Here is a 115,343-nt window from a genome sequence, read left to right as displayed (position 1 = left end):
GTCGAGCAGCAGCAGCGAGGGGTCGTGGACCAGGGCGGACGCCATCTTCACGCGCTGGCGCATGCCCTTGGAGTACGTGGAGATCTTGCGGTCCTGCGCGTACTCCATCTCGACCGTGGCGAGCGCCTTCTGGGCGGCCTTGGCGCCCAGGCCGTGCAACTCGGCGTTGGCGACGACGAATTCGCGGCCGGTGAGGAAGTCGTACATCGCCTCGCGCTCGGGGACGATGCCGATGTGCTGGTAGATCTCCTCGTTGCGCCACACCTGCTGTCCGTCGAGGGTGACGGCGCCGGTGGAGGGGGCGAGGAAGCCGCCCATCATGTTGATGAGGGTGGACTTCCCGGCGCCGTTGGGGCCGAGCAGGCCGGTGACGCCGGGGCCGATCGTCATGGTGATGTCGTTGACGGCGACCACGTTGCCGAACCAGCGGGAAACATGGTCGATCTGGAGCGTGGTCACAGTCCCACCTTCTTGTAGCGGCGCAGCAGGAGGCCGTAGCAGGCTGCGATCAGGCCGAGGACGGCGAGGACGTAGACGACCCCTTCGCCGTTGCTCGGTCCCACCGCTCCGGGGAACGCCGAGCTCGCGCCGAGGAACGCCGACTGGAGTCCGTCGATGAGCGTGACCGGCGAGAACAGGCCGATCCACGGGATGGCGCTGCTGCTGCCCTGGGCGTCCGCGATCGCCTGGAGGGTGGAGACGGCACCGTAGGAGATGGTCATGACGGCGATCACGGCCGCGATGCCGAAGCCGCGGCGCGGGGTGACCGAGGCGATGACCAGGCCGATGCCGGCGAAGAGCAGCGAGAGCAGAGCCACGGAGACGAGCCCCTGAGCGAATCCCTTGGTCTGGTCCGCGAAGTCCAGCTTGGCCAGCAGCGCGCCGACATAGAGCACGATCAGCGGGGCGGCGGTGAGGACGAACATCGCCGAGGCCAGCGCAGCGTACTTCGCCCTCACGTAGTCCGCGGTCTCGATGGGCCGCGAGAAGTACAGCGGGACGGTCTTGAAGCGCAGGTCGCGCGAGACGGACTGGGGTGCCTGGGAAGCGACGTACAGGCTGATGACGGCCTGCATGATGATCGCGTAGCGCGTGTAGTCGACCGGCAGGTCGTTGGCCTTGGTGGCGACCGCGACGGCCACCATGATGGCCGCGGGCACGCACATGACGACGAACAGCAGCATCGGCAGCACCTTGGACTTCACCGAGCGGCCGAGGCCGTAGGCGCCGCGCAGGGACTGCGAGTAGAGCGAGCGGGTCGCGTACGAGCGGCCCAGGCGGGGGCCGTCGTAGGTGCGGTAGCCGATGTTGTGGATGCGGGTCTGGTCACCCGACGGTGGTGCCGCGGAGTGCTCAATTGCCATGGCCCACCGCCTCCTTCCGCTGCGCTTCGCCGTGCGTGACCTCGTCCGTGTCCTCGCTGGTGAAGACTTCCGAGATGTGGTGCCTGCGCTGCTCCATGCGCACCAGGCCGAGGCCGAGATCGGCGACGACGTCCCGGACGACGTCGTAGGTCTCCTCGCCCTGTGCGGTCAGCAGCAGGATGTGGCCGGCGCCCGGCAGGACGCTCGACGAGTCGAGGACCTCCACCCCGCGCGCGTGGAGCGCCTCGCGGACCGCGCGGGTGCCGTCCGGGTGCTCGTCGGTGTCGGTGACCTCGACCGCGAGGGTCGTCGTGGTCTGGGTGAAGTCGGTGGTGGAGCTGGACCGCAGGAGCTTGCCGCCGTCGATGACGACGACGTGGTCGCAGGTCCGCTCCAGCTCGCCCAGCAGATGCGAGGTGACCAGGACCGAGATGCCGAAGTCGGTGTAGATCCGGCGGATCAGGCCCAGCATGTCGTCGCGGCCGACCGGGTCGAGGCCGTTGGTCGGCTCGTCGAGGAAGACCAGCTGCGGGTCGTGCACCAGGGCCTGCGCGAGCTTCACGCGCTGCTTCATGCCGGTGGAGTAGCCGCCGATGGGGCGGTAGCGCTCCTCGTACAGGCCGACATGGCGCAGGGTGTCCGCGGTGCGCTCGCGCGCGGCGGTGGGCGGCAGTCCGGACATGCGGGCCATGTGCACGACGAACTCGGTCGCCGAGACGTCCGGCGGCAGGCAGTCGTGCTCCGGCATGTAGCCGACCCGCTCGCGGATGGCGGCGCCCTTGGTCGCGACGTCGAGCCCGAGCACTTCGGCACGGCCCTCGGAAGCGGGGGACAGACCCAGCAGGATCTTGATCATGGTGGACTTGCCGGCTCCGTTGGCTCCGACGAGTCCGGTCACACCGGGTCCGACGTCCAAGGAGAGCCGGTCAAGCGCGGTCACCCGGGGGAACCGCTTGCTCAGGCTTTCGGTCGCGATCACAGTCACGCCATAGACGGTAGTGACGCGGACCACTCAGGTCGTCACCCCGCAGAGCTGCATCGGTATCAGACTCCAGGTGTACGGGCACCTAGGGGTCACCCTGAGGTCTCACAACGTGGCCTCCGTTTTCCACATCGGGAGGGTTTTCCACAGCCCGAACCGGCCCTGTTGACGCAGCCTCCAATGACTGTCACATTCGCCGGTGTCACGTTACGGACGCGTACCGCAGCCGAGGGGGCGGAGCAGCATGACGACAGCACTGACCAGCGAACTCTCCGCGCGTCTGCGGGGATTCAGACAGGGCCGGCGGCTCGCGTACGAGTGCGCGGAGGCGGTCGCGGCGCGTCTGGAACCAGGCGGGACCGAACGCTCCGGGTCCCTCGGGATCAACCCCGTCCAGGACCGGCTGATGGTCGGCCTCACCCCTTCGGCGTGATCGCCCACAAGATCAACCATGGCGAGCAGGGCCGCTGGTCACCGCACGCGAGGGCTGGTCGCCCCTGTGGTCGCCGTACCGCTTCTCCGACCACCCGCCGCGGCCGGGGCTGTGGGCGGTCGAACCCCATCTCGGATTCCGGGGTGCGGGCGCGAAGTTCGGGGAGATCCTGGTCGTCCCCGACTCCGCGGACCCCGAACAGAGCGCCTTCTGGCTCGACGACGATCTGCCGCACGTGCGGCGCTGGGCGGAGGAGAAGTGACCTTGCTCGAAGGTGCACGCGAGCGCCGGGTACGCACCGGCGGCGTCGAACTGTGCGTGGCCGAACTGGGGGACTCCGGGCAGCCGACCGTGATCCTGGTGCACGGCTACCCGGACAGCAAGGAGGTCTGGTCGCAGGTGGCCGCCCGCCTCGCCGACCGCTTCCACGTCGTCCTCTACGACGTCCGCGGCCACGGCAGCTCCACGGCACCGAAACCGCTGCGCGGCGGATTCACCCTGGAGAAGCTGACGGACGACTTCCTGGCCGTCGCCGACGCCGTCAGCCCGGACCGACCCGTGCACCTGGTCGGACATGACTGGGGCTCGGTGCAGTCCTGGGAGTTCGTCACCGTCCGGCGCACCGAAGGCCGCATCGCCTCCTTCACCTCCATGTCCGGACCGTCCCTCGACCACTTCGGCCACTGGATCGCGGGGCACCTGAAGCGACCCACCCCCCGCCGGGTCGGCCAGCTCCTCGGCCAGGGCGCCAAGTCCTGGTACGTGTACGCGCTGCACACCCCCGCCCTGCCCGAACTGGCCTGGCGCGGGCCGCTCGGCAAGGTCTGGCCCCGCATCCTGGAGCGCGCCGAGAAGGTTCCCGCCGACGGCTACCCGACCTCCTCGCTCCCCACCGACGCGGCCCACGGTGCCTGGTTGTACCGGGACAACATCCGGGCCCGGCTGCGCCGCCCGCGCACCGACGCGTACGCACACGCGCCCGTACAGCTCATCACGCCCCTGGGTGACGCCTTCCTCTCCCAGAAGCTCTACGACGACCTCGACCACTGGGTCCCGCAACTGACCCGGCGCACCCTCCCCGCCAGACACTGGATCCCGCGCTCCCGCCCGGACCAGCTGTCCTCCTGGATCACCGAGTTCGTGACCTCCGTGGAGGGAGGCCGGCCGACAGTGAAGGCGACCGGCAAGTACGCCGAGCGCTTCGGCGGACAGCTCGTCCTGGTCACCGGTGCGGGGAGCGGCATCGGACGGGCCACGGCCCTCGCGTTCGCCGAGGCCGGCGCACGCGTGGTGGCCGTCGACCGGGACGCGGAGACCGCCGCCCGCACCGCCGACCTGTCCCGGCGGCTCGGCGCCCCCGCGGCCTGGGCGGAGACCGTGGACGTCTCCGACGAACAGGCCATGGAGAAACTCGCCGACAAAGTCGCCGCCGACTACGGCGTGGTGGACGTCCTGGTCAACAACGCCGGAATCGGCCTCGGCGGCTCCTTCTTCGACACCACCACCGAGGAGTGGAAGAAGGTCCTCGACGTCAACCTGTGGGGCGTCATCCACGGCTGCCGCCTCTTCGGCAGACAGATGTCCGAACGCGGGCAGGGCGGCCACATCGTCAACACCGCCTCGGCCGCCGCCTACCAGCCCTCCAAGGCACTGTCCGCCTACGGCACCTCCAAGGCGGCCGTCCTCATGCTCAGTCAGAGCCTGCGCGCGGAACTGGCGGGCCAGGGCATCGGTGTCTCGGCGATCTGCCCCGGCTTCGTCAACACCAACATCACCTCCACCGCGCGTTTCGCGGGCACCGACCCCGCCGAGGAGAAACGCCGCCAGAAGCGCACGGCCCGCCTCTACGGCCTGCGCAACTACCCGCCGGAGAAGGTCGCCGACGCGATCCTGCGTGCGGTCGTCCGCAACCAGGCCGTAGTCCCGGTCACCCCGGAGGCACGCGGGACCCACCTCATATCCCGCCTCACACCCCGCGCACTACGAGCCCTCGCCCGCCTGGACCCGCCGCTGTGAGCTACGGTGACGTCGGCAAGTTCGCCGCTGGGTCCCCTCCCGGCGACGCCCGACAGGGCGGCGGGGTCGCGCTGCGGTGAGACCCCTACGGCCGGCCGGCACCGAGGGCTTCGGCGGCCGAGGGTTTCGCCACCACCGTGGACCTGGCCGGCGCCACCGGCGAGGTCCTCGCCACCGCCGTGGGCCTGGGTATCACCACGGTCAAGGGCCCCGCCACCGCCGTGGGCCTCGCACCGCCGACAACCTCGACCGCGCCGACGGCGAGGGGTCGAACACCGCGCGGTGGCCAACGATCAGGACTGCCCATGCCGTCCTCGTGGCGCCCACGACGAGGCCGCGGTCGCGGAAGCGGTGGAACTCGGCGTACTGGAACGCGTTCCGGGCGACGACTCCTTCCTCGTGCAAAGCCCTCAAGAGCTCGCCGTAGCAGGCGAGTTGTACTCCGCCGGGGTCCCGCTCTCGGCGAACTCGGCCCACCTAAGGGAGTTGAGAGGCCAGGTCGAGCACATCGCCGCCCGTTTCCTGGAGTTCACCACCGAGCACGTCTTCGCCCGCTACCTGGACGGATCGCACCGGCCGACCGACGCGGACGCAGCCGAAGCGGCCTCACTCGTACGCCCGCTGCGGCCACTCGCGCAACAGACGGTGGACGCGGAACTCGCCCGCGTGATGCGGCTGTTGGCGGTACGACACCTCCGGCAGCACCTCGGTCCGGACGAGCCGCCGCACAGCCCTGCCACGTCACGTTCCGTGGCCGCTCCCGAAGAGACGATGCGGGCCGTGGAGGGGCTGGTTGGGGCGGAGCGGGCGGCGGAGTTCGTCGTGCTGTCGGCTGAACGGGAGGTGCGGGCAAGGGCGTTGGATGTGCTCGCGACAAGTGGGCGGCCCCCAGTCGATCTTGACGAAGGTGGCTGACGTGACGGGGAGTTGTCCACAGAAACGCCAAGTAGCCTGTGGATAACTACAGTTGGTTGTGGACCAAACATCCGCCCCAAAATCATTCGCGTGATTCACGTCTCTCCCGGCACCCTGACGGGATGAACGAGAACAAGTCGCACGAGAAGGACGAGAGACGCACCGTGAAGGTGTCGAAGTACCTCTCGAAGCATCTGCGACACCAGCCCGAACGGATCGGGCTCACGCTCGACGAAGCCGGCTGGGTCGAGATCGACGAACTGCTCGCCGCGACCGCCGCACACCACTTCCGCATCACCCGTGAAGAGCTGGACCACGTCGTCGCCGCCAATGACAAGCAGCGCTTCGCGATCGAGGGCACCCGTATCCGCGCCAGCCAGGGCCACAGCATCGAGGTGGACCTGGGACTCACTCCGGCCACCCCACCGCCGTACCTCTACCACGGCACCGTGGCCCGCAACCTGGACGCGATCCGCGCCGAGGGCCTCAGACCCATGAACCGGCACGACGTCCACCTGTCGCCCGACCGCGAGACCGCGACCCGAGTCGGCGCCCGCCGCGGCCGACCCGTCGTGCTCTCCGTGGACGCACAGGCCATGCACCGCGACGGCCACGTTTTCCACGTCAGCGCAAACGGAGTGTGGCTGACCCAGGCCGTACCGACGCCCTACCTGAGGTTCCCCGAATCCCACTGAGCCTCGGCAGGACCCGATAGGGCTCAGCTCCTGGCTCAACGGCCGCAGACAATGACCCTGAGTCACTGTTTCACGTGAAACATGGCCCGGCGCATACGCTCGGACACATGAGTCTGCGTCTGAGCACCGAGATCCTCCCCTACCGCCGCTGGAACGAGGGAGGCCGCGAGGCATGGCAACGCGCGGAGCAGCTCGGCTTCCACACCGGTTACACCTACGACCACCTGTCCTGGCGCACCTTCCGCGACGGCCCCTGGTTCGGTGCCGTGCCGACGCTGACCGGCGCCGCGGGCGTGACCGACCGGCTGCGCCTGGGCACGCTGGTGACCTCAGTCAAGGCTTTTTCGCCTATCGCAGCGTGACCTGCGAAAACACGGCTGCCCTGAAGGGCGAATCTCCCAACGATCCCGCGGGTGGGCGTCAATGACTACTCAGCCGAGCTGCGCCGGGGCCTCCATAGCGATCTGCTCGAAGACCTTCTCGTCGACGGCGAAGTCCGAGTCGGGGATGGGCCAGTGGACGACGATCTCGGTGAAGCCCAGTTCCCGGTGCCGACCCGCGAAGTCCACGAAGGCACCGAGCGACTCCAGCGGCCGGCCGCGGTCCGGGGTGAACCCGGTGAGCAGGATCTTGTCCATCCCGGCCACGTCCCGGCCGATCTCGGCGCAGGCGTCGGCCAGCTTCTCGGCCTGGCCACGAATGGCTCGAATCGACTGTTCGGAAGTGCCGTTCTCGTACAGCTTCGGGTCGCCGGTGGTCACCCACGCCTGCCCGTAGCGCGCCGCGAGGCGCAGCCCACGCGGGCCGGTCGCGGCCACCGCGAAGGGTAGTCGAGGCCGCTGCACACAGCCGGGGATGTTGCGCGCCTCGTGCGCCGAGTAGAAGTCGCCGTCGTACGAGACCGAGTCTTGGGTCAGCAGCCGGTCGAGCAGCTGAACGAACTCGGCGAACCGGCCGGCCCGCTCGCGCGCAATCCACGGCTCCTGGCCGAGCGCGGTGGCGTCGAAGCCGGTGCCGCCCGCACCGATGCCCAGCGTGATCCGGCCACCGGAGATGTCGTCCAGGGAGATCAGCTCCTTGGCGAGCGTCACTGGGTGCCTGAAATTAGGTGACGTGACGAGGGTGCCCAAGCGCATCCGCTCCGTGACACCCGCGGCGGCGGTCAGTGTCGGCACGGCGCCGAACCACGGTCCGTCCCGGAACGACCGCCAGGAGAGGTGGTCGTAGGTGTACGCGGCATGAAACCCGAGTTCCTCTGCACGCTGCCACGGGGCACGACCGCCCTCATTCCAGCGTCGGTACGGCAGGATCACGGTGCTCAGGCGCATGCTCATGATGCAGAGCCTACGGCGACGCTCAGTGAGCCCGGGCGACACCCGACGTCGGGCTTTCCACCTCATGACGTTCGAAACGGTTTCCGGCACGCCATGAGATATCGACACCGATGCCGGAGGGAGTCTGCTGGCCTACGGTTTCTGCGAGCCGTCGGGACAATGCCCAGGGCGGCCTGAACACCCAGTTCTTCCGCGCTGAGCGCGTCCTCGACGGAGACCCCTTCAGAGTCACTGTTTCCTGACGCACCATGCGGGTGCCGAGGGCGACCGAGCCACCCACACTCACGCAATACGGCACTGCCCGCCCCCATGCAAACTACCCAGAGCGATGACGTACCAGCCGGGAGAGACATGGCCACCGCCCACAACGTGTACGTCCCGGAAGGTACTTTCGGTGTCCTCGACGCTGGAGAAATCCCTGTCCAGACGGCGGACTGGAGCAACGGACTTGCCGCCTCCATGTCACAGGGGGCTCTCATCGTCACGGGAATCCACACCGGCGCGATCCAGGCCACGGCAACCGCTCTGACCGGTCCGCCGGCTGCGTCGACGGACGCCTTCTGGGAAGAGATCGTGGAAGTGAGCGTGAACGTCCCGACGGGTCTCCTCCGGGTCGAGTCCCTCGAACGGGGCCCGGTCGGCGGACTCGTCTCCCTGAGTCCGGCGGGCCCTGGCTGGTACCGGCTGCGCGTTCACGCGCGAGGCCGCAACATCCTTCCGGACAAGGTCAGCGCCGAGCCGGTGGAGGACTACCTCTTGGTGACATGGCCGGCTCCGCAGTCCGACGCAGACATCATCCGCAGCAGCAACCGCATCGACCACGCCCCGAACATGCCCCAACCGCAGCAGCCCGCTCCTACGCGGAGCCCAGAGCAGGAAGCCCTCCGCCGACGGTTGCTACGGGGGTAGACCGTTTCGCTCAGCAGAGCGGGTCGGCAAGGCGGGCTTCGAAGTCGGCGATGCGCCGGTCCTGGAAGCGGAGGTTGGAGCGGAACCGGACCGCCTCCGTGTGCACTGTCCCCTCGAGCCATACGATCGTCCACGACCGCCGCCCGTCCTTCCGCTCGATCTGCTGGACCCTCAAGTCCCCGATCGTCACGAGCCGTGCCACTCGTCCTCCATACCGACTCCAGAACAGGACAGACGTCCCGGACAAGATGCGGTTCCCGGCCCTTAGGGACGGCATCACAGTGGGTGGGCTGCCCGCCCGGCTTCATTGGCGGGGATCACCGCGTGTGCTGTCCTGGCCCTCGCTCACCGGAGCAGTTAGCTCCACGTGGTCGTGGCCGACGAACAGCTCCAGCAGGGCGGTGATGGGCAGGTGGGCCTCCGCCGGATGACGCAGCCTTCCATCCAGGCGGAGGGTGTATCGCGTGCGCCGCCCGTCTCGCTCGCGGCTGAGGTAGCCGGCCTGTTCGAGGTCGGTGACGATGCTCTGGGCGGTGCGTTCGGTGACGTGGCAGGCGACGGCTAGGTCACGGATGCGCGTGGCGGAGTCGCGGGCGATAGCCAACAGCACGCGCGCATGGTTGGTGAGAAAGCCCCACCCTGCGGCCTGCTCGGTCACGATCTGCCTGCCCCTTCGACGCTGCCGTAACGGGAACACCGGAAAACCGGTTCATTGACTGTCGGCGGAGAAGCAGGGCTCCGTGGTGAAGGCATCGTGGCGGTCTGGCGAGATCGGACGGGCCGTGCCGGATAGGCTCGACAGCGTTCCTTTCCGATCCTGGTCGAGACGGTTGGGTGGGTGTTGTGGGTGATCTCCCCTCGGTCGTGACGACCATCTCAGGCCCCTGCCTCGTGGTGAAGGTGCGCGGGGCCATGGACTATGTCTGGCAGCCGGAGCTGCGTGAGCGGCTGAAGAAGGTGATTGCTCCGGGGGAACGGGCCGTCGTGCTGGACCTGGCGGATGTGACGTTCTGCGATTCGGCGGGGCTGAACGTCCTGCTGGGAGCACATCGAGAGGCGAGGACGGCGGGGGTGGCGCTGGTCTTGGTCTGCGTCCCGGGCACGCTGCACCGGGTGTTGGAGATGACCAGAGCCGACCAGATCCTGCGGGTCTTCGACACGGTCGCCGAGGCCGAGGCGGTCTGCGGGGCGCGACAGTGAGCGAGCGGCGCCACGCCCAGTACTGCGCGGGTCCGGCCTTGCGGCAGACCTCGCGTTTGACCCGTCCGGGGTAAGAGCCTCGTACTGGGGCTCGTTGAGCCGCCAGGTGCATGCCGGCGGGGTGACCGGTTTCGGCTGGAGGCCGGGCCTGGGGCGGTGACCGTTGAGCACGACGCCGGCACCGGCGCGCTTGATGCCGCTGAATGTCTCCAGGCCGGGTGGGTTCGGCTGGCGTCTGGTGCGGGAGCTGTCAGTGGAAGTGCTGGTCGACGTCCATGCGGCGGGCAAGACGGTGACCGCGGTGGTGTGGTGCCACCGGCGTCACCCGGCAGGGCTGAGGTCACAGGTCGCGTCAGGCTCGCCGGTGTCACGGCCTCAGCCAGCCGCAACGCGAGACCTTTTCTTGCTGCCGCCCACGTTTTACGATTCCGGGCCAAGTACCACAAGAGAACCGCACCACGTTTCTCACGGCGGCTGCCGGGGCCACTGGTCGCCTGCGGCTGTGGTCCGCAGCTTTCCCTGGCCGACTTCGCCGCCGCCGACCTGGACCACCTCGCGAAGGTCACCAAGCGCAACCTCAGAAGTGAAGTTCACCGTCCACACTCCGACCGGCACGTTCGTCACGCTCGGAGCCACCGAAGTCGCCACCTGCGCGCGAGTGGCGGGCAGCGCGGCACGAGGCCATGCGGCCACCGTCAACGGCCGGCCCGGCGTCATTTCCTGGAGCAAGGACGGCACCCCGCTCTCTATGGAGCCCGGACCAGGGACATGAGCGATCGGCGGTCACTCGCCAGTTACTCAGACATGGCCAGACCAAACGCGACGCTGACCAGCGAAGCGGTGGCCAGGACACCACAAACGAACCTGACCACCGTCGGCGTCAGGAGCCGATTGGCCCCCACCGTGTTCGACATGAAGCCGTGGATCCGCCACGCGATATCGCGATAGTTGAACGTAACGACCAACATGGCGGTACCAAAGACCAGGCCCCATCCGAACTCTGCCCACGCAGTCATCGATCCCTCACAGAGACACCCAGTTTCGATCCTGGCGCTTGAACGATCCCATAGGGCCTGGACCCGCTAGCACTGTGCGGTTACCTGTCCAGAGTTTCGGGCGGTAGCTTGGTGGAGAAAGCCCCAATAGGAGGGCGATTCGATGGCGTGGTTCGCGTGGCTTCTCGCCGCCGCAGCGCTGGGCGTCGCGGAGTTCTTCACTCTGACCCTGGTCTTCGGGCTCCTGGCGGGTGCCGCGTTGGTCGCCGCCGTCGTCGCCGGTGTGGGCATCGGGGTGCTCGGTCAGTTCGTGGCGCTCGGAGTCGCGGCGGCCGCGGGGCTTCTCGTCGTCCGTCCTCTCGCGCTGCGGCAGATGACACAGCAACCCCTCACCCGTGACGGCAGCGACGCGCTGATCGGCAAGCGGGCCGAGGTCATGCAGGAGGTCACCGCGACCCGGGGCCTGATCAAACTGTCCGGCGAGGAGTGGTCCGCCCGGGCCTTCGACGAAACCCTCGTGATCCCGGTGGGAGCGCTGGTGGACGTCATGGAGATCGAAGGCGCCACGGCCATCGTCTACCCCCGCGAGCTCCTTCCGTGAACGGCTGAACGCACAGCAACGGAGGCACTGTGGATCCGGTTCTCATCCTCGTCCTTGTGGCGGCCATCGTTGTCGTCTTTGTCGTGGCCTCCAGCGTGCGGATCGTCCCGCAGGCGCGCCGCTACAACATCGAGCGTTTCGGCCGGTACCGGCGGACGCTGCAGCCCGGGCTGAACCTGGTCGTGCCGGTGGCGGACCGCATCAACACCAAACTCGACGTGCGCGAGCAGGTCTATTCGTCCGACCCCAGGCCGGTGATCACCGAGGACAACCTCGTGGTGAACATCGACACCGTGCTCTACTACCAGATCACGGACCCGCGGGCGGCGGCGTACGAGGTCGCCGACTACCTCCAGGCGATCGATCAGCTGACCGTGACCACGCTGCGCAACGTCATCGGCAGCATGGACCTGGAGGAGACGCTCACCTCGCGTGAGGAGATCAACTCCCGGCTGCGGGCCGTCCTCGACGACGCCACCGGCAAGTGGGGGATCCGGGTCAACCGTGTCGAGATCAAGGCCATCGATCCACCGCACACCATCAAGGAGGCGATGGAGAAGCAGATGCGGGCCGAGCGTGACAAGCGGGCGGCAATCCTGCACGCCGAAGGGGATCGGCAAGCCAAGATCCTCACCGCGGAAGGCACGAAGCAGAAGGACATCCTGGAGGCGCAGGGCACGCAACAGGCCATGATCCTGCGGGCGGATGGCGAGGCCAAGGCGGTGGAACTCGTCTTCCAGGCCGTCCACCGCAACAACGCCGACGCGAAGATCCTGGCCTACAAGTACCTGGAGACGCTCCCGCACTTGGCGAGCAGCGACAACAACACGTTCTGGGTGATCCCGGGGGAGCTGACCGAGGCGATTCGGACCGTCACGCGTGCCTTCGGTGAGCCGACGCAACCGCAGGAAGCAGCCGAAGCCAGTGCTGACCACCCGTCGGACGAAGGCGGGACCCCGGAGCTCGCCGCAGGCTGGACGGCCTCGCTCGATGCCGCCGCAGCGGCCGACGAGGCCGGGAAGCAGGCCGCCGCCGCGGTAAGCGACGCCAAGGCCGAGGCGGAGGCCGCTAAGTCTCCCCAGACACCGCGCCGTGGTCAGACGTCCGGCGACGGCTGAGCCCACCCTCGGGTGACGCTCGCGGCGCGGTCAGGTCATGTGTCGTTGGATCCCGTGCGCTGGTAGACGTCGGGGATGCCGTCGGCGTCCTCGTCGAGGTTCTCCTCCTCGTACAGGCGCCGGTATACGCCGTTCCTGCGGCGCAGGAGCACGGCGGCCAGCAGGGCGGCGGTGAGCGAGGCGATCAGGACGGCGGCCTTGACGTGTTCGCCGACGGCCGTGCCGGGGAAGGCCAGCTCGCCGATGAGCAGGGCGACCGTGAAGCCGATTCCGGCCAGGGTCGCCAGGGCGAAGACGTCGGCCCAGGCGAGGTCCGGGTTGACCCGAGCCCGGGTGAAGCGGGCGGCGAGGTAGGTGCCGGCGAAGATGCCGAGGATCTTGCCCGCGACCAGGCCAAGGATCACACCGAGGGGTTCGGGGGTGGTGAACGCCTTGCCCAGTGCGTCGCCGGAGACGCTGACCCCGGCGGCGAAGAGCGCGAACAGGGGCACGCACAGGCCGGCGGACAGCGGGTGCAGCAGATGTCCGGTGCGTTCTGCGGGTGATTCGTTCTCATCCTGGTCGCGGACGGTACGCAGGATCAGGCCCATGGCGACTCCGGCGACGGTGGCGTGGATGCCGCCGTTGTAGAGCAGCGCCCAGATCACCACTCCGAGCGGTACGTACCACCACCAGCCCCGCACCCGTCGCCGCTGCAGGAGGTAGAAGACGCCCAGCCCGGCGAACGCCCCCGCCAAGGCCCAGTAGTTCAAGTGCGAGGTGAAGAAGAGGGCGATGATCAGGATCGCGCCGCGGTCGTCGACGACCGCGAGGGTCAGCAGGAAGGCCCGAAGGGCGGTCGGCAGATGGGTGGAGATGACCGCCAGGACCGCCAGGGCGAAGGCGATGTCGGTGGCCATCGGCACTGCCCAGCCGTCCATGCTGCCGCCACCACCCGCGATCGTGGCGGCGTAGAAGGCGGCGGGCGCGGCCATGCCGCACACGGCGGCGATGACCGGCAACGCGGCCGTCGCAGGGGTGCGCAGCGAGCCGACGACCAGCTCACGCTTCAGTTCGATCCCGGCGACCAGGAAGAAGACGGTCAGCAGTCCGTCGGACGTCCAGTGGCCGACCGAGAGGTCCAGGCTCAGTGCGGGTATCCCGAAGTGGAAGTCGCGGATGGTGGTGTAAGCGCTGCTGAGCGGGGTGTTCGCCCACACCAGCGCGACCACCGCGGCGGCCAGCAGGACGAGGCCGCCCACCGTCTCGGTGCGCAGGGCCCGGGCCACTGCCTGTCGTTCGGGCCAGGAGAGAAGCCCGAGGAACGAGTTGCGGGGCGGGGTGGCGGTCAAGGCGGTGAGCCTCCGGACGTCGGCGAAAGGGCGCACGGCCCTACGGACGCCGACCAGACTTCCCGGCACACCCCGCGTCTCATTGACGCGTCCTTTACACCCTAACCGGAGCGGATCCGTCGGCGCCCATCCCCCACCTCTTCCGTCGCAACCGGGCAGGCAGCGAGCCCGGTGACGCACTCGGGCGAGGCATCGGGGGAACGGGGTACACACGGGAGAAGATCGCGTCGAGCAGGAGGTCGCAGTGACGCTTTCGGACGTGGTCTACGTCTGCCTGGGCCTGGGAGCTGGGCGCGGCCGTGCTGCTCTTCCTGCTCGGCGGATACCTGGTGGACGGCGCCCTGTCCGACCTGACGTGGGCGGGCGCGGTCGTAGGTGCCCTGGTGCTGCTGGTCGTACGGCCGCTCACAGGGTGGCCGGCACAGGCAGGCACCGCCGTCGGGAAGCAGGAACGTGCCGTGGTCGCCCTGTTCGGGATCCAGGGCATCGGTTCGCTGTTCTACCTGTCCTACGCGCTGGGGCAGGACTCCTTCGGCGGCCTGGAGCGGGAGTTGTGGGCCGTCGTGGCCCTCACCGTGGTGATCTCGGTGGTGCTGCACGGCGGCATGGCGACCCCGGCCATCGGCGACCTGGACCGGCGACGCGACAGGACGGAGCTCGGCGGCCGGTCGTAGGCGGCTGTTCGTCGGCGGTCAGATGCCGCCGAGCAGCACGAGGCCGACCAGCGCGGCGACGACCAGGCCGAAGAGGACGCCACCGGCGGAGTGGCCAGACTCGCGAGCGCCATGGCGACGTAAGACTTCCGTCATCCGCGTTGGGGTACCCACCTGCCACCTGCCCCGTTGAAATGGAGGCTAAGCACTCAGGGATCGAGGCGGGCATGGGGCGTGTACGGAAGACGCGGGGCAGGCCGTGGGTCATCGGAGTGCTGGTGGCAGCGCTCGCCGGTGTCGGCTTCGGTTTGTACTGGTTTCAGCCGTGGAAGCTGTGGCAGGACGAAACCGTGCAGGAGGCCCTGCCCGGTGCCGTAGCCCCTGCGGCCCCTCCGGCTGGAGCGCCGTCCGCGTCACCGGCACCGGCACCCCGGCCCCGGACGGTGGCAGGCGGCGAACTGATCAGCCACGAGCACGCCACCTCAGGCAGAGTGAAGCTCGTACGGCTCGCCGACGGATCCCATGTCGTACGGCTGGAGGACCTCGACACCAGCAATGGCCCGGATCTGCGCGTGTGGCTGACCGACGCGCCGGTGAAGGAGGGACGGGCCGGCTGGCACGTCTTCGACGACGGCGCGTACGTGAGCCTCGGCAAGCTCAAGGGCAACAAGGGCAGTCAGAACTACACCGTGCCTGCCGACGTCGACCCGTCCCGGTTCACCAGCGTGAGCATCTGGTGCGACCGCTTCGACGTGTCCTTCGGCGCCGCCGAACTGGCCCGCACCTGACCTCGTTCTCGCCCGGAGGGCGCGTCAGAGTTCCTGGGCGGGCCAGTCCAGCAGGCGTGCGCCGATCACCGCGGTCTGCAGCATGTAGCGGTGGGCCGGATCAGCCGGGTTGGCGCCGGTGAGCTTGTGGATGCGTTCCAGTCGGTAGGTCAGGGCCCGCACGCTGAGGGTGAGGCGGCGGGCTGCCTCGGCGGCCACACAGCCGGAGCCGAAGTAGGCGGTGAGGGTGTCCAGGAGGGGCTGGGCGCCGCCGCGGGCCGTGGTGAGCGGGCCGAGGGTGTTGATGACGAGTTCGGCCATGGCCTGCCGGTCACGGGTGAGGACGGGGTAGACGAGCAGGTCGGCCGCCCGCAGCACCGGGTCCTCCAGTTCGAGGCGCTCGGCGAGCTCCAGGGCGTTGAGTGCCTCCTCGTAGGAGTGGACGACCCCGCCCGGGCCGGGCTTGGGGCGGCCGATGGCGACCCGGCCGCCGTCGGTCGCGGCATGGGCCTGCTTCGCGAAGTGGGCGAGGACCTCGTCCTGGGGGCCGGGGGCGATGCACAGCAGCCGCCCGTCCTTGGTGGTGAGCAGGATGCTGCGGTCTCCGAAGCGGGAGATGAGGGCGCGTTCCACCTGGCGGGGTACGGGATCGCCCTCCTCGTAGGCCGTGGGGCCCTCGGCGACGGCGACGGCGTGGGCGTGTGAGAGGCGCAGGCCGAACCGTTCGGCTCGTTCGGCGAGGCGCCCGAGGTCGCTGCGGCCGTAGAGGAGGTCGTCGATGAACTCGCGGCGTGCGGCCTCTTCCTGTCGTACGGCCAGGCGCTGGGCCCGTTCGAAGCCCTCGGCGAAGGCGTCTGTCGCCTGCTGTACGGCGGCCAGGATGCTGTCGGCTGACGCGGGGCCGGCTGGCCAGGCTGCGCGTGTGGCGGTCAGATGGGCGCTGACCAGGGCCCGCAGCCCGTGACCGGCGTCAGCCGCCTGCTCTCCGAGTGTCCGCCGGAGGGCAAGCTCTTCCCGGGTGAGGCGCCGACCTGTGGCCGCTACCTCGCCCAGTATCTGGGCGTAGCCCTCCAGATACTGCTCCGGAATCCCCAACTCCACCGTGATTCCCCCGAGTTCTTAACGCGCCGCTGACGGCTTCTTGACGGCTGACCGGCAGGCAGACCCTAGACAATGCTGCCGGGAACCGGCAATGCGCGGGCGGGCGTCGGCGGTGCAGCATGGGTTGCGGGGAGCACTACGGGGAATGCGGTGCCGGACACCGGCAGGTGTCCGGCACCGGAACCCCGAGCGAGCGGTGCTGCACCGAGCGCGGCTGACGGGCAGTGTGGACGGAGGGGATACGGCATGCGGATGTTGCTGTCGGTCGTCACCGGCCCGCCCACGATCCTGTTGACCACCGCCCTCGTCGTGCTGCTGTGCTTCTGGCTCCTCGTCGCTACGGGTCTCACCTCGGCCAGCACCTTCGACGCGGACGCCGACCTCCGCGCCTGGGGCATGGGCGGCGTACCCGTAGCTGTAGCCGTCACCATGCTGACGGCCGTGGCCTGGTTCCTCAGCGTCGGAAGCGTCCTCCTGCTGGCCGTGTGCACGCCGCCGTGCGCCGCCACCGGGCTGCTGCGCATGGTCTTGCCCGTCGCCGCCCTGCCCGTCGCATGGCGGCTGACCTGCCTGTTCGTGCGTCCCCTGCACCGGCTCTGTCCCGACGAACCCGACCTGCCCGATCGTGGCCGGGCACGCGATCACGTGGACCACGCCGCCTGAGCAGTACCCCCGGCCGCCCTCGACGCCGGCCCCCTGACGCTTCATTTTCCTTCACGCCTCAAGGACGTATGCCATGAATGTCATCCTCCTGGGCACCGGCGTGCTCGTCGCCGTCGCCCTGCTCGCCGTACTGCTCGTCTCCCTGCTGTTCCGCAAGGTGGAGCAGGGCAAGGCGCTGATCGTCTCCAAGTTGCGGAAGGTCGACGTGACCTTCACCGGGCAGGTCGTGCTGCCCGTGCTGCACAAGGCCGAGGTGATGGACATCTCGGTGAAGGCGATCGAGATCACCCGGACCGGCAAGGACGGTCTGATCTGCCAGGACAACATCCGCGCCGACATCCGGATCACGTTCTTCGTGAAGGTCAACAAGACGGTCGACGACGTCATCAAGGTCGCCCAAGCCGTCGGCACCGCGCGGGCGAGCGATCGGGACACGCTGCAGGAGCTGTTCCACGCGAAGTTCTCCGAGGCGCTGAAGACCGTCGGCAAGCAGCTGGACTTCACCGACCTGTACACCAAGCGCGAGGAGCTGCGGTACAGGATCATCGAGGTCATCGGCGTGGACCTCAACGGCTACCACCTGGAGGACGCGGCGATCGACTACCTGGAGCAGACACCGGTCGCCCAGCTCGACCCGGCCAACGTCCTCGATGCCCAGGGCATCCGCAAGATCACCGAGTTGACGGCCGTGGAGCACGTGCGCACCAACGAGGCACAGCGCACCGAGGAGAAGGAAATCACGCGGCAGAACGTCGACGCCCGCGAGGCGATCCTGGAGCTGGAGCGCCGGCAGGCCGACGCCGAGACCAAGCAGAAGCGGGAGATCGCGACAGTGCGGGCCCGGGAAGAGGCCGAGACGGCGCGGGTGATGGAAGAGGAGCGGCTGCGGGCCCAGGGAGCCTTCCTGGCCACCGAGGAGAAGCTTGGGGTACAGCGTGAGAACCAGGCCCGCGAGGTCGCCGTCGCCGCGAAGAACCGCGAGCGGGTCATCGCCATCGAGAACGAGCGCATCGAGAAGGACCGGCTCCTCGAAGTCATCGGCCGGGAACGCGAGACGCAGCTGACCCGCATCGCTGCCGAGAAGGAGGTCGAGGCGGAGAAGCGGGACATCGCCGAGGTCATTCGTGAGCGTGTCGCCGTTGACCGGACGGTCGCCGAGCAGGAGGAGTCCATCAAGAAGCTGCGGGCCGTGGAGGAGGCGGAGCGGCAGCGACAGACCGTGATCATCGCCGCCGAAGCCGAGGCGCAGGAGAAGCTGGTCAAGGACATCAAGGCCGCCGAGGCCGCCGAGCAGGCCGCCACCCACCGCGCTGCCGAGGAACTGACGCTGGCGCAGGCCCGGCTGAAGACGGCCGACCTCGACGCCCAGGCAAAGCTCCGCCTCGCCGAGGGCGTCCAGGCAGAGGCCGCTGCCGAAGGGCTCGCCGCCGTTCAGGTCCGCGACAAGGAAGCCGACGTGATCGAGAAGGCCGGCCGTGCCGAAGCCGCAGCCACCGGGGCCCGGCTCCGGGCAGAGGCCGAAGGCGCGCAGGCCCAGGCACTCGCGGACGCCGCGGCCATCGGCGAGAAGCTCAAGGCCGAGGCCGAGGGGCTGACGCAGAAGGCCGCAGCCATGGCCGCCCTCGACGACGCCTCGCGCGGGCATGAGGAGTACCGGCTGCGCGTACAGGCGGACAAGGAGATCCGTCTCGCGGGCCTCGACGTACAGCGGCAGGTCGCCGAGGCGCAGGCCACCGTGCTCGCCACCGGTCTGGAGGGCGCCGACATCCACATCGTCGGCGGGGAGTCGGTCTTCTTCGACCGGCTGATGTCCTCGATCGCGCTCGGCAAGGGCGTCGACGGGTTCGTCCAGCACTCCGAGACCGCGCAGGCCCTGGCCCGGCCCTGGCTGGACGGCACCTCCAGCTTCACCGACGACCTGGGCCGCACCCTCGGCTCGGTCACCACGGCCGACGTACAGAACCTGACGGTCTCGGCGCTGCTGATGAAGCTGATGAAGACCGGCGGGTCAGACTCGGGGCAGCTCCAGCAGCTGCTCGACAAGGCCGGCGAGCTGGGCCTGGCGGACAAGCCGCTCACCGCCCTCAACGGCAGTGCCGTCCACGCCTGACCCCGCCACCTCGGTCCGGAGCCGCCGCGCAGGGGACGGCGGCTCCGGACCACGTTCCTCGACTTCCCGAGAGGCATTCCATGACGACCGTCCCGGACGCCGGCACGTACGAGCTTGTGGACAGGGGCACGTACGAGGTGCTGCGCGACCGCCTCACCGCCCAGGCCGCCGAGCTGGCCCGGCGCGCCGAGGCGCTCAACGCCCGCCGGATCGAGGAGTTCGGCTCGACGCGCTTCGAGCTCGCCGGCACGAAGCGACTGCGCACCGAGTACGCGGCGGTGCCTCGGGACGTCGTCGCGGTGGGCGATGTGCTGCTGTTCGGCTGCAACGCAGTCCCGAGCCGGGAGGCCGACACGAGCGTCGGCGACGTCCTTGCCCTGTACGACCGCAACCTGGAACGGCTGCCCGACGACGCCGTCCCCGGCTTGCTCGACGACCACGCCTTCGTCCGGGAGTTCGCCGCCCTGCACCGCTACTACCGCCACGCCCGCCTGCTCCGGCTCCGGCGCACCGAGGGCAAGCTGCTCGCCGTGTTCCAGACCGGTGAGAAGGCGGACGACACGCGGGTGCTGCGCTGGGACCTCCCCGACGGCGGACGCGCCACCTTCCTCGACGCGCGGGGCGATCGCGACCACGTCCTGCCCCCGTCCCACAACGTCGACTGGATCGACAGCACGCGCGAGGACCACGTCCTCGGACGGCACCCGCTCGTCTCCATCCAAGGAGAGGTGTTCGTCTCCACGGTCGGCGGCGTGCTGACCGTCAAGGCCGACGACGACACCGAGGCGGCAGAAGGCGTTTACACCGAGCCCGTCGACGAGCCCCTTCAGTCCCTCGCGGACGCGGACATCGCCCACGCCCGGGTGGGCGCCCTGATTCTCCTGCGCATCCGCCCCTACAAGGAGAACACCGACCGCCACCTGGTGTTCAACACCCTCACCAGAACCGTCGCCCGCTTCGACGGCATCGGCCGGGCGTGCCGCCGCCTGCCCGAGGACCAGGGGATCGTCTTCCCCGGCGGCTACTGTCTGGCCACCGGCAGCCACAAGACGTACGAACTCGACACGACGGACCTTGAGTTCGAGCGGGAGATCCGCTCTCCGAACGGCGAGGATGTGCTCTACGCGTTCCACGCACGCGTGGAGGGCCGCAGTCTCCTTCTCCCGTACAACACGATCCGCAAGGAGATGGCCAACCCCCTCCCGTGCCAAGGCTGGGCGCTCTTCGACGACGGTGCGCTCGCGGTCCTCCGGGCCGACGCCGGGGAACCGCAGCGTGTCCACCCCGTGCAGCTGTGGAGCTCCCCGTACGTCTCGGACACCCACGCCGCCGCCCAGCCGGTCGGCACCGGCCCCCTGGCACGCATCGGCAACTCCGACCTCGTGCGGGGCCTCTCCAACTGCCTCTCCATCACCGGAGCCGTCGCCGAGACGACACCCACGACCGAGGTGTACGAGGCACTCCTGGCCGCCTGCGCCCGGGCGGCGGACACCCACCACTGGCTGGGCGACCCCGAACTCGGCGACCTCCACACCCCAATGGCTCAACTCCGCGACACGGCCCAACAAATCCTGACCGAGTTCGAGACCTTCCAGGCCCTCACCCAGCAGGCCGAAGACGCGCTCGCCGAAGCTGCCGCGCGGGTCGCCGAGGTCGTACGACGGCTGCGGGGCGAGGCCCCACGGGGTGCGGCAGGCTGGGTGAGCGGATTGACCGAGCTGCGCCGCGCGCAGGGCCATCTGCTCACCCTCAAGGACATGCGGTACGCGGACACCGCCCGCATCGACGAACTCGCCGCCGCCACCGAGTCCGACCTCGTCGCCTTCGGCCGGCGTGCCGTGGCGCGCCTCGCCCGCGAGGACGCCTTCGCCGACCACCACGCGCAGGTCGAGCGGCTCGTCGCCGACGCCGAGGCGATCACCACCGTGGCCGAGACGGCGCCCGTCGCGGCCCGCACGGACGAACTCGCCGACGGGCTGCGCACGGTGACCGAGGTCATCGCCGGTCTCGACATCGCCGACGCCACCGTCCGCACCGCGATCCTGGAGCGCATCGCCGAGGTCCTCGGCGGCGTCAACCGTGCCCGCGCCGCTCTCGACGGCCGTCGCCGCGAGCTCCTCGACCGGGAGGGACGGGCTGAGTTCTCCGCCGAACTCGCCCTGCTGGGTCAGTCCGTCACCGGCGCGCTCACTGCCGCCGACAGCCCGGAGGCTTGCGACGAGCAGCTCGCCCGCCTGCTCGCACAGGTGGAGAACCTGGAGTCCCGGTTCGCCGAGTTCGACGACTTCCTCACCGCCCTCGCCGACAAGCGCGACGAGATCCACGAGGCGTTCTCCGCCCGCAAGCAGACCCTGGCCGATGCCCGCGCCCGGCGCGCCGAACGCCTGGCCGACTCGGCGGCCCGCGTCCTGCGGACCGTCACCCGCCGGGCCGCCGCCCAGGCGGACACGGACGCCGTCGCGACGTACTTCACCTCCGACCCGATGCCCGCCAAGGTCCGCCGCATCGCCGACGAACTGCGCGGCCTCAGCGACCAAGTGAGGGCCGAGGAACTCGACGGCCGCCTCAAGGCCGCCCGCGAGGAGGCGCTCCGAGCCCTGCGCGACCGCACCGACCTCTACACCGACGGCGGCCGCACGATCCGCCTCGGCACCCACCGCTTCGCCGTCAACACCCAACCCCTCGACCTCACCCTCGTCCCGCACGGCGACACCCTGGCCTTCGCCCTGACCGGCACCGACTACCGCTCCCCGGTCACCGACCCCGCCTTCACCGCCACCCGCCCGTACTGGGACCGCCCCCTGCCCTCGGAGTCACCCGAGGTCTACCGGGCCGAACACCTCGCCGCCCGCCTGCTGGACGAACTCGGTCCCGAGGCGCTGGCGGAGGCCGACCTGTCCGCCCTCGTGCGGCAGGCCGCCGAGGCGGCGTACGACGAGGGCTACGAGCGCGGGGTCCACGACCACGATGCGACAGCGATCCTCACCGCGCTCCTGTCCCTGCACGAGGGCGCCGGTGTCCTGCGCCACGAGCCGGCCGCGCGAGGGGCCGCCCAGATGTTCTGGGCGCATGGCACGACGGACGGGGAGCGGCAGAGCTGGACGCGGCGCGCGGTGTCCCTCGCCCGGGCCCGGGACACCTTCGGCCTGGCACCCGCGATCGCCGACCTGCGACGGGAGCTGGCGGACGTAGCGGGCGGAGAGGCGGCGGCCGCGTACCTCTTCGAAGAGCTGACCAGTGGCCCGCCCGGTTTCGTCATCAGTGCAGGCGCCCGCACCCTGCTGGAGAAGTTCCGCCGAACCGTGGGCACCTCGGCCTACGACGACGATCTCACCGCCGTCACCGACCCGGCCGCCCGCGCGCAGCTGGTCGAGGCATGGCTGACGGCGTACACCACCGCCACCGGCACCGACCTCACTCCCGGCGACCTGGCCGAGGCGGTGACCGCCGAACTCTGCCCCGGCCTGCCCCGTTACGAGTTCGACGCGCCGCTCACGCAGACCGTCACGGGCCTGCTCGGCACCCACCCCCGCATCACCGGCCGCGCCCTCACGGTCCGCGCCGACGAACTCCTCGCCCGCACACGGCGTTTCCGCACCCGAGACGTACCTGGTCACCACGCCTACCAGCAGCGCCGCACAGCCCTGGTGGACGCCGAACGTGCCCGTCTCCGCCTGGGCGAGTACCGGCCGCGCGTGATGTCGGCGTTCGTACGCAGCAGACTCATCGACGAGGTGTACCTGCCGCTCATCGGCGACAGCCTCGCCCAGCAGCTCGGCACCACGGGCGAGTCCAAGCGCACCGACTCCGGCGGTCTGCTCCTGCTCATCTCCCCGCCCGGCTACGGCAAGACCACCCTTGTGGAGTACGTCGCCGACCGGCTCGGCATGATCCTGGTGAAGGTCGACGGCCCGGCACTCGGCCACACCGTCACCTCGCTCGACCCTGCCGAGGCCCCGAACGCCACCGCCCGCCAGGAGATCGAGAAGATCAACTTCGCGCTGGCGGCGGGCACCAACACCCTCCTCTACCTCGACGACATCCAGCACACCTCGCCCGAACTGCTGCAGAAGTTCATCCCCCTCTGCGACGCCACCCGCCGCATCGAGGGCGTGCGGGACGGCGAACCGCGCACCTACGACCTGCGGGGCAAACGCTTCGCCGTCTGCATGGCCGGCAACCCCTACACCGAGTCCGGCAGCCGCTTCCAGGTGCCCGACATGCTCGCCAACCGCGCCGACGTGTGGAACCTCGGCGACGTCCTGACCGGCAAGCACGACGTCTTCGCGCTCAGCTTCATCGAGAACGCCCTCACCGCCAACCCCGTCCTCGCCCCGCTCGCCGGCCGCGACCGCGCCGACCTCGACCTGCTGATCCGCCTTGCGCAGCGCGACCCGGCGGCGCGAGCGGACCGCCTGACGCATCCGTACACCCCCGTGGAGCTGGAGCAGATCCTGGCCGTACTGCGTCACCTGCTCACCGCCCGGGAAACGGTCCTGGCCGTGAACGCGGCCTACATCGCCTCGGCGGCCCAGTCGGACACGACCCGCACGGAACCGCCCTTCCGGCTCCAGGGCTCCTACCGCACCATGAACAAGATCGCCCAGCGCGTCCAGCCCGTCATGAACGACGTCGAACTGGCCGCGCTGATCGAGAACCAGTACCGCGCCGAAGCCCAGACCCTCACCACCGGAGCCGAAGTCAATCTCCTCAAGCTGGCCGAACTGCGCGGCACTCTCACCGCCGAGCAGGCGTCCCGCTGGACCGAGTTGAAGGCGGCCCACGTCCGAGCCCAGTCGCTCGGCGGCCCCGAGGACGACCAAATTGCCCGGGCCGTCTCCGCCCTCGGCCTCCTGGCCGACCGGATCGCAGCCGTCGAGTCGGCGATCAACCGGGCGAGCGACCTGCGACACCTGGGCATGAACTCCACAGCCCGGCACGCACGGTCGGCGCCGAGCGGCGACGGGGACTGAGATGCGGCATGCACAGCCGCTCGGCGTAAGGCGGAGCGTTGGCTTCCCGCACAGCCCCTTTAAGTCGCAGAGCTGGTCCGGCCTTCGTACGCCCTGTGCGCGGTCAGTGCTGTGCCGGGACGCCGAGGTCGTCGAGGAGTCCGCGGATGCGGCGTTCGATGTCGTCGCGGATGGGGTGGACGTTGTCGACGGTCTGGCCCGCGGGGTCGCCCAGAGTCCAGTCGAGATATTGCTTGCCGGGGAAGACGGGAAGACCGGGCAGGCGTCGCCGCAGCCCATGCTGACGACGACGTCGGCGGCACGCACGATCTCGTCGGTCCAGGGCTTGGCGAACTCGCGGGAGATGTCGATGCCGCGATCGCTCATCGCGGCGATGGCCGACGGGCTGACCTCGAAACCGGGTTCGGAGCCGCCCGACCAGGCGACCGCGCCGTCACCGGCGAGGTGCTGGGTCGCCAGCGCCTGAGCGCCCGCGAAGGCTCTGGGGGTCGATGAAATCGAGGCGGTTGGTATTGCGAGGTCTATCGCAAGTACTGGGACGCGAAGGATCATGCTGATGTCATTTGAGGCAGGGGGCGTCCTTGAATCGTCTCGGGTGCTCTCGCCTCCACCATGCTCAGGCGTGGCAGCTGTAGTTCTTGATCAGGCCGCTGGTGTCATGTCGTTGCGGCACGGTCGTGACGTTGTTCCAGCGACGGTGTGCTTCGGTCGCGCCACGCCCGTCGTGAGCCCAGCTGTCTGCTCAGCCCCGACGCTCACCGATTGCCGCCGTCCAGTACGAGCGGGCCGCCGCTCGGCTGGCAGAGCTCGACCGAGACCCCCGACTGGCGTCCCTCCAGGTATCTCCACGTCAGTTCGACCGCTGGTACGGCGGGGAGTTGCTGACTCTGCCCCGTCCTGACGCCTGCCGGGTTCTGGAGCACATGCTGGGCAGACCCGTGTCCGAGCTGTTCTCCACGGCGTACGACGACGATTCCGCGCACGACCGCGACGAGGAGTCGAGCACGGGCCAGCAGGCGACGAGTGCGCCTCCGCCACGCGAGGACGACGAGAACTCGCTGGATATCGTCACCCGGACCCGGCAGCTCACGGCCAGCAATGCCGACGACGCGACGCTCGCCTTCCTCGACTCCTCGCTGGAGGGCATCGCCAGCCGGTACGAACAGGACGGCCCGTACGTCCTCCGTCCCCAGGCCCGCCAGGTGCGGCAGCTTGCCCACACCCTCCTCGACGGCCGCCAGCCCCCAGGCACGCGCCGGGAGCTCTTCCGCCTCGCCGCCCGCGCCTCCGGCCTGCTCGGCTACATGGCGGTGAACACGGGCGACTTCGCGCTCTCGGAGGCGTACTGCACCGGAGCCCGGGATCTCAGCCGTGAGATCGGCGACCTGGACACCGACCTCTGGGCGTGCGGCACCCTCTCCTTCAGCCTCTACTACGCCGGCGGGTACGACGAGGCGGACGCCTGCGCCGCCGCAGCTGTTGAGAGAGCCCCGCGCCATGCCCAGTCCATCCGCCTGCTCGCCAACGGCCGCGCCCGGGCCCTCGGCAAGACCGGCGACCGGCGTGGCGTCGAGCAGGCCATCGGACGGGCACTCCGCCTCTCCGACCTCCACGAGGTACCCGTCGGGCTGACCTCCTGCATCTCCTTCGAGCCGTACGGACGGGCCCGGACCCTGGCCAACGCCGTCACGTCACACGTGGCGCTGCGCAACACGGCCCAGGTACTGCGCGACGCCGAGCACATCGACGATCTGGTGGAGCACTCGGCCTCCTCCTGGAGCCGTTCGCTCGTACGCCTCGACGTCGCCACCGCGCGGCTGCAGCAGCGCACGCCCGACATCGACCACGCGATGGCGCTGGGCCGTGAGGCCCTGCAGTTGTGCGGAGACACCCCGATCAGCTCCGTCTACCAACGCTCCCGTGACCTGCATGAGCAGGCCGGGCCGTGGCGTGATCACTCGGCGGTCCGCGATTATGGCGACGAGTTCCGGACCTGGAGCTCGCAGCCAGCGGCCCTGGCCATGGCGTCATCCGCGTCTAGGCGCTGTCGATGTCGTCGTGCTCCGGGGCGGTGTGAAGCCGAAGGAGTACGTCGGGTGTCCCTGCTCAGCGCTGATCCCGTCGCGTTCCCCGCCGAGCCTCCCGCCGACACGCACGATCCGGAGGTCACCGCGGCCCACGACTGGGCGGCGTTCAGCGCACTCGACGAGATGACCGACCACTGGGCACGCCCCGGCTGGTCGGACGGCAGCCGTGCGTACTACTGGATGCTGACCTTCCCGGATGATCAGCGGCTAGCCGCTCTCGCCGGGCACTGCCAGGAGGAGCTGGCGCCCCTCGGTCTCGACCCGGTGCCGACGGACGGATTGCACATCACCCTCGCCCGAGTCGGAGCTCCCGGCGTCGTCACCCCCGGCCAGCTGGACAGCCTGGCGTGGGACGCCGAGGCGCTGCTGCCCTCCGCGTTCTCCGTACGCGCCATGCCGCTGGCCGGATCCCGAGGCGCCGTCCGGCTGTCCCTCGGCCCCTGGGAACCCCTGCTCCGGCTGCACCACGCGCTGGCCAAGGCGGGGAGCAGCGTCGGTCTGGCCCCGAAGAAGCCGACGTCCGCTTTCCGGCCGCACCTGAGCCTCGCGTACAACAACCGCCGACGCCCCGCCGCGCCCGTTGTGGAGACGGTCTCAGGGCTTCGCGCTCTACCGGCTGTCGAACTCTTCGTGCCCGCCGTCCAGGTGGTGGAGCTCCGCCGTGAGGGGCGGACGTACTACTGGGATGTACTGAAGAACGTCCCGCTCGGATAGCCCACCAGCGTCCAGGGTGAGAACCACGACCACTTCCTTGCCGATCGCGGTCGGCCGGACCCACCACTCGGAGGCCAACTCCCCGACGAGCAGCAGTCCGAGCCCATTACCCGTCAGCTGATCCACCGACTCTTCCGCAGAGCGTGCCCGGACCCTGGAGACATCCCGTCCCGCGTCGTGGACCCGCAGTACCGCCACGTTCCGGTAGACCTCCACGCACATGCAGTCCGGTCCGCCGGCTGTGTGCCTGAGCGCGTTGCCCACGAGCTCCGAGGTGACCAGAACGGCGTCGTCGACCCGCTCCGGCGCGGCACGTCCATCGAGGAACTCTTGTACGTGTGTGCGCGCGAGTCTCGAAGGCTCAGTGCAGTCGGTCAGTTTCACCCAATGACGCCGTACCGGCGTCCGCCTGCAGAGGCGCTCTTCGTCCACCGCGTCCATCGCCGCTTCTCGTTTCCGCTTGGCACTGGACCGATCAGCCTCGCCACGGCTGAGCCGCAGCGGTACGCCGCGCGTCCGCCTCTTCGCGCGCCGCCGGACGGCGGACGAACGGCGTGCTGACGGCGTACGCCGACTGCCCCCGGCGAGGCTCTTCGTCGAGGCGCCGGTCCTTGGCGTCTCGGCTCACCTGGCTGGAGGTAACGCGGAATGAGCGGCAGCGCGAGGCGGGGTCGGGTTCGGGCGCTCCCCCTGCGGGGGAGCGCCCGAACCTCCAACTTGCTGCGCTGTTCAGTTCGGTGGCCATCTCCCGCTGGCGGGTGGGGAGTTCGTGGTGCGGGTCGTGCATGGGTCGGTTCTCCGGGGGGTGTCGGTTCCGGGCACTTCGCCGCGCGCGGCCCCCTGTCCCGCGCTTGCTTCGCGGGCACGGGCGAGCCGGCAGGCTGCGGCGATCGATTCGCTTGCGAGGGTCAGGCGGTGCCGACGGGGGCTGTGTCGAGAGCCCTCTGCCCCTGGGCGGCGGTCCCCTCTACAAGGAGGGGACCGCGCGTGAGTGACCGGTGGTGTGAGCTGTGTGCGGGCCTACGTGAGCTTCTGACCTGCACTTTCTTCGGCAGCGTGAGCCGTGTGAGGGATGTGTGGGGCGTTCACTGGAGGGCGGCCCGTGAGTGATCGCGTGAGCCGCCGGTCCGGTGCCGTGGCTCCCGTCCGTGGAGTCCCGATTCATCAGGAGACGGCGACCATGTGCCGCGCCCTGGCCCGATACCGCACCTGACGGCTACCGCCGGGCTCCTGATCCTTGGTGGCCTGCTCGGCCTCGTACAGGCCCTTGAGCACCCGTCGCGCCTTCTCCTGGTCCTTGGCGCTGGGGTCCGGCTCCCCGGTCACCGTCTTGGCGTGGTGGAGTTCGACCACGGTGTTGCCCGCTCCCCCGCTGAGGATCATCACGCTGCCCGCGCCGGCAGTGAACCAGGTGGTGCCGTACACCCTGTCCAGGGTCGGGCGTCCGCCCGGCTTGGCGTCGGCCGTGGCCTTGCACTGGTGGTGCAGCTCCAGCTTCTCCGCTCCGGAGCGGAGAAGCTGCTGCCGGGCGCGGTTGTACGCGCCGACGGCCTCGTCGTCGGTGAGCTTGCCGACGATGTCCTTGATGCTGTCGATGACCACGGTGTCGGCGTCGTGGTGGGCGGCAAGTTCGGCGAGGAGGTTCGGCTCACGGTCGAGCGTGGTCGGCAGCGGCCCCGCCCAGACCACCAGACGATCCCGGAGGATCTCCTCGTCGACCGGCCGTACCAGGCGGCGCAGAGCGCGGGCGATCTGCGGCGGCCGGTCCATCGCGAGGTACAGCACGCGCCTTCCCTCGGTGACCGGCATGCCGAGCACCAGCCTCCGGAAGCCGAGCCTGGCCATGACGAGCTGGTGCGCGATGGTGCTCTTGCCGACTCCCGGCGGGCCGACCAGCATCATGCTCTCGCCGCTCGCCCACCCGGTCTGCTCGGGTGTGCCCCAGATCGGCGGTACTTGGGCGCCGTATTCGGTGACGAAGCCCCAACCGTCGACAGCGAACCGGCCGAGCCTGCCGCTACCGGACACCCCTCGGCCGGCATCGGTGTCGAGGGCGCTCTGCAACTGCGCGCGTATCCGGTCGGGGTCGGCGCCCTCGGCGCCGCTCTTCTGCAAGGGTCTGCACTGCTACCGCCTGCAGGCGGCGCAGCTCCGCCTTCTCGCGCACGATCTCGGCGTAGTAGTCGCAGTTGCCCGGCCCCGGCGTCGCACTGGCGAGTGTGTGGAGGTAGGCGGCGCCGCCGACGCGGGCAAGCGCACCGATCCGCCCGAGCTCCTCGCCGAGCGCGATGGGGTCGGTGGGCGAGTCCTCGTCGCGCAGAGAGAGCACGGAGCGCCAGATGTCGGCGTGCGCCGGGCGGTAGAAGTCGGCGGCCTGCAGAATCGGGCGGACGGCGTCAACAGCCGCCGCGCTGTACATGCAGGCGCCGAGGACGGCCTGCTCCGCCTCCACGTGGTGGGGTGGCATGGGCAGACCAGAGCCCTCGCCGGCGTCGAACCGGGAGCTCGTCTGCGGGGATGCGGTACGGGCAGGCTGGAACGTACCCTGGGGCACAGAACTTCCTCACTCGGTCCCTGCAGATACGTTCCTGCCGATCCACGCCGGTCTGGTCGTCGTCGTCCGCCGGGGGTATCCGGCAGTAGAGAGCCGCAGGCTCACCTGGGGTTATGGTCGGCTCGTGGGGCCTGGGTCGTCGCATGTGACCGAAGGTATGAGCACGGAGTGGGTTCGCCGAACTTCCGGCACCCGGTGACCCTCGCCAAGGAACTCATCACCCTCGACGACATCTCCGGCGGCCGGGTCACCCTCGGTATCGGTGCCGGGGGCACCGGCTTCGACGCCACCGCGCTCGGCCACGAGCCCTGGACACCCCGTGAGCGCGCCGACCGGCTCGCCGAGTTCGTTCCGCTGCTCGACCGCCTGCTGTCGGAGGACTCGGTGTCCTACGAGGGCGACTTCTACTCGGCGCACGAGGCCCGCAACATCCCCGGCTGCCTCCAGCGGCCCCGGCTCCCGTTCGCGGTGGCCGCCACCGGGCCGCGCGGCCTGAAGCTCGCCGCACGCCACGGCCAGGCATGGGTGACCACCGGCGACCCGAAGCTGTACGAGAACGGCACGCCCCAGCAGTCCCTCCAGGCCCTCGGCGGCCAGGTCGACAGGCTCACCGACGCCTGCGCGGCCCTTGGCCGGAACGTCAATGAGCTCGACAAGATCCTGCTCACCGGCTTCACCCCGGACCGCGGCCGTCCGCTGGAATCCCTAGACGCCTTCGTCGACTTCGCGGGCCGCCACCGGGAGCTCGGCTTCACGGAGATCGTGATCCACTGGCCGATCCCCGACTCGGACTTCGCCGCGGACGAGAAGGTCTTCGAGCAGATCGCCATGGAGGCACCGGCACAGCTGGGCTGAGACAGCGGTACAGGGACAGGTGGGGGCGGCCACGCGTCATCTATGTCTCACCCGTGCGGGCGCCCGCACGGTCGTGCACGCATATGCGGGAGAATGGGCGGGTGACCTCAGCGACTCGACAGCCCGAGACCCCGGCCGCCGACATACCGCCGCGCCTGATCGCCACCGACCTCGACGGCACTCTGCTGCGCGACGACAAGTCGGTGTCCCCGCGCACGGTCGCGGCCCTCGCCGCCGCCGAGGAGGCGGGCATCGAGGTCTTCTTCGTCACCGGCCGCCCGGCCCGCTGGATGGACGTCGTCAGCGACCACGTCCACGGCCACGGTCTCGCCATCTGCGGCAACGGCGCCGCGGTCGTCGACCTGCACGGCGGCCCGGGCGCCCACCGGTTCGTGAAGGTGCGCGAACTGGCCCGGGACAACGCCCTGGACGCCGTACGACTGCTGCGCGATGCGGCGCCCGGCACGGTCTACGCGGTGGAGCAGACGTACGGCTTCCACCAGGAGCCGGACTATCCCAAGCTGCACATGGAGATCCCGGACAACCTCGCCCCGGCCGAGCAGCTGCTCGCCGAGGACGGCCCCGGTGCCGACGAGCCGGTGCTGAAGATCCTCGCCTACCACCCCTCGATCGACCCGGACGCCTTCCTCACGCTCTCCCGGCTGACCATCGGCGACCGTGCCAACGTCACCCGGTCCAGCCCCAGCGCCCTGCTGGAGATCAGCGGCCCCGGTGTCTCCAAGGCGAGCACGCTCGCCCTGTGCTGTGCCGAACGCGGTATCTCGCACGAGGAGGTCGTCGCGTTCGGGGACATGCCCAACGACGTCGAGATGCTGACCTGGGCGGGACAGTCGTACGCGATGGGCAATGCCCACCCGGACGTGATCGCGGCGGCCTCGGGCCGAACCGTCGCCAACAACGACGACGGAGTGGCAGTCGTGATCGAGCGGATGCTGGCGGAGCGCTAGCCGAGGGGGACTCCTCGTGCCGCCAGCCATGGCACGGGATCCACCGCCGAACCCAGTTCCGGCGTGACCCGCACCTCGAAGTGCAGATGCGGTCCGGTCGAGTTGCCGCTCGTCCCCGACTGCCCGATCACCTGGCCGGGTACGACGCTCTCCCCCTGGTCGACGCCGACGGCTGCGAGATGGGCGTACTGCGTGTAGTAGTCGCCGGGGTGCTCGATCACGATCTCGATGCCGAAGGGGCCGCCGCAGGAGACCCGCACCACACGGCCCGCGCCCACCGCCTGGACCGGTGTGCCGATCGGCACCGCGAAGTCCTGCCCGGTGTGCCGGTTCGCCCACCGCGACCCGCCACTGCCGAACCCCGCGGACAGCTCGTACGCCTGTACCGGTGTGGCCCATGCACCCGCCGTCGCCTGCTGCGGCTGGTCCAGTCGTACGGCGCCCCGGCACGCACCGGCCGCGACGGAGGCGTCGGCCTGACCCTGCAACTGCCAACGGGCCGCTTCGAGCTTCTGCTCGATGTCCTGTTTCAGCGCGGCGAGTTCGGCGCTCCGCTTCTCCAGCTTCTGCCAGGCCGCAGCGGCCTTCGCCTCGTCCGCCGCGAGCCGTGCCTCGGCCCGACGGCTCTTGTCGACCGCGTTGTTCACGGCCGCCGTCCTCCGGGAGAAGACGTGCTCACCCCGCATCAACTCACTGGTGTCGGAGGCGAGCATGATCTGCGCGGTGAGCGGAAGACCGCCGCCGTCGCGGTACTGGGCCCGGGCGATACGGCCGAGTTCCTCGTGCAGGACGGCGATCTCCCGTCGCTCCCGGTCGAGCAGTGCCTCGAAGCGCAGCACCTGCGCCCGCTGCACCTCCGCCTCCTGGCGGCCCGCCTCGTACCGCTGCGTCGCCAGGGCCGCGTCCTGGTACAGCCGCGCCACCTGCGCGCTGATCCCCGGATCACCGTCCTTGCGGAGGCCCACATTGTCGTCCGCGGAATCCGCGGGCCGGGCCGCCAGCACCGCGCACGCGCACAGCAGCACCGGAACGAGCAGCGGATGACGGCGAAGTGATCGCATGTCAGCGATCCTGTCCCGGCCTGCCGGGCGCGGTCCTGTTCAAGTCGTACGGCCGGGGGACGCGTTGCTGCGGACGGGTCAGTGCGGTGCCTGCCCCACGGTCGTCGTGCTGCCGTCGTCCGCGACGGTCAGCCGTACACCGGAACGGCCGGGTGGCGGTCGCGTCGACGACGACATCGATCCGGGAGCCCGAGCGTGCCGGAAGGCGTTGGGGAGAGCAGCTGCCGCAGCCGTCCGGCCAGTTCGGCCGACGCGGAGCCGCCCGGTCTCAGCCCGCCGCCACCAACAGCTCCGACTCCGCCTCCCGCTCGGCCATCCCCCGCAACGGCCCCCGCACGGCCACCAACTCCGCGTAGGAACCCCGCTGCACGACCCGCCCCTCGTCGAGCACGACCACCTCGTCCACCGAGTCGAGTCCCGCCAGCCGGTGCGTGATGAGGAGTGTCGTACGGCCCTCGGTGGCGGCCAGGAGATCGGCGGTGAGCGCGTCCGCGGTGGGCAGGTCGAGGTGCTCGGCGGGCTCGTCCAGGACGAGGACCGGGAAGTCGGCGAGCAGCGCCCGGGCCAGCGCGAGGCGCTGCCGTTGCCCCCCGGACAGCCATGCCCCGTGCTCGCCGACGAGGGTGTCGAGTCCGTCGGGCAGGCTTTCCGCCCAGTCGAGCAGCCGGGCCCGGCTGAGCGTCTCCCGCAGCTCGTCCTCGCTCGCGTCCTTCTTCGCGAGGAGCAGGTTCTCGCGCACCGAGCTGTCGAAGAGGTGCGCGTCCTGCGCGCACAGCCCCACCAGCCGCCGTACGTCGTCGCTCGCCAGCCCGTGGGCGTCCACGCCACCCAGGCTGTAGGTGCCGCCGTCCGTGTCCAGGAAGCGCAGCAGCACCTGCGCGAGCGTCGTCTTGCCGGAGCCGGACGCGCCGACCACGGCGACCCGGCGGCCCTGGTGCAGGGTCAGGTCGAGCCCGGTGAGGGCGTCCCGCTCCTGACCCTCGTGCCGCGCGGCCAGTGCCTTGAGAACCACCGGGAAGGGCGAGGCCGGGGCCTGTCGCGGCTGCTCCGGCTCCCGTACGGGCTCGGGAGCGTCCAGCACCTCGTACACCCGCTCCGCGCTCCTGCGCACCCGCTGGCGGTACTGCACGGCGAGCGGCAGCCCGAGCACCGCCTCGAAGGCGGCCAGCGGGGTGAGGACCACGACGGCCATGGTGACCCCGCCCAGTCGCCCGGCGGCGACCGCCTGGGCGCCGACGAGGGCGGTGGCCGTCACGGTCAGACCGCAGATCAGGGCGGTGAGTCCGTCGCCGAGGGCGGTGGCCGTCGCCGTGCGCGAGGCGATCCGGGTGAGGACGCCGTCGGCCCGCCGCGCCTCCGCGGTACGGGCGGGCAGGGCCCCGGCGACCGTCAGTTCAGCGGTCCCGGTGAGCAGATCGGTCACTCGGGTCGCCAGCGCTCCCCGGGCGGGGGCGAGCCTGCGTTCGGCCCGGCGGGCCACTGCACCGCTGACGAGCGGGACACCGGCACCGGCGGCCAGCAGGCCCACGGCGAGAACGGCACCCGCCTCGGGCAGCAGCCAGGCCGTGAAGCCCACGGAGGCCGCCGAGACCACGACCGCGGCACCGGCGGGCAGCAGCCAGCGCAGCCAGTAGTCCTGCAGCGCGTCCACGTCGGAGACCAGCCGCGAGAGCAGATCACCCCGGCGAGCCGTCCGCAGACCGGCGGGTGCCAGCCGCTCCAGCCGGCGGTAGACGGCGACCCGCGTGTCGGCGAGCATCCGCAGCACGGCGTCGTGCGACACCAGCCGCTCCGCGTACCGGAAGACGGCCCGCCCGATCCCGAAAGCCCTGGTCGCGGTGACGGCCACCATCAGATACAGCACAGGCGGCTGCTGCGAGGCCCGCGAGATCAGCCACCCCGAGGTGGCCATCAGCCCCACGGCGCTGCCGAGCGCGAGGCTGCCGAGCAGCAGCGCGAGAGCGAGCCGGCCGCGCCGGGGGCCGGACATGGCCCGGACGCGGGCGAGAGGGCTGCGCCGGTCCGACGGCACCTCGACCGCCCCTGACTCGACCGGCGCGGCGGCACCGGTCACCACCTGGGGCTCGGACGTCCTGGCCGTACCCTTCACCGGTGCCTGAGCCACTGGTTCCGCCAGCCGCACCACCCGGTCCGCGACCACCAGCAGCGCCGGACGGTGCACCACGAGGAGCACAGTCCGCCCGGCCGCCAGGCGCCGTACCGCCGTCATGACCTCCGCCTCGGTCGCTCCGTCGAGCGCCGCCGTCGGCTCGTCGAGGAGCAGCACCGGCCGATCCGCGAGGAACGCCCGCGCCAGCGCCAGCCGTTGCCGCTGCCCGGCCGACAGTCCGGCCCCGTCCTCACCGAGCACGGTGTCGGCCCCCTGGGGCAGTGCGTCCACGAACTCCAGCGCCCCCGCGTCCCCCAACGCCTGGCGTACGGCCGCCTCGTCGGCGTCGGGCCGGGCGAGCCGTACGTTCTCCGTGATCGTCCCGGCGAACAGCTGCGGCCGCTGCGGCACCCATGCGATGTGCGATCGCCACTCGTCCAGGTCGAGCTCGGCGAGATCGGCTCCCCCGATCCGCACCCGCCCCTCAGCCGGCCGTACAAAGCCCAGCAGAACCTTCAGCAGCGTCGACTTGCCCGCGCCGCTGGGCCCGACCAACGCGACCGTCTCCCCGGGAGCGACGTCGAAGGACACATCTGTGACGGCGTCCCCGGCCCGCCCGGGGTACCTGACCGTGACCTGCTCGAAGGCCAGCGCGCCCGCGGGCACCGCGGCGGTACCGGGCGTCGGCACCGGCGTCTCCAGGACCGTGAAGATCTCCTCGGCAGCGGCCAGCCCCTCCGCCGCCGCGTGGTACTGGGCGCCGACCTGCCGGAGCGGCAGATAGGCCTCGGGGGCCAGGATGAGGATGACCAGGCCGTCGTAGAGATGCATCTCGCCGTGCACGAGCCGCATCCCGATGGTCACGGCGACCAGCGCCACCGAGAGCGTGGACAGCAGCTCCAGGGCGAAGGAGGAGATGAAGGCGATCCGCAGCGTCCGCATGGTCGCCTGGCGGTACTCGCCGGTGATGCGCTTGATCGACTCGGCCTGCGCCTTGGCCCGGCCGAACACCTTCAGGGTCGGCAGCCCCGCGACGACGTCCAGGAAGTGCCCCGACAGACGGGACAGCAGCAGCCACTGACGGTCCATCCGGGACTGGGTGGCCCAGCCGATCAGCACCATGAAGACGGGGATGAGAGGCAAGGTCCCGACGATGATGGCCGCCGAGACCCAGTCCTCGGTCACGATCCGAGCCAGCACCGCCACCGGCACGACCACCGCGAGGCCCAACTGCGGGAGATAGCGGGAGAAGTAGTCGTCCAGGGCGTCGACTCCCCTGGTGGCAAGGGCGACCAGCGACCCCGTGCGCTGCCCGCTCAGCCACCCGGGTCCGAGGGCCACGGCACGCTCCAGCAACCGCCCACGCAGCTCCGACTTCACCGCGGCGCTCGCGCGGTGCGCCGCAAGTTCGGTGAGCCAGGAGACGAGAGCGCGTCCGCAGGCGACCGCGGCCAACAGCAGCAGGGGAGTGCGGAGACTCCCCGCCGACAGACCGTGCTGGAAGGCGCCGACCACCACTTCGGCGATGAGCATCGCCTGAGCGATGACCAGCGCCGCTCCGACGACACCCAGGCCGACGACCGCCGCCATGAACAGGCGGGTGGCGCGGGCGTACCGGAGCAGACGCGGATCGATTGGTTTCACGTGAAACACACCTCAGTGCGCGGCTTCAGCGATGTGGTGGGTGCCGATGCGCTTGCGGAACACCCAGTAGGTCCAGCTCTGGTAGAGGAGGACGATCGGTGTGGCGATACCGGCACACCAGGTCATGATCTTCAAGGTGTACGGACTGGACGAGGCGTTGGTGACCGTCAGGCTCCAGTCCTCGTTCAGCGTGGACGGCATGACGTTCGGGAACAGCGACAGGAAGAGCATGGCGACCGCGGCCACGATGGTGACGCCGGACAGGGCGAACGACCATCCCTCGCGGCCGGCCTGGTTGGCCACCAGGGCGGCGAGCAGCGCGGCAACCGCCACGACCATCGCCACGAGGCTCTTGCCGTCGCCCTTGTCAACCTGGGTCCACAGCAGGAAGACCAGCGCCGCCGCAGCCGTCACCACACCGACCCGAAGCGCCAGCTTCCGTGCCCGCTCCCGGATCTCCCCGACCGTCTTGAGCGCGGTGAACACCGTGCCGTGGAAGGTGAACAGGGTCAGCGTCACCACTCCGCCGAGCAGGGCGTACGCGCTGAACAGATCCCAGAGGCCGCCGACGTAGTTGAAGTCCCGGTCGATCTTCACGCCGTGCACGATGTTGCCGAAGGCGACGCCCCACAGGAACGCGGGGATGAGCGAGGTCCAGAAGATCGCGGTCTCCCAGTTGCGCTGCCAGTTCTCCTCGGGCCGCTTGGCGCGGTACTCGAAGGCGACACCCCGGACGATCAGGCAGACCAGGATGACCAGGAGCGGCAGGTAGAACCCGGAGAAGAGGGTGGCGTACCACTCGGGGAACGCGGCGAAGGTCGCCCCGCCCGCGGTCAGCAGCCACACCTCGTTGCCGTCCCAGACGGGACCGATGGTGTTGATCAGGACACGCTTCTCGACCCGGTTGCGGGCGAGCAGTTTGGTGAGGACGCCGACCCCGAAGTCGAAGCCCTCCAGGAAGAAGTAGCCGGTCCACAGGACGGCGATGAGCACGAACCAGACGTCGTGAAGTTCCATGACTTGAGCTCCCTTGGCCTAGCAGCGAGGCCTAGTACGAGAAGGCCATCGGCTTGTCGGCGTCACGGGCGTCGCCGCCGATCTTCGTGGGCGGGTTGAGGTCGGCCTCCGTGAGCTCGGGCGGGCCTGCCTTGATGTACTTCACGAGCAGCTTGACCTCGACGACGGCGAGGATGGCGTACAGGGTCGTGAAGGTGATCATCGAGATGAGGATCTCGGCCTGGGAGACACCGGGGGAGACCGCGTGCCGGGTCTGCAGGACGCCGTAGACGACCCAGGGCTGACGGCCCATCTCGGTGAAGATCCAGCCCCAGGAGTTGGCGATCAGCGGGAAGCCCAGGGTCCAGATCGCCACCAGCCAGTAGAGCCTGCCGAGCTTGGGGCTGAGCGCCTTGTTCTTGAAGAGGACCAGGTTCGGCACCTCGTCCTCGCCGACCCGCAGGTGCTGCGGCAGCATGAACTTCTTGCGGGTCAGCCAGAGTCCGGCAAGTCCGATGGCGAAGGACGCCATGCCGAAGCCGATCATCCAGCGGAACGCCCAGAAGGTGACGGGGATGTTGGGCCGGTAGTCGCCGGGCCCGTACTTCTGCTGCTCGGCCTTGTTGACGTCGTTGATGCCGGGGACGTACGAGGTGAAGTCGTCGTTGGCGAGGAAGGACAGCAGGCCGGGGATCTCGATGGCCACGGTGTTGTGGCCCTTCTCCACGTCGCCGTAGGCGAAGATCGAGAAGGGTGCGGAGTCCTGTCCGTCCCACAGGGCCTCGGCGGCCGCCATCTTCATCGGCTGCTGCTTGAACATGACCTTGCCGAGGGTGTCACCGCTGATGGCGGTGAACATGCCGGCGATGACCACGGTGACCAGGCCGAGCCGCAGCGAGGTCTTCATCACGGGGATGTGCTCCTTGCGGAACAGGTGGAAGGCCGCGATGCCGACCATGAAGGCGCCACCGGTCAGGAAGGTGGCCGACATGGTGTGGAAAACCTGGGCGAGCGTGGTGTTCTGGGTCAGCACCGCCCAGAAGTCGGTGAGCTCGGCGCGGCCCTTCGCCTTGTTGATCCGGTAGCCGACCGGGTGCTGCATCCAGGAGTTGGCCGCGAGGATGAAGTACGCCGACAGGATCGTGCCGATCGAGACCATCCAGATGCAGGCCAGGTGGATCTTCTTGGGCAGCTTGTCCCAGCCGAAGATCCACAGGCCGATGAAGGTCGACTCGAAGAAGAAGGCGATCAGGGCCTCGAAGGCGAGCGGGGCACCGAAGACATCGCCGACGAAGCGCGAGTAGTCGGACCAGTTCATGCCGAACTGGAACTCCTGCACGATGCCGGTGACCACACCCATCGCGATGTTGATCAGGAAGAGCTTGCCCCAGAACTTGGTGGCCCTGAGGTACTTCTCGTTCTCCGTACGCACCCAGGCGGTCTGGAGGCCGGCCGTGAGGGCGGCCAGGGAGATCGTCAGGGGGACGAACAGGAAGTGGTAGACGGTGGTGATGCCGAACTGCCAGCGCGCCAGGGTCTCCGGCGCCAGAGCCAGGTCCACGTCGCCGCTCCTTACCTCACAGGCTTGTGGAACAAATGCTTGCGAAGCGTCCGCTTGTGAAAGCGTTCACATTCACAAGCTAGTATGCCGCACCTGCTTTCGATAAACGAAGGGGGGTCCCGATTACCGCCGGGACCCCTGTGCCGAAACGTTCTGACCTGCGCGAACGCGCGGCCGGTGTGAGCTAGAGCTCCTTGCGGAAGGCCTCCGCCACCTTCAGGAAGATGTCGTTCGCCTCGCTCTCGCCGACCGTGACCCGCACACCCTCACCCGGGAACGGACGTACGACCACGCTGTGCTGCTCGCACGCCGCCGCGAAGTCGACCGTGCGCTCCCCCAGCCGCAGCCACACGAAGTTGGCCTGGGTCTCGGGCACCGTCCAGCCCTGGGCCCGCAGCCCCTCCACCACCCGGTTGCGCTCGCAGACCAGCGAGCCGACCCGGCCAAACAGTTCGTCCTCGGCCCGCAGCGAGGCGATCGCCGCCTCCTGCGCGACCTGGCTCACCCCGAAGGGCACCGCCGTCTTGCGCAGCGCCGCGGCCACCGGTTCGTGGGCGATCGCGAAGCCGACCCGGAGGCCCGCGAGGCCGTACGCCTTGGAGAAGGTGCGCAGCACACAGACGTTCGGGCGGGTGCGGTACAGCTCCACGCCGTCCGGTACCTCGGGGTCGCGGATGAACTCACGGTAGGCCTCGTCGAGGACCACCAGGACGTCGCTCGGCACCCGGTCGAGGAACCGTTCCAACTCGGCCCGCTTCACGACCGTGCCGGTCGGGTTGTTGGGGTTGCAGACGAAGATCAGCCGGGTCCGCTCGGTGATGGCGTCGGCCATGGCGTCCAGGTCGTGCACATCGCCCTCGGTCAGCGGCACCTTCACCGAGGTGGCACCGCTGATCTGCGTGATGATCGGGTACGCCTCGAAGGACCGCCACGCGTAGATCACCTCGTCGCCCGGCCCCGAGGTCGCCTGGATCAGCTGCTGGGCGACGCCGACCGAGCCGGTGCCGGTGGCCAGGTGGGAGAGCGGGACGCCGAAGCGCTCGGACAGTTCGTTCATCAGGCCCGTGCAGGCCATGTCCGGGTAGCGGTTGAAGGAGGAGACCGCGGCCGACACCGTCTCCAGGACGCCCGGCAGCGGCGGATACGGGTTCTCGTTGGAGGACAGCTTGTAGGCCACCGGACCGCCCGCCGCGGCCGGCTTGCCCGGCTTGTAGGTGGGAATACCCTCCAGCTCGGCGCGCAGCTTGGGGCTCGTCTCGCTCACCGCAGTCCTCCTCATGACCACCGACTCTGGCAGCGGCTTTCAATACTGCTCACCTTATGAGGATTGGGCTCCGCTGCGTACAGGTGAGAACCAACCTCATCAGTCCCACTGGCATCACGGGCATCGCCGTACGAAGTCAGGCGAATCGGGGGGCGCGGTCACATATATCTATGCGCCTGTAGCTCGCGCCGTGGCGCGCGTCACCCGTGAAGGTGAGTTGAGACCTCTTCGAAACATCGGGGACTTGGCAGGCCCATGCGTGCCGACAAGTTACGTAGTGCCATTGGATCGTTTAACTGACTTTGTTTCACAGGTAGTTGACCTTAGATGACCTTGCAGAAACGTGCCTGTCAACGCGTGCATATGCGTCCGCCCTACCCCACCGCATGAGCCCTACTATCGGCTCGCCATGACAGCAGCAGGGAAGCACCAGGTGAGCCGCGCGGAAACCTCACGTCGAGGAAGTCGGCCGGGCCGGGCGGGCATCAGAGACGTGGCCGCCGCCGCCGGAGTCTCCATCACGACCGTCTCCGATGCCCTGAACGGCAAGGGCAGGCTCCCGGACGCCACCCGCCGCCACGTCAGAGAGGTCGCCGACCGACTGGGCTACCGGCCCTCGGCCGCGGCCAGAACCCTCCGTACCGGCAAGTCGGGACTCATCGGCCTGACCGTGACGACGTACGGGGATGAACCTTTCACCTTCACCGAGTTCGCGTACTTCGCCGAAATGGCGCGGGCCGCCACCTCGGCCGCGCTCGCCCGCGGCTACGCCCTCGTCATCCTGCCCGCGACCTCGCGCCACGACGTGTGGTCGAACGTCGCCCTGGACGGCACCGTGGTCATCGACCCGTCCGACCAGGACCCGGTCGTCAGCGAGCTGGTCCGGCAGGGTTTACCGGTGGTCTCCGACGGCCGCCCGGCCGGCGCGCTCCCGGTCACCGCCTGGGTCGACAACGACCACGAGGCCGCCGTACTCGGCATCCTCGACCATCTGGCCGACGCCGGCGCCCGCCGCATCGGCCTGCTGACCGGGACGACGACGGACACCTACACCCATCTGTCCACCACCGCGTATCTGCGCTGGTGCGAGCGGGTGGGCCAGGATCCGGTCTACGAGGCCTACCCGGCGCACGATCCGTGCGCGGGCGCCGTCGCCGCCGACCGGCTGCTCGCCCGCCCCGACCGACCGGACGCCGTCTACGGGCTGTTCGACCCCAACGGCACCGACCTGCTCGCCGCCGCCCGCCGCTACGGACTGCGCGTCCCCGACGACCTGCTGATCGTCTGCTGCAGCGAGTCCACCGTGTACGCCAGCACCGAGCCGCCGGTCACCACGCTCTCCCTGAAGCCGCGCCGCATCGGCACGGCCGTGATCCAGCTCCTCATCGATGCCATCGAGGGGGTCGAATCGGACCAACCGGTCGAGCAGGTGATACCGACGGAGCTGATCGTGCGCACCTCGTCCCAGCGGCGGGCCCCGCGCACGACGGTCAGCCCGCCGCGGTCGCCCGAGGAGGAGTAGCGGAAGGCGGCCGGGCAGGGGTCGAAGCCCGGCCCAATCGGGGCGAATGCCGCGGTGAACAGGAGTCTTGCTTCGATTCACCACCCCTGGGTCATCACATGGCGCGATCCGCATTCCTATGATGGGCCCACGACACCGCGGGCCGCTGCGACCAGGCAGTCCGAAGCGGTGCAGATGCGGCGCGATGGTGGAGGGGTCTGATGACTCAGGGGGCCGGTCAGGGACCCGAGGTGGAGCGCGGTGCGGTGCTGCGCGACTTCCGGGTGCCCGCGTACGTCAACGAGACCGGTCCCTACGGCCACAGCACGCACCCCGGCGACGTCGTGCCGGCGCATGAGGAGGCGTACCCGGAGGGGTACACCCCCACCGAGCAGGACCTGCCCGTCATCCACCACGGTGACGGACTCCAGGCGGCCACGGACCCCTCGGTGCAGCCGGAGGACGGCCCCGGTCCGCTGTTCGTCGTCGGAGACGTCCACGGCTATCTCGACGAGCTGACGGCCGCGCTCCAGGAGCAGGGCCTCGTCGACGCGGCGGGCAACTGGTGCGCGGGCACCGCCCGGCTGTGGTTCCTCGGCGACTTCACCGACCGCGGCCCCGACGGCATCGGCGTCATCGACCTCGTGATGCGCCTGTCCGCGGAGGCCGCCGCGGCCGGCGGCTACTGCAAGGCCCTCATGGGCAACCACGAACTGCTGCTGATCGGCGCCAAGCGGTTCGGCGACACCCCCGTCAACTCCGGCGCGGGCACCGCCACCTTCCAGGCGGCCTGGCTGCTCAACGGCGGGCAGAAGACCGACATGGACCGCCTCCAGGACCACCACCTGCAGTGGATGTCACGGCTTGACGCCGTCGAGGAGGTCGACGGGCATCTGCTCGTGCACTCCGACACCACCGCCTACCTCGACTACGGCGACTCGATCGAGGCGGTCAACGACACCGTCCGCGAGACCCTCACGCGCAACGACGCGGACGAGGTGTGGGATCTGTTCCGCAAGTTCACCAAGCGCTTCTCCTTCCGCGACGAAGGCGGCGCCGACCATGTGCGCTCGCTGCTCGACATGTACGGCGGCACCCGCATCGTTCACGGGCACAGCCCGATTCCCTATCTGCTCGGCGAAGTGGGCTCCGAGGACGGCGAGGACGAATCAGGTCCGGTGGTCGAGGGACCGCATGTCTACGCCGACGGACTGGCCATCGCGATGGACGGTGGGGTGACCATGGCCGGAAAACTGCTGGTCCAGCAACTGCCCCTGGATATCTGAACGTTCACAGGGCAGTCGTTCCCCTATGACGGACTGACCGGAGACCGCGCAGGCCAGAGGGCAATTTCTGGAAACCCCCTGTCACCCTGTGCCGTCGCCGCTCTACCATCTGCTTATCCGTAGCAGGCTCCCCTCCGTTTCTGCCCGACGGCTCGTTGGCATGCGAGCCCCAAGCCCTACGGAGCATCGGGGGATGCACATGAACAGCGTTCCGCAGCACCTGCACAGCGAGGACCGCCAGGAGTACGAGCGGATCCTCGATGAGGCGCTGCGCTCCGCACCACACCGTCCCGAACTGGCCGCTGTCGGACAGCGGCTGAATCCCGAACAGCTGCGCACCATGGCGCTGAACGCCACCGCACTCATCACGGCGGCCGCGGCGACCGAGTACCAGCACTACGTGAAGGTCCGCGAGGAACAGCGCCGTCCGGCGCCGTCCACCCTGTCGTCCGTGCACGAACCCGGCCCCGCCGAGTCGGGCACGGGAGCGATGGGGCTCGCCACCACCATGGGAGAGGTCGCTGAGACCGCCGGTGCGGGCGCCGTCGCCGTCGCCGCAGTCCTCACACCTGTCCTCGCCGGAATCGCAGCGGCGATCTTCCTGCTCGTGGGTTACATCCTCCAGATGCTCAGCCCGCCGCCGGCGTTCGCCCACGCCATGATCACCATCGGTTGGGTGTTCGGCGCCCTGACCGCGGCCGCGATCCTGGTCGCCGCCGTGGGCCTGCTGCTCACCGCCCTGCGCAACCGGCCCTCGTCGGACGCGGGCTACGGCGGGCTCAGCGGGGAGGTGGCACGGGCCAGGGACACCTGGCGCGAAGCCCTGCTGGAACGCGGCATCCTCCCCTTCCTCAAGGAGGCCCTGGCCGACCCCGGCACCGCCGCACTGCACCACACGGCACCGCCCGCACCGACCAGCCGGATGCCCAGCCTCGGCTACGACCGCCCGGGCTTCAGCAGCCCGGACGACGGAGCCTCCGGTGCCCGGCCGAGTTTCACCAGCCCGGACTACACCAGCCCGGACTTCGGGGGGCCGGAACACCAGCCGGAGTGACACCCGGCACAGCCCCTCGGCTTGCGCCCCCACCATGGGGAGCGCAAGCCGAAGACTCGGCCGCTGGCCACCCGCGTACGGTTCGCCTGCGTCCGCCGACAAGTCGCCTGCGCCGGTCGGCGATTCGCCTGCGTCAGTCGGTGATCGGCAGATACACATGGCGACGGCGGATGTCCTGGCAGATCTTCATCATCGAGCGCAGCTTCAGTCCTGAGTGGGCAGTTGTGATTCCTTTCTTTCCGGAAGAGCGATGATCGCGATGCTCTCCGGCTGGGCTATGGCCAGGCGGGTGCCATCCGGGTGCAGGGCGGCAACGGGCGTCGGAATGTGCGTGACCCCGTAGCTGCCTTCTCTCCGGGATACCTCCACGGTGGGCCATTCCGCCACCACGGCGCCCGTCGTGACATCGATCAGCCGCGGATGCCCGTACAGCGAGACGACCGTGTCGCCCCGGGCTATCAGAGTGCCGATGTTGAAATCGACTCTGCTGCGATGGATCCACCGCCTTGCGGAGAGCGACCACACGCCCAACTGCCGTGGGCCCAGGGCAGGCGTCTCCTCGTCGTCGAGAAACTCCTCCCCGGTCGCCACAGCCAGGTGGTCACCATCGAGCCAGCAGGCCGAGACGACCTCCGCGTCGATGCCCGGGTCCAAGGGCAGCACGCCACGGCCATCGAGCACAGCGGGGTCGGTCAACGCACTGGCCAGGTCGAAGACTTCGACGACCCCATACGGATGCCACAGCCAGCCGGCCGACAGCAGGTGTGTCCCGCCCGGGCTCACCGCCAGCCGCGAGTGGAAGACGTCCTTGGGATGACGTTCACCACTGGTGAGCCGCTCTCCCGACTCCGCATCCTCGATCTCGAGGACGTTGTACTCCTCCGGACAGTGGACCAGAACCTCACGGCCGTCCGGCAACGCCCCGAGGGCCACCGGATAGTCGAAGGCATCAGCTTGGTAGTAGCTGCGGTTCAGCTCACGGACGAGCCGATCACCATCGAACAGCAGTGCCTTGGTACCACGCTCGGCATAGACAACGGAGTAGCGACCGGACAGGGAGACGACGCTTCGGTCGAAGGGAAACGCGTGGCGCACCGTGGCACGCTGCTCCACGCCATCAGGACCCCATCGGCGGCCACCACCCACCACGTCGACCAGATCATCGCCGTCCCACACCAGCGACTGCGCCTCGGACGTCGCCTTCAGAACGATCAAGACTCCGCCACCCCCCTCATCTCATCCCCGAACGCACGCCGTGGCTGTCCCGAAGGCACCCACGCTCCGGGACAGCGCCAATCGACGGACGTCAGTCCGCCAGCGGCAGGTACACGCGATTGCCGCTAGCCGCGAACTCCTTCGACTTCTGCAACATCCCCTCCGCGACCTCCTCAGCCGTCGCCCCCGCAGCAGCCGTACCGCCGAACCGCTCTGTGATGCTTTGGCTGATCTTCATCGAGCAGAACTTCGGGCCACACATGGAGCAGAAGTGGGCCGTCTTGGCCGGTTCGGCCGGGAGGGTCTCGTCGTGGAACTCGCGGGCCGTGTCCGGGTCCAGGGCGAGGTTGAACTGGTCCTCCCAGCGGAACTCGAAGCGGGCGTCGGAGAGAGCGTCGTCCCATTCCTGGGCGCCCGGGTGTCCCTTGGCGAGGTCGGCCGCGTGGGCGGCGATCTTGTAGGTGATGACACCGGTCTTGACGTCGTCCCGGTTGGGCAGGCCCAGGTGCTCCTTGGGCGTGACGTAGCAGAGCATCGCCGTGCCCCACCAGGCGATCATCGCGGCGCCGATACCGGAGGTGATGTGGTCGTAGGCCGGCGCGACGTCGGTGGTCAGCGGGCCGAGCGTATAGAACGGAGCTTCATCGCAGATCTCCTGCTGAAGGTCGATGTTCTCCTTGATCTTGTGCATCGGGACGTGTCCCGGGCCCTCGATCATGGTCTGTACGTTGAAACGCTTGGCGATCGTGTTGAGTTCCCCGAGTGTGCGCAACTCCGCGAACTGCGCCTCGTCGTTGGCGTCCGCGATCGACCCCGGCCGCAGACCGTCGCCGAGGGAGTACGTGACGTCGTAGGCGGCGAGGATCTCGCAGAGCTCCTCGAAGTTCTCGTAGAGGAACGACTCCTTGTGGTGCGCCAGGCACCAGGCCGCCATGATCGAGCCGCCGCGCGAGACGATGCCGGTCTTGCGGTTCGCCGTCAGGGGGACGTACGGCAGACGCACGCCCGCGTGGACCGTCATGTAGTCCACGCCCTGCTCGGCCTGTTCGAGGACCGTGTCCTTGTAGATCTCCCAGGTCAGCTCCTCGGCGCGGCCGTCGACCTTCTCCAGCGCCTGGTAGAGCGGCACCGTGCCGATGGGGACGGGGGAGTTGCGCAGCACCCACTCACGGGTGGTGTGGATGTTGCGGCCGGTGGACAGGTCCATGACCGTGTCGGCGCCCCAGCGGGTCGCCCAGGTCATCTTCTCGACCTCCTCCTCGATGGAGGAGGTGACCGCCGAGTTCCCGATGTTGGCGTTGACCTTCACCAGGAACCGCTTGCCGATGATCATCGGCTCGATCTCCGGGTGGTTCACGTTCGCCGGCAGCACCGCGCGGCCCGCGGCGATCTCCTCACGGACCACCTCGGGCTCGACGTTCTCCCGGATGGCCACGTACTCCATCTCCGGTGTGATCTCACCACGGCGTGCGTACGCGAGCTGAGTGACCGCGTTGCCGTCACGACTGCGGCGCGGTTGGCGTGGCCGCCCCGGGAACACCGCGTCGAGGTTGCGCAGGCCACCGCGCGGTGCGGTGTGCTTGATCCCGTCGTCCTCGGGGCGCACGGGACGTCCCGCGTACTCCTCGGTGTCCCCGCGGGCGACGATCCAGTTCTCCCTCAGCGGCACGAGGCCCCGGCGGACGTCGGTCTCGGTGAGGGGATCGGTGTACGGGCCCGACGTGTCGTACAGCGTGACCGACTTCCCGTTGGTGAGGTGCACCTGGCGGACCGGCACCCGCAGATCGGGGCGCGAGCCCTCGACATACGCCTTGTGCCAGCCGATGGACTTCCCGGCCTCCTCGTCGAGCTGGTCGACGTGCTGCTCGGAGGCAGGCGTGCGCGCGTCCTTGATGGTCATGAGACCTACTCCCTACGCCGGCATTACCCGGTAACAGGTTCGGCGGTCGACGCAGCGGTTTCCGTCTGTCGACGTTTCGTGGGGAACGTCACTTGCTTGACGTGACGTTCCACGTGAAACATCGCTGGGACGGAGGTCAGCGCCCTCTCAGCCCGGTGCTCCGAGCTCCCGCGTGTACAAAGGTGCCACCACGCTAGCGGCAATTCGGGCGCGGTGAACAGAGGGCCCCTGTCGTTCTTGCGATGATCGGTCGGTGGACACGACGCATCAGCCTCCGTACCCGCCTCCCGAGCCTCCGCGCCGCCCGGGCTACGGAAGCGGCCCCGGCGACGGCCCCGGTACTGCTTCGGGCCATGGTCCAGGCGGTCTGCCCAGAAGCAGGCCCGGCGGCGGTGACAGCCGTACCAGCGGGTCTGATACCGGTGGCTGGGATGCCTTCGGGCACGGGCAGGGGCGCGACCGGGGGCACGAGGTCGACGGCGGACACCGCCACGAGTACGGGACCGGTGTCGGCGGGGGTCACGGCCAAGGCTCCGACGGGCACGGGCACGGCGCCGGCGACGGGCACGGGCACGGGCACGGGCACGGTCATGGATCGGGCGGTGGTGACGGTCACGACCACGGCCATGAATCCGGCGACGGTTCCGGCGGTGGCGGCCACGACCGCGGATCAGGCAGTGGCGGCAGCCGTGACCGCGGCCACGGATCAGGTGGTGGTGGCCACGGTCACTCCCACAGCCACGGCCCGGCGGCTCCCGTCTCCAAGCACCTTCGCAAGGTCATCGCGGCGATCCTGATCCCCTTCGGCGCGGCCGTCGTGGTGGGGCTCGTCGTGCTCTGGCCCGGTGGTGCTCCGGCGCACGAACGCACCGGCGTCGGCTTCGACCGGCAGACCCAGCAGGCCACCGTCAGCAAGGTCGTGAGCGTCAGCTGCAAGTCGGTGAACGCCTCCGGGGAGACCCCGACCGGGGACACCTCCACTGCCGAGGGCTCCTCCGCCGAGCAGCAGGCGAACGGCACCTGCAAGAAGGCGACGATCCGGGTCGACACCGGCGACGACAAGGGCCGTACCTTCACGGAGATCGTGCAGCCGGACCAGTCGCGGCAGCTGCACGAGGGCGAGAAGGTCGTGGTCGCGTACGAGCCCTCGGCGCCCAAGGACCTGCAGTACTCGGTCACCGACGTGAATCGCAGGTTCCCGATGGGCCTGCTCGCCGGCATCTTCGCACTCGCCGTCGTGGTCGTCGGTCGGATGCGCGGTGTCATGGCACTGGTCGCACTGGCCGTCAGCTTCCTGCTGCTGAACTTCTTCGTCCTGCCGGCGATCCTGCAGGGCTCGAACCCGCTGCTCGTGGCGGTGATCGGGTCGAGCGCCATCATGCTGATCGCCCTCTACATGTGCCACGGCCTCTCGGCCAGAACCTCCGTGGCGGTACTCGGCACGCTGATCTCCCTGGTGCTGATCGGCGTCCTCGGCTCGCTGTTCATCGGCTGGGCCGCGCTCACCGGCAACACGGACGACAACACCGGGCTCATCCACGGGCTGTACCCGTCGATCGACATGAGCGGTCTGCTGCTCGCCGGTGTCATCATCGGCTCGCTCGGTGTCCTGGACGACGTGACGGTCACGCAGACGTCGGCGGTCTGGGAGCTGCACGAGGCCAACCCGACGATGGGCTGGCGCGGGCTGTACCGCGCGGGTATCCGCATCGGCCGCGACCACATCGCGTCCGTGGTCAACACGCTCGTCCTCGCCTACGCGGGCGCCGCGCTGCCGCTGTTGCTGCTCTTCTCCATCGCCCAGTCCAGCGTGGGGACGGTCGCCAACAGCGAGTTGGTGGCGGAGGAGATCGTGCGCACACTGATCGGCTCGATCGGCCTGGTCGCCTCGGTTCCGGTCACCACGGTCCTCGCGGCGCTGGTGGTCTCTGCCGACCGGCCGGGGACGGAGACGGCCGGAGCGGGGGCGGCGGCGGGTGGTGCGCCCGTACCGGCAACGAGCGCGAGCGCGGGGACAGCCGGCAACCGACCGGCTCCGGCCCGGGGCGGAAAGGGTCGGCGGCGCAGGCGCTGAGAGAGGTCGCCGGGCCAGGGCTGTCGGCTCCCGGCTCCGAGAGGAAACCGGCTCGCGGCACGGAAGCACGGCCTGCAGGCACGCTGGCCCGCGCCGCATCCGTGCGCCTCCATCTGCGCGGGACCTGGTCGTTCGGTCCGGCACACCTACGGCTCCACAGTCCACGCGCCCGGTAACCCGCCACGCAGCAGAAGCGTTCCTGCACCCTCCCACTCCAAGACGAAGCGTTCCGCCACCTCGCTACCCCACCGCGTCAGCCCGCGCTCTGCTCCTCCGCCAGGATCCGGTCCAGCGCCTCGTCGAGGTGGGTGTCGAAGTCGGCCAACGCCGCCTCCTGCCCGAGCGGGACCAGCTTGTCGGTGCGGTCGAGGAAGGCGATGATCGGCGCCGTGGACGAGCGGAACAGCGCCTGGTCGCCGCCCACCTGAAGCCTGATCAGCACATCGCCCAGCAGGTCGGGGCCGGAGGGCGAGACCCGTACGTCACCCTCGCCACAGGGCCGGCCCACCCCGTCGATCAGCAGCTCCCGCCCGAAGGCCCAGGTCACCGGGGCGTCGCCCGGCAGATGGAAGGTCAGCCGGACGGCGTAGGGATCGCAGGTCTCGTAGCGCAGCTCCACCGGGATGCGGAAGGAGAGCTCCTCCGACACGAGAAAGCTCATCATGACCTCTGCCTGTACGGTCTCGCGCATCGCCTACCCCGTCATCTGCCTTAGTTGGCCGGGAATGATCCCTCTGACACTGGTGGCATCTTGCTGAAAGTGCACGGCAGATCACAAGAAGTTAGTTTTCAGATACTGATAGAGATCGCGAGCGAGCCCATCAGACGCCCGATTTCCTCTTGCAGTTGCTGGGTTGCGGCCAGCAACCGCTCCGCCTGATGGACGGGAAGGGAAATGGCCATGGTCGCCGCCGCGTTACCCACCGTGATCGGAATCGCGGCGCACACTGTCCCCAGCGCGTACTCCTGACGCTCGATCACCGGCTCCATCCGTGCGGTCCGTTCGAGACGCCGGAGCAGGCTGTGGCTGTCGCGAACGGTGTACGGGGTGATGGACTGCACGGGATAGCGGTCGAGGTGGTCGCGCCGGGCCTCCTCGTCGAGCTGGGCCAGCAGGCACTGCCCGATGGCGTGCGCGTGCCCGGTCTCGCGGAAGTCGGCCCACTCCTCGACCGCCGGGATGCCCGGGGTGTCGGAGACGCAGAGGACCTCGATCTCGCCGCCCCTGTACTGCGCGTAGTACACCGGTACGCCGATCAGATCGCGCCAGTGCGCGAGCGCCTCGGCGACGGTGCTGCGACGTTTCTGCTCGGCACCACTGCTGCTCAGTCGCTCGGCCGCCTCACCGAGGAAGAACAGGCCCTTGTCGCGACGCAGATAGCCCTCGTGCACGAGGGTGCGCAGCAGGTGGTACGCCGTGGGAAGCGCCAGCCCGGTCTCACGGGCGAGTTGTTTGGCAGGGGCACCTTGCTCGTGCTCCGCGACGGATTCGAGGAGCCGCATAGCGCGCTGGACGGACCCGATGAGGGTCGCCGAGTGGGTCTGTTCGGGCTGCCCGGAGGGGGGCGCCGCATGCCTCTGCACGGGCGCTGTCGGCCGTACCGGGGCAGGTGCCCGTACAGGAGCAGGTGTCCGTACGGGTACTGACGGCCGTACGGAAGCCGCCGGCTGGGCAGGCGCCGTGGGCCGTGCCGAAGCCGTCGTCTGGGCGGGAGCCGTCGTCGAGTGAGCATCGAACTGTACGAGTGAGGGGTCAACCTGTACGGGTGCGGTGTCAACCGTGGCCAAGGGTCACTCCCGGAGCGCGAGGGGGGCAGCCCGTGCGGGGAACACGGGAGGGGGTGTACGCCGCCCGCGGGGTCGTCCCCGCGTCGAATTCCGGACTTTAACGGTCCGCCACCGCACGCATACGGCCCATACGGGAAACTTCCCTCGCCCGAGGGAACAGGTGATTCCTGTTACCGGCCGCCCCGCTCGCTCCGGACGCTCACCAGTCGCTGCGCGACGAGGAACTCGACATGAACTTCCGTACGACGTAGACGAGTCCACCGACCAGGGCGACGAAGACCAGCAGCTTGAAGAGCAGGCCGATGACGAAGCCGACGACCGTGGCTATCAGTCCGCCGAACACGACCAGGGCGATGACCGGCACCGCGATCCACTTCACCCACCACGGCATCCCCGCGAAGATCTCTCCCATCGTCCTTACCTCTCTGCAGTCCGGCACCGTCCGGTCCCTCTGGTACCGGATCCACCAATGTCCTGCTCTCGATGCTAGGGCCGACAGGTGCCCCCGCGGGGGCCTCGCACCCCTTGTCCTCCCCTGACCGAACCCCTAGGGATCCCCGAGACCACAGATCAGCTCTCCGGGGGAGAGAAGACCACCATGACCCTGAGGTCCTCGCTGATGTGGTGGAACTTGTGGGCGACGCCGGCCGGCACGTAGACCACGCTGCCGCGCGCGACCTGGGTGGTCTCCATGCCCACGGTGATCGCCGCGCGGCCGCTCACCACGAAATAGACCTCGTCCTGGTTGTGCGGCTGCTGCGGGTCCTGCGCACCCGCGTCGAGCGCGTACAGGCCGACCGACATGTTCCGCTCTCGCAGGAACTGCAGGTAGGCGCCGTCGTTGGCGGCGCGCTCCGCCTCCAGTTCGTCCAACCGGAATGCCTTCATCGACTTAGTCCGCCCTCGTCGTACCCGTGACCGATCTCTTCTGCCACGATCAGACACATGAAGAATTTCCTAGTCAAGACGATCGCCAACGCGGGTGCTCTGGCGGTCGCCGTATGGCTGCTCGACAAGATCACCCTGACCGGTGACAGCACCGGCAAGAAGGTCTGGACGCTGATCCTCGTCGCGCTGGTGTTCGGCCTGGTGAACTTCCTGGTCAAGCCCGTCGTGAAGCTGCTGACCTTCCCGCTGTTCATCCTGACGCTCGGCCTGTTCACGCTGATCGTCAACGCGCTGATGCTGCTGCTGACCTCGTGGCTCGCCGACAAGCTCGACCTGAGCTTCCACGTCGAGGGCTTCTGGACCGCCGTCCTGGGCGGCCTGATCATCTCGATCGTCTCCTGGGCCCTGCACGTCGTCCTGCCCGACGAGGACTGAGGGGCATGAGCTACCGTGTCTGCTTCGTCTGCACCGGCAACATCTGCCGTTCGCCGATGGCGGAGTCGGTCTTCCGCGCCCGGATAGCCGAGGCCGGCCTGGACGGCCTGGTCGAGGTCGACAGCGCCGGCACGGGCGGCTGGCACGAGGGCGACGGCGCGGACCCGCGCACCGTGTCCGTCCTGGAGGAGCACGGCTACGACGGCGCCCATACGGCCCGACAGTTCCAGCCGTCCTGGTTCTCCCGTCTCGACCTCGTCATCGCCCTCGACGCCGGCCACCTCAAGGCCCTGCGGCGCCTCGCGCCCACCCCTGAGGACGCCGGGAAGGTACGGCTGCTGCGTTCGTACGACCCTGCCGCGGGGGACGACCTCGATGTCCCGGACCCGTACTACGGAGGGCGGGACGGCTTCGAGGAGTGCCTTGAGATGGTGGAGGCGGCAAGCGAGGGTCTGCTCGCCGAGGTGCGCGAGCAGACGGAAGGACGGGTGGCATGAGTGACAGGACCGCGGACAACGGGGAGGGCACACGCGCGGTGCGGGCCGGACTGCCCGAGGCGGTGAAGAACGAACCGACCCTGCCCGGTCCGTCGTTCGCCGCGCACTTCCATCTGCCGGGCGAGGTCGAGGGGCCGTACACCTACGGCCGCGACACGAACCCCACCTGGAGCCTGCTGGAGAGCGCCATCGCCGAGCTGGAGGCGCCCGGGCAGCACGACGTGGAGACGCTCGTCTTCGCCTCAGGCATGGGCGCCATCTCCGCCGTGCTCTTCTCCCAGCTGCGCGCGGGGGACACCGTCGTCCTGCCTGCCGACGGCTACCAGGTGCTGCCCCTTGTACGTGCCCAGCTGGAGGCGTACGGCATCGAGGTGCGCACCGCCCCGACCGGCGGCGACGCCCAGCTCGACGTCCTCGACGGCGCGAAGCTGCTGTGGATCGAGAGCCCGTCCAACCCCGGGCTCGACGTGTGCGACATCCGCCGGCTCGTCGAGGCGGCACACGCGCGTGGGACGCTCGTCGCCGTCGACAACACGCTCGCCACGCCGCTCGGGCAGCGGCCGCTGGAGCTCGGCGCGGACTTCTCCGTGGCAAGTGGCACCAAGCAGCTCACGGGGCACGGAGACGTGCTCCTGGGGTACGTCACCGGCCGCGAGGGCGAGGCCATGACGGCCGTACGCCGCTGGCGGAAGATCGGCGGGGCGATCGCGGGCCCGATGGAGGCCTGGCTCGCGCATCGCTCGATCGCCACGCTCCAGATGCGGGTCGACCGGCAGAACGCGAGTGCGCTCGTGCTCGCGCAGGCGCTGGGGGAGCGTCCCGAGATCACCGGTCTGCGGTACCCGGGGCTACCCGACGACCCCTCGCACAAGATCGCGTCGCAGCAGATGCGGCGCTATGGGTGCGTGGTCTCCTTCACGCTGCCCACGCGCGCGCGTGCCGACCGTTTCCTCGATGCGCTGCGGCTCGTGGACGACGCGACGAGCTTCGGTGGGGTGCGTTCCACGGCCGAACGGCGTCGGCGCTGGGGCGGGGACGACGTGCCGGAGGGCTTCATCCGCTTCTCGGTCGGCGCCGAGGACCCCGAGGACCTGGTGGCGGATGTGCTGCGTGCGCTGGACGAGTCCGCCGACTGACCGTTTCAGCAGCGGTTTTACGGACGCCGACCAGGTCCGGCTACGTACAACGGACGGTCCGAGCCTCCCCCCTCGTGGCTCGGACCGCCCCGGTTCCGCGCGCGAAGAACCGCGCGAACAAGGCTAGTTGACTCTCTGTCAGTGTCCAATCACAGTAGCGACAGAGGCCTATCGACATATTTATAGTTGGCCCCCTGCCCCGGGCCGGGAGAAGGGCAGGAAAGGGGGGCGTCGCCATGGATCTGGCCTTGCTGCGCACCTTTGTGACGGTGCACCGGGCCGGTTCCTTCACCCGCGCGGCCGCCCTGCTCGGCCTGTCCCAGCCGGCCGTCACCTCGCAGATCCGCACGCTGGAACGGCAGTTGGGCCGTCCTCTGTTCCTACGACAGGCCCGCGGGGTGACCCCGACGACCATCGGCGACGAACTCGCCCACAAAGCCGCCCCACACCTCGACGCCCTGGTGGAGATCACCGAGACCGGCCTCGACGACGAGTCCTCCCTGCGCACGCTGCATCTCGCAGGGCCTCCCGAGTTCACCGCCGAGCGTGCGCTGCCCGCGCTCACCGAGCTGACCGGCGAGGACGGCCAGGGCTTCGCCCTGCGCGCCTCCTTCGGCAACGCCGAGGAAACCCTGGAGGGACTGGCCGCCGGGCATCACGATCTGGCCATCTGCACGGCGCGTCCACGGGGCGCCCTGCTCACGGCCAGCACGCTCTGCGACGAAGAGCACGTCCTGGTCGCGGCTCCAGGCTGGGCCGAGCAGATCGTTTTGCAGGACCCCGTCGAGACCGTCCCCGCGGCCAAGCGAGCGCCGACGCTGGAGAACGTCCCCGTGGTCGAGGTCCACGAGTCGCTGCCCTTCGTCTCCCGCTACTGGGCCTCCGTCTTCGACTGCCGTCCGGCCGCTCCCGGCACCGTCATCGCGCCCGATCTGCGCGCGGTCCTCGCCTGTGTGGTGGCGGGCGCCGGGCTCGCGGTCCTGCCCCGCTATCTGTGCGCGGACGCCCTGGAGCGCGGTGACGTCATGGCTCTGAACGAGCCTGCTGTGCCGCCGCTGCGGACCTACTTCCTGGTGGTGCGCACCGGGACACTGGCCATGCCGCACATCGCGCGGGCGCACGAGTGGTTGCTGCGGGCGGCTGCCGACTGGTGCTGAGCAGGGATTTCTCGCTGTTCACCCAGCGAGCCCGGCCGGTGACAATTCGCGATGTTTCACGTGGAACCATCCGGGCCACATTCCCCCCATGACCGTCCGACCCGTGGTCAAGCGCACCGCCCGTGCCGTCCTGCTCGACGGTGACGACCTGATCCTGATCAAGCGCACCAAGCCTGGCATGGATCCCTACTGGCTGACTCCCGGCGGTGGAGTCGAGCCGACGGACACGACCGTCGTCGACGCCCTGCACCGCGAGGTGTATGAGGAACTCGGCGCCAAGGTCACCGACGTGGTGCCCTGCTTCGTGGACACCGTCGAGCACATCGGCGACGGTGGCAGCGCGACCGGAGTGAAGGTGCAGCACTTCTTCGTCTGCCACCTGGAGTCAATGGACCCCTCGCTCCGGCACGGCCCTGAAGTGGACGAGCCCATCGGGGAGTACGAGATCGTACGGGTGCCGTTCACCCGCGTCGGGATCGCCTCCGTCCACCTCGTCCCGCTCTCCCTGCGGCACTATCTGGACGGCAACATCGAGGGTGTACGGGCCATGCACGCACCGGACCTGGGCTGATCCCTCGCCGGGTCACTGCGTCAGGACGAGTTCCTCCACGGAGTCATGCCGTATGCGTTCCGACGGGATCCCGATGGACGTGAGCGTGTCCACCCCGCTGCGGATCATCCCGGGCGGGCCGGAGAGGTAGGCGTCGTACTCGTGCCAAGGGCCGTACTCGCGGACGGCGTCCGGGAGGTGGAGGTGGTCCCGCCGGTCGACGACCGCGCGGACCGACAGCCAGGGGTGGGACTGCTGGAGCCTGAGCATGGTGTCGATGTCGTACAGGTCGTTGTCGGTGCGGGCGCCGTAGAACACCTCGACCGACCGTCGTTCACCGCGCTCGGCGACATCCTCGACCAGCGCCTTGATCGGAGCTATGCCGGTGCCTCCGCCCAGACACAGCAGTCCGCTGTCGGTGGTGTGGTCCACCGTCATCGACCCGGCCGGCGGGCCGAGCCGGATGATGTCGCCGGGCCTCGCGCGGTTCACCAGGGCGCCCGAGACCCAGCCGGCGGGTACGGCTTTCACATGGAATGACAGCAGGCCGTCGGAGCGGGGAGCCGAAGCGAAGGAGTAGTGCCGCCATATGCGCGGCCACCAGGGTGTCTCCAGGCTCGTGTACTGGCCCGCGAGGAACGGGTAGGGCTGGTCGGGCCGCACGGTGACGACCGCGACGTCCGGGGTCCTCAGGTCGTGCGACACGACCTCCGCGAACCACCAGGCCGGCGCGCTAAGTTCGTCCGCGGCCGCCGCGTCGATCATCACCTGCGAGATCGTCGTGTACGTCCGGACCCAGGCCGCTTCCGTCTCCGCGTCCCAGACGCCGGAGGCGTACTTGTTCAGCGCGCCGATGAGGCACTCACCGACCGCCGGGTAGTGCTCGGGCCGGGTGCCGTACTTGCGGTGGCCGCGGCCCAGGTTCTGCAGGTAGTCGACCAGCACCGGAGTGTTGTCGATGTGCTCGGCGGCAGTCAGCAGCGCTTTGAGGAGGCGGTCCCGCTGGGCGTCCATCGCTGCGGGGAACAGCGGGCGCAGTTCGGGATGGCGTACGAAGAGCAACGCGTAGAAGTACGACGTGACCTTGTCGGCCACAGGGGCGACCTCGGCCATGGTCCGGCGGATGAGGACGGCGTCCGGGGAGGGGGGCTGGTCTCTCGGGAGCAGCCCCGGGAACTGCGGGGAGGTGAGGCCTGCGGCCGTGGTGGGCTGGACGGGGACGCGAGGGCTGGCGGAGAGGGTGTCCGGCACTGTCAGATGCTGCGCGGGGGCACCTGATGGCGTCTGAGGTATCTGCGCCGGGGCCGGCGTGTCATCCGGCAGTTTCTGGAGCTGCTCGCCGACCGGTATCCCTTCGGTGGCCGTCCCGCCGACTGGAGCCGCCCACTCTCCGCCGGGTTTCTCGTCGGCCGAAGCCGTCGGCTCTCCGCCAGGAGTCTTCGTCTCGCGGTCAGGCTCCCCGTCGGACGGCCCCGCCTTCTGGTGCGACGGGTCGGGTTCCACGTCCGTCGCGGCCCCTGCCATCGGCTGTGTGCGTGGAGCGAACCAGCCGCCCCCGCCCCCAGAAGTGCCGTTGTCGGCCGACGTGGTGGTCGGAGCGTCCATGGTGTGCCTCGCCTCGAACATCTTTCGGTCGGTCTGCGCACTTCCTCGGTCGGAAGATGCCTGCTTCCCCCGCAGACGGCTTGCTTTCCCCGCTCGGCGTCACGGCCACCGCGGCCACATTCAACCCGCATTCGCAGTCCGTACGGACAAGTAGGCGAGAGTGTGACATTAGCCGCAGCACTCACGGCAGAGTCCCACCGCGTACGGATGTCGTGGCCGCATAACCACAAATACGGGTCTTCGATCTCTCCGTCCCGTTAGGCTGCATTGCCCTGCTCTGAGCCCGCGCCGAAGCGGTGGCACCCCTGTGCGGACAGGAACCGGAGTCGACCCTACCGGCCGCGGGTCCGCACACAAGCCCCTCCCCGCCTCCACGCATTGATCGCAAGGTGTTCGCGGGGCGAACCGCGAATCGCCTCAATTACCGGGCGTGGCGCACCAATTCATAGGCTTCCCACAGATTCATGCCCGTGTAGGAGTGGGTCGAGATATCGGACAGATGATGGTCCGCATTGACCGCCACGGAGATCGGAACGGCACCGAACAGGTCCTTGTCCGAGGCTGAATCGCCATAGGCAATACAGTCCGCCCGTGTCACTCCGAACTGCTCGCACAGCCGGTCCGCAATCAACACCTTGGCGGCGGCACTGAGCACTCCGGCCGGATCTACGGGCTCAGTGAAGGGGACGGCCGGAAAGCGGGACCCATATGCGGCATGAGCTCCCCAGCCGATCAGCCGCTCCACAAAGAAGGACGGCGAGAGAGATACCACCGCGCAGTAGTCGCCCCGGTCCCTGATCTCCGACCAGACGTCACGGATCCGGGCCAGCCATGGAGCGCCTTCGAATGCCGCGACGACGTGCGCCTCGGTCAGGGCCGCCCACAGCGCATGCACCTGCTGCGCATACTCGGGCGGAGATATCAGCCCTGCTCCGATCGCCTGGTCGAGCGCCACGGTCTCGGCCTCCAGGCCGAGTTGCCGGGAGAGCTCCACGGGTGCGCTGGTTCCGTGGAGCAAAGTGCCGTCGAGGTCGAAGAGATGAAGTCTCGCCATGCCCCTGAGATTAATGACCATGCGTGCGGCGAGACGTCCCACCTGCTTGCGTCGATCGTCGGACGGTCGCCGTTCTCCGATGTTTCACGTGAAACACCCCGCATCTGATCACATGCTGTGCGCTTGGCTACGACATGGCCAAAAGCTCGTACGTGCACCGGGAAACAGGTGGACGCCGAGGCCACCCGTCGGACAGCCTGACCTGCGTGCCGACTCCTTCTCTCGCAGCCCTCCCCATCCGCCGTCTGACGCTTCGCGATCTCACCGCCTGCGCCGACTTGTCCGAGGACCGGGGGTGGCCGCGCGAGGAGCACAAGTGGGGCCTCCTCCTCGCGGCCGGCAAGGGCTACGGCATCGACGACCCCGACGGAGGTCTTGTCACCGCCTGCGTGGTCACGGAGTACGGCCCGTACGGCCAGCCCGACCTGGGAGCGATCGGAATGGTACTGGTCGCCGAACGGCATTCCCGTCAGGGCATCGGGCGCCGACTCATGGATCATGTCCTCTCCGTGATGGGCACCACCCCACTGACTCTGCACGCAACGCCTTACGGCCGTCCGCTCTACGAGGAACTGGGGTTCAAGATCTCCGGCCGGGCGGAGATGCTGCGGGGCCACTTCACTCCGGGCGGCCCTGCACCCGCAGTGAGCACGCGCCCGGCCACTGCCGAGGACCTCGCCGCAATCCTCCGGCTCGACGAGGAAGTGCTCGGCACGGACCGCACGCATCTGATTACCCGACTGCCCGCCTTCGCCGATCAGTTGCGTGTCGCCGAGGAGGACGGCCGGATCATCGGATACGCGGCCGCCTGGCCCAACATGCACACTCATGTCGTGGGTCCGCTGGTCGCCCGCGACACGCGGACGGCACAGTCACTCCTCGCGTCGCTCGCCGCCGGTACCGACCGCCCGCTGCGTACCGACATCGACGTACGGCACGAAGAGCTGCGGGCGTGGGCCAAGGAACACGGCCTGGCATCGGTCGCCTTCAACTCGGTCATGACGTACGGACTTTCGGAGCTGCCGGGCGACTGGAGCCGACGGTTCGCTCCGCTGACCGTGGCGGCGGTCTGAGACACACCGTCGTGGTGTCGAGGCGGTCGCAGGCCCCTCAGCGGTGGACGGCGGTCCGTTGCCGGGCCGGCGTGGCTCCTGCGACCACGGTGCTGTGAGCGCTGTCGCGGCGCTCCAGGGCAGCTGAGAGCAATGCGAGGAGGAGAGCCGCCCCGGCCAGGGCGGCACCCACCCAGTTGGGGGCGGTGTAGCCGAAGCCGGCCGAGATGACCAAGCCGCCGAGCCAGGCGGACAGGGCATTGCCGAGGTTGAAGGCACCAATGTTGACGGCCGAAGCGAGCGTGGGGGCGTCGTGCGCCTGGTCGAGGACCCTCTTCTGCAGCGGCGGCACGGCGGCGAATCCCAGGGCACCGATGAGCGCGATGGTGACGCCGGCCAGGACCTTGTTGTGCGCGGTCAGCGTGAAGAATGCGAGCACGACGGCCAGGGCACCCAGGGAGACGTACAGCATCGGCATCAGCGCGCGGTCGGCGTACCTGCCGCCGACGAGGTTGCCGCCGACCATGCCGAGTCCGAAGAGGACCAGCAGCCAGGTCACCGAGCCGTCGGCGAAGCCGGCCACGTGGGTCATCATCGGGGCGATGTAGGTGATGGCGGCGAACACACCGCCGAAGCCGAGGACGGTCATCGCCATGGCGAGCAGCACCTGGGCATTCTTGAAGGCGGCCAGTTCGTCACGCAGGCGCACGCCCTCGGGCCGAGGCATGGCGGGGACCAGCCTGGCGATGCCTGCCAGGCCGAGGACGCCGAGGGCGGCGACGACCGTGAAGGTGAGACGCCAACCTGCGGTCTGGCCGATCAGGGTGCCGAGCGGGACGCCGACGACATTGGCGACGGTCAGGCCGGTGAACATCATTGCGATGGCTCCGGCCTTTCTGCCCGGGGCGACCATGTCGGCGGCGACGACCGAGCCGATGCCGAAGAAGGCTCCGTGGGCGAGTGAGGCGACCACGCGACCGATCAGCATGACGGTGAAGGTGGGGGCGAGGGCGGAGAGCAGGTTGCCGAGGATGAACAGTCCCATCAGCAGCATCAGCATTCGCTTGCGGGAGATCCTCGTGCCGAGGGCGGTCATCAGCGGGGCGCCGAGCATGACACCCAGCGCGTAGCCGGTCACCAGGAAACCGGCTGTGGGAATGGAGACCCCGAAGTCATCCGCAACCTCGGGCAGCAGTCCCATGATCACGAACTCGGTCGTTCCGATTCCGAAGGCCCCGATCGCGAGAGCCAGAAGCGCGAGCGGCATGGAGGGTGACACCTTCCGAGATGCTTGCAGGAGCTTGCTTCAAGCGTACACAATAATTGCATACGCGCTATATAGGCAACCGGAAGCTGCCCCGGCTTACTCAGCAAGCCCTTCCGAAGCCCTGACCGAAGACGCCCGGGTCCCGAACTCGCTCCCCTCGTAGGGACTCTGGAAGTCCTCCGACCACCAGCAGTGCCCGCGCCGAGGAACCCGCATAGGGTGCTGCCATGGGAGATCTTGAAATTCGGCCAGCCACGAAGGACGACGTCTCCGCGATCGTCGCCATGCTCGCCGACGACCCCCTGGGCGCCCAACGCGAATCACCGCACGATTTGGCCCCCTACCTCGACGCACTGGAACGCCTCTCCTCCGACCCGAACCAGCATCTGGTCGTCGCCACGCGGGGGGATCGGGTGGTCGGAACGCTTCAACTCACGATCATTCCTGGACTGTCCCGGCGCGGCGCCACCAGGTCGATCATCGAGGGGGTGCGCATCCACGCCGACGAGCGCGGCGGCGGCCTCGGAACTCGGCTCATCGAGTGGGCTATTGAGGAATCTCGGCAGCAAAACTGCCAGTTGGTGCAACTGACGTCCGACAACACCCGCGCGGACGCCCACCGCTTCTACGAACGGCTCGGCTTCACGGCCTCACATGTGGGCTTCAAGCTGGCTTTGTAGATCTGCAGAACCTCCCCCGTGGCACACCGAGCGCGCTGTTTCACGTGAAACAGCGCGCTCATCAGCCGATCGAGCTAGGGCCTCTAGCCGATGCCCCGCCAACCCTCAGGATCCACTCCGCCTGGCACGGAAGCCCCTTCCTCGTACGGCTGCCGAGTGAACACGAACGAGCCCAGGTCAAGATGGTCCACGGATCCGTCGGACCTCCGTACGGCCTTCAAGAGCTCCCCCTGGAAGTAACCCTCCAGCCCAGTCCAGGTGCCGTCACCGTTGGCCCTGAACCGCGAGCGGCGGCCTGCACCCGACAGGGGTTCCAGCGAGGCGAGTCCGTCCGCCGTCAGCCGCAGAGCGAATCCGTTCGTCCCCCAATACCACTGCCCCGCCAACTCCAGCGCGGGAGAGTCGGATTCACGAAACGGCCGCCACGGCTCGGGAATCCTGGGCTCGGCCTCGGCAACGATCCGTACCAGATCGGCCCCTACGGCGGACAGCATGGGTCCGGAGGTGCAGTTGGCCAGCACGACCGCGGCAACGTCGTCCGACACACCGATCGTCAGATTCGCAAGGAACCCCGGCAGGGAACCCGAATGGCCTACGAGCAGCCGGCCGTCGCGATGCTGGATCTGAAGCCCGAGTCCGTATGCGGAACCGTCGGCCAGGTCTCCGTCCCCGGCCGGTGCCGCGGACGTACGCATCTCCCGCACAGTCTCCGCACTCAGCACCCGGTCATCGCCGTTCGTCAGGAAGACGGCGAAGCGGGCCAAGTCTGCGGTGGTGGACCAGAGTTGACCGGCAGAAGCCATCCGCCCGAGGTCTTCGGAGGGCTCGGGCAGCATGACATCGGCCCACGGGTGTACCGCCCAGCCGCCCGCATGCGGCGCTTCCGGGCGGATGCTCGTACGGCTGAGGCTCAGAGGCACGAGCACTTCACGCCGGAGCGTCTCCTCCCACGGTGCTCCGCGCAGCTTCTCGATCAGTGCTCCCAGCAGGGTGTAACCGGGGTTCGAGTAGTGGAAGCGCCGCCCGACCGGATGCAGGAAGGGCTGCTCCCCCAGCACATCGCTGAGTTCGGGACGCAGAGATCCGGACGTGCGTTCCCACCAGGGGGCGGGAGACTCCGCCGCCAATCCACTGGTGTGGGCCAGCAGTTCGGCGACGGTGGCCTCCCCCGCCCCGGTGCCGGGCACATACTTCTCCAACGGGTCACCGAGGTCGAGGAGCCCCTCATCACGCAGCCGCAGGACGAGGACGGCAGTGAAGGTCTTGGTGATCGACCCGATGCGGTACTGCACGTTCTCGTCCGGGCCGTGCCCGTCCACCGAGGTACGCGCACCGTGCCACACGGTCCGTCCGCCCCGCACGACCGCTGCCACCAACGACGGGGCCCGGCCCTCGGTCTGGGCCACGGCGATCCGGTGCAGCAGCGCCCGGCGTGTGCCGGGAAGCAGTTCTTCCTGAGGTGTCGTCATGCCCCCAGTCCAACCCGTGGAGGACTCTGACGTCGACTTCTTTAGCCCTGCGGACCGTTCGGACGGTGGACAGTCCGTCTCACGGGTGCGTCGTTTGTCGGTCGAACGCTCGGCGGACCTGGGCGGCGACGGCAGCCGGGTCGGTCGGGCGGGTGGTGTCCACCGTGATGACGGGGCCGTAGCCGATCGGGCAGGCGTGCTAGGCCAGGACCTCGGGCGGGAGTTCGCGGATCACATGAAACCGGGTGGGTCGTGGCCGCTCGCTCGGCGTAGCGGCGGGAGGCCTCCACCGCAGGACACGAGCAATGGACCTAGACGACCTGCGCGGCCAGGGAATCGAGGTGAGGGCGCGTTCGGGCTGGTGCGGCAGGAAGTTCGCCTCCAGGACGGCCTCCGGGCAGCGGGAGTCGTGCAGGGTCTCCTCGATGTGGTCCTTGGTCAGCAGAGGAAAGCGGAGCTCTGCCGCCAGTGGCAGCGCCAGGGTGCTCTTGCCCGCGCCGGGCGCCCCGGTGACGAGCACGATGCGACGGGCACGGGCATCAGGTCTGCGCCATGTCGACGAAGCGCGAGTAGTGACCCTGGAAGGCGACGGTGATCGTCGCCGTGGGGCCGTTACGGTGCTTGCCCACGATGATGTCGGCCTCGCCGGCGCGCGGCGACTCCTTCTCGTAGGCGTCCTCGCGGTGCAGCAGAATGACCATGTCGGCATCCTGCTCGATGGAGCCGGACTCACGCAGGTCGGACACCATCGGCTTCTTGTCCGTGCGCTGTTCGGGACCACGGTTGAGCTGCGAGAGCGCGATCACCGGGACCTCCAGCTCCTTGGCCAGGAGCTTGAGGTTACGGGACATGTCCGACACCTCCTGTTGACGGCTCTCGGAGCGCTTGGAACCACCGGCCTGCATCAGCTGCAGATAGTCGATGATCACGAGCTTGATGTCGTTGCGCTGCTTCAGCCGCCTGCACTTCGCACGGATCTCCATCATCGACAGGTTCGGGGAGTCGTCGATGTAGAGCGGTGCGGACGACACCTCGGGCATCCGGCGCGCGAGTCGGGTCCAGTCCTCGTCCGTCATGGTGCCCGACCGCATGTGGTGCAGGGCCACCCGCGCCTCGGCCGACAGGAGACGCATCGCGATCTCGTTGCGTCCCATCTCGAGGGAGAAGATGACGCTTGCCAGGTTGTTCTTGATCGAGGCCGCGCGCGCGAAGTCCAGTGCGAGGGTGGACTTTCCCATGGCGGGGCGAGCCGCGATGACGATCATCTGGCCGGGATGCAGACCGTTGGTGAGCGAGTCGAGGTCCGTGAAGCCGGTGGGCACACCGGTCATCTCGCCGCTGCGTGAACCGATCGCCTCGATCTCGTCGAGCGCGCCCTCCATGATGTCGCCGAGCGGCAGATAGTCCTCACTCGTGCGCTGCTCGGTGACCGCGTAGACCTCGGCCTGGGCGCGGTTGACGATCTCGTCGACGTCGTCGTCGGCCGCGTATCCCATCTGGGTGATACGGGTGCCCGCCTCGACCAGACGGCGCAGGACAGCGCGCTCGTGCACGATCTCGGCGTAGTACTCGGCGTTCGCCGCCGTCGGCACGGTCTGGACGAGGGTGTGCAGATACGATGCGCCGCCGACCTTGTTGATCTCGCCGCGCTTGGTGAGCTCGGCGGCGATCGTGATGGGGTCGGCCGGCTCACCCTTGGCGTAGACGTCCAGGATCGCCTGGAAGATCGTCTCGTGGGCGGGCTTGTAGAAGTCGTGGCCCTTGATGACCTCGACGACGTCGGCGATGGCGTCCTTGGACAGGAGCATGCCGCCGAGGACGGACTGCTCGGCGTCCAGGTCCTGGGGCGGGACCCGTTCGAAGGCGGTGCCCCCGCCGTCCCAATCGCCGGTGTCCCGGCCTCGGTCGTGTTGCTCGCCGCGGCCCCTGCCCCCGTCGCCGCGGCGACGCGAGGAGGGCAGACGATCACTGGGACCGCTGTCGGCCCACGGGTCGTCCAAGGGCTCGGAAATACTCACCGAGCCACCTCCTCCCGTCCGCCGAGCGGACCTCGCCGTGCTTCTCATTTCTACGGCACGGCACTGACAAATGAGACGCCCAACTCCGGTTCTGGCGCGTCGGTTTTGTGCTGGTTTCCCAGCCGACGAACGGAGCGGGCGCCGGACAACCGTAGGCCCGTCGGCACCGTCAGCCAATCTGGTTATCCACAGGCCATGTGGACGACGGCCCGGATGCTGTGGAGAACTGCTCAAAACCTGTGCACGACCCGGTGGACAGGCCTGTGAACAAGCTCCACCTACTCCTCAAGGAGCCGCCCTGACCTGCGACTTCACCATCCACCGGCTGTGCAGAAGAAAAACTTTCCCGGTCGGCTCAAGATCAGTTCGAGTTACGCACAGCAACACGCACCCCCCAAACGCCAGTAAGGGTCTAAAGCTGATTGCATCTCTTACCTGTGGACGATTAGATTGGTGCACATGACACAGGCGTCCGCGACCTCCAAGGCCACCCGGCGACAGCACGACCGCGAGATCGTCGCACTCGCCGTCCCGGCCTTCGGCGCACTCGTCGCCGAGCCTCTCTTCGTCATGGCCGACAGCGCGATCGTCGGCCATCTGGGCACCGCCCAACTCGCCGGTCTCGGCATCGCCTCAGCTCTCCTCACGACGGCCGTCAGTGTCTTCGTCTTCCTCGCCTACGCCACTACAGCCGCCGTTGCCCGCCGCGTTGGAGCCGGTGATCTCCAGGCTGCCATCCGCCAGGGCATGGACGGCATCTGGCTGGCACTGCTGCTTGGTGCCGCCGTCATCGCCGTCGTTCTGCCCAGCGCTCCGTCGATCGTGGAACTCTTCGGTGCCTCCGACACCGCGGCCCCCTACGCCACGACCTACCTACGGATCTCCGCCCTCGGCATCCCGGCCATGCTCGTCGTACTCGCCTCGACCGGCGTGCTCCGCGGACTGCAGGACACCAGGACCCCGCTCTACGTCGCCATCGGCGGCTTCGTCGCCAACGCAGTCCTCAACGCAGCTCTCGTCTACGGCGCCGACCTCGGCATCGCAGGTTCCGCCTGGGGGACGGTCATCGCCCAGTGGGGCATGGCAGCCGCCTATCTCGTGGTCGTCGTCCGCGGAGCCCACAGACATGGCGCCTCCCTGATGCCCGATGCCTCGGGCATCAGGGCCTCGGCCCAAGCCGGCGTGCCTCTGCTGGTCCGGACGCTATCCCTGAGGGCGATCCTGATGATCGCCACGGCCGTGGCGGCTCGTCTGGGCGATGCCGACATCGCCGCCCACCAGATCGTCCTGTCCCTGTGGAACTTGCTCGCCTTCGCTCTCGACGCCATCGCCATCGCCGGGCAGGCCATCATCGGACGCTATCTGGGTGCCGATGACACCGAGGGAGCCCGCCAGGCGTGTCGTCGGATGGTGGAGTGGGGCATCGCGGTCGGCGTCGCCCTAGGTGTCCTGGTCGTGCTCGCCCGACCGCTGTTCCTGCCTCTGTTCACCGGTGACCCCACGGTCAAGGACGCCGCCCTGCCCGCCCTGGTGATCGTGGCTCTCTCCCAGCCGATCTGCGGTGTCGTCTTTGTTCTGGACGGCGTATTGATGGGCGCGGGCGACGGGCCCTACCTCGCCTGGGCCATGGTGGTCACCCTGGCCGTCTTCACCCCGGTCGCTCTGCTCGTCCCTGAACTGGGCGGCGGTCTCACGGCCGTGTGGGCGGCGATGACGCTGATGATGGCGATCCGCATGCTGACGCTCTGGCTGCGCACCCGCTCGGGCCGCTGGATCGTCACGGGCGCGACCCGCTGATCGTTTCACGTGAAACATCGCGGGCCATCACGTTTGACGTGAAACGCCATGAGCTCCACCACCGTTTCGGGCATGCGAAAGGGGCCACACCCCTGGAGGTGTGGCCCCTTTTACAACTGCCCTAGCCGAGTGCAGCGATCAGGCCGCGACGACCTCGATGTTGACCTTGGCGGCAACCTCGGGGTGCAAACGCACGGACGTCTCATGGGCGCCCAGCGTCTTGATCGGCGAGCCCAGCTCGATACGGCGCTTGTCGACCTCGGGGCCACCGGAAGCCTTGATCGCGGAAGCGATGTCGGCCGGGGTGACGGAACCGAAGAGACGACCGGCGTCGCCGGAGCGGACGGCCAGGCGGACCTTGACGCCCTCGAGCTGGGCCTTCACCTGGTTGGCCTGCTCGATGGTCTGGATCTCGTGGATCTTGCGAGCACGACGAATCTGCTCGACGTCCTTCTCGCCACCCTTGGTCCAACGGATCGCGAAGTTCCGCGGGATCAGGTAGTTGCGAGCGTAACCGTCCTTGACGTCGACGACGTCGCCCGCGGCGCCGAGGCCGGAGACCTCGTGGGTGAGGATGATCTTCATTACTCGGTCACCCTTCCCTTATCGCGCAGTGGAGGTGTAGGGCAGCAGCGCCATCTCACGGCTGTTCTTGACGGCCGTGGCGACGTCACGCTGGTGCTGCGTGCAGTTGCCGGTCACGCGGCGGGCACGGATCTTGCCGCGGTCGGAAATGAACTTCCGCAGCATGTTCGTGTCCTTGTAGTCCACATACGTGACCTTGTCCTTGCAGAAAGCGCAGACCTTCTTCTTAGGCTTGCGCACAGGCGGCTTCGCCATGGTGTTTCTCCTGTGTGATCAAGAAGTGTGGGTACGACCCACCCCTCGGCCGAAGGCCTAGAAGGGGGGCTCGTCCGAGTAGCCGCCGCCACTGCCGCCGCTGGAATTTCCACCCCAGCCGCCGCCACCGCCGCCGCCCTGGCTGCCACCGGCGGGAGTGCCGGTCGCCCACGGGTCGTCCGCGGGAGCACCGCCGCCCTGCTGGCCGCCGCCGGAGTTTCCACCCCAGCCGCCGCCACCCTGGCCGCCACCGCCACCGCCGCCGTAACCGCCCTGGCCACCACGTCCGGCACCGCCGGCAGTCTTGGTGACCTTGGCCGTGGCACTGCGCAGGCTGGCGCCGACTTCCTCGACGTCCAGCTCGTAGACCGTGCGCTTGACGCCCTCACGGTCCTCGTAGGACCGCTGCTTCAGCCGGCCCTGCACGATGACGCGCATGCCTCGCTGGAGCGACTCGGCGACGTTCTCCGCCGCCTGACGCCAGACCGAGCAGGTCAGGAACAGGCTCTCGCCGTCCTTCCACTCGTTCGTCTGACGGTCGAAGGTGCGGGGGGTGGACGCGACACGGAACTTCGCGACCGCCGCACCGGAAGGGGTGAAGCGCAGCTCGGGGTCATCGACAAGATTGCCGACGACCGTGATGACGGTCTCGCCTGCCATGGGGAACCTCTCGGCGGGTTTGCTGCTCTGGCTGCTTGGTTGCTGCTACTCGAATCCCGGGATCAGCTGAGCGGAAGCTCAGTGGGTCTCGGGACGGAGGACCTTGGTCCGGAGGACCGACTCGTTCAGGTTCAGCTGGCGGTCGAGCTCCTTGACGACCGCAGGCTCGGCCTGCAGGTCGATGACCGAGTAGATGCCCTCGGGCTTCTTCTTGATCTCGTACGAGAGCCGACGACGGCCCCAGGTGTCGACCTTCTCCACCTTGCCGTTGCCCTCACGGACGACGGAGAGGAAGTTCTCGATCAGGGGGGCGACAGCGCGCTCCTCCAGATCGGGGTCGAGGATGACCATCACCTCGTAGTGACGCATGTGGAACCCACCTCCTTTGGACTCAACGGCCACGGTCGTTCCGTGGCAGGAGGGTTGTGATGCGTACGCAACGGTATCGGCCGCCACTGACAATCGGGGCTTCCTCGCGGTAGACCCGTTCGTGACATGGGCAGACACCGTGCAGACGGTACAGACTACCCGCACACCGGCTTCCGGTTGAAATCCGGCCCCGAGGGCGGCCACTCTGTACACATCGGGTGTGTATGGCGCTACGATGCGCCGCCTTCCGCAGGAGGTGCCCTATGGCACAGGCAATGCGACCCAACACCGCCGGAGGCCTTTTCGCCACGGACGGAAAACCCCACCCTCTCCAGGACACGCTGCTCGCGGTGACCCTGATGCTGGGCGTCACGGCTTTCGTCTCGGCGATGTTCCACAACCTGCACCTGCTCAGTTCCTGGACCGGCCTGGTGGGCATCCTCACCGGCGCGTACGGCCACTGGATCTCCGAGACGACTCGTGAGCGCTTCGGACTGGTCCTCGGTCTCGGCGCCGCAGCGGTCGGTTTCTTCCTCGGCATGGCGCACGGCGGCCTCTTCGGTGGAGTCATCAACTGACGCCACGGGCACTGTCCCCTCAACACCACCCAAAGCACCGCGGAACGCCTCGGCGGCCCATGAGCCGGGGCGCAGGTTCTGTACGCCCAGTCGGGGCGCTCGTCAGGCGCAGTAGGCTTCGGCGCGAGAGCCGGAGCCCCTGTACCCATGGGGACACACCAGCCCGAGGAGCGCCCCGAATGAGCCTGACCCTGAGGACGATCAGTCGCGAGCAGCATCTGGCGTACATCCAGAGCCTGCCCTCGGCGAGCCACATGCAGGTTCCTGCCTGGGCAGACGTCAAGGCGGAATGGCGCTCCGAGAGCCTCGGCTGGTTCGACGAGAAGACCGGCGAGCTGGTCGGCGCGGGCCTCGTCCTCTACCGTCAGCTGCCCAAGATCAAGCGCTACCTCGCCTATCTGCCCGAGGGCCCGGTCATCAACTGGTTCGCGCCGAATCTGACCGAGTGGCTGGAACCGATGCTCGCCCACCTCAAGCACCAGGGTGCGTTCTCCGTGAAGATGGGCCCGCCGGTGATCATCCGGCGCTGGGAGGCCACCTCCATCAAGGCGGGCATCCAGAACCCCGACGTCAAGCGGCTGCGCGACATCGAGGCCGACTTCATCGAGCCGCGCGCCTTCGAGGTCGCCGACAAGCTCCGCCGTATGGGCTGGCAGCAGGGCGAGGACGGCGGGGCCGGCTTCGGCGACGTCCAGCCCCGCTACGTCTACCAGGTGCCGCTCGCGAACCGGTCTCTGGAAGAGGTCCACAAGAACTTCAACCAGCTGTGGCGCCGCAACATCAAGAAGGCCGAGAAAGCCGGTGTCGAGGTCGTCCAGGGCGGTTACCAGGACCTTGAGGAGTGGCAGCGGCTGTACGAGATCACCGCGGTGCGCGACCACTTCCGGCCCCGCCCGCTGTCGTACTTCCAGCGGATGTGGACGGCCCTCAACTCCGAGGACCCCAACCGGATGCGGCTCTACTTCGCCCGGCACGAGGGTGTGAACCTGTCGGCGGCGACCATGCTGATCGTCGGCGGACATGTCTGGTACTCCTACGGCGCCTCCGACAACATCGGCCGCGAGGTCCGGCCCTCGAACGCGATGCAGTGGCGAATGCTGCGCGACGCCTACGCGCTCGGCGCCACCGTCTACGACCTGCGCGGCATCTCCGACTCGCTGGACGAGACCGACCACCTCTTCGGCCTGATCCAGTTCAAGGTGGGCACGGGCGGCCAGGCCGCCGAGTACCTCGGAGAGTGGGACTTCCCGCTCAACAAGCTGCTCCACAAGGCTCTCGACATCTACATGTCGCGCCGCTGACGTCGTGTTCTTCGCTTCAATTGCTTCCATACCTCTGATACACCGCAGCCACTAGAAAGGTTCCGGGTCCGGCCATGGCGCTCACGCTCTACGTCGACACCGCGCGCTGGCGGGCGCACCACAAGCACGTGCAGGAGCAGTTCCCCGGGCTTGTCCCGGTCTGCAAGGGCAACGGCTACGGCTTCGGGCACGAGCGGCTGGCGGAGGAGGCGACCCGGCTGGGCTCGGACGTCCTCGCCGTCGGCACGACCTACGAGGCCGCGCGTATCAAGGACTGGTTCGGCGGTGACCTGCTGGTGCTCACGCCGTACCGACGCGGCGAGGAGCCGGTTCCGCTGCCCGACCGTGTCATCCGCTCGGTGTCGTCCATCGACGGTGTGTACGGCCTCGTGGGCGCCCGGGTGGTCATCGAGGTGATGTCCTCGATGAAGCGCCACGGCATCAGCGAGCAGGACCTGCCGCAGCTGCACGCCGCCATAGAGAACGTCCGTCTGGAGGGCTTCGCGATCCATCTGCCGCTGGACCGCACCGACGGCTCGGACGCCGTCGAGGAGGTCATCGGCTGGATGGACCGGCTGCGCGCGGCCCGGCTGCCGCTGCACACCATGTTCGTCAGCCACCTCAAGGCCGAGGACCTCGCCCGGCTCCAGCAGCAGTTCCCGCAGACCCGCTTCCGCGCCCGCATCGGGACCCGGCTGTGGCTCGGGGACCACGACTCCACCGAGTACCGCGGTGCGGTCCTGGACGTCACCCGCGTCTCCAAGGGGGACCGCTTCGGCTACCGGCAGCAGAAGGCGGCCTCCGACGGCTTCCTGGTCGTCGTGGCGGGCGGCACCTCGCACGGCGTGGGTCTGGAGGCCCCGAAGGCCCTGCACGGCGTCATGCCGCGTGCCAAGGGGGTCGCCCGCGCCGGCCTGGCCACGGTCAACCGGAACCTTTCTCCGTTCGTCTGGGGCGGCAAGCAGCGCTGGTTCGCCGAACCGCCGCACATGCAGGTCTCCATCCTGTTCGTGCCCTCGGACGCCCCGGAGCCGAAGGTCGGTGAGGAACTGGTGGCCCATCTCCGGCACACCACCACGCAGTTCGACCGCATCGTCGATCGCTGAGACGTCGCAGAGGCAGCAAGAAGGCCGTACAGGGAAACCGCCTGTACGGCCTTATGCGTGTCTCACCCGGGCGTGTTCGCTCAGAGCGAACGGTCGGTGGTCTCCTGCTCGCTGCCCCACTCCACCTGCGGTCCGTCGAAGTGGGCAGCGTGCCGCGGCGGATGGGCTGCGGGACCGAGGACGAAGACGTCGTCCGCGCCGTCGAGCACACCGCCCGAGGGATCGTCGTCGCCGGCTCGTCGCACCACGTCCCGCTCGGGCATGAGGATGTCACGCACGACCATCACGCACAGGTACGCCGTGCCCAGAAGATGCAGTCCGATGGCCCAGTGGTAGCCGTCGGTCGGCAGTCCCTTGTGGGCGTCACCGCTGGTCGTGTAGGCGAGGTACATCCAGATCCCCAGGAAGTACGCCACCTCGCACGCCTGCCAGATGAGGAAGTCGCGCCACTTCGGCCGGGCCAGCACGGCAAGCGGCACCAGCCACAGCACGTACTGGGGCGAGTAGACCTTGTTGGTGAGGATGAACGCAGCAACGATCAGGAACGCGAGCTGGGCGAAACGCGGCCGACGCGGGGCGGTCAGGGTGAGGGCCGCGATGCCCGCGCAGCTCAGCAGCATCAACAGTGTGGCAAGCGTGTTGACGGTGTCGGTGCTCAACGGGTCGCTGGAGTTCTGGGCCATGATCAGCCAGAAGGACCCGAAGTCCACGCCCCGCTCCTGACTGAACGTGTAGAACTTCGACCAGCCGTCGAAGGCGAAAAGCATCACCGGCAGGTTCACCACGAGCCAGGAAACGGCCGCACCGCCCAGCGCCTTGCCGAAGTCCCGCCACTTGCCCGCCCGCCAGCACAGCACGAACAGCGGCCCGAGCAGGAAGACGGGATAGAGCTTGGCGGCCGTGGCGAGCCCCAGGAGGACACCGAAGGCGAGCGAGCGGCCCCGCGCCCACATCAGCATCGCCGAGGCCGTCAGAGCGACCGCCAGGAGGTCCCAGTTGATGGTGGCGGTCAGCGCGAAGGCGGGTGCCAGGGCGACCAGTAGACCGTCCCAGGGCCGACGGGCGTGCGTACGGCTCACGCAGACGACGATGATGGCCGCGCAGATCATCAGCATCCCGGCGTTGACCATCCAGTACCACTGTTCCTGGTGCTGAATGCTGCCGCTGCCGGGGGTGAGCCAGGCGGCGACCTCCATGAACACACCGGTCAGGACCGGGTATTCGAGGTACTGCATGTCGCCGGGGAGTTTGTCGAAGTACGGGACCAGGCCGTCGGCGAAGCCGCGCCCCTGGTAGAGGTGCGGGATGTCCGAGTAGCACGCATGGGTGTACTGGGTGCTGGCCCCGAAGAACCAGCCGCCGTCATAGCAGGGCGCCTTCTGGACCAGGCCGAGCGCGAACACGCCGATGGCCACGAGCGCGATGACCCGGACGGGAGTCCACCAGGAGGTTCCCGACAGGGCGCGTCGCCCGAGAGGGCCGCCGATGAACTCGCTGCCGTTCCGGGCGATCTCGTCGTCCTTGCTCGGACGCACTAGGTCCGGCTCGTGCACGCTCGCTGGCGTCGATTCAGCACTGGGCATGTCGCACATCCTGCCGTACGAGACTAGGAATACGCCGAGGGCCGCCGCACCTGGTGGATGCGACGGCCCATGTTTCACGTGAAACACCCTCGACGGGTCATATGGCGGCTAACCACTCGATCCACCGAAGAGACCTCCATTGCCATTGCCGTTGTTGCCGTTGGCGTCCGTCGATGTGGCCGTCGGTGTCGAGGTCACACCACCGTCGGTGCCACCGGTGTCCGTACCGCCCGTGTCGTTGCACTGCCAGTCGAATCGGCAGGTCTCAGTCGCCGTGGGCGTCGGAGTGGTGAACGTCTGGCTGGGTGTCGGAGTGGGGGTCGGTGTGGCCGACTCGCTCTCCGTGGGCGTCGGAGTAGGCGTCGGGCTCGGCTCCTCGTTGACGATCTCACCGATGGGTTCCGGCGTCGGGAAGTCGATCGACCTCTGCCCCTTCAGCGCCTGCTCCATGTAGTCGTGCCAGATCTCGGACGGGAACGAGGCACCGTGGATCTTCTCCTGGCCACCCGTTCCGTACATCTCCAGGAACGTGCGGTTCTTGTTGCTCTCGTTGTCGTCCATCCGGAACATGGTGATCGACGTGGACAGCTGCGGGGTGTAGCCGACGAACCAGGCGGACTTGTTGCCGTCGGTGGTACCGGTCTTGCCCGCCACCTCACGGCCGGTCAGCTGGGCGTTGGTGCCCGTGCCCTTGTCAACCACGGTCTTGAGTACGTCGGTGACGTTGTCGGCGACCTTCTTCTCGAAGGCCTGCTCAGGCTTCGCCTTGTGGGTGAAGACGTCGCCGTCCTTGTTCGTGACCTTCTCGACGGAGTACGGCTCGTTCTGCTTGCCGCTCGCCGCGAAGGTGGCGTAGGCGCCCGCCATGCGGATCGCGCTGGGGTCGGAGATACCGATGGAGAAGGACGGGTAGTTGGTGCCGGCCAGGCTGTTCTCCTTGAGGCCCGCGTCCATGGCCGCCTCCTTCACCTTGTCCAGGCCGACATCCATGCCGAGCTGCACGAAGGCGGAGTTCACCGACTCCCGCATCGCGTCACGAAGGTCGATCTGGTACTTGGGGGGAGAGCCGTAGGACTCCTTGCCGTCGTTCTCCTGGAGCCACTCCTTGCCCTCCTCGTTCTTCCAGATCGAGCCGTCGTAGTTCTTGATCTTGAGATCGTTCTTGCCGCTGAACAGGCTCTTTGCGTTGACGACCGTTCGCTCGTCCTGCGCCTGGCTCTCGCCCAGATCCGGATCGCGCACGCCCCATTTCATCGCCGCGGCGAGGACGAAGGTCTTGAACGTCGAACCGACCTGGGCACCGGTCGAGTCGCAGTTGTTGGTGAAGTGCGTGGTCGCGTCCTCACCGCCGTAACAGGCGCGGATAGCACCGGTGGCCGGTTCCACGGACGCTCCGCCGAACTGGACGTAGGTGTCCTTCGTCGGGCGCTTCTTGGGATCGATGTTCTCCTTGCGGACCTTCGAGACCGCCGCCTCGAGCTCCTTGACCTTGTTCTTGTCGAAGGTCGTGTAAATCGAGTAGCCGCCCTGCTGGAGGGCGTCGGCACTGACGATCTTGTTGTTGATCAGGTATGCCTTGGCGAGGTCGACCAGGTAGCCGATCTGTCCCTTGAGCTGGGTGTTGGACCGGGGGTTCTGCCACTTGGGAAGCGTCGTGTACTTGGCCCGCTCCGTCGCGCTGAGGTGGCCGTACTCGACCATCTTGTCCAGGGTGTCCTGCATCTGCCGCAGGGCCCGCCTCTGGTTGGCTGCAGGCGTGGCCCCTGTCGGGTCGATGGACGTCGCACCGGCGGGGTCGTAGTAAGTGGCGCCCTTGAGCATGGCGGCCAGGAAGGCACACTCGCCAGGGTTCAGCTTGACGGCGTCCTTGTTGAAGTACGCGCGCGCGGCCGCCTGGATGCCGTATGCGTTGCGTCCGTAGTACGCGGAGTTCAGATAGCCCGCCATGATCTCGTCCTTGTCGACCGTGGCACCCACCTTGATGGAGATGAAGATCTCCTTGAACTTGCGGGTGACGGTCTGGGACTGGTCGTCCAGGCGCGCGTTCTTGACGTACTGCTGGGTGATGGTGGAACCACCCTGGGTGTTGCCGCCCCTGGCCATGTTGAACACGGCGCGGGCGATGCCCTTGGGGTCGATACCGCTGTCGGTGTAGAAGGTCTTGTTCTCCTGAGAGACGACGGCGTACTGCATCGCCTTCGGAATCTGCGCGAGGTTGACGATCTGGCGATTTGTCTCGCCACCCGTCGAAACCATCTCGCTGTCGTCGGACCAGTAGTAGACGTTGTTCTGCGATGTCGCGGTCTCGGCGACGTTCGGAACGCTGACGAGGGCGTACCCGACACCGGCAATCGCGACCAAGCCTCCGATGAAGCCGATGAACAGGCCCGTGACCAGCTTCCAGGACGGAACCCAGCGCGCCACGCCGTACTTGCCCGCCCGCGGATAGTCGATGAGCCGCTTCTTGCCGGGCTCGGAGGCGCGTCCGCGCCCCGTCGGCGTCCCACGTCGGCCGGCGCGGCCAGGCTCCGCCGCTCTGCGGCGACCACCGCCCGTGCCTCTCTGGGCCGCGCGACGGGCTTCGGCGCGGCTGCCGTACTGACGCTCCTCGCCTTCCGAACCATAGGAAGCCGACTGCTGGGAACCCGTCCCATAGGAGTCGGAAAGAGATCCGGTGGCGCCTCGCGGAGCCGCACGGCGGCCGGAGGACGAGCCGGACTGGCCGCGTCGGGCCGCGGCACGTCCGCCTCCCTGCGGCTGCGGCTGTTTGCGACGGTGCTCGCTCATCGAAGGACTACTCCTCGGGCAGGCGCACCCTTGCGCGCCTGGAAACGGCGGCTGGTTTCCGGTCCCCCCGAAGTACGGATGCGGTCGGTTCCGCATTCATCCGTACCGCACCCGGGACAGCAACGACCCCCAGGCGTCACTCGGTTCCCGGTGGTGTGCATGCCGCACAGACTACGCACCGCCAAAACCCGCCGAGCCCCGGAGTTCACCCCAAATCAGGCAACTCGGATGCCATGAATCATTGATGTGATCCCGTTCACCGTCCCCCCACTTGTCGCTTCCGGAAGGGCGTTCTATCGTCTTGATGTATCGAGTCGATACATCGGTGCGAGACAGGGACGAGGAGGCGACGATGAGCCGGCGTTCCGGGATCCTCGAATTCGCCGTACTCGGCCTGCTCCGTGAGTCCCCGATGCACGGCTACGAGCTGCGCAAACGTCTCAATACGTCACTCGGTGTGTTCCGTGCCTTCAGTTACGGCACGCTCTACCCCTGCCTCAAGACGCTGGTCGCCAACGGCTGGTTGATCGAGGAACCGGGGCACACCACCGAGGACGCCCTCGCCGCACCACTCGCAGGGCGTCGCGCCAAGATCGTCTATCGGTTGACGGCGGAAGGTAAGGAGCACTTCGAGGAGCTGCTCTCGCAGACGGGTCCCGACGCGTATGAGGACGAGCACTTCGCCGCTCGTTTCGCCTTCTTCGGGCAGACCTCACGCGACGTCCGCATGCGAGTCCTCGAAGGCCGCCGCAGCCGGCTGGAGGAGCGCCTGGAGAAGATGAGTGCCTCGCTGGCACGCACCCGGGAGCGCCTCGACGACTACACGCTTGAGCTCCAGCGCCATGGGATGGAGTCCGTGGAGCGCGAAGTGCGCTGGCTGAACGAGCTCATCGAGAGCGAGCGGGCCGGACGGGACCTGAAGGGTCCCGCCCAAGGTGAAGCCGCTCGCGACACCACAGAGGGAGCGCCGGGCGTCCTGCCCCGGCCCGGGGACACCCCCGGTCCGGATACGCCCGGCGACACCGCCACGTGAGGTCCCTGCCAGGGCCTCACTCGTACACACAGGGAGCAACCGGAATGGGTTCGGTTCGCGTAGCCGTCGTCGGCGTGGGCAACTGCGCCGCGTCGCTGGTTCAGGGAGTCGAGTACTACAAGGACGCCGACCCGGCGTCGAAGGTCCCCGGACTGATGCATGTCCAGTTCGGTGACTACCACGTTCGTGACGTCGAGTTCGTCGCGGCGTTCGACGTCGACGCGAAGAAGGTCGGTCTCGACCTCGCCGACGCCATCGGCGCCTCCGAGAACAACACCATCAAGATCTGCGACGTGCCGAACACCGGCGTGACCGTCCAGCGCGGCCACACCCTCGACGGCCTCGGCAAGTACTACCGCGAGACCATCGAGGAGTCCGCCGAGACCCCGGTCGACGTCGTCCAGGTCCTCAAGGACAAGCAGGTCGACGTCCTCGTCTGCTACCTGCCCGTCGGCTCCGAGGACGCGGCGAAGTTCTACGCCCAGTGCGCCATCGACGCCAAGGTCGCCTTCGTCAACGCCCTCCCGGTCTTCATCGCCGGCACCAAGGAGTGGGCGGACAAGTTCACCGAGGCGGGCGTCCCGATCGTCGGCGACGACATCAAGTCGCAGGTCGGCGCCACCATCACGCACCGCGTCATGGCGAAGCTGTTCGAGGACCGGGGCGTTGTCCTCGACCGCACGATGCAGCTGAACGTCGGCGGCAACATGGACTTCAAGAACATGCTCGAGCGCGAGCGCCTGGAGTCCAAGAAAATCTCCAAGACGCAGGCCGTCACCTCCCAGATCCCCGACCGGGACCTCGGCGCGAAGAACGTCCACATCGGCCCGTCGGACTACGTGCAGTGGCTCGACGACCGCAAGTGGGCCTACGTCCGCCTTGAGGGCCGCGCCTTCGGCGACGTCCCGCTGAGCCTGGAGTACAAGCTCGAGGTCTGGGACTCCCCGAACTCCGCGGGTGTCATCATCGACGCCGTGCGCGCCGCGAAGATCGCCAAGGACCGCGGTATCGGCGGCCCGATCCTCTCGGCTTCCAGCTACTTCATGAAGTCCCCGCCGGTCCAGTACTTCGACGACGAGGCCCGCGAGAACGTCGAGAAGTTCATCAAGGGTGAAGCCGAGCGCTAAAGGCTCACTCAAAACGCTCCTGCCAGGGCTACAGAGGGTCCCCGGGTTGTACCGGCCGGGGACCCTCGCCGTATGTGAGGCTGTGCCCCATGCCCGTCGTCCGCGATCTGCGTGTCCTTCTCCGCTTCCGGGACTTCCGACGCCTGCTCATCGTGCGCCTGCTCTCCCAGGGCGCGGACGGCGTCTACCAGATCGCGCTCGCCACCTACGTCGTCTTCTCCCCGGAGAAGCAGACCTCGGCCACCGCGATCGCCTCGGCGATGGCGGTACTCCTGCTCCCCTACTCCTTGGTGGGTCCCTTCGCCGGCGTCCTCCTGGACCGCTGGCGCCGCCGCCAGGTCTTCCTCTACGGCAACCTCGTGCGTGCCCTGCTGGCATCGGCGACAGCCGTCCTGATGCTCAGTGACGTCCCGGACTGGCTCTTCTACATCTCCGCCCTGTGCGTCACCGCAGTCAACCGCTTCGTCCTGTCCGGCCTGTCCGCGGCGCTGCCCCGCGTCGTCGACGAGGAACGGCTGGTGATCGCCAACTCCCTTTCCCCGACGGCCGGAACGCTCGCCGCGACCGCAGGCGGCGGACTCGCTTTCGTCGTACGCCTGTTGGGTGCAGACTCCGACGCGGCCGTGGTGGCCCTGGGAGCGGGACTGTATCTGTGCGGTGCACTCGCCGCCCTGCGCATCCCACCGGAACTGCTGGGCCCGGACCGCGAGTTGATCCGGCCCCGCCTCGGCGCGGCGCTCGCCGGAACGGCCCGCGACCTGGTGGCAGGCGTACGGCATCTGGCCGCACCCGCACGTCGACCGGCCGCCCGAGCTCTCGGCGCGATGTCGTTGATGCGGTTCTGCTACGGCGCCCTGCTCGTCCTGGTCCTGATGCTCTGCCGATACGCCCTGACCTCCGACCCGGACGACGGACTCGCCCTGCTGGGGCTGGCGTTGGGAATCTCCGGCGCCGGGTTCTTCGTCGCCGCCGTACTCACCCCCTGGGCCGCGGGGAAACTCGGACCCAAGAACTGGATCGTCGTGTGTGCGGCAGGAGCTGCCGTGCTGGAGCCCGCCCTCGGGCTCTCTTTCACCACGGCCCCCATGCTTGTCGCGGCGTTCGTCCTGGGTCTGATCACCCAGGGGGCGAAGATCGCCACGGACACCATCGTGCAGTCCTCCGTCGAAGACGGGTTCCGGGGCCGGATCTTCTCCGTCTACGACGTGCTGTTCAACATCGCTTTCGTGGGCGCCGCCGCCGTAGCCGCCCTGCTACTGCCGCCGGACGGCCGCTCGGTGGTCCTGGTGGTCACTGTCGCCGTCATCTACGCGGCAGTCGCCGTGGCAATGACGAAGGAACGAGAGGGAGCCACGGAACGATGAAGGGGCGATGTTTCACGTGAAACACCACCCCTCGGCCGGCGCACCAGGAGTCATGTTTCACGTGAAACATGACTCCGTTCCACACTCTCAGCCCTGCTCGGCCCACCACTCCTTGAGCGCGGCCACCGCCTCGTCACGCCCCATCGGCCCGTTCTCCAGACGAAGCTCCAGCATGTGCTTGTACGCACGCCCCACGGCAGGACCGGGCCCTACGCCAAGGATCTCCATGATCTCGTTGCCGTCGAGATCCGGCCGGATCGAGTCCAGCTCCTCCTGCTCCTGAAGCTGGGAGATCCGATCCTCCAGACCGTCGTACGCGCGCGACAGAGCGGCCGCCCTTCGCTTGTTTCGGGTCGTGCAGTCCGAGCGGGTCAGCTTGTGGAGTCGGTCGAGCAGAGGCCCCGCGTCCCGCACATAGCGACGTACGGCCGAGTCCGTCCACTCTCCGGTGCCGTACCCGTGGAACCGAAGATGGAGTTCGACGAGCCGGGAGACGTCCTTCACCAGTTCATTGGAGTACTTGAGCGCAGTCATCCGCTTCTTGGTCATCTTCGCTCCGACCACTTCATGGTGGTGGAACGAGACACGGCCGTCCTTCTCGAAGCGGCGGGTGCGCGGCTTGCCGATGTCGTGTAGCAGAGCGGCCAGGCGGAGAACCAGGTCGGGCCCTTCCTTCTCCAGCTCGATGGCCTGCTCCAGGACGATCAGCGTGTGCTCGTAGACGTCCTTGTGCCGGTGGTGCTCGTCACTCTCCAGACGCAGGGCCGGGAGCTCGGGCAGCACATGCTCGGCGAGCCCTGTGTCGACCAGCAGTGTCAGTCCCTTGCGCGGATGGGCGGACAGGATGAGTTTGTTCAGCTCGTCGCGCACCCGCTCGGCGGAGACGATCTCCAGGCGCCCGGACATTTCCTCCATCGCGGTGACGACCTCGGGTGCCACCTCGAAGTCGAGCTGCGCCGCGAAGCGCGCTGCCCGCATCATCCGCAGCGGGTCGTCCGAAAAGGACGCCTCCGGCGTGCCCGGCGTCCGCAGCACACGCGCCGCAAGGTCGTCGAGACCGCCGTGCGGGTCGATGAACTTCTTCTCCGGGAGCGCGACGGCCATCGCGTTCACGGTGAAGTCGCGCCGGACGAGATCCTCCTCGATGGAGCCGCCGTACGACACCTCGGGCTTGCGCGAGGTTCGGTCGTACGCCTCGGACCGGTAGGTGGTCACCTCGATCTGAAAGCGTTTAACAGCGTCTCCGACGCGGACGTCCTTCTGTGCCCCGACGGTGCCGAAGGCGATCCCGACCTCCCACACGGCGTCCGCCCACGGCCGCACGATCTTCAGTACGTCCTGAGGGCGGGCGTCGGTCGTGAAGTCCAGGTCGTTGCCGAGCCGGCCGAGCAGTGCGTCCCGGACCGACCCGCCGACCAGGGCGAGCGAGAACCCGGCCTCCTGGAAGCGGCGGGCGAGCTCGTCGGCGACAGGGGCGACCTGGAACGGTTCCTTCACCGCGCGGTCCTGCACCTGGCTCGGGGCACTGAGGTTGTCTTCGTTGGCGTTCGGCACAACAGAAGAGGGTACGTGGCCCGGGCGGCCCTCAGCGCCTCCATTAAACGTGCACAGAGTCGCCATCCAGACCTGCACAAGGTCTGCTCCGGAGACTCACGAGCGTGTTCCTCTTTATACGGGCACATTCGGGACAGCGCGACGGTGTCAGCCGATCTTGTGGAGCAGTCCGCGGCACTTCCCCTCAGCGCGCATCGTTACCATGCGTGGACGCACATTCCGACGACCACTGACGACGAGGGACGGGCGAGCGCGTGGCCGAGGCGGCAGACTTCCAGGGGACGAGTCCCTCTCCTGCCCGCCGCTGGCTGCGGCGCACCGGGGCCCTGCTGGCAGGGGTGCCTCTGCTGGCCGGCCTGTGCCAGATTCCGAGTGGCACGCCTGCTCAGGCCGCCGACAGCTCCGGTGCGGTATCCGTCGCCGTCGACACACTCAGCCCCAGCGCGCCTACGGACGGTGACACGGTCACGGTCTCCGGGACGGTGACCAACAACGGCAAGCAGGCCGTCACGTCCGCCCATGTGGGACTGAGCGTGGGCCCCGAGCTGACCACCCGCTCGTCGATCGACACCGCCACCGACGGCGGCGACTCCCTCCAGGGCTCCACGGGCTCCGAGGTCGGCGGCAAGTACGTCCAGAAATTCGCGAAGCTGACCCCAGGTGTCGCCCAGCCCTTCTCCATCTCTGTACCGGTCGACGAACTGGACCTCGGCGACGCCGGCGTCTACCAGTTCGCCGTCTCCCTCTCGGGCAAGACCGCCGCACAGCCGTGGGACCAGATGCTCGGCATCCAGCGCACGTTCCTGCCCTGGCAGCCCGACGAGGCGGACACGAAGACAAAGACGACCTTCCTGTGGCCGCTGGTCTCCACCGTCCACATGACGGCGGAGACCGGGTCGAACGCCCAGCAGACGCCGGTCTTCCTCAACGACGACCTGGCCGAGGAGATCTCGGCGGGCGGGCGGCTGGACCAGATGCTGTCGCTGGGTGAGAGCCTCGACGTCACCTGGGTGATCGACCCGGACCTGCTGGCGTCCGTCGACGCGATGACCCGCACCTACCGGGTCCAGGGCGAGGGCGACACCACGATCGCGGGCACTCACCAGGCTGTCGCCAAGCAGTGGTTGGCGAGGCTGCAGAAGGCGGTGGAGGACCAGGAGGTCGTGGCACTGCCCTTCGCCGACCCCGACCTCGCCTCCCTGGCCCACAACGGCACGAGCGTCACCGGTTCGCTCGGCCATCTCGACGAGGGCACCGACGTCGCGGCGACCACGGTGAAGACCGTGCTTCACGTGACACCGAGCACCGACTTCGCCTGGCCCGTGAACGGTGCCGTGGATCCGTCGATCATCAAGGTCGCCACCTCCGCGGGCGCCGACAAGGTGATCGCGCGCAGCGACAGCCTGAAGGAGACCGGCGGCCTGTCGTACGCGCCCTCCGCGGCCCGGCCCATCGGCGGCGGCACCACGGCGGTGGTCGCGGACGCACGACTCTCGACGGCCTTCCAGGGCGACCTGACCAAGGCCTCCACCACCACGCTCGCCGTCCAGCGGTTCCTCGCCCAGAGCCTCGCTCTCGACCTGCAGACGAACAAGGAGCGCAGCATCGTCGTCGCCCCGCAGCGCATGCCAACGGCGAGCCAGGCCGCTGCCATGGCCGAGGCCATCACCACGCTGCAGAGCGGGAACTGGTCCCAGACCCAGAAGCTCACCGCTGCGGCCGCGGCGAAGCCCGACCCCAGGGCCACGACCAAGGTGCCGTCGGCGTCCGCCTACCCCGCCTCGCTGCGCAAGCAGGAACTGCCGAAGTCGGCTTTCCAGGAGATCGCGCGTACGCAGGACAAGCTCGACAACTTCAAGGTGATCCTCTCCGACCAGTCCCGTGTCGTGACCCCCTTCGGGCGGGCCATGAACCGCGAGATGTCCACGTCGTGGCGGGGCCGTGCCACCGAGGCGAGCGGCTTCCGGAGTGATGTCGAGGACTACCTCGACGAACTGACCTCCCAGGTCAGCCTGATCGACAAGTCGGAGACCAAGCTCTCCGGCCGCAGCGCCACGATCCCCGTGACGGTCCAGAACAACCTGGTGCAGGGCGTGGAACACCTGAGGCTGCGACTGACCTCGCTGAGCCCGAACCGCCTCGAGATCGGTGGCTCGTCCTACTACGAGCAGCCGGTCGAGGTCTCGGGCGGCCACAGCCAGACGGTGAAGTTCACCACGACGGCCAACGCCAACGGCCAGGCCTCGGTGGTCGCCCAGCTGTACACGGAGGACGGCCAGCCGTACGGCGACGCCGTCAGGTTCGACGTGAAGGTCACCGAGTTCACGGCCACGGTGATGCTGGTTATCGGCGGCGGTGTCCTGCTGTTGGTGCTGGCAGGATTCCGGATGTACACCCAGCGCAAGCGCGCGGCCCGTGAGGCCGAGCAGAGCGGCCCCGACGACGAGGCGGGCGAGGCCGTGGAAATCCCGGAGAACCCGAAGGACCCCGAGGACCGTCTCAAGGAGGAGTCCGCCACCAGGACCCGGGCAGGAGCCCCGGAGCAGCCGAGTGACCTGACAGCGGACACCGCAACGGAAAGCACCGACCCGTCCGGCACGGGTGAGAGAGTGGACCGTTGAGGATGTCGTGGCCGGTGGGCCCGGGACGATGAGGTGGGGTAACCATGAACGCGCCGTACGACGGTGATCGCGGTCAGGGCGCGGGCAGCTCGGGTCGCCCCGAGGGCCCGCCGCCCGAGCACGGCCAGGTGCCGCCGCAGTCTCCCGCGGACATGTACCTCCAGGACGCCTACGACCAGGACCCCTACCGGGCACAGGACCTCTACGCCCAGGACCCGGTCGCCGAGGCCCTCTACGACCGTGCCGCGCACCCTCCGCCGCCGCCCGGCACCTATCAGCCGCAACAGCCTCTCTACTCCCAGCCGCCCCAGTCACCGTATGCCCCCGACCCCCAGGTGTGGGCGCAGACCCCGGCGCCCGAGCCCGAGGGGCCGACGCAGTTCCTGCCGTACGGCGACAACCCCCGTACCACCCAGTTCGTGGGGGTCGACGATCTGGTGACTCAGGCCGGTGAGGAGCGCCACGAGCCGGACGCCTTCGCGCACCTCTTCCGCGACCAGCAGCAGGGCGGCGGCCGTCCGACGGATCCCCCGTCGGTGCCGAGTCCGGCGGGGGCCCCGGGCGGGCCGTCGCTCGCACCACAGTTCCAGGCACCCGCGGCGCCCGCGCCCTCGGCCGACGAGACGATGAACCTCGGTACCGCGCCGGCTGCGGCTCAGGCGGCTCCTGCGTCCTCCGCAACCCCCACGGCTCCCGCGAAGAAGGGCGGGAAGGCGGCGGGCCTGCTGAAGTCGAGCGCCGTGATGGCGGCCGGCACGATGGTCTCCCGCCTCACCGGCTTCATCCGCTCGGCACTGATCGTGTCGGCGCTGGGTGTCGGCCTGCTCGGTGACACCTTCCAGGTCGCCTACCAGCTGCCCACGATGATCTACATCCTGACGGTCGGCGGCGGCCTCAACTCCGTCTTCGTGCCGCAGCTCGTGCGCGCCATGAAGGAGGACGAGGACGGCGGCGAGGCGTACGCCAACCGTCTGCTGACCCTGGTCATGGTGGCGCTCGGCGTACTGACCGCGCTCGCGGTCCTCGGCGCCCCGTTCCTGATCCGGCTGCTGTCCGACTCGGTGGCCAGCGACCCGGCGGCCAACGAGGTCGGCATCACCTTCGTCCGCTACTTCCTGCCCTCCATCTTCTTCATGGGCATCCATGTGGTGATGGGACAGATCCTCAACGCGCGCGGGAAGTTCGGCGCGATGATGTGGACGCCGGTCCTGAACAACATCGTCATCATCGTGACGCTCGGCATGTTCATGTGGGTCTACGGCACTGCCGCCGACTCCGGCATGAAGGTCACGAACATCCCGCCGGAGGGGCAGCGGCTCCTCGGCATCGGTGTCCTGCTCGGCCTGGTGGTCCAGGCGCTCGCGATGATCCCGTACCTGCGCGAGACCGGCTTCCGAATGCGGCTGCGGTTCGACTGGAGGGGGCACGGCCTCGGCAAGGCCGTGACGCTCGCCAAGTGGACCGTCCTGTTCGTCCTGGCCAACCAGGCCGGCGCGCTCGTCGTCACCCAGTTGTCCACCGCGTCCGGCAAGGCGTCCCCTGTGGACGGCACCGGCTTCGCCGCCTACGCCAACGCCCAGCTGATCTGGGGCCTGCCGCAGGCCATCATCACCGTCTCCCTCATGGCGGCCCTGCTGCCACGCCTGGCCCGCTCAGCGGCCGAGGGAGACGGTGGCGCAGTCCGTGACGACATCTCACAGGGCCTGCGCACCACGGCCGTCGCGATCGTGCCGATCGCCTTCGGCTTCCTCGCCCTCGGCATCCCGATGTGCACACTGATCTTCGGTTCCTCGGGCACCAGCGAGGCCACGAACATGGGCTTCATGCTGATGGCCTTCGCCCTCGGCCTGATCCCCTACTCCGTGCAGTACGTCGTCCTGCGAGCCTTCTACGCCTACGAGGACACCCGTACCCCCTTCTACAACACCGTCATCGTGGCAGCGGTCAATGCGGGCGCCTCGGCGCTGTGTTACGTGGTGCTGCCTCCGCGCTGGGCCGTGGCGGGCATGGCTGCCTCGTACGGTCTCGCCTATGCGATCGGCGTCGGCGTCGCCTGGAACCGGCTGCGCAGGCGCCTCGGCGGTGACCTGGACGGCAACCGCGTCCTGCGGACCTACGCCCGGCTCTGCATCGCCTCCATCCCGGCGGCGTTGCTCAGCGGCGCGGCCTGCTACGGCATCGGCCACTCGCTCGGTCAGGGTGTCGTCGGTTCGCTCGCCGCACTCATCGCGGGCGGTGCGGTCCTGCTCGGGATCTTCTTCGTCTCCGCTCGCAAGATGCGCATCGAGGAGCTGAACTCGCTGGTCGGCATGGTCCGGGGGCGTCTGGGGCGCTGAGCCGAGGGTACGCGCACAACCATCGTCCGCCATCGTGTGTCGTGCATAGCGGCGGACTGTGGGCACAATTGGATTCTGCGTCGCACGGCGCGCAATGAATGGGGAGGCAGGGAACGACGGTGGCGGAACGGAGCACGGCTGCCGTCGACGTGGCAGACAACAGCGGTGACGAACCGCTGACCGCCAAGGCGGACCAGTCCACGGCCGACGGCGTGGCCAAGAACCGGGAGCGGGACACGGAAGACGTCGAGGCACAGGGGAGTGGCGGGACCGAGAATCCCGGCAAGGCGTCACCGCCGGAGCTGCACAGCGGCCACAAGCTCGCCAGACGCTACCGTCTAGAGGAGTGCGTCACCCGTCTGGACGGCTTCAGCAGTTGGCGGGCCGTCGACGAGAAGCTGCGTCGCGCCGTAGGCGTGCACATCCTGCCCGCGGACCATGCGCGAGCGCGGTCCGTGCTGGCCGCGGCCCGTTCCTCCGCACTGCTGGGCGACCCGCGCTTCGTGCAGGTCCTGGATGCCGTCGAGGAGAACGACCTCGTCTACGTCGTCCACGAGTGGCTGCCCGACGCGACCGAGCTGACCACGCTCCTCGCCCCAGGCCCCCTGGAGGTCTACGACGCCTACCAGATGGTCAGTCAGGTGGCCTCCGCCATGGCCGCGGCCCACCGCGAGGGCCTCGCACACCTGCGGCTGAACCCGAACGCGGTCCTGCGCACGTCGAGCGGTCAGTGGCGCATCCGCGGCCTCGCCGTGAACGCCGCGCTGCGAGGCGTCAGTTCGGAGACTCCGCAGCGCACGGACACGGAGGCGATCGGCGCTCTCCTGTACGCCGCACTCACCCAGCGCTGGCCGTACGAGAGCGACGCCTACGGCCTCGCCGGTCTGCCCAAGGACGTCGGCCTCATCGCACCCGATCAGGTGCGGGCGGGTGTCCACCGCGGACTGTCCGAGCTGTCGATGCGCGCACTCGCCAACGACGGTGCGACGGCCTCCCGACACGAGTCGGCGTGCACCACGCCCGAGGAACTGGTCAAGGCGATCGGCGAGATGCCCCGCATCCGTCCGCCGGAGCCGGCGTTCACCGCACCGCCCGAGTACCAGCGCACGACGTACCAGCAGGGCACATACGGCCGCCCAGCACCGCACCCCGGCATCACCCAGCCGGTACCCGCCCCGCCCCCACCTCTGCAGAGCCCCACCGGCCGAGCCCTGAAGTGGGCCGTCTCGGCTCTCCTCATCGCGGCGCTGGGCCTGGGCAGTTGGCAGCTGGCGGACGCGTTGATGGACCGGGGCGGCAAGTCTGACGAGAACCAGACCCAGACGACCGACGACGGTGACAAGAACAGCACAGCGCCGAAGCCGACGAAGACGCTCAGCATCGAGGACGCCGAAGAGTACGTGGCCGAGGGCGATGCTCAGCACCCCGGTGATGTGAAGCTGACGTACGACAGCAGCATGACCACGGGATGGCGGACCAACAGCTACACCGACGGTCCGAAGATAGTGATCAAGCCCGGCGTCGGCATCGTCTACGATCTCGGCTCCGCCCAGGAGGTGTCGGCCGCGACGCTGTCGCTGCGGTACGGCGGCGACCACACGACGGCCGAGCTGTACGCGGCCGATTCGCTCACCCCATCCTCGCTGGACTCGATGGACAAGATCGGCTCAGCCACGACGAGCGGCACCACGGCCACGGTGAAGGTCAGCAAGCCTGTGAAGTCGCGGTATGTGCTGGTGTGGCTCACAGCAATGCCCTACTCCGGTGAGGACTCCGCGAACTTCAGCAATCCCGGCTACAAGCAGGCCATCACCAACGTGAAGTTCACGGGCTGAGGCATCACCGAAGACAAGGGGAGGGGGTCCGATGGCAGATGACACCGCGTACGGCGACACCAGCGATCAGGACCTCCTGGCCCGTCATGTAGAGGGCGACCCCGACGCCTTCGGTGAACTGGTACGGCGGCATCGTGACCGGCTCTGGGCCGTCGCACTCCGGACCCTCGGCGACCGCGAGGAGGCTGCTGACGCCGTCCAGGACGCTCTGGTGTCCGCCTACCGGGCCGCCCACACCTTCCGGGGTCAGTCGGCGGTCACCACCTGGCTGCACCGGATCACGGTGAACGCCTGCCTGGACCGGGCCAGAAAGGCAGCCTCCCGCAAGACCTCGCCGGTGGACGACACCGAGCGCCTGGAACAGCTCCTGGAGCCGCACGAGGAGGCCTCGGCTCCCGCCGAGCGCAACGACCTCCACCGCCAGCTCCTGGAGGCACTCGGCACGCTCCCGCCCGACCAGCGCGCCGCCCTCGTCCTGGTGGACATGCAAGGCTATCCGGTCGCCGAAGCCGCCCGGGTGCTCGACGTGCCGACTGGGACGGTGAAGAGCCGCTGCGCCCGAGGCAGAGCCAGACTTCTCCCCCTCCTCACTCATCTCCGGCCGGAAAACGCCGGAGACGGTCGAGAAACGGGCGTCGCACGGAACCGGACGCCGGGGACATCCGTCCCACCCGCAGCGGGACCTCCGTCAGAAGGCCCGCCGGATTCGGGATCAAGCGATTCAGCTGCAGTGAAGGGCGGAGGTGGGCGAGCGTGACTTCCTCGACAGACACAGCCGGGCACCCGGATGTCGCGGAGATCTCCGACCTCACCGAAGGCGTCCTCCCCGTCTCCAGGACTGCGGACGTACGTCGGCACCTGGACGAGTGTGAACTCTGCGCTGACGTCCACGCGTCGCTGGAGGAGATCCGCGGACTTCTGGGGACACTGCCGGGCCCGCCCCGGATGCCTGACGACGTCGCCGGCCGGATCGACGCCGCTCTCGCCGCGGAGGCTCTACTCCAGGCCACAGCGCCAGAGGCGGTGAATTCCTCGGCGCCGGTCGAGATCGCGCATGTTTCACGTGAAACATCGCCCACTGACCGCCCCACGGGACACGCCCGTACTGCCACCACCGGCCCCGGCCGCAAGGACCGCAAGAGGAGCGGGCGTCGCAAGGCCGCCGTACTCGGCGCCGTCTTCACAGTCGCCGCCCTGGGCTTCGGCTCCGTTCTGCTCTCGGCGTTGGACGACAGTAAGTCGAACGACACGGCACGCGGACAGGCGACCACTTCTGCTGACACCTTCTCCTCCGGCAGCTTGGAGAAGGAGGTCTCGGACCTTCTCTCCCAGAACAGTGCGGGCGGCGGGTCCAAGGCCCCTCACACCGACATGGGGACACTGGGCATTCCCAGCACCGGGGGCCCCAGGATTCTACGGACACCCGAGGTGCCTCCATGCATCCAGAAGGGCCTCGATAGCACCGGCACTCCCCTCGCGACCGATGACGGCGTCTACAAGGGGAGGGACGCGCTTCTGGTCGTTCTGCCCGACCCCTCGGACGGCACCCGCGTCACCGCGTACATCATGGATGCGTCCTGCGTGAAGGACGCGCCTACCGGCAAGGCGAAGATCCTGCTGAAGCAGTCCTACGCGCGCTCCTGAACGCTCACGCTTGGTCTCCTTCCTCCGTGGTATTTCGTACGGGTGTGGCCTCTCCGTGTGCCCGGACACAGTGGGAATGCGCGCCCCTTAGGATCCGTTGGGTGGGGTGAGAGTTCTGAAAGGGGCTCCACCGGTCCGACGACGCAGTCCAGAGACGAGGAACCAAGCTGTGAGCGACGTCCGTAACGTGATCATCATCGGCTCCGGGCCCGCCGGCTACACGGCGGCGCTCTACACCGCGCGCGCGTCGCTGAAGCCGCTGGTGTTCGAGGGCGCCGTCACCGCTGGCGGTGCGCTGATGAACACCACGGAGGTGGAGAACTTCCCCGGCTTCCGGGACGGCATCATGGGCCCCGAGCTCATGGACAACATGCGCGCGCAGGCCGAGCGCTTCGGTGCTGAGCTCATCCCGGACGACATCGTCAGCGTCGACCTGACCGGTGAGATCAAGACCGTCACCGACACCTCCGGCACGGTCCACCAGGCGAAGGCCGTGATCGTCACCACCGGTTCGCAGCACCGCAAGCTCGGCCTCCCGAACGAGGACGCCCTCTCCGGACGCGGTGTCTCGTGGTGCGCCACCTGTGACGGGTTCTTCTTCAAGGACCAGGACATTGCCGTGATCGGCGGCGGTGACACGGCGATGGAGGAGGCGACCTTCCTCTCCCGCTTCGCCAAGTCCGTGACGATCGTCCACCGCCGTGACACCCTGCGCGCCTCCAAGGCGATGCAGGAGCGTGCCTTCGCCGACCCGAAGATCAAGTTCGTGTGGGACAGCGAGGTCGCCGAGATCCAGGGCGACCCGAAGCTCTCGGGCCTGAAGCTGCGCAACCTCAAGACCGGCGAGCTCTCGGACCTGGCGGTCACCGGCCTGTTCATCGCGATCGGCCACGACCCGCGCACCGAACTGTTCAAGGGCCAGCTTGAGTTGGACGGTGAGGGCTACCTGAAGGTACAGGCGCCTTCGACCCGCACCAACCTGACTGGTGTCTTCGGCGCTGGCGACGTGGTCGACCACACCTACCGCCAGGCGATCACCGCGGCCGGCACCGGCTGTGCCGCTGCTCTCGACGCCGAGCGCTTCCTCGCCGCCCTCGCCGACGAGGAGAAGGCGGAGCCCGAGAAGACCGCTGTCTGACCCCCATCCCGCCCCACCGCACCAACCAGTTAAGGAGCCCGCCGTGGCCGGCACCCTGAAGCATGTGACCGACGATTCCTTCGAGCAGGACGTCCTGAAGAGCGACAAGCCCGTCCTGGTGGACTTCTGGGCCGCCTGGTGCGGTCCCTGCCGCCAGATCGCGCCCTCCCTTGAGGCGATCGCCGCCGAGTACGGCGACAAGATCGAGGTCGTCAAGCTGAACATCGACGAGAACCCGGGTACGGCCGCCAAGTACGGCGTCATGTCCATCCCGACGCTGAACGTCTACCAGGGTGGCGAGGTCGCCAAGACCATCGTCGGTGCCAAGCCGAAGGCCGCGATCGTCCGCGACCTTGAGGACTTCATCGCCGAGTGATGTTTCACGTGAAACATGGTGGGGGCCGACCCGGCAGGGTCGGCCCCCACTGCGTTACAAGGGTCGCAGCGCTGGTTCCTTCTGTACCGCCCCGAGAAGGCGGTCCAGTGCCATCTCCACGTCTTCCTTCCAGGAGAGCGTGGTGCGCAGCTCCAGCCTCAGCCTGGGGTAAGCGGGATGCGGCCTGACTGTCTTGAAGCCCACCGCGAGGAGATGATCCGCGGGCAGTAGACAGGCCGGCTCCTTCCAGCGGGCATCGCCGAACGCCTCGATCGCCTTGAAGCCCCGCCGAAGCAGATCCTTGGCGACCGTCTGCACCATCACCCGGCCCAGTCCCTGTCCCTGATACCCGGGCATGATGAACGACGTCATCAACTGGACGGCATCCGGCGAGACAGGGCTCGTGGGAAACGCCGTCGAGCGTGGCACGTATGCGGGAGGGGCGTAGAGAACGAAGCCGACCGGTACGTCGTCGACATACACGACCCGGCCGCACGACCCCCAGTCCAGCAGCACGGCGGAGATCCACGCTTCCTTCTCCAGCGCGGGTGTCCCTGCCTTTACCGCGGCTTCTCCACTGACTGGGTCCAACTCCCAGAAGACACACGAGCGACAGCGTTGGGGAAGGTCCGGAAGGTTGTCCAGCGTGAGCGGTACGAGCCGACGCCCCATGAAGGCTGATCCTCGCTTCCTTCGCCCGCCGCGTCGCGGGCGGCCGTCAGAGCGCTCCGTTCCCTGAGCAGGCTGCCGACGAATCCGCCGACCGCCCCCAGTCCCAGGCCCGCGCTCACCAGTCCGCTTCGGCTCATCGTTCGCATGGCCCCTGCCTCCCCTCAGAGGTACTGCCGGGTGGATGTGCCGCACCCAGTCGCATCGTATCCAGACAGCGATTCCATCGATACCGCCTGGAAGCAAAGAGCGGGCCGTGTCCGGTACTCACCGGACACGGCCCGCCTCGTGCTTCGCCTGAGCAGTACACCTCGGCGAGGCCTGGATCAGGCTTCCGTCTCCTCGGCCTCGCCGTCCATCAGGCTCTTCTGCAGAACCGGTCCTTCGCCGGGGGCGAGGGAGCTGAGGATGCGCTCCAAGTCCTCCATGGAGGCGAACTCGACCGTGATCTTGCCCTTCTTCTGCCCCAGGTCCACCTTCACCCGCGTCTCGAAGCGATCCGAGAGGCGGGTGGCGAGGTCGGTCAGTGCCGGAGAGACCCGGGCGCCGGCCCGCGGTCCCTTGGAGCGCTGAGCGGTCTGCGGCCGCGACCCCATGAGGGTCACGATCTCCTCAACGGCACGTACCGAGAGGCCCTCGGCCACGATCCGGTGGGCCAGCCGGTCCTGCTCCTCCGAGTCCTCGACAGAGAGCAGTGCCCGGGCATGTCCGGCGGACAGCACTCCGGCGGCCACGCGACGCTGGACCGCCGGCGAGAGCTTCAGCAGACGCAGGGTGTTGGAGACCTGCGGGCGGGAGCGACCGATGCGGTCCGCCAGCTGGTCATGCGTGCAGTTGAAGTCCTTCAGCAACTGGTCGTAGGCGGCGGCCTCTTCCAGCGGGTTCAGTTGAGCGCGGTGCAGGTTTTCCAGGAGAGCGTCCAGGAGGAGCTTGTCGTCCTCCGTGGCCCGCACGATCGCCGGGATCGCCTCCAGGCCGGCTTCACGGCTGGCCCGCCAGCGCCGCTCACCCATGATGAGCTCGTACCGCGTGGGACCGACCTGTCGTACGACGACGGGCTGGAGAAGACCGACTTCCTTGATGGAAGTGACCAGTTCCTGTAGCGCGTCGTCGTCGAAGACCTCGCGCGGCTGGCGCGGGTTCGGCGTGATGGAGTCGAGGGGGAGCTCCGCAAAGTGGGCGCCCATCGGAGGCGCGGGCGTCTCCGCATAGCCGTTGACCGACGGTTCCTCGGTTTCATGTGAAACAGGCGGCAGCGTGGCCACCTTCGCCGCCGCCACCCCACGGTCACTCGTCAGCACCGGGACAGCCGTCGGGGAGGCGGAACCAGCGCCTCCCATGGCCGCCGGGGTCGGCGTCTTCTCCGTCGGGGCAGCCGGGATCAGTGCGCCGAGACCACGGCCCAAACCCCTCCGTCGCTCGCTCACTGGATCCCCTCCACCATGCTCGGGTTGCTCTGTGCGCCGATGTGCGCCTGCGTCGGGTCGTAGCTGACGCCGACGCCCCTCAGCGCGATCTCTCGTGCTGCCTCAAGGTAGGACAGGGCGCCGCTCGATCCGGGATCGTAGGTCAGCACTGTCTGTCCATAGCTCGGTGCCTCGGAGATGCGGACGGAGCGGGGAATGCTCGTCCGCAGCACCTCGTCACCGAAGTGGGTGCGCACCTCGTCGGCGACCTGGGACGCGAGGCGCGTCCGGCCGTCGTACATGGTGAGCAGGATGGTCGATACGTGCAAGGTGGGGTTGAGGTGCCCCCGCACCAGATCGACGTTGCGCAGCAGCTGGCCAAGGCCCTCCAGCGCGTAGTACTCGCACTGGATCGGAATGAGAACCTCCGCGCCGGCCACTAGCGCGTTGACCGTCAGCAGGCCGAGCGAGGGTGGACAGTCGATGAGGATGTAGTCCAGTGGCTGCTCATACGCCTGGATCGCTCGCTGCAGTCGGCTCTCACGTGCCACCAGGGACACCAGCTCGATCTCCGCACCGGCGAGATCGATGGTGGCAGGGGCGCAGAAGAGGCCTTCGACATCGGGTACCGGCTGGACGACTTCGGCCAACGGCCGACTCTCGACCAAAACGTCGTAGATCGAAGGAACTTCGGCGTGGTGGTCGATACCCAGCGCGGTGGACGCGTTGCCCTGGGGGTCGAGGTCGATCACCAGGACACGGCCGCCGTGCAGAGCCAGCGAGGCAGCAAGATTGACGGTCGTCGTCGTCTTGCCCACCCCGCCCTTCTGGTTGGCGACGACCATGATCCGGGTCTGCTCGGGCCGTGGCAGGCCCTCGCCGGCGCGGCCCAGAGCCTCCACCGCCAGTTGGGCAGCACGACCGATCGGAGTGTCGTCCATCGGGGGCGGTGTTTCACGTGAAACATCGTCCCCCATCGACTCGGTTCGGGGACCGGGGACCGGATCGGTCATCGGTCCCGCGATGTTGGCGTCGGACCGCAAGGATTCACTCTCCTCGACTTCAGGCTCGCAATGAACAGAGCCTCCCATGTCTTCGGGGTCGTGAACCAGTGAGGCCTGTTGTTCTGTGGAGAAATCCACGTCTGTGGAAAACTCCGTGCCCCTCAGGGAGGACGGAGCGTCACCTGGAGGACCCTCTCCTAGTGTCCCAAGAGGCTTTCGGTCGCGGGGTTCGGCCGCGGCGCGGCCCCGGCTGATGATGCCGTGCAGCAGTGAGCGACGTTTCACGTGAAACACGATGCACAGCAGCCGGGGCGGTTCCGTCGCGACACTCCGGCATGCGTAGGTTTGGCAGCTTGTGTGGAGTACGTCTCGTCGTCAGGACGGATCAGCGACGCCGACGGGTGCGTCCCGTACGAGCCGCCTTCGCACGCTTGGCCGCGAAACGCACACCACCGGGACTCTCCCCTACTTCGACTCGCACCACGGTGGACAGCGGATCGACCACTCCCTCACCCACATGCAGGATGGAGGTCTCCACCGCCCCGAGTTTGCTCAGCGCTGTAGTAGCGGCCTTGAGCTCCTCTTCCGCAGTGTCGCCCTTGAGGGCGAGCATCTCCCCGTAGGGACGCAGCAGAGGCATCCCCCAGGTCGCCAGCCGGTCGAGCGGAGCCACAGCGCGTGCCGTCACCACATGCACGGGTGTCAGCTTGCCCATAACCTCCTCAGCGCGTCCCCGGACGACCGTCACGTGGTCAAGGCCCAGCAGCTCCACGACCTCCGTCAGGAAGGTCGTACGGCGCAGCAGCGGCTCCAGCAGCGTGATCTTCAGATCCTCGCGGACGAGGGCCAGAGGGATGCCGGGCAGACCGGCTCCTGAGCCGACGTCGCACACCGTCACGCCCTGGGGAACCACCTCCGAGAGCACCGCGCAGTTCAGCAGATGCCGCTCCCACAGGCGGGGGACCTCCCGCGGGCCGATGAGACCGCGCTGGACACCCGCCTCTGCCAGCAGTTCGGCGTAGCGCACCGCGTCCGCGTAGCGATCGCCGAACACCGCTCGCGCCTGCTCGGGCGCGGGGGGAAGCTCCGCTGCCTCCGTCACGGGGAACCGTCCTTCCGTAGCGCATCAGCGCACCGGGCGCCGACCACCAGAACTATCAGGCTGACAAAGTTCGGCCCCGCCTGCTCTACAGACGGGGCCGGAGGAACCTAGGAACCGATCAGGCGGGAAGCACGACGACGAAGCGCTGGGGCTCCTCGCCCTCGGACTCGCTGCGCAGGCCGGCGGCCTTGACCGCGTCGTGGACAACCTTGCGCTCGAACGGTGTCATCGGCTTGAGCTTCACGGACTCGCCGGTGTTCTTGACCTCGGTGGCGGCCTTGGCTCCCAGCTCGGAGAGCTCCGCACGCTTCTTGGCCCGGTAACCGGCGATGTCCAGCATCAGCCTGCTGCGGTCCCCGGTCTCCCGGTGCACAGCGAGGCGTGTGAGCTCCTGCAGGGCTTCCAGCACCTCGCCGTCACGACCGACCAGCTTCTGCAGGTCGCGGCCGCCCGAGTCGCTGATGATCGAGACAGCGGCGCGGTCGGCCTCGACGTCCATGTCGATGTCGCCGTCGAGATCGGCGATGTCGAGCAGACCCTCGAGGTAGTCCGCCGCGATCTCACCCTCCTGCTCCAGGCGGGTCAGGGTGTCTGCACCCTCGGCAGCGGCGGAGGTGGTGCCTTCCGTCACGGGATGGACTCCTTCTTACTTCTTGGACGGGGACTTGGGCCGCTGCGGGCCCTTGCGCTGTCCGGACTGGGCCTTGCTGCGGGTACCGGCGCCGGGCTGCTTCTTGGCGGGAGCGGCGGGCTTGGAGTCCTCGGGCTCGTCGGACTTGCTCAGCGAGGTCGGCGTCGACGACTCGTCGTCACCGGCCGCCTTCGAGCCAGCCGAAGCCGCGCCACCCGACTGACGCTGGGACTTGCTCTGCCGCTTGGGCTGCTGGCGCTTGGGAGCGGCCGCGCTGGTCGGCGAGCCGTCCTCGGTCTGGACCGCGGCCTGGGACTCGCTCTGGATCACGGAGCCGTCGGCCTGAGCGGCGAGACCGGCCTTGTTCAGACCGTTGATGAACTTGCGCTCGAACTCGTTGCGGTCGCGGCCCTTGGCGACGATCGCCTTGATGATGACGCGCTCGCTGCGCTTGCGGGCCTTGCCGTGGTGCGTGACGTGCTTGGTCAGGCGCTCCAGGTAAGCGGCCTGGGCCTTTGAACCCGGCGTCGGGTTGTTGCGGATGACGTACATCTGCTGGCCCATGGTCCACACGTTGGTGGTCAGCCAGTAGACGAGGACACCGACCGGGAAGTTGATGCCGAAGACGGCGAACATGACGGGGAAGACGTACATCAGCATCTTCTGCTGCTGCATGAACGGCGTCTTGACCGTGGTGTCGACGTTCTTCGTCATCAGCTGGCGCTGCGTGTAAAACTGCGACGCCGACATCAGGATGATCATGACCGCCGTGACGACCCGGACGTCGGTCAGCGAGGCGCCGAGTGCCTCGACCTTGCTCGAACCGTCCGTGAACTTCGCGGCCAGCGGGGCACCGACGATGTGCGCCTTACGGGCACTGGCCAGCAGCGACTCGTTGATGACACCGATGGTGTCGCCCGTCGCGATGCCGTTGAGCACGTGATACAGGGCGAAGAAGAACGGCGACTGCGCCAGGATGGGAAGGCACGAGGAGAGCGGGTTGGTGCCCGTCTCCTTGTACAGCTTCATCATCTCTTCGGACTGACGCTGTTTGTCGTTCTTGTAGCGCTCCTGGATCTTCTTCATCTCGGGCTGGAGCGTCTGCATGGCCCGCGTCGCCTTGATCTGCTTCACGAAGAGCGGGATCAGGCAGATACGGATCAGGATCACGAGGGACACGATCGACAGGCCCCAGGCCCACCCGGTGTCAGGGCCGAAGATGGCGCCGTACACCTTGTGGAACTGGACGATGACCCAGGAGACCGGTGTCGTGATGAAGCTGAAAAGACTGGCAATCGTGTCCACTAATCATGCTCCTTGGGCATGGGACGGAGTCTCTGCGGCCGGGCTCGAAGGAGTATGTCCCTCGGTGGCCGAGTCGGCGGCGGAGGGCCCGCCCCTGCGTGCACGCCAGGCGTTACGCAGCATTTCGTGCCACCGCGGACGCTTGCGCGGCGGGACATGGTCCACACCGCCCAGCGACCACGGATTGCACCGCAGGATGCGCCAGGCGGTGAGTGCCGTTCCCTTGATCGCACCGTGCCGGTCGATGGCCTGGTAGCCGTAGTGGGAGCACGACGGGTAGTACTTGCACACCGGCCCGAGCAACGGACTGATGGTCCACTGATACAGCTTGATCAGCGCCAGTAGCGGGTACTTCATCGCGCGCCCCCTCCCAGCAGCCGCTGAAGAGCGGCATCCAGGTCTCGGGCCAGTTGTTCATGGTCGGCGTCGCCGGCCTCGGGCAACGCTCGTACGACTACCAGGCTACCGGGGGGCAACAGGGAGACTCGGTCGCGCATCAGATGGCGAAGTCTGCGCTTCACCTTGTTGCGCACGACAGCGCCGCCCACGGCCTTGCTCACGACGAAACCCGCACGCGTCGGGGGAGCGCTCTCCCCAGGCGCGTGCGGGTCCGTGGCACCGCTACGCAGATGGACGACGAGGGACGGGCGGCCAGCCCGGCGACCTCGTCGTACCGCGGTCGCGAAGTCTTCGCGCCGCCTCAGCCGATGCTCGGTAGGCAGCACGACGTCATGACCTGATCAGAATCAGGCGGACAGGCTGGCGCGACCCTTGCTGCGGCGGTTCGCGAGAATCGCGCGGCCGGCACGGGTACGCATCCGCAGGCGGAAGCCGTGGGTCTTCGCGCGGCGACGGTTGTTCGGCTGGAAGGTGCGCTTGCTCACTCGGGGGCTCCAGAAATAAATCGGTGGTGGCGGGTGCCGTCCTGGCTGTCACCGTGCGCCCACGAGTAGCTCGCAGTAACGCCCGAGTGCACCGCTTCCCGATCACCCGAAGCGATCTGTGCCCATCGGAGGCAGGCGGCAGCAGCCATCGACAACTCGACCTGGTTACGGTACGCGCGGCTACGCCATCCGGTCAAACCAGTGGCCACCGGGAGACACTATCCACAGGCTGGGGACAACAACTTGAACCGCACCCGTCGCCCTGACTACCGTGGCTGAACTCCGATTCGTTCCCTTGACCCCTCTGTTTCGGCTCCACCCCAGTTGAATCCCGACTCGTCCCACAACCACACGTTCGTGGGACCCGTGAGAGAGCGTGCCCTGTGGCTGACGTACCTGCCGATCTTGCCGCAGTGTGGCCACGCGTACTCGAGCAACTCCTCGGTGAGGGCCGCGTCCAGGGTGTGGAGGCGAAGGACGAGCACTGGATCCGGCGCTGCCAGCCGCTGGCGCTGGTCGCCGACACCGCCCTGCTCGCTGTACCGAACGAATTTGCGAAAGGCGTACTGGAGGGCCGTTTGGCCCCGGCCGTCAGCGAGACGCTGAGCCGCGAGTGCGGCCGCCCGATCCGCATCGCGATCACCGTCGACGACTCCGCGGGCGAACCTCCGGCACCACCCGCACCCCCGGCCCCCAGGCCCCAGCAGCGCTACGAAGAGCCCGAACTCCCCTCCCAGTACGACGGTAAGTACGACGGCTCGTACGACAACCAGTACGAGGGCTACGGCCGCCACCGCGCCGACGACTCCCGCCCTGGGAGCCGCGGCGACCAGCGTCCCGGCTCCCAGGGCGATCACGCACCGCGCCCGGACCAGCTCCCGACCGCCCGTCCCGCGTATCCCTCGGAGTACCAGCGCCCCGAGCCCGGCGCCTGGCCGCGGCCCGCGCAGGACGAGTACAGCTGGCAGCAGCAGCGCCTCGGCTTCCCGGAGCGCGACCCGTACGCGTCGCCGTCTCAAGAGCCGTACCCGCAGGAGTCGTACGGCGCACCGTCGCAGGACTACCGCCCGCAGCCGATGGACCGCCCGCACTACGACGGCCCGCGCACCGAATACGACAAGCGGCCGGACTACGACAAGCCGCGGTCGGACTACGAGCCCCGCCCCGAGTACGACCAGCCCCGGTCCGACTACGACCAGCGTGACGCCCGCAGGGAGCTGCCCGAGCCGCCGTCCGGTTCAGGGCATGTGCACCGCGGCGGCCCCGTCGGGTCCAACCTGCCCACCACCGGCGCGCCAGGACCGCTGGCCGCGCAGCCCGCGCCGGCGACCGGCCCAGGTGAGCCCACCGCGCGGCTGAACCCGAAGTACCTTTTCGACACGTTCGTCATCGGCGCCTCCAACCGCTTCGCCCACGCGGCCGCTGTCGCGGTCGCCGAAGCGCCGGCCAAGGCGTACAACCCCCTCTTCATCTACGGGGAGTCGGGGCTCGGCAAGACCCACCTGCTGCACGCCATCGGGCACTACGCGCGAAGCCTGTATCCCGGCACGCGCGTGCGTTACGTGAGCTCGGAGGAGTTCACCAACGAGTTCATCAACTCCATCCGCGACGGCAAGGGCGACAGCTTCCGCAAGCGTTACCGCGAGATGGACATCCTGCTCGTCGACGACATCCAGTTCCTCGCGGACAAGGAGTCGACGCAGGAGGAGTTCTTCCACACCTTCAACACGCTCCACAACGCGAACAAGCAGATCGTGCTCTCCAGCGACCGGCCGCCCAAGCAGCTGGTGACGCTGGAGGACCGGCTGCGGAACCGTTTCGAATGGGGTCTGATCACCGACGTCCAGCCGCCCGAGCTGGAGACGCGGATCGCGATCCTGCGCAAGAAGGCGGTCCAGGAGCAGCTCAACGCCCCGCCGGAGGTCCTGGAGTTCATCGCCTCCCGCATCTCGCGCAACATCCGCGAGCTGGAGGGCGCGCTGATCCGGGTCACGGCGTTCGCATCGCTCAACCGGCAGCCGGTCGACCTGGGCCTGACCGAGATCGTCCTCAAGGACCTGATCCCCGGCGGGGAGGACTCGGCCCCCGAGATCACCTCGACGGCCATCATGAGCGCCACCGCCGACTACTTCGGCCTGACCGTCGAGGACCTCTGCGGCACCTCACGCGGCCGCGCCCTCGTCACGGCCCGCCAGATCGCCATGTACCTGTGCCGCGAGCTGACCGACCTCTCGCTGCCGAAGATCGGCGCGCTGTTCGGCGGCCGCGACCACACGACCGTGATGCACGCGGACCGCAAGATCCGCAATCTGATGGCCGAGCGACGCTCCATCTACAACCAGGTGACCGAGCTGACGAACCGCATCAAGAACGGCTGACGGCACCGGAGTTACGGCCGCTTCGACGGCGAAGGGCGCCCTGGGGACGAGGTCCCGGGGGCGCCCTTCGGCCTTCCCGAGGTCACGAGGCCGTAGCCCGGTGTTCGATTCCCCGCCGGGTTACGGCCTCTCTCCACAGATCCGGCGACTTTTTCCCGTCCACATCCTGGGGACCGCGAAGTTGTCCAGATCCCGGTCCACAGGCTTCCGGCCGAAAGACCGTCCGTCCAGGTCAGGTGGTTGTGGATTGGTGGACGGACGATCTCCACAGACTGTGGACAGCGAGAAGATCCACAGGCTGTGCACCAAGTTGTCCACCGGCAACCCACAGGCCGGGGCCGGTTGTCCCCAGCGATCACCTGCTTCTCCACATGGCTGTCCACTGTTCGGCAACGCGACGCGCCTGATCACCGGGTCGAGTGAAAGGCGTCACACGAAGGTGCCGGGTTGGGCTGTGGGAAACGTGGGTAAAGCTGGGGACGGCGTTGGGGAGAAGTCGCCTCAGGCTGTGCACGGAGTGTGCAGAACTTTCTGTTCTCCACAGATGCACCCGGTTGTCCACCGCCTCCGCCCACAGGGCCGGTGGACAAAATTTCCCCTCTGAGCTGGGAAAACGGGGTTATCCACGGTATCCACAGCCCCTACTACTACTCCCAACTAGAGAGAGCTGGGAATCCGTTTCGAAGGGGGTCCTGTGCACAACTCGCTGTCCGGCCCCCGACTGCCTCTCGTCACGACTTGACCCCGAGAGGCACCTACTGTCAGTGGGGTGCGTCAGACTGTTCCCCGGTGTCCTTCCCGCCACAGGGGCCGACGACACCGAGACAGACCACGAAGCCAGGCAGGCCTAGCAGCGCCGGCAACAGCAGGAGGCGGCAACAGTGAAGATCCGGGTGGAACGCGACGTACTCGCGGAGGCAGTGGCCTGGGCGGCACGCAGCCTCCCGGCCCGTCCGCCGGCGCCTGTCCTCGCCGGCCTTCTCCTGAAGGCCGAGGAAGGCCAGCTGAGCCTTTCCAGCTTCGACTACGAGGTCTCCGCGCGGGTGTCGGTGGAGGCCGAGGTGGAGGAGGAGGGCACGGTGCTGGTCTCCGGCCGCCTGCTCGCCGACATCTGCCGCGCCCTGCCCAACCGCCCGGTGGAGATTTCCACAGACGGTGTACGGGCGACGGTGGTCTGCGGCTCCTCGCGGTTCACACTCCACACCCTGCCTGTGGAGGAGTACCCGGCGCTGCCGCAGATGCCGAGCGCCACCGGCACCGTTCCCGGTGACGTCTTCGCCTCCGCCGCCGCCCAGGTGGCCATCGCCGCGGGCCGTGACGACACGCTCCCCGTCCTGACCGGTGTGCGCATCGAGATCGAGGGCGACACCGTCACGCTGGCGTCCACCGACCGCTACCGCTTCGCGGTCCGTGAGTTCCTGTGGAAGCCGGAGAACCCTGAGGCGTCCGCTGTGGCCCTGGTGCCCGCCAAGACGCTCCTGGACACTGCCAAGGCGCTCACGAGCGGCGACAGCGTCATCCTGGCGCTCTCCGGCTCGGGCGCGGGCGAGGGCCTGATCGGCTTCGAGGGCGCGGGCCGCCGTACGACCACGCGTCTGCTCGAAGGCGACCTGCCGAAGTACCGCACGCTGTTCCCGACGGAGTTCAACTCCGTCGCCGTGATCGAGACCGCCCCCTTCGTGGAGGCCGTGAAGCGTGTGGCCCTGGTCGCCGAGCGCAACACCCCGGTGCGGCTCAGCTTCGAGCAGGGTGTGCTGATCCTGGAGGCCGGCTCCAGTGACGACGCACAGGCTGTGGAAAGGGTCGACGCCCAACTGGAGGGCGACGACATCTCGATCGCCTTCAACCCGACCTTCCTGCTGGACGGCCTGAGCGCCATCGACTCCCCGGTGGCCCAGCTCTCCTTCACGACGTCCACCAAGCCCGCGCTGCTGAGCGGCAAGCCGGCTCTGGACGCCGAGGCGGACGAGGCCTACAAGTACCTGATCATGCCGGTGCGGCTGAGCGGCTGACCCATCAGTGAACCCGCAGGTCGGGGCGTACGTTTGAGCGCGTATGCCCACAGTTGTGCGTGAGCGTCCGGGTTTAGGCTCGGACGTGGGTACGAAAAGTGCCCTCACGTCACAGCGACCTAAGGAACAACTGATGGAGCTCGGTCTCGTCGGCCTCGGCAAGATGGGCGGCAACATGCGCGAGCGGATACGCCGCGCGGGCCACACGGTCATCGGATACGACCGCAACCCGGACCTCGCCGATGTCCACAGCCTGAAGGAGCTTGTGGACGCGCTGCACGGCCCGCGGGTCGTGTGGGTGATGGTCCCGGCCGGTGGACCGACCCAGTCGACGATCGACGAGCTGGCGGAGCTCCTTCAGCCCGGTGACGTCGTGGTGGACGGCGGGAACTCCCGCTGGACGGATGACGAGAAGCACGCCGAGGAGCTGGCGGCCAAGGGCATCGGCTTCGTCGACTGCGGTGTCTCCGGCGGCGTGTGGGGCCTGGAGAACGGCTATGCGCTGATGTACGGCGGCGACGCGGAGAACGTCGCCAAGGTGCAGCCCGTCTTCGACGCCCTCAAGCCCAAGGGCGACGCCGGCGCGGTGCACGCCGGCAAGGTCGGCGCGGGCCACTTCGCGAAGATGGTCCACAACGGCATCGAGTACGCGATGATGCAGGCCTATGCCGAGGGCTGGGAGCTCCTGGAGAAGGTCGACTCCGTGACCGACGTCCGGGAGGTCTTCCGCTCCTGGCAGGAGGGCACGGTCATCCGTTCCTGGCTCCTTGACCTCGCGGTCAACGCCCTCGACGAGGACGAGCACCTTCAGAAGCTGCGCGGTTACGCACAGGACTCCGGTGAGGGCCGGTGGACTGTGGAGGCCGCCATCGACCACGCGGTGCCGCTGCCAGCGATCACCGCGTCCCTGTTCGCGCGGTTCGCGTCCCGCCAGGACGACTCGCCGCAGATGAAGATGATCGCGGCGCTGCGCAACCAGTTCGGCGGCCACGCGGTCGAGACGAAGTAATCCACAGGGCTGTTCACAACAGTCCACAAGCTGGGGGAGGTCGGCGCCCGACCATGCACGTCACGCATCTGTCGCTGGCCGACTTCCGCTCGTACGCCCGGGTCGAGGTTCGGCTCGACCCGGGCGTCACCGCGTTCGTGGGCCCCAACGGGCAGGGCAAGACCAACCTGGTCGAGGCCATCGGCTATCTCGCGACCCTCGGCAGCCACCGGGTCGCCTCCGACGCGCCTCTCATCCGTATGGGCGCCGACCGTGCGATCGTCCGGGCGCAGGTCCGGCAGGGCGAGCGGCAGCAGCTGGTCGAGCTCGAGCTGAACCCCGGCAGAGCGAACCGCGCGCGTATCAACAGGTCCTCGCAGGTCAGGCCGCGTGATGTGCTCGGGATCGTGCGGACCGTGCTGTTCGCACCGGAGGACCTCGCGCTGGTGAAGGGCGATCCGGGCGAGCGGCGTCGTTTCCTGGACGAGCTGATCACCGCGCGCTCCCCGCGCATGGCCGGCGTGCGTTCCGACTACGAGCGTGTGCTCAAGCAGCGCAACACCCTGCTGAAGTCGGCCGCGCTCGCGCGACGGCACGGCGGCCGCTCGATGGACCTGTCCACCCTCGACGTCTGGGACCAGCACCTCGCGCGCGTGGGGGCCGAACTGCTCGCCCAGCGGCTCGACCTGATCGCCGCGCTCCAGCCGCTGGCCGACAAGGCCTACGAGCAGCTGGCGCCCGGCGGCGGCCCGGTCGCCCTGGAGTACAAGCCGTCCGCGCCGGGCGAGGCACACACGCGTGAGGACCTCTACGAGCAGCTCATGGCCGCGATCGGGGAGGCGCGCAAGCAGGAGATCGAGCGGGGCGTCACCCTCGTAGGACCTCATCGGGACGATGTGAATCTCAAACTCGGGCAGCTGCCCGCCAAGGGATACGCCTCGCACGGCGAGTCCTGGTCGTATGCGCTGGCGCTGCGTCTGGCCTCGTACGACTTGCTCAGGGCGGAGGGCAACGAGCCGGTGCTGATCCTCGACGACGTATTCGCGGAGCTGGACACCCGGCGCAGGGAACGCCTGGCCGAGCTCGTCGCGCCCGGCGAGCAGGTCCTGGTGACGGCAGCTGTCGACGACGACGTGCCGCATGTGCTGACGGGGACGCGGTACTCCGTGTCCGAGGGGGCGGTGGAGCGCGTATGACCGACGAACAGCCCCCCGTCGAGAACTCCAGGCCCGAGAACCCCAAGCCCGCCGCCGAGCCCTCCGGTGTCGATCTCGCGCGCGTGGCGCTCAGGGCCGCGAAGGAGCGGGCACGCGCGCGTGGGGACGCGGCGCAGCAGAAGCGGCAGGCGCGCCGCGGAGGGGGACTGCGCTCCGGCGCGCGCGCCGACGGCCGCGACCCCATGGCGTTCGGCGCCGCCATTAACCGCTTGATCACCGAGCGCGGTTGGGAGACGCCCGCCGCGGTGGGCGGGGTGATGGGGCGCTGGCCGCAGATCGTGGGCGAGGACGTGGCCAAGCACTGCGAGCCGGAGAAGTACGACGAGGACGAGCGGGTTCTGGTCGTTCGCTGCGACTCGACGGCGTGGGCGACCAACCTGCGGCTGCTCGCGCCGCAACTCGTGGCCCGCCTGAACGAGGATCTCGGCCACGGCGCGGTCAAGTTGATCAAGGTGAACGGCCCCGGCGGTCCCCCCCGTCGCTACGGTCCGCTGCGCGCCCCCGGCAGCAAAGGGCCCGGCGACACCTACGGGTGACGGACATCACATTCAGGGCGTCGGCGGTGCTGTGAGGGCACCGCCGACGCCTTTGTCGTAGCACTCCACGCGGTTGCGAATTCCGACCTGACTCCCAAGTAGCCAAGGGTTGACAGCTCGAAGCGCTGAGTGCCGCTGTGAGCCTCTTGGAGCCCCGCTCTGTATATGGGGACCCGGCGGACGCCACTTCAGGGCGGCACATGAGGACTCAGGTACCGGCAAACCCCCATCACTGTCGGCGCTACCGGTAGACTGGAAGCCAATCCCGCCCCAAACGTGGGGACCGCCCGGGAAACGCTGAGCAACGCTGATCAAGGCTTACCAACGCAACATGCCGCAGCCGCTCCGGCAACCCGCCGACGAGCCTGGCTCGTGCTGTGCCAGAAAGGGCGCTTCGTGGCCGATTCCGGCAACCCCAACGAGAACATCCCGTCCACCGACGCCGAGGCGACCTCGTCGAACGGCGAGGTAACCGCCTCGTACGACGCCAGTGCCATCACCGTCCTCGAGGGTCTGGACGCGGTCCGCAAGCGACCCGGTATGTACATCGGCTCGACCGGTGAGCGCGGCCTGCACCACCTGGTGCAGGAGGTCGTCGACAACTCCGTCGACGAGGCGCTGGCGGGCCACGCGGACACCATCGACGTGACGATCCTGGCCGACGGCGGCGTGCGCGTCGTCGACAACGGCCGCGGTATCCCGGTGGGCATCGTGCCCTCCGAGGGCAAGCCGGCCGTCGAGGTCGTGCTCACCGTGCTGCACGCGGGCGGCAAGTTCGGCGGCGGCGGCTACGCGGTCTCCGGCGGTCTGCACGGCGTGGGTGTCTCCGTCGTGAACGCCCTGTCGACGAAGGTGTCCGTCGAGATCAAGACCGACGGTCACCGCTGGACCCAGGACTACAAGCTGGGCGTCCCGACGGCTCCGCTGGCCAAGCACGAGGAGACGGACGAGCACGGTACGTCGGTCACGTTCTGGGCCGACGGCGACATCTTCGAGACCACCGAGTACTCGTTCGAGACGCTCTCGCGGCGCTTCCAGGAGATGGCGTTCCTCAACAAGGGTTTGAGGATCAAACTCACTGACGAGCGCGAGTCGGCGAAGGCCACCACCGGGGCGGACGAGGCGGGCGCCGACGACAAGGCCGAGGTCAAGACCGTCGAGTACCACTACGAGGGCGGCATCGTCGACTTCGTGAAGTACCTCAACTCCCGCAAGGGAGACGTGGTGCACCCCACCGTGATCGACCTGGAGGCCGAGGACAAGGACAAGCTTCTGTCCCTCGAGGTCGCGATGCAGTGGAACAGCAGCTACAGCGAGGGCGTCTACTCCTTCGCGAACATCATCCACACGCACGAGGGCGGTACCCACGAAGAGGGCTTCCGCGCGGCGCTGACGAACCTCGTCAACAAGTACGCGCGCGACAAGAAGCTGCTGCGTGAGAAGGACGACAACCTCACGGGTGACGACATCCGCGAGGGCCTGACGGCGATCATCTCGGTCAAGCTGAGCGAGCCGCAGTTCGAGGGCCAGACCAAGACCAAGCTGGGCAACACCGAGGTGAAGACCTTCGTCCAGAAGGTCGTCTACGAGCACCTCACCGACTGGCTGGACCGCAACCCCGTCGAGGCCGCGGACATCATCCGCAAGGGCATCCAGGCGGCCACCGCGCGCGTGGCGGCCCGCAAGGCCCGTGACCTGACCCGCCGCAAGGGCCTGCTGGAGACCGCGTCCCTGCCGGGCAAGCTCTCCGACTGCCAGTCGAACGACCCCACCAAGTGCGAGATCTTCATCGTCGAGGGTGACTCCGCCGGCGGCTCGGCCAAGTCCGGCCGCAACCCCGAGTACCAGGCGATCCTCCCGATCCGCGGCAAGATCCTGAACGTCGAGAAGGCGCGGATCGACAAGATCCTTCAGAACCAGGAGATCCAGGCGCTGATCTCGGCCTTCGGCACAGGGGTCCACGAGGACTTCGACATCGAGAAGCTGCGCTATCACAAGATCATCCTGATGGCGGACGCCGACGTCGACGGCCAGCACATCTCCACCTTGCTGCTGACCTTCCTGTTCCGCTTCATGCGGCCGCTGGTCGAGGCCGGGCACGTGTACCTCTCCCGTCCTCCGCTGTACAAGATCAAGTGGGGCCGGGACGACGTCGAGTACGCCTACTCCGACCGCGAGCGCGACGCGCTGATCGAGATGGGCCGCCAGCGTGGCAAGCGCGTCCGCGAGGACTCCATCCAGCGCTTCAAGGGTCTCGGCGAGATGAACGCCGAGGAGCTGCGCGTGACCACCATGGACCAGGAGCACCGCGTCCTCGGCCAGGTCACCCTCGACGACGCCGCCCAGGCCGACGACCTGTTCTCCGTCCTGATGGGCGAGGACGTGGAGGCCCGCCGCCAGTTCATCCAGCGCAACGCCAAGGACGTCCGCTTCCTCGACATCTGAGTCGGTCTCAGCTGACCGCACCAGGAAGGATCTTCACCAGCAATGGCCGACGAGAACATTCCAGTCACCCCTGAAGAGGGCGGCGAAGTCGCGATGCGTGTCGAGCCCGTCGGGCTCGAGACGGAGATGCAGCGCTCGTACCTGGACTACGCGATGTCCGTCATCGTGTCCCGCGCGCTGCCGGACGTCCGGGACGGCCTCAAGCCCGTCCACCGCCGCGTCCTGTACGCCATGTACGACGGCGGCTACCGTCCCGAGCGCGGCTTCTACAAGTGCGCGCGCGTGGTCGGCGACGTCATGGGCAACTACCACCCGCACGGCGACTCCTCGATCTACGACGCCCTGGTGCGCCTCGCCCAGCCGTGGTCGATGCGGATGCCGCTGGTGGACTCCAACGGCAACTTCGGCTCCCCGGGCAACGACCCGGCGGCGGCGATGCGCTACACCGAGTGCAAGATGGCGCCGCTGTCGATGGAGATGGTCCGTGACATCGACGAGGAGACCGTCGACTTCACGGACAACTACGACGGCCGCTCCCAGGAGCCGACCGTCCTGCCGGCCCGCTTCCCGAACCTGCTGATCAACGGCTCGGCCGGTATCGCGGTCGGCATGGCGACCAACATCCCGCCGCACAACCTGCGCGAGGTCGCGGCCGGCGCCCAGTGGTACCTGGAGAACCCGGAAGCGAGTCACGAGGAGCTCCTGGACGCCCTCATGGAGCGCATCAAGGGCCCCGACTTCCCGACCGGCGCCCTCGTCGTCGGCCGCAAGGGCATCGAGGAGGCGTACCGCACCGGCCGCGGCTCGATCACCATGCGCGCGGTCGTCGAGGTCGAGGAGATCCAGAACCGCCAGTGCCTGGTGGTCACGGAGCTGCCGTACCAGACCAACCCCGACAACCTCGCGCAGAAGATCGCCGACCTGGTGAAGGACGGCAAGGTCGGCGGCATCGCGGACGTCCGGGACGAGACGTCGTCGCGCACGGGACAGCGACTCGTGATCGTCCTGAAGCGAGACGCGGTCGCCAAGGTCGTACTGAACAACCTCTACAAGCACACGGACCTGCAGTCGAACTTCGGCGCCAACATGCTGGCGCTCGTCGACGGCGTCCCGCGCACGCTCTCGCTCGACGCGTTCATCCGGCACTGGGTGGCGCACCAGATCGAGGTCATCGTCCGACGTACGCGCTTCAGGCTGCGCAAGGCCGAGGAGCGGGCGCACATCCTGCGCGGTCTGCTGAAGGCCCTGGACGCCATCGACGAGGTCATCGCGCTGATCCGGGCCAGCGACACGGTCGACATCGCGCGTACGGGCCTGATGGAGCTCCTGGAGATCGACGAGATCCAGGCCAACGCCATCCTCGAGATGCAGCTGCGCCGCCTCGCCGCCCTGGAGCGCCAGAAGATCATCCAGGAGCACGACGAACTCCAGGCGAAGATCACCGAGTACAACGAGATCCTGGCCTCCCCGGTCCGCCAGCGCGGCATCGTCAGCGCGGAACTCGCCGCGATCGTCGAGAAGTTCGGCGACGACCGCAAGACCATGCTGGTGCCCTACGACGGTGACATGTCCATCGAGGACCTCATCGCCGAGGAGGACATCGTCGTCACGGTCTCGCGTGGCGGGTACGTCAAGCGCACCAAGACCGTCGACTACCGCGCCCAGAAGCGCGGCGGCAAGGGCGTGCGCGGCACGAAGCTCAAGGAAGACGACATCGTCGACCACTTCTTCGTGTCCACCACGCACCACTGGCTGTTGTTCTTCACCAACAAGGGCCGCGTCTACCGGGCCAAGGCGTACGAGCTCCCGGACGCCGGGCGTGACGCGCGTGGCCAGCACGTCGCCAACCTGCTGGCCTTCCAGCCGGACGAGGCGATCGCCGAGATCCTCGCGATCCGCGACTACGACGCGGCGCCGTACCTGGTACTCGCCACCAAGGCGGGTCTGGTCAAGAAGACGTCACTGAAGGATTACGACTCTCCGCGTTCCGGTGGCGTCATCGCCATCAATCTGCGTGAGCGCGAGGACGGTTCGGACGACGAACTGATCGGTGCCGAACTGGTCTCGGCCGACAGTGATCTGCTTCTGATCAGCAAGAAGGCACAATCGATCAGGTTCACCGCCTCGGATGACACCCTGCGTCCCATGGGCCGTGCCACCTCGGGTGTCAAGGGCATGAGCTTCCGAGAGGGAGACGAGCTGCTCTCGATGAATGTTGTTCGACCCGGTACGTTCGTGTTCACTGCTACGGACGGTGGGTACGCGAAGCGCACCCCTGTCGACGAGTACCGCGTCCAGGGTCGCGGCGGCCTCGGCATCAAGGCCGCCAAGATCGTGGAGGACCGCGGATCACTCGTCGGAGCGCTGGTGGTCGAGGAGACCGACGAGATCCTCGCCATCACGCTGTCGGGCGGTGTGATTCGTACGCGAGTCAGCGGGGTCAGGGAGACGGGCCGTGACACCATGGGCGTCCAACTGATCAACCTGGGCAAGCGCGATGCCGTGGTCGGCATCGCACGTAACGCCGAGGCGGGACGTGAGGCGGAGGAGGTCGACGGCGATGTGGCCGACGACGAGACCGCCGAGGGTGTCGCCGAGACCATCGGCACGGACGAGGGTGAGTCGCCCTCGGCCGAGTAGCACGAGGAGAGAGTCATCGTGAGCGGAGCCACGGGCGCCGGATCGACCGGAACCTCTACGGGGTCCTCCCCCGGCACGGAGGGAGACGGCGGCGGCCGTGGCTCCGCCGCGCGTGCGACCGACGCGCGGGCAGCGGACGCGCGTCCGACAGAACCGCACACGACGGATACGCACACGACTCAACTCAAGGCGATCAAGCCGCCCGCGACACCGTCGCGCTCGCCCGAGACTCATGGATCCCAGGGGGGACCTGTGACGGACACCCAGCCGCCGGCCCAGCCCGCGGCGCCGCCCGCCGCACCGCCGAAGGCGGCCCAGCCGCAGCCTTCGCCCTCTCCGCTGCCGGGGGAACGCCGGCCGCAGCAGCAGGCCGGGCCGTACCACCCGCCGCAGGCCTACCCGACACAGGCCTCCCAGTCCGGCGCCGTACGCCGCCCGCGCACCGGTGCGCGCACCACGCCCCGCACCCGGAAAGCACGTCTGCGGGTGGCCAAGGCCGACCCGTGGTCCGTCATGAAAGTCAGCTTCCTGCTCTCCATCGCGCTGGGCATCTGCACGATCGTCGCGGCGGCCGTGCTGTGGATGGTCATGGACGCGATGGGTGTCTTCTCGACGGTCGGCGGGACGATCTCCGAGGCGACCGGTTCGAACGAATCGAACGGCTTCGACCTCCAGGCGTTCCTCTCCCTGCCGAACGTCCTGATGTTCACGTCGATCATCGCGGTCATCGACGTCGTCCTCGCGACGGCGCTCGCGACCCTCGGCGCGTTCATCTACAACCTCTCCGCTGGCTTCGTCGGCGGCGTCGAGCTCACGCTGGCCGAGGACGAGTAACCCTGCTTCAAACCTGTGGGGGCGGTCCTCAAGGAACCGATTTTGGGACTGCCCGCGTCGTGCGCTAATCTTCAGGAGTCAGCGCGCGGGACACACTCCGCAGAGCGCGGCGGGGCTATAGCTCAGTTGGTTAGAGCGCATCCCTGATAAGGATGAGGCCACAGGTTCAAATCCTGTTAGCCCCACCAGACACGAAGACCTTCAGCCGGTTCCGGTTGGGGGTCTTCGGCGTTTGGGGGTGCGTCTCGTGGTGCGTCTTCTGTGCTTCTTCATCTCTTCGTCTTCGGTGCTTCGTCTTCGGTGCTTCGGCGGTGTTTCTCGGGTGGGGTAGTACGTGCCGTCACTCGCAGTCCGCTGTGGCCGGTTGGGCCGAATCCGCGTCCGCGGTTGTCTCGGTGTCCGTGAGGGAGCGGGAGCGGCAGCTGGGGGTCTTGCCGTGGGCCTCGGCGCGGATGCGCTGCTTCATCGTGGGCGGCAGGGATCTGGCGTTGGCCCAGACTCCCTGGGGCATCGCCTGGGCCTCCGGGTGCGTGACGGCGCTGTTGCGGGCCGGCTGGGTCTGCGGTACGGCCGCGGCGGCGGTCGTGGTGATGAGTCCGAGCGCCGTGAACAGCGCGAGGAAGGCCGTGATGACGGCGGTCCACAGCTGCATGACCTTGTTCTGGGCCATGATCCCTCACTTTCGGGTTGGGCGATTTGCGTACTTTCCTCATGATGTGTATATGCGCCGCGAAATCACGGACCGGAGCCTGTGGCGCGTCGATCTTCAGATGAACACCACACGTATGGGTGCAAGCAGGTTGAAAAAGATGCCAAGCCGGGCGAGGCGGGCCGAAGTGACCGTGCGTGGAGGTGTGATCACCCTCTGATCGGAGGTCCTTATTCCACTTCTACTGGGCTGTTCCGTGCGGGAGTTGAGGCCCCCGACGCAGGTCACCGATCGGTCTCGGTCGGTGTGTATAGTCGGGCGCCAGAGGTCCCCTACGTCAAGGAAAGACGAGGTCGCGCGGTGAAGAAGCTTCTCCTGGTCGCACTGGCCGCCATCGGCGGGCTCCTCGTGTACCGCCAGATCCAGGCGGATCGCGCCGAGCAGGATCTGTGGACGGAGGCGACTGACTCCGTGCCCACGGGTTCGTGAGTACCGACAACCGATTCTGAGCAGACCCCGGCCGTGGTTGCGGTCGGGGTTTTGTGTTGCCGGAGCGGGCGCGGGCGGGACGGATCGGGGCAGGGCCCGGGTTTCGGACGGGCGTACGGATTGCGCGGGTGGGTGGTGGTCCGGCAGGGCAGGATGGGCCACGATCGGCAGACCGCACCGGCGCCGTGTCGCAGGGACGTCGCAGGGACGGTCGTAGGAGCTCGGGCGCGGGCACGGAGGGGTGGCGCGGGATGGGGCGGCGTACGGCGTGGTGGCGGGTTGCCGTCGTAGGGCTCGTGCTGGGCGCGGCGGCCGGCGCGCCGGGCGCTCCTGGCTTCGCCGCCTCCGGCTCTCCGTCCCCCTCCACCTCCCCTTCTGCTTCCTCTTCTTCCTCTACGGCCTTCTCGTACGGTTTCGCCGACGGCGCCCCGTCGGTCGCGGGAGCCGTGAGCACCGCGGACGCCGAGCGCCTCGAATCCGGCACCACCTACCGGAGTTCGCTGCCGAGTGAAGGCAAGGTCTACTACCGCCTCCAACTCGACGGCACGTCGACCGTGTACGTCGCCGCGACAGCCGTACCGCCGACGGACATCACGGTCACCGCCACGGAAGGCGTCAGGGTGTCCGTGCAGGACACCGACGGCCGGTCCTGCTCCGCGGCGGACACCGCCACCATCGGCGCCGGCCGCAGCCCCCGCCCCCTCACCGCATGGGGCGTACGCCAGCTGCCGTCGAGCCGGTCGCCGTGCCAGGGCGCGGGGACGTACTACGTCGTCGTCGAGCGGGTACTGCGCACCGAGTCCCTGCCGGGCGACTGGGCCCTGGAGCTCGCGCCCGTACTGGAACCCCGTCTGCGACAGGCAGGTTCGAGCAGCGCGCCCGAGGCCTGGGACTCCGCCACGCCCTCGCCTCCCGGCGGCGAGGCCACAGAGCTGCGGGGCGGCGGGGGATTCGGCTCGGCGACCGCGCTGGAACAAGGGGTCTGGCGCGATGACATACGGCCCGGGCAGACGCTGTTCTACGAGGTGCCGGTCGACTGGGGGCAGCAGGTGTACGCCACCGCCGACCTGAGCAGTTCGAGCGGCGGGGGATCGGGCGGGAGCGGATTCGTGCCGGGGGCCGTGAACCTGGCTCTGTACAACCCCGTGCGCGGACTCGTCGACACCACGAGCATCAGTTACAACGGCGGCCAGAAGTCGGGCGCTCTCGCCGCCCTGCCGCCGGTCGAGTACGCCAACCGGTACGCCCTCCCCGACCGGGTGAGCGGGATGCGGTTCGCCGGGGCCTACTACCTCGTCGTGCATCTCGCCGCGCGGGTGGGCGAGGAGTTCGGCGACGGGCCGCCGCTCGGGCTGACGCTCCGGGTGCGGGTGAAGGGGGCGGCGACGGCCGGGCCCGGTTACGTGGGGCGGTCCGAGCCTTCAGGTGTCTTCCAGGTGGGGGTTCTCGGGCGGGGCTCGGGTGCGGTGGGTGGGGCGGCCGCGGGTGATGGTCGTGGGGGCGGGGGCGGCGACGCTGGGATGAAGCTGCTGGCTGTCGGCGGGATTGGGGCGGGGACCGTGGTGCTGGTGGTTCTCGGGGTGTGGGGTGTGGTGGGGCGGCGGAGGGCTGCGGGGGCGTAGGGGGCGCGGCCTGGGGCTCGGGGTGGGCCTCGGCTGGTCTGGCCGGGGCCCGTCTTGGGTGTGCTTCGGGCAGCGGGGCAGCGGGGTAGTGGGGCAATGGGGCAGTGGGGCAGCGAGGGATAGCGGGCCTCGGATTCCGGGGCTGCGGATTCGCCGTTGTGCGCGCTTTTGCGATCTTGGGTTCCCTGTGGCGCGGTCGGCTCAGGGCTGAGCGGCTCTTCGGGCTGCCGTGACGTCAGATCTGGGTGAGTGCCCAGAAGCCCACGGCGTAGCAGACCAGGGCGAGAAGCAGGAGAGGGATCGCCACCTTTGCGGGTGGGCCGCTGCGGCGTGCTCGCGAAATTGCCCGAGCGGGAGGTGGAACCTGCGGGCTCTGAGCGGTGTACGAAGCAGTAGAGGTATCAGCGTCGAGGCGGTGCGGGATCGGTGGGGCGTGAGGTTGGGGGGAGGGCAGGACATGGGTGGAGGGGGTGGGGTCGTGGGGGGACAGGTAGGCGGAGTGGGCCCGGGCAGGCTGGTGTGGCTGCGCTTGGGCATGTGGGTGGGGTGGGCGCGGCTGTGCCTCGTGCTGCGGTGGGGTGGGAGTTTGGGAGCGGGAGACTGTGGACTGGGGCGGTGGCAGGTGGAAGCTGCCGGTCTCCGACATCGACGGTGGGTCGGTGGGAGCAGGCGGGGTGTGGTGAGGGGGCCAGGAGGTCTGGGAGTTCGTTCCGGGGTCGGTGGTCCGGAAGGACGCGTCCGGGCGGGGATGGGCGGCTCCCGCGGCTCCCGCGCGGGGGCTCGGGTGGGGGACAGGGGCGTCGCCGCCCGGGCCGAAGTGTCCGGCTCCTGGGGAGGGCGTGAGGTTGGCCTCGCCGGGCCAGGAGGGCAGGTTGGCTTGATCCGGCCAGGATGGGGGGTTCGCTTGGTCGGGCCAGGATGGCGGGTTGGCTTGGTCTGGCCGGGACGGGGGGTTGGTTCGGTCGGGCCAGGAGGGCGGGTTCGCTTGGTCAGGCCGAGACGACGGGTCGGCCCCCTGCAACCAGGGTCCCGGGTTCGCTTCGCGCGGCCAGGATTCCGAGTTCGCCTCCCCGGGCCAGGGCTGCGAGCTGCCCTCTTCAGGCCTGGGCGCCTCGTTGCTCTCGCCGGGCCGGGGCACCGACCCGTGCGCTCCTCCAGGTGGGTACGGCGCATCAACTGCCTCACCGTGCCGGTACGGCGTGCTGTTTCCCTCGCCATGCCAGTAGGGCGCCGCGCCTGGCTCCCGGGGCTGGGAGGACCGCCCGTTTCCTTCGCCGAACCAGGAGGACGCCCCACTTGCCTCACCGGCCGGGGTACCTGCTTCACCGCCCTCGCCGGTCCAGGGAGGCATCCCACCTGCCCCACCGGCCGGGGTACCTGCTCCAGCGCGCTCGCCGGTCCAGGGAGGCATCCCGCCAGCCTCACCGATCGGGGTACCTGCTTCAGCGCGCTCGCCGGTCCAGGGAGGCATCCCGCCTGCCTCACCGTGACCCAAGCCGGAACCGGCGCTGGGACGGGAGCCAGTGCCGGAACTGCGGCCAGCGCTGGGACCGGAGCCAAAGCCGGAACTGGGATCCGCGCCAGCGCTGGGACCGGAGCCAGCGCTGGGACTGGAGCCGGCGCTGGGACCCGAGCCCACATCGGGACGGGAGCCAGCGCGGAAACCCGAGCCTGCACCGGAACCCGAACCCATACCAGGACCCGAGCCCGCGCCGGAGCCACGAATGGGACCAGAACCGGCACCCTGCACGACACCGGAACCGGCACCGGGCCACAAGCCCCCCGAGTTCCCCCCGCCGGCTCCGAAAGCCCACCCACCGGCCCCGCCGCCCCCGGGAGCAGGCACGCCTCCTCCATCGCCCCCGGAAGCACGCACGCCTTCC

Annotated in this window: 95 protein-coding genes, 1 tRNA gene, 5 pseudogenes and 1 riboswitch (1 of these 102 running past the window's edge); of the genes and pseudogenes, 55 read left to right on the top strand and 46 right to left on the bottom strand. The window is 68.6% G+C overall.

What is annotated here, in order from left to right:
* The 3 genes in view from AB0D34_RS04270 to AB0D34_RS04260 are tightly spaced (each overlapping or abutting the next) and all read right to left on the bottom strand, a layout consistent with a single transcriptional unit that may run on beyond the window.
* Positions 1-459, bottom strand: partial view of an ABC transporter ATP-binding protein gene (locus AB0D34_RS04270; protein WP_362656166.1) — the 5' portion only. It extends 453 nt beyond the left edge of the window; only the first 459 of its 912 coding nucleotides appear in the window; its start codon is at positions 457-459; the stop codon falls past the left edge of the window.
* A complete protein-coding gene (locus AB0D34_RS04265; RefSeq protein WP_362656163.1) occupies positions 456-1,364 on the bottom strand; it encodes an ABC transporter permease in 909 nt (302 codons plus the stop codon). Before AB0D34_RS04265 ends, AB0D34_RS04270 begins: the two co-directional genes overlap by 4 nt.
* Entirely contained in the window at positions 1,354-2,343 is a 990-nt protein-coding gene (locus AB0D34_RS04260; protein WP_362656642.1) for an ABC transporter ATP-binding protein, read from the bottom strand. Before AB0D34_RS04260 ends, AB0D34_RS04265 begins: the two co-directional genes overlap by 11 nt.
* Positions 2,344-2,590: 247 nt before the next feature.
* On the opposite strand from AB0D34_RS04260, the pseudogene AB0D34_RS04255 reads away from it, so the two are divergent.
* The 6 genes and pseudogenes from AB0D34_RS04255 to AB0D34_RS04230 all read left to right on the top strand — a co-directional run.
* Positions 2,591-2,713, top strand: a pseudogene (locus tag AB0D34_RS04255) (Xaa-Pro aminopeptidase); the annotation flags it as partial.
* Between the two features lie 62 nt (positions 2,714-2,775).
* Positions 2,776-3,041, top strand: a pseudogene (locus AB0D34_RS04250) (Xaa-Pro aminopeptidase); the annotation flags it as partial.
* Positions 3,038-4,795, top strand: coding sequence for an SDR family oxidoreductase (locus AB0D34_RS04245; RefSeq protein ID WP_362656160.1), 1,758 nt, complete (start codon positions 3,038-3,040; stop codon positions 4,793-4,795). The pseudogene AB0D34_RS04250 and the gene AB0D34_RS04245, both read left to right, overlap by 4 nt.
* A gap of 327 nt (positions 4,796-5,122) precedes the next feature.
* Positions 5,123-5,710 (top strand): annotated as a pseudogene (locus AB0D34_RS04240) (MerR family transcriptional regulator); the annotation flags it as partial.
* Positions 5,711-5,832: 122 nt separating this feature from the next.
* On the top strand, positions 5,833-6,405 hold the full coding sequence (locus AB0D34_RS04235) for an RNA 2'-phosphotransferase (RefSeq protein WP_362656157.1): 573 nt from the start codon (positions 5,833-5,835) through the stop codon (positions 6,403-6,405).
* 107 nt (positions 6,406-6,512) lie between these two features.
* A pseudogene (locus AB0D34_RS04230) lies at positions 6,513-6,737 on the top strand (LLM class flavin-dependent oxidoreductase); the annotation flags it as partial.
* Between the two features lie 99 nt (positions 6,738-6,836).
* On the opposite strand, the gene AB0D34_RS04225 reads toward AB0D34_RS04230, so the two are convergent.
* Complete coding sequence (locus AB0D34_RS04225) at positions 6,837-7,739, bottom strand: LLM class flavin-dependent oxidoreductase (protein ID WP_362656155.1); 903 nt, start codon at positions 7,737-7,739, stop codon at positions 6,837-6,839.
* Between the two features lie 351 nt (positions 7,740-8,090).
* On the opposite strand from AB0D34_RS04225, the gene AB0D34_RS04220 reads away from it, so the two are divergent.
* Positions 8,091-8,648: a hypothetical protein gene (locus AB0D34_RS04220; protein ID WP_362656152.1), complete on the top strand. Its 558-nt coding sequence runs from the start codon at positions 8,091-8,093 to the stop codon at positions 8,646-8,648.
* A 10-nt stretch (positions 8,649-8,658) separates the two neighbouring features.
* Here AB0D34_RS04220 and AB0D34_RS04215 read toward each other — a convergent pair whose 3' ends face one another.
* A complete protein-coding gene (locus AB0D34_RS04215; protein WP_362656149.1) occupies positions 8,659-8,850 on the bottom strand; it encodes a hypothetical protein in 192 nt (63 codons plus the stop codon).
* A 102-nt stretch (positions 8,851-8,952) separates the two neighbouring features.
* Positions 8,953-9,306, bottom strand: coding sequence for a helix-turn-helix domain-containing protein (locus tag AB0D34_RS04210; RefSeq protein ID WP_362656146.1), 354 nt, complete (start codon positions 9,304-9,306; stop codon positions 8,953-8,955).
* A gap of 176 nt (positions 9,307-9,482) precedes the next feature.
* On the opposite strand from AB0D34_RS04210, the gene AB0D34_RS04205 reads away from it, so the two are divergent.
* A complete protein-coding gene (locus tag AB0D34_RS04205) occupies positions 9,483-9,848 on the top strand; it encodes an STAS domain-containing protein (RefSeq protein WP_362656143.1) in 366 nt (121 codons plus the stop codon).
* A gap of 794 nt (positions 9,849-10,642) precedes the next feature.
* On the opposite strand, the gene AB0D34_RS04200 is transcribed toward AB0D34_RS04205, so the two are convergent.
* Positions 10,643-10,864: a hypothetical protein gene (locus AB0D34_RS04200; protein WP_362656140.1), complete on the bottom strand. Its 222-nt coding sequence runs from the start codon at positions 10,862-10,864 to the stop codon at positions 10,643-10,645.
* 142 nt (positions 10,865-11,006) lie between these two features.
* Between AB0D34_RS04200 and AB0D34_RS04195 the strand changes: the two genes are divergently transcribed.
* Together AB0D34_RS04195 and AB0D34_RS04190 are read left to right on the top strand one after the other, a co-directional pair.
* Complete coding sequence (locus tag AB0D34_RS04195; RefSeq protein WP_362656137.1) at positions 11,007-11,444, top strand: NfeD family protein; 438 nt, start codon at positions 11,007-11,009, stop codon at positions 11,442-11,444.
* 29 nt (positions 11,445-11,473) lie between these two features.
* Positions 11,474-12,562, top strand: a complete 1,089-nt coding sequence (locus tag AB0D34_RS04190; RefSeq protein WP_362656134.1) for an SPFH domain-containing protein — start codon at positions 11,474-11,476, stop codon at positions 12,560-12,562.
* A 35-nt stretch (positions 12,563-12,597) separates the two neighbouring features.
* Here the strand turns inward: AB0D34_RS04190 and nhaA are convergent, their stop codons facing one another.
* Positions 12,598-13,893 carry a Na+/H+ antiporter NhaA gene (gene nhaA, locus AB0D34_RS04185; protein WP_362656131.1) on the bottom strand — a complete coding sequence of 432 codons (1,296 nt, stop codon included), beginning with the start codon at positions 13,891-13,893 and terminating at the stop codon, positions 12,598-12,600.
* A 299-nt stretch (positions 13,894-14,192) separates the two neighbouring features.
* Here nhaA and AB0D34_RS04180 point away from each other — a divergent pair, with 299 nt between their 5' ends.
* Together AB0D34_RS04180 and AB0D34_RS04175 are read left to right on the top strand one after the other, a co-directional pair.
* The gene (locus AB0D34_RS04180; RefSeq protein WP_362656129.1) at positions 14,193-14,567 is read left to right on the top strand and encodes a cation:proton antiporter; all 375 of its coding nucleotides are present in this window, start codon (positions 14,193-14,195) and stop codon (positions 14,565-14,567) included.
* 206 nt (positions 14,568-14,773) lie between these two features.
* Positions 14,774-15,334 carry a DM13 domain-containing protein gene (locus AB0D34_RS04175; RefSeq protein ID WP_362656126.1) on the top strand — a complete coding sequence of 187 codons (561 nt, stop codon included), beginning with the start codon at positions 14,774-14,776 and terminating at the stop codon, positions 15,332-15,334.
* A gap of 24 nt (positions 15,335-15,358) precedes the next feature.
* On the opposite strand, the gene AB0D34_RS04170 is transcribed toward AB0D34_RS04175, so the two are convergent.
* On the bottom strand, positions 15,359-16,414 hold the full coding sequence (locus AB0D34_RS04170) for a helix-turn-helix domain-containing protein (RefSeq protein WP_362656123.1): 1,056 nt from the start codon (positions 16,412-16,414) through the stop codon (positions 15,359-15,361).
* A 246-nt stretch (positions 16,415-16,660) separates the two neighbouring features.
* On the opposite strand from AB0D34_RS04170, the gene AB0D34_RS04165 reads away from it, so the two are divergent.
* The 5 genes from AB0D34_RS04165 (at position 16,661) to AB0D34_RS04145 (ending at position 26,961) form a co-directional block, all read left to right on the top strand.
* A complete protein-coding gene (locus AB0D34_RS04165) occupies positions 16,661-17,077 on the top strand; it encodes a hypothetical protein (RefSeq protein WP_362656120.1) in 417 nt (138 codons plus the stop codon).
* A gap of 73 nt (positions 17,078-17,150) precedes the next feature.
* Positions 17,151-19,187, top strand: a complete 2,037-nt coding sequence (locus AB0D34_RS04160; protein WP_362656117.1) for a flotillin family protein — start codon at positions 17,151-17,153, stop codon at positions 19,185-19,187.
* Positions 19,188-19,267: 80 nt separating this feature from the next.
* Positions 19,268-24,160, top strand: coding sequence for a DNA repair ATPase (locus AB0D34_RS04155; protein ID WP_362656115.1), 4,893 nt, complete (start codon positions 19,268-19,270; stop codon positions 24,158-24,160).
* A gap of 106 nt (positions 24,161-24,266) precedes the next feature.
* The gene (locus AB0D34_RS04150) at positions 24,267-24,626 is read left to right on the top strand and encodes a hypothetical protein (protein WP_362656112.1); all 360 of its coding nucleotides are present in this window, start codon (positions 24,267-24,269) and stop codon (positions 24,624-24,626) included.
* Positions 24,627-25,083: 457 nt separating this feature from the next.
* The gene (locus tag AB0D34_RS04145; protein WP_362656109.1) at positions 25,084-26,961 is read left to right on the top strand and encodes a 2'-5' RNA ligase family protein; all 1,878 of its coding nucleotides are present in this window, start codon (positions 25,084-25,086) and stop codon (positions 26,959-26,961) included.
* Here AB0D34_RS04145 and AB0D34_RS04140 read toward each other — a convergent pair.
* The 3 genes from AB0D34_RS04140 to AB0D34_RS04130 form a co-directional block, all read right to left on the bottom strand.
* A complete protein-coding gene (locus AB0D34_RS04140; RefSeq protein ID WP_362656107.1) occupies positions 26,857-27,402 on the bottom strand; it encodes an ATP-binding protein in 546 nt (181 codons plus the stop codon). The two genes, AB0D34_RS04145 and AB0D34_RS04140, sit on opposite strands and share 105 nt — an antisense overlap.
* A 723-nt stretch (positions 27,403-28,125) precedes the next feature.
* Complete coding sequence (locus AB0D34_RS04135; RefSeq protein WP_362656104.1) at positions 28,126-29,076, bottom strand: AAA family ATPase; 951 nt, start codon at positions 29,074-29,076, stop codon at positions 28,126-28,128.
* Positions 28,979-29,428, bottom strand: coding sequence for a DnaB-like helicase N-terminal domain-containing protein (locus AB0D34_RS04130; protein WP_362656101.1), 450 nt, complete (start codon positions 29,426-29,428; stop codon positions 28,979-28,981). The genes AB0D34_RS04135 and AB0D34_RS04130 overlap by 98 nt, the downstream gene beginning before the upstream one ends.
* A 261-nt stretch (positions 29,429-29,689) precedes the next feature.
* Between AB0D34_RS04130 and AB0D34_RS04125 the strand changes: the two are divergent.
* A pseudogene (locus AB0D34_RS04125) lies at positions 29,690-30,370 on the top strand (LLM class flavin-dependent oxidoreductase); the annotation flags it as partial.
* 83 nt (positions 30,371-30,453) lie between these two features.
* Positions 30,454-31,338 (top strand): Cof-type HAD-IIB family hydrolase, encoded by an 885-nt coding sequence (locus AB0D34_RS04120; protein WP_362656098.1) that lies wholly within the window; start codon positions 30,454-30,456, stop codon positions 31,336-31,338.
* Here AB0D34_RS04120 and AB0D34_RS04115 read toward each other — a convergent pair.
* The 5 genes from AB0D34_RS04115 to hisC form a co-directional block, all read right to left on the bottom strand.
* Positions 31,335-32,399 carry a M23 family metallopeptidase gene (locus AB0D34_RS04115; protein ID WP_362656095.1) on the bottom strand — a complete coding sequence of 355 codons (1,065 nt, stop codon included), beginning with the start codon at positions 32,397-32,399 and terminating at the stop codon, positions 31,335-31,337. The two genes, AB0D34_RS04120 and AB0D34_RS04115, sit on opposite strands and share 4 nt — an antisense overlap.
* A gap of 268 nt (positions 32,400-32,667) precedes the next feature.
* A complete protein-coding gene (cydD, locus tag AB0D34_RS04110) occupies positions 32,668-36,153 on the bottom strand; it encodes a thiol reductant ABC exporter subunit CydD (RefSeq protein ID WP_362656092.1) in 3,486 nt (1,161 codons plus the stop codon).
* Positions 36,154-36,165: 12 nt separating this feature from the next.
* Positions 36,166-37,170, bottom strand: a complete 1,005-nt coding sequence (gene cydB, locus AB0D34_RS04105; protein ID WP_362656089.1) for a cytochrome d ubiquinol oxidase subunit II — start codon at positions 37,168-37,170, stop codon at positions 36,166-36,168.
* 31 nt (positions 37,171-37,201) lie between these two features.
* Positions 37,202-38,710, bottom strand: a complete 1,509-nt coding sequence (locus tag AB0D34_RS04100; protein ID WP_362656086.1) for a cytochrome ubiquinol oxidase subunit I — start codon at positions 38,708-38,710, stop codon at positions 37,202-37,204.
* A 184-nt stretch (positions 38,711-38,894) separates the two neighbouring features.
* The gene (gene hisC / locus AB0D34_RS04095; RefSeq protein ID WP_362656085.1) at positions 38,895-39,974 is read right to left on the bottom strand and encodes a histidinol-phosphate transaminase; all 1,080 of its coding nucleotides are present in this window, start codon (positions 39,972-39,974) and stop codon (positions 38,895-38,897) included.
* 409 nt (positions 39,975-40,383) lie between these two features.
* Here hisC and AB0D34_RS04090 point away from each other — a divergent pair, with 409 nt between their 5' ends.
* The 3 genes from AB0D34_RS04090 (at position 40,384) to AB0D34_RS04080 (ending at position 43,815) form a co-directional block, all read left to right on the top strand.
* The gene (locus AB0D34_RS04090) at positions 40,384-41,496 is read left to right on the top strand and encodes a LacI family DNA-binding transcriptional regulator (RefSeq protein WP_078959685.1); all 1,113 of its coding nucleotides are present in this window, start codon (positions 40,384-40,386) and stop codon (positions 41,494-41,496) included.
* Positions 41,497-41,696: 200 nt separating this feature from the next.
* Positions 41,697-42,761, top strand: coding sequence for a metallophosphoesterase (locus AB0D34_RS04085; protein WP_362656082.1), 1,065 nt, complete (start codon positions 41,697-41,699; stop codon positions 42,759-42,761).
* 193 nt (positions 42,762-42,954) lie between these two features.
* Positions 42,955-43,815, top strand: coding sequence for a hypothetical protein (locus AB0D34_RS04080; RefSeq protein ID WP_362656079.1), 861 nt, complete (start codon positions 42,955-42,957; stop codon positions 43,813-43,815).
* 204 nt (positions 43,816-44,019) lie between these two features.
* Here the strand turns inward: AB0D34_RS04080 and AB0D34_RS04075 are convergent, their stop codons facing one another.
* Both AB0D34_RS04075 and thiC read right to left on the bottom strand, forming a co-directional pair.
* Positions 44,020-45,030 (bottom strand): hypothetical protein, encoded by a 1,011-nt coding sequence (locus AB0D34_RS04075; RefSeq protein ID WP_362656076.1) that lies wholly within the window; start codon positions 45,028-45,030, stop codon positions 44,020-44,022.
* A 91-nt stretch (positions 45,031-45,121) separates the two neighbouring features.
* Complete coding sequence (gene thiC, locus AB0D34_RS04070) at positions 45,122-46,930, bottom strand: phosphomethylpyrimidine synthase ThiC (protein ID WP_362656073.1); 1,809 nt, start codon at positions 46,928-46,930, stop codon at positions 45,122-45,124.
* Positions 46,923-47,112, bottom strand: a riboswitch (TPP riboswitch). It overlaps the preceding gene by 8 nt.
* Positions 47,113-47,183: 71 nt before the next feature.
* Between thiC and AB0D34_RS04065 the strand changes: the two genes are divergently transcribed.
* Positions 47,184-49,004, top strand: coding sequence for a YibE/F family protein (locus AB0D34_RS04065; protein ID WP_362656070.1), 1,821 nt, complete (start codon positions 47,184-47,186; stop codon positions 49,002-49,004).
* A 253-nt stretch (positions 49,005-49,257) separates the two neighbouring features.
* Here AB0D34_RS04065 and AB0D34_RS04060 read toward each other — a convergent pair whose 3' ends face one another.
* From AB0D34_RS04060 to AB0D34_RS04045, 4 genes are all read right to left on the bottom strand, one after another.
* Complete coding sequence (locus AB0D34_RS04060) at positions 49,258-49,695, bottom strand: SsgA family sporulation/cell division regulator (protein ID WP_362656067.1); 438 nt, start codon at positions 49,693-49,695, stop codon at positions 49,258-49,260.
* 98 nt (positions 49,696-49,793) lie between these two features.
* The gene (locus AB0D34_RS04055; RefSeq protein ID WP_362656064.1) at positions 49,794-50,588 is read right to left on the bottom strand and encodes a helix-turn-helix domain-containing protein; all 795 of its coding nucleotides are present in this window, start codon (positions 50,586-50,588) and stop codon (positions 49,794-49,796) included.
* Between the two features lie 403 nt (positions 50,589-50,991).
* Positions 50,992-51,204 (bottom strand): DUF5326 family protein, encoded by a 213-nt coding sequence (locus AB0D34_RS04050; protein WP_020119530.1) that lies wholly within the window; start codon positions 51,202-51,204, stop codon positions 50,992-50,994.
* A 158-nt stretch (positions 51,205-51,362) separates the two neighbouring features.
* Positions 51,363-51,680 carry a cupin domain-containing protein gene (locus AB0D34_RS04045; RefSeq protein ID WP_028808005.1) on the bottom strand — a complete coding sequence of 106 codons (318 nt, stop codon included), beginning with the start codon at positions 51,678-51,680 and terminating at the stop codon, positions 51,363-51,365.
* 57 nt (positions 51,681-51,737) lie between these two features.
* Between AB0D34_RS04045 and AB0D34_RS04040 the strand changes: the two genes are divergently transcribed.
* The 5 genes from AB0D34_RS04040 to AB0D34_RS04020 all read left to right on the top strand — a co-directional run bounded on the left by AB0D34_RS04040 (position 51,738) and on the right by AB0D34_RS04020 (position 55,476).
* A complete protein-coding gene (locus tag AB0D34_RS04040; protein WP_356105533.1) occupies positions 51,738-52,115 on the top strand; it encodes a phage holin family protein in 378 nt (125 codons plus the stop codon).
* 5 nt (positions 52,116-52,120) lie between these two features.
* Complete coding sequence (locus AB0D34_RS04035; RefSeq protein ID WP_362656061.1) at positions 52,121-52,612, top strand: low molecular weight protein-tyrosine-phosphatase; 492 nt, start codon at positions 52,121-52,123, stop codon at positions 52,610-52,612.
* Complete coding sequence (locus AB0D34_RS04030) at positions 52,609-53,748, top strand: cystathionine gamma-lyase (RefSeq protein ID WP_362656058.1); 1,140 nt, start codon at positions 52,609-52,611, stop codon at positions 53,746-53,748. The genes AB0D34_RS04035 and AB0D34_RS04030 overlap by 4 nt, the downstream gene beginning before the upstream one ends.
* Before the next feature lie 236 nt (positions 53,749-53,984).
* Positions 53,985-54,905: a LysR family transcriptional regulator gene (locus tag AB0D34_RS04025; protein WP_362656055.1), complete on the top strand. Its 921-nt coding sequence runs from the start codon at positions 53,985-53,987 to the stop codon at positions 54,903-54,905.
* An 88-nt stretch (positions 54,906-54,993) separates the two neighbouring features.
* Positions 54,994-55,476 (top strand): NUDIX hydrolase, encoded by a 483-nt coding sequence (locus tag AB0D34_RS04020; RefSeq protein ID WP_362656052.1) that lies wholly within the window; start codon positions 54,994-54,996, stop codon positions 55,474-55,476.
* A 12-nt stretch (positions 55,477-55,488) separates the two neighbouring features.
* Here the strand turns inward: AB0D34_RS04020 and AB0D34_RS04015 are convergent, their stop codons facing one another.
* Complete coding sequence (locus tag AB0D34_RS04015; RefSeq protein WP_362656049.1) at positions 55,489-57,060, bottom strand: globin domain-containing protein; 1,572 nt, start codon at positions 57,058-57,060, stop codon at positions 55,489-55,491.
* A gap of 421 nt (positions 57,061-57,481) precedes the next feature.
* Entirely contained in the window at positions 57,482-58,114 is a 633-nt protein-coding gene (locus AB0D34_RS04010) for an HAD-IB family phosphatase (RefSeq protein ID WP_362656047.1), read from the bottom strand.
* Between the two features lie 206 nt (positions 58,115-58,320).
* Between AB0D34_RS04010 and AB0D34_RS04005 the strand changes: the two genes are divergently transcribed.
* Complete coding sequence (locus AB0D34_RS04005) at positions 58,321-59,187, top strand: GNAT family N-acetyltransferase (RefSeq protein WP_362656044.1); 867 nt, start codon at positions 58,321-58,323, stop codon at positions 59,185-59,187.
* Positions 59,188-59,224: 37 nt separating this feature from the next.
* Here the strand turns inward: AB0D34_RS04005 and AB0D34_RS04000 are convergent, their stop codons facing one another.
* Positions 59,225-60,433 carry an MFS transporter gene (locus AB0D34_RS04000; RefSeq protein ID WP_362656041.1) on the bottom strand — a complete coding sequence of 403 codons (1,209 nt, stop codon included), beginning with the start codon at positions 60,431-60,433 and terminating at the stop codon, positions 59,225-59,227.
* A 227-nt stretch (positions 60,434-60,660) separates the two neighbouring features.
* Between AB0D34_RS04000 and AB0D34_RS03995 the strand changes: the two genes are divergently transcribed.
* A complete protein-coding gene (locus tag AB0D34_RS03995; protein WP_362656039.1) occupies positions 60,661-61,113 on the top strand; it encodes a GNAT family N-acetyltransferase in 453 nt (150 codons plus the stop codon).
* A gap of 83 nt (positions 61,114-61,196) precedes the next feature.
* On the opposite strand, the gene AB0D34_RS03990 is transcribed toward AB0D34_RS03995, so the two are convergent.
* From AB0D34_RS03990 to dnaB, 3 genes are all read right to left on the bottom strand, one after another.
* Positions 61,197-62,582, bottom strand: a complete 1,386-nt coding sequence (locus tag AB0D34_RS03990) for a serine hydrolase domain-containing protein (protein ID WP_362656036.1) — start codon at positions 62,580-62,582, stop codon at positions 61,197-61,199.
* Between the two features lie 199 nt (positions 62,583-62,781).
* Positions 62,782-63,102, bottom strand: a complete 321-nt coding sequence (locus tag AB0D34_RS03985) for a hypothetical protein (RefSeq protein ID WP_362656033.1) — start codon at positions 63,100-63,102, stop codon at positions 62,782-62,784.
* 19 nt (positions 63,103-63,121) lie between these two features.
* Positions 63,122-64,600, bottom strand: a complete 1,479-nt coding sequence (gene dnaB, locus AB0D34_RS03980) for a replicative DNA helicase (protein WP_362656031.1) — start codon at positions 64,598-64,600, stop codon at positions 63,122-63,124.
* Between the two features lie 459 nt (positions 64,601-65,059).
* On the opposite strand from dnaB, the gene AB0D34_RS03975 reads away from it, so the two are divergent.
* Complete coding sequence (locus AB0D34_RS03975; RefSeq protein WP_362656028.1) at positions 65,060-66,397, top strand: MATE family efflux transporter; 1,338 nt, start codon at positions 65,060-65,062, stop codon at positions 66,395-66,397.
* A gap of 138 nt (positions 66,398-66,535) precedes the next feature.
* On the opposite strand, the gene rplI is transcribed toward AB0D34_RS03975, so the two are convergent.
* The 4 genes from rplI to rpsF form a co-directional block, all read right to left on the bottom strand.
* On the bottom strand, positions 66,536-66,982 hold the full coding sequence (rplI, locus tag AB0D34_RS03970; protein WP_020134131.1) for a 50S ribosomal protein L9: 447 nt from the start codon (positions 66,980-66,982) through the stop codon (positions 66,536-66,538).
* 18 nt (positions 66,983-67,000) lie between these two features.
* Entirely contained in the window at positions 67,001-67,237 is a 237-nt protein-coding gene (gene rpsR, locus AB0D34_RS03965) for a 30S ribosomal protein S18 (protein WP_003949403.1), read from the bottom strand.
* A gap of 57 nt (positions 67,238-67,294) precedes the next feature.
* Complete coding sequence (locus AB0D34_RS03960) at positions 67,295-67,897, bottom strand: single-stranded DNA-binding protein (RefSeq protein ID WP_362656025.1); 603 nt, start codon at positions 67,895-67,897, stop codon at positions 67,295-67,297.
* A 78-nt stretch (positions 67,898-67,975) separates the two neighbouring features.
* Complete coding sequence (gene rpsF / locus AB0D34_RS03955; RefSeq protein ID WP_007383258.1) at positions 67,976-68,266, bottom strand: 30S ribosomal protein S6; 291 nt, start codon at positions 68,264-68,266, stop codon at positions 67,976-67,978.
* Between the two features lie 263 nt (positions 68,267-68,529).
* Between rpsF and AB0D34_RS03950 the strand changes: the two genes are divergently transcribed.
* The 3 genes from AB0D34_RS03950 to AB0D34_RS03940 all read left to right on the top strand — a co-directional run bounded on the left by AB0D34_RS03950 (position 68,530) and on the right by AB0D34_RS03940 (position 71,251).
* A complete protein-coding gene (locus AB0D34_RS03950; RefSeq protein ID WP_362656022.1) occupies positions 68,530-68,844 on the top strand; it encodes a hypothetical protein in 315 nt (104 codons plus the stop codon).
* A gap of 179 nt (positions 68,845-69,023) precedes the next feature.
* Positions 69,024-70,145, top strand: coding sequence for a peptidoglycan bridge formation glycyltransferase FemX (femX, locus tag AB0D34_RS03945; protein WP_123990363.1), 1,122 nt, complete (start codon positions 69,024-69,026; stop codon positions 70,143-70,145).
* 74 nt (positions 70,146-70,219) lie between these two features.
* On the top strand, positions 70,220-71,251 hold the full coding sequence (locus AB0D34_RS03940; RefSeq protein ID WP_053846236.1) for an alanine racemase: 1,032 nt from the start codon (positions 70,220-70,222) through the stop codon (positions 71,249-71,251).
* Positions 71,252-71,331: 80 nt separating this feature from the next.
* Here the strand turns inward: AB0D34_RS03940 and AB0D34_RS03935 are convergent, their stop codons facing one another.
* Entirely contained in the window at positions 71,332-72,834 is a 1,503-nt protein-coding gene (locus AB0D34_RS03935) for a glycosyltransferase 87 family protein (protein WP_362656019.1), read from the bottom strand.
* 108 nt (positions 72,835-72,942) lie between these two features.
* On the bottom strand, positions 72,943-75,621 hold the full coding sequence (locus tag AB0D34_RS03930) for a transglycosylase domain-containing protein (RefSeq protein WP_362656016.1): 2,679 nt from the start codon (positions 75,619-75,621) through the stop codon (positions 72,943-72,945).
* A 352-nt stretch (positions 75,622-75,973) separates the two neighbouring features.
* Between AB0D34_RS03930 and AB0D34_RS03925 the strand changes: the two genes are divergently transcribed.
* From AB0D34_RS03925 to AB0D34_RS03915, 3 genes are all read left to right on the top strand, one after another.
* Positions 75,974-76,654 (top strand): PadR family transcriptional regulator, encoded by a 681-nt coding sequence (locus AB0D34_RS03925; RefSeq protein ID WP_362656013.1) that lies wholly within the window; start codon positions 75,974-75,976, stop codon positions 76,652-76,654.
* Positions 76,655-76,698: 44 nt separating this feature from the next.
* Positions 76,699-77,781: an inositol-3-phosphate synthase gene (locus tag AB0D34_RS03920; RefSeq protein ID WP_362656010.1), complete on the top strand. Its 1,083-nt coding sequence runs from the start codon at positions 76,699-76,701 to the stop codon at positions 77,779-77,781.
* A gap of 89 nt (positions 77,782-77,870) precedes the next feature.
* Positions 77,871-79,145: an MFS transporter gene (locus AB0D34_RS03915; RefSeq protein ID WP_362656007.1), complete on the top strand. Its 1,275-nt coding sequence runs from the start codon at positions 77,871-77,873 to the stop codon at positions 79,143-79,145.
* 87 nt (positions 79,146-79,232) lie between these two features.
* Here AB0D34_RS03915 and AB0D34_RS03910 read toward each other — a convergent pair whose 3' ends face one another.
* Positions 79,233-80,699, bottom strand: a complete 1,467-nt coding sequence (locus AB0D34_RS03910) for a CCA tRNA nucleotidyltransferase (RefSeq protein ID WP_362656005.1) — start codon at positions 80,697-80,699, stop codon at positions 79,233-79,235.
* 254 nt (positions 80,700-80,953) lie between these two features.
* On the opposite strand from AB0D34_RS03910, the gene AB0D34_RS03905 reads away from it, so the two are divergent.
* The 7 genes from AB0D34_RS03905 (at position 80,954) to trxA (ending at position 90,649) form a co-directional block, all read left to right on the top strand.
* Positions 80,954-83,320: a DUF6049 family protein gene (locus tag AB0D34_RS03905; protein WP_362656003.1), complete on the top strand. Its 2,367-nt coding sequence runs from the start codon at positions 80,954-80,956 to the stop codon at positions 83,318-83,320.
* Between the two features lie 44 nt (positions 83,321-83,364).
* Positions 83,365-85,656, top strand: coding sequence for a murein biosynthesis integral membrane protein MurJ (murJ, locus tag AB0D34_RS03900; RefSeq protein WP_362656000.1), 2,292 nt, complete (start codon positions 83,365-83,367; stop codon positions 85,654-85,656).
* 119 nt (positions 85,657-85,775) lie between these two features.
* A complete protein-coding gene (locus AB0D34_RS03895; RefSeq protein WP_362655997.1) occupies positions 85,776-87,491 on the top strand; it encodes a protein kinase family protein in 1,716 nt (571 codons plus the stop codon).
* Between the two features lie 31 nt (positions 87,492-87,522).
* On the top strand, positions 87,523-88,248 hold the full coding sequence (gene sigM / locus AB0D34_RS03890; RefSeq protein WP_362655994.1) for an RNA polymerase sigma factor SigM: 726 nt from the start codon (positions 87,523-87,525) through the stop codon (positions 88,246-88,248).
* Positions 88,245-89,135 (top strand): hypothetical protein, encoded by an 891-nt coding sequence (locus AB0D34_RS03885; protein ID WP_362655991.1) that lies wholly within the window; start codon positions 88,245-88,247, stop codon positions 89,133-89,135. The genes sigM and AB0D34_RS03885 overlap by 4 nt, the downstream gene beginning before the upstream one ends.
* Positions 89,136-89,304: 169 nt before the next feature.
* Complete coding sequence (gene trxB / locus AB0D34_RS03880; protein WP_362655988.1) at positions 89,305-90,273, top strand: thioredoxin-disulfide reductase; 969 nt, start codon at positions 89,305-89,307, stop codon at positions 90,271-90,273.
* 43 nt (positions 90,274-90,316) lie between these two features.
* Positions 90,317-90,649 carry a thioredoxin gene (gene trxA, locus AB0D34_RS03875; RefSeq protein ID WP_143641354.1) on the top strand — a complete coding sequence of 111 codons (333 nt, stop codon included), beginning with the start codon at positions 90,317-90,319 and terminating at the stop codon, positions 90,647-90,649.
* A 54-nt stretch (positions 90,650-90,703) separates the two neighbouring features.
* Here the strand turns inward: trxA and AB0D34_RS03870 are convergent, their stop codons facing one another.
* The 9 genes from AB0D34_RS03870 to rpmH form a co-directional block, all read right to left on the bottom strand.
* Positions 90,704-91,321 (bottom strand): GNAT family N-acetyltransferase, encoded by a 618-nt coding sequence (locus AB0D34_RS03870; protein ID WP_362655985.1) that lies wholly within the window; start codon positions 91,319-91,321, stop codon positions 90,704-90,706.
* Between the two features lie 323 nt (positions 91,322-91,644).
* Positions 91,645-92,745: a ParB/RepB/Spo0J family partition protein gene (locus AB0D34_RS03865; RefSeq protein WP_362655982.1), complete on the bottom strand. Its 1,101-nt coding sequence runs from the start codon at positions 92,743-92,745 to the stop codon at positions 91,645-91,647.
* Complete coding sequence (locus tag AB0D34_RS03860; protein WP_362656639.1) at positions 92,742-93,815, bottom strand: ParA family protein; 1,074 nt, start codon at positions 93,813-93,815, stop codon at positions 92,742-92,744. The genes AB0D34_RS03865 and AB0D34_RS03860 overlap by 4 nt, the downstream gene beginning before the upstream one ends.
* Before the next feature lie 298 nt (positions 93,816-94,113).
* On the bottom strand, positions 94,114-94,830 hold the full coding sequence (gene rsmG, locus AB0D34_RS03855) for a 16S rRNA (guanine(527)-N(7))-methyltransferase RsmG (RefSeq protein WP_362655979.1): 717 nt from the start codon (positions 94,828-94,830) through the stop codon (positions 94,114-94,116).
* A 118-nt stretch (positions 94,831-94,948) separates the two neighbouring features.
* Positions 94,949-95,461 (bottom strand): R3H domain-containing nucleic acid-binding protein, encoded by a 513-nt coding sequence (locus AB0D34_RS03850; protein WP_362655976.1) that lies wholly within the window; start codon positions 95,459-95,461, stop codon positions 94,949-94,951.
* A 15-nt stretch (positions 95,462-95,476) separates the two neighbouring features.
* On the bottom strand, positions 95,477-96,766 hold the full coding sequence (gene yidC / locus AB0D34_RS03845; protein WP_362655974.1) for a membrane protein insertase YidC: 1,290 nt from the start codon (positions 96,764-96,766) through the stop codon (positions 95,477-95,479).
* 3 nt (positions 96,767-96,769) lie between these two features.
* Positions 96,770-97,123: a membrane protein insertion efficiency factor YidD gene (gene yidD, locus AB0D34_RS03840; protein ID WP_164433042.1), complete on the bottom strand. Its 354-nt coding sequence runs from the start codon at positions 97,121-97,123 to the stop codon at positions 96,770-96,772.
* The gene (gene rnpA, locus AB0D34_RS03835) at positions 97,120-97,491 is read right to left on the bottom strand and encodes a ribonuclease P protein component (protein WP_164433043.1); all 372 of its coding nucleotides are present in this window, start codon (positions 97,489-97,491) and stop codon (positions 97,120-97,122) included. Before rnpA ends, yidD begins: the two co-directional genes overlap by 4 nt.
* A gap of 21 nt (positions 97,492-97,512) precedes the next feature.
* Positions 97,513-97,650 (bottom strand): 50S ribosomal protein L34, encoded by a 138-nt coding sequence (rpmH, locus tag AB0D34_RS03830; RefSeq protein ID WP_005482975.1) that lies wholly within the window; start codon positions 97,648-97,650, stop codon positions 97,513-97,515.
* A gap of 383 nt (positions 97,651-98,033) precedes the next feature.
* Here rpmH and dnaA point away from each other — a divergent pair, with 383 nt between their 5' ends.
* The 9 genes from dnaA to AB0D34_RS03785 all read left to right on the top strand — a co-directional run bounded on the left by dnaA (position 98,034) and on the right by AB0D34_RS03785 (position 110,888).
* Positions 98,034-100,028 carry a chromosomal replication initiator protein DnaA gene (gene dnaA, locus AB0D34_RS03825; protein WP_362655971.1) on the top strand — a complete coding sequence of 665 codons (1,995 nt, stop codon included), beginning with the start codon at positions 98,034-98,036 and terminating at the stop codon, positions 100,026-100,028.
* Between the two features lie 881 nt (positions 100,029-100,909).
* A complete protein-coding gene (gene dnaN / locus AB0D34_RS03820) occupies positions 100,910-102,040 on the top strand; it encodes a DNA polymerase III subunit beta (RefSeq protein ID WP_362655968.1) in 1,131 nt (376 codons plus the stop codon).
* A 133-nt stretch (positions 102,041-102,173) separates the two neighbouring features.
* Complete coding sequence (gene gnd / locus AB0D34_RS03815) at positions 102,174-103,049, top strand: phosphogluconate dehydrogenase (NAD(+)-dependent, decarboxylating) (protein ID WP_362655966.1); 876 nt, start codon at positions 102,174-102,176, stop codon at positions 103,047-103,049.
* A 53-nt stretch (positions 103,050-103,102) separates the two neighbouring features.
* Positions 103,103-104,224 (top strand): DNA replication/repair protein RecF, encoded by a 1,122-nt coding sequence (recF, locus tag AB0D34_RS03810; protein WP_362655963.1) that lies wholly within the window; start codon positions 103,103-103,105, stop codon positions 104,222-104,224.
* Positions 104,221-104,781 carry a DciA family protein gene (locus AB0D34_RS03805; protein ID WP_362655960.1) on the top strand — a complete coding sequence of 187 codons (561 nt, stop codon included), beginning with the start codon at positions 104,221-104,223 and terminating at the stop codon, positions 104,779-104,781. The genes recF and AB0D34_RS03805 overlap by 4 nt, the downstream gene beginning before the upstream one ends.
* 372 nt (positions 104,782-105,153) lie before the next feature.
* Complete coding sequence (gene gyrB, locus AB0D34_RS03800; RefSeq protein ID WP_362655957.1) at positions 105,154-107,226, top strand: DNA topoisomerase (ATP-hydrolyzing) subunit B; 2,073 nt, start codon at positions 105,154-105,156, stop codon at positions 107,224-107,226.
* A 42-nt stretch (positions 107,227-107,268) separates the two neighbouring features.
* Positions 107,269-109,866, top strand: coding sequence for a DNA gyrase subunit A (gene gyrA / locus AB0D34_RS03795; RefSeq protein WP_362655955.1), 2,598 nt, complete (start codon positions 107,269-107,271; stop codon positions 109,864-109,866).
* Positions 109,867-109,884: 18 nt separating this feature from the next.
* Complete coding sequence (locus tag AB0D34_RS03790) at positions 109,885-110,700, top strand: DUF3566 domain-containing protein (RefSeq protein ID WP_362655952.1); 816 nt, start codon at positions 109,885-109,887, stop codon at positions 110,698-110,700.
* Between the two features lie 111 nt (positions 110,701-110,811).
* Positions 110,812-110,888, top strand: a tRNA-Ile gene (locus AB0D34_RS03785).
* Positions 110,889-111,040: 152 nt separating this feature from the next.
* On the opposite strand, the gene AB0D34_RS03780 is transcribed toward AB0D34_RS03785, so the two are convergent.
* Positions 111,041-111,370 carry a DUF6344 domain-containing protein gene (locus tag AB0D34_RS03780; RefSeq protein WP_362655949.1) on the bottom strand — a complete coding sequence of 110 codons (330 nt, stop codon included), beginning with the start codon at positions 111,368-111,370 and terminating at the stop codon, positions 111,041-111,043.
* Between the two features lie 339 nt (positions 111,371-111,709).
* Between AB0D34_RS03780 and AB0D34_RS03775 the strand changes: the two genes are divergently transcribed.
* Positions 111,710-111,838, top strand: a complete 129-nt coding sequence (locus AB0D34_RS03775; RefSeq protein WP_003999697.1) for a DLW-39 family protein — start codon at positions 111,710-111,712, stop codon at positions 111,836-111,838.
* 446 nt (positions 111,839-112,284) lie between these two features.
* The gene (locus tag AB0D34_RS03770) at positions 112,285-113,460 is read left to right on the top strand and encodes a hypothetical protein (protein ID WP_362655946.1); all 1,176 of its coding nucleotides are present in this window, start codon (positions 112,285-112,287) and stop codon (positions 113,458-113,460) included.
* Positions 113,461-115,343 lie beyond the last annotated feature (1,883 nt).

Origin of the sequence: Streptomyces sp. NPDC048420 (genome assembly GCF_040651535.1) — a bacterium.
Taxonomy (GTDB): Bacteria; Actinomycetota; Actinomycetes; order Streptomycetales; family Streptomycetaceae; genus Streptomyces.
The sequence above is the reverse complement of the archived record's forward strand: the minus strand, read 5'-3'. Positions and strand labels throughout refer to the sequence as shown.

Bases quoted from the DNA above. Each gene is read 5' to 3' on its own strand.
- rplI (WP_020134131.1), bottom strand. From the start codon at position 66,982: ATGAAGATCATCCTCACCCACGAGGTCTCCGGCCTCGGCGCCGCGGGC.
- AB0D34_RS04160 (WP_362656117.1), top strand. From the start codon at position 17,151: ATGAATGTCATCCTCCTGGGCACCGGCGTGCTCGTCGCCGTCGCCCTG.
- femX (WP_123990363.1), top strand. From the start codon at position 69,024: ATGAGCCTGACCCTGAGGACGATCAGTCGCGAGCAGCATCTGGCGTAC.
- AB0D34_RS04090 (WP_078959685.1), top strand. From the start codon at position 40,384: ATGACAGCAGCAGGGAAGCACCAGGTGAGCCGCGCGGAAACCTCACGT.
- AB0D34_RS04115 (WP_362656095.1), bottom strand. From the start codon at position 32,399: ATGCGATCACTTCGCCGTCATCCGCTGCTCGTTCCGGTGCTGCTGTGC.
- AB0D34_RS04175 (WP_362656126.1), top strand. From the start codon at position 14,774: ATGGGGCGTGTACGGAAGACGCGGGGCAGGCCGTGGGTCATCGGAGTG.
- AB0D34_RS04155 (WP_362656115.1), top strand. From the start codon at position 19,268: ATGACGACCGTCCCGGACGCCGGCACGTACGAGCTTGTGGACAGGGGC.
- AB0D34_RS03960 (WP_362656025.1), bottom strand. From the start codon at position 67,897: ATGGCAGGCGAGACCGTCATCACGGTCGTCGGCAATCTTGTCGATGAC.
- AB0D34_RS03940 (WP_053846236.1), top strand. From the start codon at position 70,220: ATGGCGCTCACGCTCTACGTCGACACCGCGCGCTGGCGGGCGCACCAC.
- AB0D34_RS04060 (WP_362656067.1), bottom strand. From the start codon at position 49,695: ATGCGCGAGACCGTACAGGCAGAGGTCATGATGAGCTTTCTCGTGTCG.
- AB0D34_RS03920 (WP_362656010.1), top strand. From the start codon at position 76,699: ATGGGTTCGGTTCGCGTAGCCGTCGTCGGCGTGGGCAACTGCGCCGCG.
- AB0D34_RS04000 (WP_362656041.1), bottom strand. From the start codon at position 60,433: ATGCCGCTCGCGCTTCTGGCTCTCGCGATCGGGGCCTTCGGAATCGGA.
- AB0D34_RS04235 (WP_362656157.1), top strand. From the start codon at position 5,833: ATGAACGAGAACAAGTCGCACGAGAAGGACGAGAGACGCACCGTGAAG.
- AB0D34_RS03925 (WP_362656013.1), top strand. From the start codon at position 75,974: ATGAGCCGGCGTTCCGGGATCCTCGAATTCGCCGTACTCGGCCTGCTC.
- cydB (WP_362656089.1), bottom strand. From the start codon at position 37,170: ATGGAACTTCACGACGTCTGGTTCGTGCTCATCGCCGTCCTGTGGACC.
- AB0D34_RS03805 (WP_362655960.1), top strand. From the start codon at position 104,221: ATGACCGACGAACAGCCCCCCGTCGAGAACTCCAGGCCCGAGAACCCC.
- AB0D34_RS04080 (WP_362656079.1), top strand. From the start codon at position 42,955: ATGCACATGAACAGCGTTCCGCAGCACCTGCACAGCGAGGACCGCCAG.
- thiC (WP_362656073.1), bottom strand. From the start codon at position 46,930: ATGACCATCAAGGACGCGCGCACGCCTGCCTCCGAGCAGCACGTCGAC.
- AB0D34_RS04050 (WP_020119530.1), bottom strand. From the start codon at position 51,204: ATGGGAGAGATCTTCGCGGGGATGCCGTGGTGGGTGAAGTGGATCGCG.
- AB0D34_RS04195 (WP_362656137.1), top strand. From the start codon at position 11,007: ATGGCGTGGTTCGCGTGGCTTCTCGCCGCCGCAGCGCTGGGCGTCGCG.
- yidD (WP_164433042.1), bottom strand. From the start codon at position 97,123: ATGAAGTACCCGCTACTGGCGCTGATCAAGCTGTATCAGTGGACCATC.
- AB0D34_RS04010 (WP_362656047.1), bottom strand. From the start codon at position 58,114: ATGGCGAGACTTCATCTCTTCGACCTCGACGGCACTTTGCTCCACGGA.
- AB0D34_RS04225 (WP_362656155.1), bottom strand. From the start codon at position 7,739: ATGAGCATGCGCCTGAGCACCGTGATCCTGCCGTACCGACGCTGGAAT.
- murJ (WP_362656000.1), top strand. From the start codon at position 83,365: ATGAACGCGCCGTACGACGGTGATCGCGGTCAGGGCGCGGGCAGCTCG.
- AB0D34_RS03860 (WP_362656639.1), bottom strand. From the start codon at position 93,815: ATGGGAGGCTCTGTTCATTGCGAGCCTGAAGTCGAGGAGAGTGAATCC.
- gyrA (WP_362655955.1), top strand. From the start codon at position 107,269: ATGGCCGACGAGAACATTCCAGTCACCCCTGAAGAGGGCGGCGAAGTC.
- AB0D34_RS04265 (WP_362656163.1), bottom strand. From the start codon at position 1,364: ATGGCAATTGAGCACTCCGCGGCACCACCGTCGGGTGACCAGACCCGC.
- AB0D34_RS03950 (WP_362656022.1), top strand. From the start codon at position 68,530: ATGGCACAGGCAATGCGACCCAACACCGCCGGAGGCCTTTTCGCCACG.
- AB0D34_RS04045 (WP_028808005.1), bottom strand. From the start codon at position 51,680: ATGAAGGCATTCCGGTTGGACGAACTGGAGGCGGAGCGCGCCGCCAAC.
- rpsR (WP_003949403.1), bottom strand. From the start codon at position 67,237: ATGGCGAAGCCGCCTGTGCGCAAGCCTAAGAAGAAGGTCTGCGCTTTC.
- rpsF (WP_007383258.1), bottom strand. From the start codon at position 68,266: ATGCGTCACTACGAGGTGATGGTCATCCTCGACCCCGATCTGGAGGAG.
- AB0D34_RS04140 (WP_362656107.1), bottom strand. From the start codon at position 27,402: ATGGACGCGGTGGACGAAGAGCGCCTCTGCAGGCGGACGCCGGTACGG.
- AB0D34_RS04040 (WP_356105533.1), top strand. From the start codon at position 51,738: ATGAAGAATTTCCTAGTCAAGACGATCGCCAACGCGGGTGCTCTGGCG.
- AB0D34_RS04200 (WP_362656140.1), bottom strand. From the start codon at position 10,864: ATGACTGCGTGGGCAGAGTTCGGATGGGGCCTGGTCTTTGGTACCGCC.
- AB0D34_RS03930 (WP_362656016.1), bottom strand. From the start codon at position 75,621: ATGAGCGAGCACCGTCGCAAACAGCCGCAGCCGCAGGGAGGCGGACGT.
- AB0D34_RS03915 (WP_362656007.1), top strand. From the start codon at position 77,871: ATGCCCGTCGTCCGCGATCTGCGTGTCCTTCTCCGCTTCCGGGACTTC.
- AB0D34_RS03990 (WP_362656036.1), bottom strand. From the start codon at position 62,582: ATGACGACACCTCAGGAAGAACTGCTTCCCGGCACACGCCGGGCGCTG.
- gnd (WP_362655966.1), top strand. From the start codon at position 102,174: ATGGAGCTCGGTCTCGTCGGCCTCGGCAAGATGGGCGGCAACATGCGC.
- AB0D34_RS04035 (WP_362656061.1), top strand. From the start codon at position 52,121: ATGAGCTACCGTGTCTGCTTCGTCTGCACCGGCAACATCTGCCGTTCG.
- AB0D34_RS04145 (WP_362656109.1), top strand. From the start codon at position 25,084: ATGCTGGGCAGACCCGTGTCCGAGCTGTTCTCCACGGCGTACGACGAC.
- AB0D34_RS04015 (WP_362656049.1), bottom strand. From the start codon at position 57,060: ATGGACGCTCCGACCACCACGTCGGCCGACAACGGCACTTCTGGGGGC.
- AB0D34_RS04130 (WP_362656101.1), bottom strand. From the start codon at position 29,428: ATGCCACCCCACCACGTGGAGGCGGAGCAGGCCGTCCTCGGCGCCTGC.
- AB0D34_RS04085 (WP_362656082.1), top strand. From the start codon at position 41,697: ATGACTCAGGGGGCCGGTCAGGGACCCGAGGTGGAGCGCGGTGCGGTG.
- AB0D34_RS04025 (WP_362656055.1), top strand. From the start codon at position 53,985: ATGGATCTGGCCTTGCTGCGCACCTTTGTGACGGTGCACCGGGCCGGT.
- AB0D34_RS04030 (WP_362656058.1), top strand. From the start codon at position 52,609: ATGAGTGACAGGACCGCGGACAACGGGGAGGGCACACGCGCGGTGCGG.
- AB0D34_RS03780 (WP_362655949.1), bottom strand. From the start codon at position 111,370: ATGGCCCAGAACAAGGTCATGCAGCTGTGGACCGCCGTCATCACGGCC.
- AB0D34_RS04165 (WP_362656120.1), top strand. From the start codon at position 16,661: ATGCGGATGTTGCTGTCGGTCGTCACCGGCCCGCCCACGATCCTGTTG.
- AB0D34_RS04220 (WP_362656152.1), top strand. From the start codon at position 8,091: ATGGCCACCGCCCACAACGTGTACGTCCCGGAAGGTACTTTCGGTGTC.
- AB0D34_RS03995 (WP_362656039.1), top strand. From the start codon at position 60,661: ATGGGAGATCTTGAAATTCGGCCAGCCACGAAGGACGACGTCTCCGCG.
- recF (WP_362655963.1), top strand. From the start codon at position 103,103: ATGCACGTCACGCATCTGTCGCTGGCCGACTTCCGCTCGTACGCCCGG.
- AB0D34_RS04020 (WP_362656052.1), top strand. From the start codon at position 54,994: ATGACCGTCCGACCCGTGGTCAAGCGCACCGCCCGTGCCGTCCTGCTC.
- AB0D34_RS04120 (WP_362656098.1), top strand. From the start codon at position 30,454: ATGCGGGAGAATGGGCGGGTGACCTCAGCGACTCGACAGCCCGAGACC.
- AB0D34_RS03975 (WP_362656028.1), top strand. From the start codon at position 65,060: ATGACACAGGCGTCCGCGACCTCCAAGGCCACCCGGCGACAGCACGAC.
- sigM (WP_362655994.1), top strand. From the start codon at position 87,523: ATGGCAGATGACACCGCGTACGGCGACACCAGCGATCAGGACCTCCTG.
- AB0D34_RS03935 (WP_362656019.1), bottom strand. From the start codon at position 72,834: ATGCCCAGTGCTGAATCGACGCCAGCGAGCGTGCACGAGCCGGACCTA.
- AB0D34_RS03870 (WP_362655985.1), bottom strand. From the start codon at position 91,321: ATGGGGCGTCGGCTCGTACCGCTCACGCTGGACAACCTTCCGGACCTT.